At 67.2% G+C, this 115,343-nt stretch carries 110 protein-coding genes (1 of these 110 only partly in view); 45 read left to right on the plus strand and 65 right to left on the minus strand.

All coding sequences use genetic code 11. The annotated features are described in order from the left end of the window. The 3 genes from BST38_RS09580 to BST38_RS09590 form a co-directional block, all read right to left on the minus strand. Nucleotides 1-1,226: the 5' portion of an ATP-binding protein gene (locus tag BST38_RS09580; protein ID WP_110781707.1), read on the minus strand. 2,212 nt of this gene lie to the left of the window's left edge; the window shows 1,226 of its 3,438 coding nt (coding positions 1-1,226); its start codon is at nt 1,224-1,226; its stop codon lies beyond the left edge, outside the window. A gap of 13 nt (nt 1,227-1,239) precedes the next feature. Continuing rightward, a complete protein-coding gene (locus tag BST38_RS09585) occupies nt 1,240-4,242 on the minus strand; it encodes a UPF0182 family protein (RefSeq protein WP_083143055.1) in 3,003 nt (1,000 codons plus the stop codon). Nucleotides 4,243-4,330: 88 nt separating this feature from the next. Continuing rightward, a complete protein-coding gene (locus BST38_RS09590; RefSeq protein ID WP_083143198.1) occupies nt 4,331-5,353 on the minus strand; it encodes a YlbL family protein in 1,023 nt (340 codons plus the stop codon). An 88-nt stretch (nt 5,354-5,441) separates the two neighbouring features. On the opposite strand from BST38_RS09590, the gene BST38_RS09595 reads away from it, so the two are divergent. From BST38_RS09595 to BST38_RS09605, 3 genes are all read left to right on the plus strand, one after another. Beyond that, nucleotides 5,442-6,815 (plus strand): zinc-dependent metalloprotease, encoded by a 1,374-nt coding sequence (locus tag BST38_RS09595; protein WP_083143056.1) that lies wholly within the window; start codon nt 5,442-5,444, stop codon nt 6,813-6,815. Between the two features lie 71 nt (nt 6,816-6,886). Beyond that, complete coding sequence (locus BST38_RS09600; RefSeq protein ID WP_181792011.1) at nt 6,887-7,717, plus strand: TOMM precursor leader peptide-binding protein; 831 nt, start codon at nt 6,887-6,889, stop codon at nt 7,715-7,717. 19 nt (nt 7,718-7,736) lie between these two features. After that, nucleotides 7,737-9,074, plus strand: coding sequence for a macrolide-binding ATPase MABP-1 (locus BST38_RS09605; RefSeq protein WP_083143057.1), 1,338 nt, complete (start codon nt 7,737-7,739; stop codon nt 9,072-9,074). A gap of 20 nt (nt 9,075-9,094) precedes the next feature. Here the strand turns inward: BST38_RS09605 and BST38_RS09610 are convergent, their stop codons facing one another. From BST38_RS09610 to BST38_RS09615, 3 genes are all read right to left on the minus strand, one after another. Next, complete coding sequence (locus BST38_RS09610; RefSeq protein WP_083143058.1) at nt 9,095-9,388, minus strand: WhiB family transcriptional regulator; 294 nt, start codon at nt 9,386-9,388, stop codon at nt 9,095-9,097. A gap of 160 nt (nt 9,389-9,548) precedes the next feature. Then, nucleotides 9,549-9,710, minus strand: coding sequence for a hypothetical protein (locus BST38_RS29345; protein WP_165761572.1), 162 nt, complete (start codon nt 9,708-9,710; stop codon nt 9,549-9,551). Between the two features lie 107 nt (nt 9,711-9,817). Continuing rightward, entirely contained in the window at nt 9,818-11,938 is a 2,121-nt protein-coding gene (locus BST38_RS09615) for an ATP-dependent DNA helicase UvrD2 (RefSeq protein ID WP_083143059.1), read from the minus strand. A 69-nt stretch (nt 11,939-12,007) separates the two neighbouring features. Here BST38_RS09615 and mrx1 point away from each other — a divergent pair, with 69 nt between their 5' ends. After that, nucleotides 12,008-12,259: a mycoredoxin Mrx1 gene (gene mrx1 / locus BST38_RS09620; protein WP_083143060.1), complete on the plus strand. Its 252-nt coding sequence runs from the start codon at nt 12,008-12,010 to the stop codon at nt 12,257-12,259. 77 nt (nt 12,260-12,336) lie between these two features. On the opposite strand, the gene nudC is transcribed toward mrx1, so the two are convergent. Further along, nucleotides 12,337-13,293: an NAD(+) diphosphatase gene (gene nudC / locus BST38_RS09625; protein ID WP_083143061.1), complete on the minus strand. Its 957-nt coding sequence runs from the start codon at nt 13,291-13,293 to the stop codon at nt 12,337-12,339. A gap of 124 nt (nt 13,294-13,417) precedes the next feature. Next, nucleotides 13,418-14,497, minus strand: coding sequence for a potassium channel family protein (locus tag BST38_RS09630; RefSeq protein ID WP_083143062.1), 1,080 nt, complete (start codon nt 14,495-14,497; stop codon nt 13,418-13,420). 46 nt (nt 14,498-14,543) lie between these two features. On the opposite strand from BST38_RS09630, the gene BST38_RS09635 reads away from it, so the two are divergent. Continuing rightward, the gene (locus tag BST38_RS09635) at nt 14,544-14,948 is read left to right on the plus strand and encodes a DoxX family protein (RefSeq protein WP_110781708.1); all 405 of its coding nucleotides are present in this window, start codon (nt 14,544-14,546) and stop codon (nt 14,946-14,948) included. Between the two features lie 9 nt (nt 14,949-14,957). On the opposite strand, the gene BST38_RS09640 is transcribed toward BST38_RS09635, so the two are convergent. Both BST38_RS09640 and BST38_RS09645 read right to left on the minus strand, forming a co-directional pair. Beyond that, nucleotides 14,958-18,221: an ATP-dependent helicase gene (locus tag BST38_RS09640; protein WP_083143064.1), complete on the minus strand. Its 3,264-nt coding sequence runs from the start codon at nt 18,219-18,221 to the stop codon at nt 14,958-14,960. Further along, nucleotides 18,218-21,334: an ATP-dependent helicase gene (locus tag BST38_RS09645; protein WP_083143065.1), complete on the minus strand. Its 3,117-nt coding sequence runs from the start codon at nt 21,332-21,334 to the stop codon at nt 18,218-18,220. The genes BST38_RS09640 and BST38_RS09645 overlap by 4 nt, the downstream gene beginning before the upstream one ends. Nucleotides 21,335-21,411: 77 nt before the next feature. Between BST38_RS09645 and BST38_RS09650 the strand changes: the two genes are divergently transcribed. Together BST38_RS09650 and BST38_RS09655 are read left to right on the plus strand one after the other, a co-directional pair. Next, nucleotides 21,412-22,194, plus strand: coding sequence for an alpha/beta fold hydrolase (locus BST38_RS09650; RefSeq protein ID WP_083143066.1), 783 nt, complete (start codon nt 21,412-21,414; stop codon nt 22,192-22,194). A gap of 1 nt (nt 22,195) precedes the next feature. Then, nucleotides 22,196-22,492, plus strand: a complete 297-nt coding sequence (locus BST38_RS09655; protein WP_083143067.1) for an MGMT family protein — start codon at nt 22,196-22,198, stop codon at nt 22,490-22,492. A 90-nt stretch (nt 22,493-22,582) separates the two neighbouring features. Here BST38_RS09655 and BST38_RS09660 read toward each other — a convergent pair whose 3' ends face one another. The 3 genes from BST38_RS09660 to BST38_RS09670 form a co-directional block, all read right to left on the minus strand. Next, nucleotides 22,583-23,437, minus strand: a complete 855-nt coding sequence (locus tag BST38_RS09660) for a TIGR02569 family protein (protein WP_083143200.1) — start codon at nt 23,435-23,437, stop codon at nt 22,583-22,585. Nucleotides 23,438-23,473: 36 nt separating this feature from the next. Next, nucleotides 23,474-24,652 carry an adenylyltransferase/sulfurtransferase MoeZ gene (gene moeZ / locus BST38_RS09665; RefSeq protein ID WP_083143068.1) on the minus strand — a complete coding sequence of 393 codons (1,179 nt, stop codon included), beginning with the start codon at nt 24,650-24,652 and terminating at the stop codon, nt 23,474-23,476. Between the two features lie 119 nt (nt 24,653-24,771). Beyond that, a complete protein-coding gene (locus BST38_RS09670; protein ID WP_083143069.1) occupies nt 24,772-25,797 on the minus strand; it encodes a DUF3152 domain-containing protein in 1,026 nt (341 codons plus the stop codon). Nucleotides 25,798-26,020: 223 nt separating this feature from the next. Here BST38_RS09670 and fasR point away from each other — a divergent pair, with 223 nt between their 5' ends. Further along, nucleotides 26,021-26,695 (plus strand): HTH-type transcriptional activator FasR, encoded by a 675-nt coding sequence (fasR, locus tag BST38_RS09675; protein WP_083143070.1) that lies wholly within the window; start codon nt 26,021-26,023, stop codon nt 26,693-26,695. Between the two features lie 66 nt (nt 26,696-26,761). On the opposite strand, the gene BST38_RS09680 is transcribed toward fasR, so the two are convergent. Continuing rightward, nucleotides 26,762-27,007 (minus strand): DUF3107 domain-containing protein, encoded by a 246-nt coding sequence (locus BST38_RS09680; RefSeq protein WP_083143071.1) that lies wholly within the window; start codon nt 27,005-27,007, stop codon nt 26,762-26,764. Nucleotides 27,008-27,265: 258 nt separating this feature from the next. Between BST38_RS09680 and BST38_RS09685 the strand changes: the two genes are divergently transcribed. Further along, nucleotides 27,266-28,084, plus strand: a complete 819-nt coding sequence (locus tag BST38_RS09685; RefSeq protein WP_083143072.1) for a hypothetical protein — start codon at nt 27,266-27,268, stop codon at nt 28,082-28,084. 3 nt (nt 28,085-28,087) lie between these two features. Here BST38_RS09685 and BST38_RS09690 read toward each other — a convergent pair whose 3' ends face one another. Further along, a complete protein-coding gene (locus BST38_RS09690; protein ID WP_083143073.1) occupies nt 28,088-28,813 on the minus strand; it encodes a ferritin-like fold-containing protein in 726 nt (241 codons plus the stop codon). 249 nt (nt 28,814-29,062) lie between these two features. On the opposite strand from BST38_RS09690, the gene BST38_RS09695 reads away from it, so the two are divergent. Then, complete coding sequence (locus tag BST38_RS09695) at nt 29,063-30,592, plus strand: DEAD/DEAH box helicase (protein WP_083143074.1); 1,530 nt, start codon at nt 29,063-29,065, stop codon at nt 30,590-30,592. A gap of 9 nt (nt 30,593-30,601) precedes the next feature. Next, the gene (locus tag BST38_RS09700; protein WP_083143075.1) at nt 30,602-31,810 is read left to right on the plus strand and encodes an Rv3212 family protein; all 1,209 of its coding nucleotides are present in this window, start codon (nt 30,602-30,604) and stop codon (nt 31,808-31,810) included. Here the strand turns inward: BST38_RS09700 and BST38_RS09705 are convergent. Then, complete coding sequence (locus BST38_RS09705; protein WP_181792010.1) at nt 31,807-32,610, minus strand: ParA family protein; 804 nt, start codon at nt 32,608-32,610, stop codon at nt 31,807-31,809. The genes BST38_RS09700 and BST38_RS09705 overlap by 4 nt on opposite strands. Nucleotides 32,611-32,703: 93 nt before the next feature. On the opposite strand from BST38_RS09705, the gene BST38_RS09710 reads away from it, so the two are divergent. Genes BST38_RS09710 through BST38_RS09720 form a run of 3 tightly spaced genes read left to right on the plus strand, consistent with a single transcriptional unit; the run spans nt 32,704 to nt 34,906 of the window. Then, a complete protein-coding gene (locus tag BST38_RS09710; protein WP_083143077.1) occupies nt 32,704-33,315 on the plus strand; it encodes an acid phosphatase in 612 nt (203 codons plus the stop codon). Then, complete coding sequence (locus tag BST38_RS09715; RefSeq protein ID WP_083143078.1) at nt 33,312-34,409, plus strand: isochorismate synthase; 1,098 nt, start codon at nt 33,312-33,314, stop codon at nt 34,407-34,409. The genes BST38_RS09710 and BST38_RS09715 overlap by 4 nt, the downstream gene beginning before the upstream one ends. Next, nucleotides 34,406-34,906 carry a GNAT family N-acetyltransferase gene (locus BST38_RS09720; RefSeq protein ID WP_083143079.1) on the plus strand — a complete coding sequence of 167 codons (501 nt, stop codon included), beginning with the start codon at nt 34,406-34,408 and terminating at the stop codon, nt 34,904-34,906. The genes BST38_RS09715 and BST38_RS09720 overlap by 4 nt, the downstream gene beginning before the upstream one ends. Here BST38_RS09720 and BST38_RS09725 read toward each other — a convergent pair. Beyond that, nucleotides 34,840-35,292, minus strand: coding sequence for a DUF7144 family membrane protein (locus BST38_RS09725; protein WP_083143080.1), 453 nt, complete (start codon nt 35,290-35,292; stop codon nt 34,840-34,842). The genes BST38_RS09720 and BST38_RS09725 overlap by 67 nt on opposite strands. Beyond that, nucleotides 35,289-35,732, minus strand: coding sequence for a type II 3-dehydroquinate dehydratase (gene aroQ / locus BST38_RS09730; RefSeq protein WP_083143081.1), 444 nt, complete (start codon nt 35,730-35,732; stop codon nt 35,289-35,291). The genes BST38_RS09725 and aroQ overlap by 4 nt, the downstream gene beginning before the upstream one ends. A gap of 68 nt (nt 35,733-35,800) precedes the next feature. Between aroQ and BST38_RS09735 the strand changes: the two genes are divergently transcribed. Together BST38_RS09735 and whiB1 are read left to right on the plus strand one after the other, a co-directional pair. Then, nucleotides 35,801-36,757: a diacylglycerol/lipid kinase family protein gene (locus BST38_RS09735; RefSeq protein WP_083143082.1), complete on the plus strand. Its 957-nt coding sequence runs from the start codon at nt 35,801-35,803 to the stop codon at nt 36,755-36,757. A 278-nt stretch (nt 36,758-37,035) separates the two neighbouring features. Beyond that, the gene (gene whiB1 / locus BST38_RS09740) at nt 37,036-37,290 is read left to right on the plus strand and encodes a transcriptional regulator WhiB1 (protein WP_043406682.1); all 255 of its coding nucleotides are present in this window, start codon (nt 37,036-37,038) and stop codon (nt 37,288-37,290) included. A gap of 105 nt (nt 37,291-37,395) precedes the next feature. Here the strand turns inward: whiB1 and BST38_RS09745 are convergent, their stop codons facing one another. After that, complete coding sequence (locus BST38_RS09745; protein WP_083143083.1) at nt 37,396-38,886, minus strand: two-component system sensor histidine kinase PdtaS; 1,491 nt, start codon at nt 38,884-38,886, stop codon at nt 37,396-37,398. Nucleotides 38,887-38,921: 35 nt separating this feature from the next. After that, a complete protein-coding gene (locus tag BST38_RS09750; RefSeq protein ID WP_006245864.1) occupies nt 38,922-39,137 on the minus strand; it encodes a biotin/lipoyl-binding carrier protein in 216 nt (71 codons plus the stop codon). Between the two features lie 172 nt (nt 39,138-39,309). On the opposite strand from BST38_RS09750, the gene BST38_RS29875 reads away from it, so the two are divergent. After that, nucleotides 39,310-39,402 (plus strand): 50S ribosomal protein bL37, encoded by a 93-nt coding sequence (locus BST38_RS29875; RefSeq protein WP_104863173.1) that lies wholly within the window; start codon nt 39,310-39,312, stop codon nt 39,400-39,402. A 76-nt stretch (nt 39,403-39,478) separates the two neighbouring features. On the opposite strand, the gene rsrA is transcribed toward BST38_RS29875, so the two are convergent. Together rsrA and BST38_RS09760 are read right to left on the minus strand one after the other, a co-directional pair. Then, nucleotides 39,479-39,787 carry a mycothiol system anti-sigma-R factor gene (gene rsrA, locus BST38_RS09755; protein ID WP_083143084.1) on the minus strand — a complete coding sequence of 103 codons (309 nt, stop codon included), beginning with the start codon at nt 39,785-39,787 and terminating at the stop codon, nt 39,479-39,481. Further along, nucleotides 39,784-40,440, minus strand: a complete 657-nt coding sequence (locus BST38_RS09760; RefSeq protein ID WP_236644992.1) for a sigma-70 family RNA polymerase sigma factor — start codon at nt 40,438-40,440, stop codon at nt 39,784-39,786. The genes rsrA and BST38_RS09760 overlap by 4 nt, the downstream gene beginning before the upstream one ends. A 253-nt stretch (nt 40,441-40,693) precedes the next feature. Here BST38_RS09760 and ybaK point away from each other — a divergent pair, with 253 nt between their 5' ends. The 3 genes from ybaK to BST38_RS09775 all read left to right on the plus strand — a co-directional run bounded on the left by ybaK (nt 40,694) and on the right by BST38_RS09775 (nt 42,984). After that, a complete protein-coding gene (gene ybaK / locus BST38_RS09765) occupies nt 40,694-41,185 on the plus strand; it encodes a Cys-tRNA(Pro) deacylase (protein ID WP_083143086.1) in 492 nt (163 codons plus the stop codon). Between the two features lie 10 nt (nt 41,186-41,195). After that, the gene (locus tag BST38_RS09770; RefSeq protein ID WP_083143201.1) at nt 41,196-42,041 is read left to right on the plus strand and encodes an SDR family oxidoreductase; all 846 of its coding nucleotides are present in this window, start codon (nt 41,196-41,198) and stop codon (nt 42,039-42,041) included. A 166-nt stretch (nt 42,042-42,207) separates the two neighbouring features. After that, nucleotides 42,208-42,984, plus strand: a complete 777-nt coding sequence (locus BST38_RS09775) for a class I SAM-dependent methyltransferase (RefSeq protein WP_083143087.1) — start codon at nt 42,208-42,210, stop codon at nt 42,982-42,984. A gap of 4 nt (nt 42,985-42,988) precedes the next feature. On the opposite strand, the gene BST38_RS09780 is transcribed toward BST38_RS09775, so the two are convergent. Both BST38_RS09780 and BST38_RS09785 read right to left on the minus strand, forming a co-directional pair. Continuing rightward, nucleotides 42,989-44,497 carry a DUF7782 domain-containing protein gene (locus BST38_RS09780; RefSeq protein ID WP_083143088.1) on the minus strand — a complete coding sequence of 503 codons (1,509 nt, stop codon included), beginning with the start codon at nt 44,495-44,497 and terminating at the stop codon, nt 42,989-42,991. Then, entirely contained in the window at nt 44,494-45,249 is a 756-nt protein-coding gene (locus tag BST38_RS09785) for an SOS response-associated peptidase (RefSeq protein WP_083143089.1), read from the minus strand. The genes BST38_RS09780 and BST38_RS09785 overlap by 4 nt, the downstream gene beginning before the upstream one ends. 45 nt (nt 45,250-45,294) lie before the next feature. Between BST38_RS09785 and aroA the strand changes: the two genes are divergently transcribed. From aroA to BST38_RS09800, 3 genes are all read left to right on the plus strand, one after another. Next, a complete protein-coding gene (gene aroA / locus BST38_RS09790; RefSeq protein ID WP_237160721.1) occupies nt 45,295-46,596 on the plus strand; it encodes a 3-phosphoshikimate 1-carboxyvinyltransferase in 1,302 nt (433 codons plus the stop codon). Continuing rightward, nucleotides 46,593-47,576, plus strand: a complete 984-nt coding sequence (gene rsgA, locus BST38_RS09795; protein ID WP_083143091.1) for a ribosome small subunit-dependent GTPase A — start codon at nt 46,593-46,595, stop codon at nt 47,574-47,576. Before aroA ends, rsgA begins: the two co-directional genes overlap by 4 nt. A 139-nt stretch (nt 47,577-47,715) precedes the next feature. Next, complete coding sequence (locus BST38_RS09800; protein ID WP_083143092.1) at nt 47,716-48,561, plus strand: aldo/keto reductase; 846 nt, start codon at nt 47,716-47,718, stop codon at nt 48,559-48,561. A gap of 66 nt (nt 48,562-48,627) precedes the next feature. Here BST38_RS09800 and BST38_RS09805 read toward each other — a convergent pair whose 3' ends face one another. The 6 genes from BST38_RS09805 to BST38_RS09830 all read right to left on the minus strand — a co-directional run bounded on the left by BST38_RS09805 (nt 48,628) and on the right by BST38_RS09830 (nt 55,821). Continuing rightward, nucleotides 48,628-49,896, minus strand: a complete 1,269-nt coding sequence (locus tag BST38_RS09805; protein WP_083143093.1) for a fatty acid desaturase family protein — start codon at nt 49,894-49,896, stop codon at nt 48,628-48,630. A 68-nt stretch (nt 49,897-49,964) separates the two neighbouring features. Beyond that, nucleotides 49,965-51,116, minus strand: a complete 1,152-nt coding sequence (locus BST38_RS09810) for a ferredoxin reductase (RefSeq protein WP_083143094.1) — start codon at nt 51,114-51,116, stop codon at nt 49,965-49,967. 98 nt (nt 51,117-51,214) lie between these two features. Next, nucleotides 51,215-51,718: a DUF6912 family protein gene (locus BST38_RS09815; RefSeq protein WP_083143095.1), complete on the minus strand. Its 504-nt coding sequence runs from the start codon at nt 51,716-51,718 to the stop codon at nt 51,215-51,217. Nucleotides 51,719-51,753: 35 nt separating this feature from the next. Continuing rightward, the gene (gene ppk2 / locus BST38_RS09820; protein WP_237160722.1) at nt 51,754-52,587 is read right to left on the minus strand and encodes a polyphosphate kinase 2; all 834 of its coding nucleotides are present in this window, start codon (nt 52,585-52,587) and stop codon (nt 51,754-51,756) included. Next, entirely contained in the window at nt 52,580-54,352 is a 1,773-nt protein-coding gene (locus BST38_RS09825) for a BCCT family transporter (protein ID WP_083143097.1), read from the minus strand. Before BST38_RS09825 ends, ppk2 begins: the two co-directional genes overlap by 8 nt. A 59-nt stretch (nt 54,353-54,411) precedes the next feature. After that, a complete protein-coding gene (locus BST38_RS09830; RefSeq protein WP_083143098.1) occupies nt 54,412-55,821 on the minus strand; it encodes a WS/DGAT/MGAT family O-acyltransferase in 1,410 nt (469 codons plus the stop codon). Between the two features lie 167 nt (nt 55,822-55,988). Here BST38_RS09830 and BST38_RS09835 point away from each other — a divergent pair, with 167 nt between their 5' ends. Then, entirely contained in the window at nt 55,989-56,516 is a 528-nt protein-coding gene (locus BST38_RS09835; RefSeq protein ID WP_083143099.1) for an Rv3235 family protein, read from the plus strand. Between the two features lies 1 nt (nt 56,517). On the opposite strand, the gene secA is transcribed toward BST38_RS09835, so the two are convergent. The 20 genes from secA to BST38_RS09935 all read right to left on the minus strand — a co-directional run bounded on the left by secA (nt 56,518) and on the right by BST38_RS09935 (nt 78,035). Further along, nucleotides 56,518-59,313, minus strand: coding sequence for a preprotein translocase subunit SecA (gene secA, locus BST38_RS09840; protein WP_083143100.1), 2,796 nt, complete (start codon nt 59,311-59,313; stop codon nt 56,518-56,520). A gap of 170 nt (nt 59,314-59,483) precedes the next feature. Continuing rightward, nucleotides 59,484-60,173, minus strand: coding sequence for a ribosome hibernation-promoting factor, HPF/YfiA family (gene hpf, locus BST38_RS09845; protein ID WP_083143101.1), 690 nt, complete (start codon nt 60,171-60,173; stop codon nt 59,484-59,486). A 289-nt stretch (nt 60,174-60,462) separates the two neighbouring features. Then, the gene (locus BST38_RS09850; protein ID WP_083143102.1) at nt 60,463-61,083 is read right to left on the minus strand and encodes a ComF family protein; all 621 of its coding nucleotides are present in this window, start codon (nt 61,081-61,083) and stop codon (nt 60,463-60,465) included. 120 nt (nt 61,084-61,203) lie between these two features. Next, nucleotides 61,204-61,611 (minus strand): QcrA and Rieske domain-containing protein, encoded by a 408-nt coding sequence (locus tag BST38_RS09855; RefSeq protein WP_083143103.1) that lies wholly within the window; start codon nt 61,609-61,611, stop codon nt 61,204-61,206. A gap of 57 nt (nt 61,612-61,668) precedes the next feature. Beyond that, complete coding sequence (gene lpqB / locus BST38_RS09860; protein WP_083143104.1) at nt 61,669-63,429, minus strand: MtrAB system accessory lipoprotein LpqB; 1,761 nt, start codon at nt 63,427-63,429, stop codon at nt 61,669-61,671. Continuing rightward, on the minus strand, nt 63,426-65,072 hold the full coding sequence (mtrB, locus tag BST38_RS09865) for an MtrAB system histidine kinase MtrB (protein WP_083143105.1): 1,647 nt from the start codon (nt 65,070-65,072) through the stop codon (nt 63,426-63,428). Before mtrB ends, lpqB begins: the two co-directional genes overlap by 4 nt. Before the next feature lie 39 nt (nt 65,073-65,111). After that, nucleotides 65,112-65,798 carry a two-component system response regulator MtrA gene (gene mtrA / locus BST38_RS09870; RefSeq protein WP_024448556.1) on the minus strand — a complete coding sequence of 229 codons (687 nt, stop codon included), beginning with the start codon at nt 65,796-65,798 and terminating at the stop codon, nt 65,112-65,114. Between the two features lie 76 nt (nt 65,799-65,874). Continuing rightward, nucleotides 65,875-66,528 carry a hypothetical protein gene (locus BST38_RS09875; protein ID WP_083143106.1) on the minus strand — a complete coding sequence of 218 codons (654 nt, stop codon included), beginning with the start codon at nt 66,526-66,528 and terminating at the stop codon, nt 65,875-65,877. Between the two features lie 86 nt (nt 66,529-66,614). Further along, on the minus strand, nt 66,615-67,247 hold the full coding sequence (locus BST38_RS09880) for a dTMP kinase (protein WP_083143107.1): 633 nt from the start codon (nt 67,245-67,247) through the stop codon (nt 66,615-66,617). A gap of 117 nt (nt 67,248-67,364) precedes the next feature. Continuing rightward, nucleotides 67,365-67,826: a hypothetical protein gene (locus tag BST38_RS09885; RefSeq protein WP_237160724.1), complete on the minus strand. Its 462-nt coding sequence runs from the start codon at nt 67,824-67,826 to the stop codon at nt 67,365-67,367. Between the two features lie 37 nt (nt 67,827-67,863). Further along, on the minus strand, nt 67,864-69,324 hold the full coding sequence (gene ahcY / locus BST38_RS09890; RefSeq protein ID WP_083143109.1) for an adenosylhomocysteinase: 1,461 nt from the start codon (nt 69,322-69,324) through the stop codon (nt 67,864-67,866). 227 nt (nt 69,325-69,551) lie between these two features. Beyond that, nucleotides 69,552-70,220, minus strand: a complete 669-nt coding sequence (gene alkX, locus BST38_RS09895; protein ID WP_083143202.1) for a TetR family transcriptional regulator AlkX — start codon at nt 70,218-70,220, stop codon at nt 69,552-69,554. A 95-nt stretch (nt 70,221-70,315) separates the two neighbouring features. Continuing rightward, nucleotides 70,316-70,528, minus strand: coding sequence for a rubredoxin (locus BST38_RS09900; RefSeq protein ID WP_083143110.1), 213 nt, complete (start codon nt 70,526-70,528; stop codon nt 70,316-70,318). A 3-nt stretch (nt 70,529-70,531) separates the two neighbouring features. Continuing rightward, a complete protein-coding gene (locus BST38_RS09905; protein ID WP_083143111.1) occupies nt 70,532-70,696 on the minus strand; it encodes a rubredoxin in 165 nt (54 codons plus the stop codon). Beyond that, the gene (locus BST38_RS09910) at nt 70,693-71,898 is read right to left on the minus strand and encodes an alkane 1-monooxygenase (protein ID WP_083143203.1); all 1,206 of its coding nucleotides are present in this window, start codon (nt 71,896-71,898) and stop codon (nt 70,693-70,695) included. The genes BST38_RS09905 and BST38_RS09910 overlap by 4 nt, the downstream gene beginning before the upstream one ends. Nucleotides 71,899-72,135: 237 nt before the next feature. Further along, the gene (locus tag BST38_RS09915) at nt 72,136-73,617 is read right to left on the minus strand and encodes an APC family permease (protein WP_083143112.1); all 1,482 of its coding nucleotides are present in this window, start codon (nt 73,615-73,617) and stop codon (nt 72,136-72,138) included. A gap of 153 nt (nt 73,618-73,770) precedes the next feature. Beyond that, nucleotides 73,771-74,997, minus strand: coding sequence for a mannose-6-phosphate isomerase, class I (gene manA / locus BST38_RS09920; RefSeq protein ID WP_083143113.1), 1,227 nt, complete (start codon nt 74,995-74,997; stop codon nt 73,771-73,773). A gap of 5 nt (nt 74,998-75,002) precedes the next feature. Continuing rightward, complete coding sequence (locus tag BST38_RS09925; protein ID WP_237160725.1) at nt 75,003-76,118, minus strand: TobH protein; 1,116 nt, start codon at nt 76,116-76,118, stop codon at nt 75,003-75,005. Then, nucleotides 76,115-77,512: a phosphomannomutase/phosphoglucomutase gene (locus BST38_RS09930; RefSeq protein ID WP_083143114.1), complete on the minus strand. Its 1,398-nt coding sequence runs from the start codon at nt 77,510-77,512 to the stop codon at nt 76,115-76,117. The genes BST38_RS09925 and BST38_RS09930 overlap by 4 nt, the downstream gene beginning before the upstream one ends. A 91-nt stretch (nt 77,513-77,603) precedes the next feature. Next, entirely contained in the window at nt 77,604-78,035 is a 432-nt protein-coding gene (locus BST38_RS09935; RefSeq protein ID WP_083143115.1) for a DUF3499 domain-containing protein, read from the minus strand. Nucleotides 78,036-78,166: 131 nt separating this feature from the next. On the opposite strand from BST38_RS09935, the gene BST38_RS09940 reads away from it, so the two are divergent. Next, nucleotides 78,167-78,589, plus strand: coding sequence for a metallopeptidase family protein (locus BST38_RS09940; RefSeq protein WP_083143116.1), 423 nt, complete (start codon nt 78,167-78,169; stop codon nt 78,587-78,589). 9 nt (nt 78,590-78,598) lie between these two features. On the opposite strand, the gene BST38_RS09945 is transcribed toward BST38_RS09940, so the two are convergent. Beyond that, entirely contained in the window at nt 78,599-78,868 is a 270-nt protein-coding gene (locus BST38_RS09945) for a WhiB family transcriptional regulator (protein WP_179964101.1), read from the minus strand. A gap of 423 nt (nt 78,869-79,291) precedes the next feature. Between BST38_RS09945 and cofD the strand changes: the two genes are divergently transcribed. From cofD to BST38_RS09965, 4 genes are all read left to right on the plus strand, one after another. Continuing rightward, nucleotides 79,292-80,278, plus strand: a complete 987-nt coding sequence (cofD, locus tag BST38_RS09950; protein ID WP_083143118.1) for a 2-phospho-L-lactate transferase — start codon at nt 79,292-79,294, stop codon at nt 80,276-80,278. After that, on the plus strand, nt 80,275-81,615 hold the full coding sequence (locus BST38_RS09955; protein WP_083143119.1) for a coenzyme F420-0:L-glutamate ligase: 1,341 nt from the start codon (nt 80,275-80,277) through the stop codon (nt 81,613-81,615). The genes cofD and BST38_RS09955 overlap by 4 nt, the downstream gene beginning before the upstream one ends. Before the next feature lie 60 nt (nt 81,616-81,675). Then, complete coding sequence (locus tag BST38_RS09960) at nt 81,676-82,233, plus strand: NUDIX hydrolase (RefSeq protein ID WP_083143120.1); 558 nt, start codon at nt 81,676-81,678, stop codon at nt 82,231-82,233. 69 nt (nt 82,234-82,302) lie between these two features. Beyond that, nucleotides 82,303-83,172, plus strand: a complete 870-nt coding sequence (locus BST38_RS09965) for an endonuclease domain-containing protein (protein WP_083143121.1) — start codon at nt 82,303-82,305, stop codon at nt 83,170-83,172. A 42-nt stretch (nt 83,173-83,214) separates the two neighbouring features. Here BST38_RS09965 and manB read toward each other — a convergent pair whose 3' ends face one another. The 3 genes from manB to rfbD are packed head-to-tail and all read right to left on the minus strand — an operon-like array spanning nt 83,215 to nt 86,073. After that, on the minus strand, nt 83,215-84,294 hold the full coding sequence (manB, locus tag BST38_RS09970; protein ID WP_083143122.1) for a mannose-1-phosphate guanylyltransferase ManB: 1,080 nt from the start codon (nt 84,292-84,294) through the stop codon (nt 83,215-83,217). A gap of 11 nt (nt 84,295-84,305) precedes the next feature. Further along, nucleotides 84,306-85,184: a glycosyltransferase family 2 protein gene (locus BST38_RS09975; protein ID WP_083143123.1), complete on the minus strand. Its 879-nt coding sequence runs from the start codon at nt 85,182-85,184 to the stop codon at nt 84,306-84,308. A gap of 34 nt (nt 85,185-85,218) precedes the next feature. After that, nucleotides 85,219-86,073, minus strand: coding sequence for a dTDP-4-dehydrorhamnose reductase (gene rfbD / locus BST38_RS09980; RefSeq protein WP_083143124.1), 855 nt, complete (start codon nt 86,071-86,073; stop codon nt 85,219-85,221). Nucleotides 86,074-86,139: 66 nt separating this feature from the next. Between rfbD and BST38_RS09985 the strand changes: the two genes are divergently transcribed. The 5 genes from BST38_RS09985 to BST38_RS10005 all read left to right on the plus strand — a co-directional run bounded on the left by BST38_RS09985 (nt 86,140) and on the right by BST38_RS10005 (nt 90,221). Beyond that, entirely contained in the window at nt 86,140-87,621 is a 1,482-nt protein-coding gene (locus BST38_RS09985) for an LCP family protein (protein WP_083143125.1), read from the plus strand. A 1-nt stretch (nt 87,622) separates the two neighbouring features. Further along, complete coding sequence (locus tag BST38_RS09990; protein ID WP_165761573.1) at nt 87,623-88,333, plus strand: TIGR03089 family protein; 711 nt, start codon at nt 87,623-87,625, stop codon at nt 88,331-88,333. A gap of 129 nt (nt 88,334-88,462) precedes the next feature. Then, nucleotides 88,463-88,777 (plus strand): hypothetical protein, encoded by a 315-nt coding sequence (locus BST38_RS09995; protein WP_083143126.1) that lies wholly within the window; start codon nt 88,463-88,465, stop codon nt 88,775-88,777. Nucleotides 88,778-89,042: 265 nt separating this feature from the next. Beyond that, nucleotides 89,043-89,372 (plus strand): hypothetical protein, encoded by a 330-nt coding sequence (locus BST38_RS10000; RefSeq protein ID WP_083143127.1) that lies wholly within the window; start codon nt 89,043-89,045, stop codon nt 89,370-89,372. Between the two features lie 48 nt (nt 89,373-89,420). Further along, a complete protein-coding gene (locus BST38_RS10005; RefSeq protein ID WP_083143128.1) occupies nt 89,421-90,221 on the plus strand; it encodes a biotin--[acetyl-CoA-carboxylase] ligase in 801 nt (266 codons plus the stop codon). 10 nt (nt 90,222-90,231) lie between these two features. On the opposite strand, the gene BST38_RS10010 is transcribed toward BST38_RS10005, so the two are convergent. Further along, nucleotides 90,232-91,401 carry an acyl-CoA dehydrogenase gene (locus BST38_RS10010; protein ID WP_083143206.1) on the minus strand — a complete coding sequence of 390 codons (1,170 nt, stop codon included), beginning with the start codon at nt 91,399-91,401 and terminating at the stop codon, nt 90,232-90,234. A gap of 679 nt (nt 91,402-92,080) precedes the next feature. Between BST38_RS10010 and BST38_RS10020 the strand changes: the two genes are divergently transcribed. Both BST38_RS10020 and BST38_RS10025 read left to right on the plus strand, forming a co-directional pair. After that, nucleotides 92,081-93,181 carry a type III polyketide synthase gene (locus tag BST38_RS10020; RefSeq protein WP_083143130.1) on the plus strand — a complete coding sequence of 367 codons (1,101 nt, stop codon included), beginning with the start codon at nt 92,081-92,083 and terminating at the stop codon, nt 93,179-93,181. Nucleotides 93,182-93,189: 8 nt separating this feature from the next. Then, nucleotides 93,190-93,693 (plus strand): isoprenylcysteine carboxyl methyltransferase family protein, encoded by a 504-nt coding sequence (locus BST38_RS10025; protein WP_083143131.1) that lies wholly within the window; start codon nt 93,190-93,192, stop codon nt 93,691-93,693. A 3-nt stretch (nt 93,694-93,696) separates the two neighbouring features. On the opposite strand, the gene purE is transcribed toward BST38_RS10025, so the two are convergent. Together purE and BST38_RS10035 are read right to left on the minus strand one after the other, a co-directional pair. Beyond that, the gene (purE, locus tag BST38_RS10030) at nt 93,697-94,200 is read right to left on the minus strand and encodes a 5-(carboxyamino)imidazole ribonucleotide mutase (RefSeq protein ID WP_083143132.1); all 504 of its coding nucleotides are present in this window, start codon (nt 94,198-94,200) and stop codon (nt 93,697-93,699) included. Then, entirely contained in the window at nt 94,197-95,405 is a 1,209-nt protein-coding gene (locus BST38_RS10035; protein ID WP_083143133.1) for a 5-(carboxyamino)imidazole ribonucleotide synthase, read from the minus strand. The genes purE and BST38_RS10035 overlap by 4 nt, the downstream gene beginning before the upstream one ends. An 85-nt stretch (nt 95,406-95,490) precedes the next feature. Here BST38_RS10035 and BST38_RS10040 point away from each other — a divergent pair, with 85 nt between their 5' ends. Genes BST38_RS10040 through BST38_RS10050 form a run of 3 tightly spaced genes read left to right on the plus strand, consistent with a single transcriptional unit; the run spans nt 95,491 to nt 96,976 of the window. Beyond that, nucleotides 95,491-96,180 carry a GtrA family protein gene (locus BST38_RS10040; RefSeq protein ID WP_083143134.1) on the plus strand — a complete coding sequence of 230 codons (690 nt, stop codon included), beginning with the start codon at nt 95,491-95,493 and terminating at the stop codon, nt 96,178-96,180. Between the two features lie 43 nt (nt 96,181-96,223). Further along, nucleotides 96,224-96,595 (plus strand): CrcB family protein, encoded by a 372-nt coding sequence (locus tag BST38_RS10045; protein WP_165761574.1) that lies wholly within the window; start codon nt 96,224-96,226, stop codon nt 96,593-96,595. Between the two features lie 3 nt (nt 96,596-96,598). After that, the gene (locus BST38_RS10050; RefSeq protein WP_237160727.1) at nt 96,599-96,976 is read left to right on the plus strand and encodes a hypothetical protein; all 378 of its coding nucleotides are present in this window, start codon (nt 96,599-96,601) and stop codon (nt 96,974-96,976) included. On the opposite strand, the gene BST38_RS10055 is transcribed toward BST38_RS10050, so the two are convergent. The 4 genes from BST38_RS10055 to BST38_RS10070 form a co-directional block, all read right to left on the minus strand. Further along, on the minus strand, nt 96,973-97,506 hold the full coding sequence (locus BST38_RS10055) for a YdcF family protein (RefSeq protein ID WP_083143135.1): 534 nt from the start codon (nt 97,504-97,506) through the stop codon (nt 96,973-96,975). The genes BST38_RS10050 and BST38_RS10055 overlap by 4 nt on opposite strands. A 93-nt stretch (nt 97,507-97,599) precedes the next feature. Further along, entirely contained in the window at nt 97,600-98,118 is a 519-nt protein-coding gene (locus BST38_RS10060; protein WP_083143136.1) for a PH domain-containing protein, read from the minus strand. A gap of 101 nt (nt 98,119-98,219) precedes the next feature. After that, on the minus strand, nt 98,220-99,617 hold the full coding sequence (locus tag BST38_RS10065) for an NAD(P)/FAD-dependent oxidoreductase (RefSeq protein WP_083143137.1): 1,398 nt from the start codon (nt 99,615-99,617) through the stop codon (nt 98,220-98,222). Between the two features lie 3 nt (nt 99,618-99,620). Then, nucleotides 99,621-100,268 carry an undecaprenyl diphosphate synthase family protein gene (locus BST38_RS10070; RefSeq protein WP_083143138.1) on the minus strand — a complete coding sequence of 216 codons (648 nt, stop codon included), beginning with the start codon at nt 100,266-100,268 and terminating at the stop codon, nt 99,621-99,623. A 603-nt stretch (nt 100,269-100,871) separates the two neighbouring features. On the opposite strand from BST38_RS10070, the gene BST38_RS10075 reads away from it, so the two are divergent. Together BST38_RS10075 and BST38_RS29350 are read left to right on the plus strand one after the other, a co-directional pair. Then, nucleotides 100,872-102,185, plus strand: a complete 1,314-nt coding sequence (locus tag BST38_RS10075; protein ID WP_237160728.1) for a glycosyltransferase — start codon at nt 100,872-100,874, stop codon at nt 102,183-102,185. 848 nt (nt 102,186-103,033) lie between these two features. Then, complete coding sequence (locus tag BST38_RS29350) at nt 103,034-103,765, plus strand: glycosyltransferase (protein ID WP_165761575.1); 732 nt, start codon at nt 103,034-103,036, stop codon at nt 103,763-103,765. Nucleotides 103,766-103,825: 60 nt separating this feature from the next. Here BST38_RS29350 and istB read toward each other — a convergent pair whose 3' ends face one another. The 4 genes from istB to BST38_RS10095 all read right to left on the minus strand — a co-directional run bounded on the left by istB (nt 103,826) and on the right by BST38_RS10095 (nt 109,167). Further along, entirely contained in the window at nt 103,826-104,638 is an 813-nt protein-coding gene (gene istB, locus BST38_RS10080) for an IS21-like element helper ATPase IstB (protein WP_083143140.1), read from the minus strand. Then, nucleotides 104,638-105,852, minus strand: coding sequence for an IS21 family transposase (istA, locus tag BST38_RS10085; RefSeq protein WP_083143209.1), 1,215 nt, complete (start codon nt 105,850-105,852; stop codon nt 104,638-104,640). Before istA ends, istB begins: the two co-directional genes overlap by 1 nt. A 1,154-nt stretch (nt 105,853-107,006) precedes the next feature. Beyond that, nucleotides 107,007-108,497, minus strand: a complete 1,491-nt coding sequence (locus tag BST38_RS10090; protein WP_083143210.1) for a sugar transferase — start codon at nt 108,495-108,497, stop codon at nt 107,007-107,009. A 127-nt stretch (nt 108,498-108,624) separates the two neighbouring features. Continuing rightward, nucleotides 108,625-109,167 carry an arsenate reductase/protein-tyrosine-phosphatase family protein gene (locus BST38_RS10095; RefSeq protein ID WP_272818843.1) on the minus strand — a complete coding sequence of 181 codons (543 nt, stop codon included), beginning with the start codon at nt 109,165-109,167 and terminating at the stop codon, nt 108,625-108,627. Nucleotides 109,168-109,575: 408 nt separating this feature from the next. Between BST38_RS10095 and BST38_RS10100 the strand changes: the two genes are divergently transcribed. The 4 genes from BST38_RS10100 (at nt 109,576) to BST38_RS10110 (ending at nt 115,306) form a co-directional block, all read left to right on the plus strand. Beyond that, nucleotides 109,576-110,853: a nucleotide sugar dehydrogenase gene (locus BST38_RS10100; RefSeq protein WP_083143141.1), complete on the plus strand. Its 1,278-nt coding sequence runs from the start codon at nt 109,576-109,578 to the stop codon at nt 110,851-110,853. A gap of 258 nt (nt 110,854-111,111) precedes the next feature. Then, on the plus strand, nt 111,112-112,860 hold the full coding sequence (locus tag BST38_RS10105; RefSeq protein ID WP_083143142.1) for a heparinase II/III family protein: 1,749 nt from the start codon (nt 111,112-111,114) through the stop codon (nt 112,858-112,860). A gap of 209 nt (nt 112,861-113,069) precedes the next feature. Then, on the plus strand, nt 113,070-113,975 hold the full coding sequence (locus BST38_RS29200) for a motility associated factor glycosyltransferase family protein (protein WP_133057217.1): 906 nt from the start codon (nt 113,070-113,072) through the stop codon (nt 113,973-113,975). A 5-nt stretch (nt 113,976-113,980) separates the two neighbouring features. After that, nucleotides 113,981-115,306 carry a lipopolysaccharide biosynthesis protein gene (locus BST38_RS10110; RefSeq protein ID WP_083143143.1) on the plus strand — a complete coding sequence of 442 codons (1,326 nt, stop codon included), beginning with the start codon at nt 113,981-113,983 and terminating at the stop codon, nt 115,304-115,306. Nucleotides 115,307-115,343: the final 37 nt, after the last annotated feature.

The raw sequence follows: 115,343 nt of genomic DNA on the forward strand, positions 1-115,343 counted from the left end.
ACGATCACCGCGCGCAATCCCGGTGCGGACTCGAGGAGTCGCTGGATCCGTTCGTAGACGAGGAATCTCGCGGTATCCGGGTCAGCGTGCGGCGGGATCGCGAGCACCTCGTCGGCGTCGGCGCCCAGCGACCGGACCAACTGCCGCATCGGCCACCACGGCGGGGTGCCCCGCTCGTCGGGACAGTTGACCCAGACGGCGTCGCCGCCCCCGCCGGTCACCAGCCCCGCGATCTCCTCGGCCAGCCGGGTCTTCCCGATCCCCGGCGGCCCCGACAGCACCAGCCAGCGCGTCGCGCCTGCCCTGGTCCGCTCCAACAGCTCTGCCGCCGTGGCGAGTTCGCGCCTGCGGCCGATCAACGGCGCACGGTGCGACGCCGGCTCGGGCGTCTCGGCCCGGGCCGTGGTGGCCTCGGCGGGCACCACCGGCGCGGCGCCGGTCCACTCCGGCGAGCGCGGCCACCCCGACAGTTCGGGCGCCTGGCGCAGCACGGCGGTCTGCAGATCGCGAAGCTCCGGCCCCGGCTCGAGACCGAGTTCGTCGTCGAGCCGGCGCGCATACCGGCTGTAGGCCTCCAGTGCGTCGGCGGCGCGCCCGGCCCGGTACAGCGCGAGCATCTGTAGTCGGCAACCCCGGTCGGCGAGCGGATCGAGTGCGCGCAGCTGCGACACCGTCGTCAGGGCGGCCGGGATCCTTCCCAGCGCCAGCAACGAGATCACCTTGTCGGCAACGCATTCGGTGCGCATCTCGGCGATACGCGCCGCGTCCTCGCGCACCCAGTCGGCGTCCCCCATGTCTTCGAGCAGCTCGCCGCGGATCAGGACGAGCGCCGCGTCGGACTCGGCGAGGGCCTCCTCCCAGCGTTCGGCCTCGATCGCCGCGGCCGCCCGCCCGCAGGCCGAGCCGAACACCGTGATGTCGAGGTCGTCGGGGCCGAGGTCGATGAAGTACCCCGGCGGCTGACGCACGATCGGCTGCGCCACCGACGCCGTCGGATCACCGGCGCGCAGCGCCCGGCGCAGGTTGGAGATGTAGACCTGCAGGCTCGCCGTCGCGCTGGCCGGGACATCGTCGCCCCACACCGCGTCGACGAGCCGATCGGTCGACACCACCCGGCCCTGCGCCAGCAGCAACGCCGCCAGCACCGCCCGCTGCTTGCGCGGGCCGACATCGATCACACCCTCCCCGTGGACCACTTGCAGTGGTCCGAGCAACCGATAGCGCACCGGTGTGGGTGAACTAGCCGGTTTCCTGGTACTTCGTCACCGCATCGTCGAGGCGTTGCAGCGCCTCGCCGTACTCCGCGAAGTTGCCACCCTCCTGCGCGCTGCGCAGCGCATCGAGCGCGGAGTTGACGTCCTGCAGCGCCGCGGCTTTCGCGGCCGACAGCTGCGTCGGACCTGGCGGCGGCACCGCGCCCGGAACCTCCGCCTGCTGGGGCGGCGGAGCCTGCCCGGGCCGGCCCGGCGGCTGCGCGGTGGGTGGCCGCTGCTGGGACTGACCGGCGGCGGGCGGTTCGGTCGTCGCGGGACCGGTCGCGGTCGCGTCGGCGCCGGGACCGAACAGATCGGTCAGCGCGTCACGCACCGTCGGGCCGTAACCGATCTGGTCGTTGTACATCATCGCCACGCGGATCAGACGCGGGTACGTCGATGCGGCATCGGTGTTACCCGGTGACGCGTAGATCGGTGCGACATAGAGCAATCCACCGTCGCCCAGCGGCAGGGTCAGCAGGTTGCCCCACCGGATCCGGTTCTGGCCGTCGCGGCCGATCTGTCCCAGCTCGGTCGAGACCGCGGTGTCGGTGCTGATCGCGTTGAACGCCAGCTTGGGACCGTTGACCTGGCCCGGGATCGTCAGAACCGTCAGCCGGCCGTACGTCTCGGGATCGGAGCTGGCACTGATGTAGGCCGCCAGGAAGTCACGCCGGAAGCGGTTCATCGCACTGGTCAGCTGGAACGACGTCGAACCGTTGTTCTCGGCGAGGTCCTTGGCGACGATGTAGTACGGCGGCTGGTAGCTGCTGGCCGTCGGGTTCGGGTCCAGCGGCACGTCCCAGAAGTCCGACGTCGAGAAGAACGTCACCGGATCGTCGACGTGATACTTGGCCAGCAGCGCGCGCTGCACCTTGAACAGATCCTCGGGGTAGCGCAGATGCTCCTGCAGTTCCTGACTGATGTCGCTCTTGGGCTTCACACTGTCGGGGAACACCTTCATCCAGGCCTGCAGCACGGGATCCTGCTCGTCCTGGGCGTACAGCGTCACGGTGCCGTCGTAGGCGTCGACGGTGGCCTTGACCGAGTTGCGGATGTAGGACACCTGCTTGTCGAGCTGCAGGCGGTTCTGCGCCACCTCGTTCGAGTCGGTGGTCGCCGACGACAGCGACATCGACTCCGAGTACGGGTAGTTGTCCAGCGTGGTGTAGCCGTCGACGATCCAGACGATCCGCTCGTTGACGATCGCCGGGTAGACCGTGGTGTCCGTGGTCAGCCACGGCGCCACCGCCTCGACACGCTTGGCCGGATCCCGGTTGAACAGGATCTTGCTGTTCTCACCGATCACGTTGGAGAACAAGAAGTTCCGTTCGGCGTACTTGGCCGCGAAGACGCTGCGGGTCAGCCAGTTGCCGATCGGCACGCCACCACTGCCGGTGTAGGTGTAGTTGCGGGTGTCGGTGTTGGTCTCGTAGTCGTACTCGCGGGGCGGGCCGTTCTCGCCGACGATCGCGTAGTCGTCGGCAGTGCTGGCGATCACCGGGCCGTAGTAGATACGGGGCTGCGCCAGCGGAGCGGGCCCGGGCGAGGTCACCTCACCGTTCGCGCCGACGACGCTGGCCAGGAACTCCGGATAGCCGCCGTTCTGGTTCGGGTCGTTGGCGATCCCGCGCACCGTGTTCGCCGGCGAGGCGATGAACCCGTTGCCGTGGGTGAACACGGAGTGCCGGTTGATCCAGTCGCGCTGGTTGTCGATCAGGCGGTCGGGGTTGAGTTCACGCGCGGCGACGACGTAGTCGCGCAGGTTGCCGTCCTCGTCCCGGTACCGGTCCATGTTGAGCTGGTCGGGGAAGAAGTAGAAGTTCTTGCCCTGCTGGAACTGGGTGAACGCGGGGCTGACGATGTTGGGGTCGAGCACCCGGATGTTGGACGTCGTGGCCCGGTCGGCGGCCACCTGCTGCGCCGTCGCGGTCGCGTTGCCCGGGTAGTCGCGATAGTTCACCACCTCGTCGGTGATGCCGTAGGCCTGCCGCGTCGCCGTGATGCTGCGACTGATGTATTCGCTTTCCTTCTGCGCGGCGTTGGGGCGCACGCTGATCTGCTCGACCACCAGCGGCCAGCCCGCGCCGACCACCAGCGACGACAGCAGCAGCAGCACCACGCCGATCGCCGGGATCCGCAGGTCGCGCAGGAAGATCGCGGAGAACACCGCGACCGCGCAGATGACCGCGATCGCCATCAGGATGAGTTTGGCGGGCAGCACCGCGTTGATGTCGGTGTAGCCGGCGCCGGTGAACGGCTTGCCGCTGCGGGTGTGGCTGAGCAGCTCGTAGCGGTCGAGCCAGTACGCGACGGCCTTGAGCAGCATCAGGACGCCGACCAGCGTGATCAGCTGGATCCGTGCCGCGCGGCTCAGCGCGCCGTTGCGCCCGGCCAGCCGGATACCGCCGAACAGGTAGTGGCCCAACAGGTTCGCGATGAATCCCAGGAAGGCCGCGACGAACAGATACGACAGCACGAGCCGGTAGAACGGCAGGTCGAAGGCGTAGAAGCCGAGGTCGATCCCGAACTGCGGGTCGGTGACGCCGAACTCGCCGCCGTGGATGAACAGCTGCACCTGCTGCCAGTAGCTCTGGGCGACGAACCCGGCGAGCACGCCGATACCGACGGGCACGCCGATGCCGATCAGCCGCAGCCGCGTCATGACCGCGGTGCGGTACCGCGCGATCGGGTCGTTGGGTCCGGCCGTCGGGACGAACACCGGCCGGGTGCGGTAGGCCAGCGCCAGCGCCGCGAACACCACCGCGCCGAGCAGGATCGCCACCACGAAGAAGATGATCAGCCGGGTCACGATCTGGGTCGTGAACACCGACCGGTATCCCAGCTCGCCGAACCACAGCCAGTCGACATAGGTGTCGATGAACCGCGGCCCGAGCAGCAGCAACAGCACGGCCACCCCGGCGACTGCGATCAGAAACCGGCTTCGTTGCGTCAGCGTCGGCATTTTCGCCGCGGGGCGCATTCCCACTCGACTACTCCACTCTCGGAAATTCCCAGCAGATGTACAGGAACGACTACTCCGCCCTAACTTTACGCACCCGCCCTATGAAGCCCGCTCAGCAGCGTGGAGGTTCGCCACCAGCGGAAAGCGTCCGCAGCCCGTCGACCGCGTGCTCCAGCGTGTCCACCTTGAGCAGTTCGATGCCGTCCACGTCGGCGGTCTTGGCCTCGGCGCAGTTGTCGGCGGGCACCAGAAACGCCGTCGCCCCGGCCTCCTGGGCGGCGACGATCTTGTGTGTGATGCCGCCGATGGAGCCCACCTTGCCGTCGCCGGAGATGGTGCCGGTGCCCGCGACGAACTTGCCGCCGTTGATGTCACCGGTGGTCAGCTTGTCCACCACGGCCAGGCTGAACATCAGACCGGCCGACGGCCCGCCGATGTTGGCGAGGTTGAACTCGACGGTGAACGGCGCCCACGGCGCGTCGAGCACATTCACCCCGAGGATGCCCTGGTCACGGTCCGGATGCTTGCCGAGGGTGATCTCGGCCGAACCCATCGGCGCGTTCTTGCGGCGGTAGTCGACGACGATGGTGTCGCCGGGCTTGTAGGCCTTGAGCAGCTCCTGGAACTGCTCGAGGTTGGCCACCGGGGTGTTGTTCACGCCGTCGATGGCGTCGCCGGCCTGCAGCTTGCCCTTCGACGGGCCGTCCTCCTCGATGCTCTCGATGGTGACGGCCATCGGGTACTTCAGGTACTGCAGCGCGGCGTACTCGGCACTGTCCTCCGATTGCCGGAAGTCCTGCGTGTTCGCCTCGTCGATCTCCTCGCGCGACTTGTCGGGTGGATACACCAGATCGCGCGGCAGCAACTGGTCGCGACCCGACGCCCAGAAGATCAGCGCCTGCCCGAGGGTCAGCCCGTCGCGTTGCGACACCGTGGTCATGTTCAGATGCCCGGAGGTCGGATGAACGTCGGCGCCCTCGATCGCCACGACCTGCTTGCCGTCGACCTCTCCGAGCGTGTCGAAGGTCGGCCCGGGCCCCAGCGCGACATAGGGCACCGTCACCACCGACGCCAGGATCGCGAAGATCAGGATCGGCACCAGAGCGACGACCAAGGTGGAAATCCGCCTGTTCACGCCGCCCACAGTAAAGGTGTGACCCGAGTTCACTGTCAGCGTGACCCGCGCACGCGCATGTCATCCCCACGGTGAGTACGGTTGAGGCATGGCTGACCTGCCTTTCGGCTTCTCCGCCGGGGACGACCCCGACCGCGACAAGCACAAGAAGGACAACCCCGGCCCGGGATCGGGTGGGGATCCGTTCGGTGCCGGCTTCCCCGGCGGCGGCGAGTTCGACATGTCGCAGCTCGGGCAGATCTTCTCCAAGCTGGGCGAGATGTTCAGCGGCGCCGGGACGTCGATGGCCGGCGGCAAGTCGTCGGGACCGGTGAACTACGACCTGGCCCGCCAGCTCGCCTCGAGCTCTATCGGATTCGTCGCGCCGGTGCCCGAACAGACCGCGACGGCGATCGCCGATGCGGTGCGGCTGGCCGAGACCTGGCTCGACGGGGTGACCCCGCTGCCGGCCGGCACCGTGCGGACGGCGGCGTGGACGCCGAACGACTGGATCGACAACACGATGGACACCTGGAAGCGGCTGTGCGACCCGGTCGCCGAGCAGATCTCCACGGTGTGGGCGCAAGCGCTGCCCGAGGAGGCCAAGGCGATGGCCGGCCCGCTGCTGGCGATGATGTCGCAGATGGGCGGCATGGCGTTCGGCTCACAGCTCGGGCAGGCGCTGGGAACGCTGTCCAAGGAGGTGCTCACCTCCACCGACATCGGGCTCCCGCTGGGGCCCAAGGGTGTCGCGGCGCTGATGCCCGAGGCGGTCGAGTCGCTGTCCGAGGGGCTGGAGCAGCCGCGCAGTGAGGTCGTCACCTTCCTGGCCGCGCGCGAGGCCGCCCACCACCGGCTGTTCAGCCATGTGCCGTGGCTGGCCAGCCAGCTGCTCAACGCCGTCGAGGCGTTCGCCCGCGGCACCAAGATCGACATGAGCGGCATCGAGGAGTTCGCCCGCGGCTTCAACCCGGCCTCGCTGACCGATCCGTCGGAGATGGAGCAGCTGCTCAACCAGGGCATCTTCGAGCCCAAGGCCACCCCGGAGCAGACGGCGGCGCTGGAGCGGCTGGAAACGCTGCTCGCGCTGATCGAGGGCTGGGTGCACACCGTCGTCGTCGACGCGCTCGGCGACCGCATCCCCGGCACCATGGCGCTGGCCGAGATGCTGCGCAGGCGCCGCGCCACCGGCGGGCCCGCCGAGCAGACCTTTGCGACGCTCGTCGGCCTGGAACTGCGCCCCCGCAAGATGCGCGAAGCCGCCGACCTGTGGCGCAAGCTCACCGACGCCGTCGGCGCCGACGCCCGCGACGGGGTGTGGCAGCACCCGGACCTGCTGCCCAGTGCCGCCGACCTCGACGAGCCGGCTGCGTTCATCGACCGGATGATCGGCGGGGACGTCAGCGACCTCGACAGCGCGATCGCCGACCTCGAACGCGAGATCCAGCGCGGCGACACCGGACCGGACGAACCCCGCGCCTGACCCCTGTGGATAACCCGGCTGGGTGCCGGCGCCGCGTGACAGTGTCAAGTCATGACGCGAGGTGTCAAATCATGACGCGGTACGCACTCAGCCCCACCACCCCGGTGCTGTCCCGCCCTGACGGCACCGTCCAGGTCGGCTGGGATCCGCGCCGCGCCGTCGTGGTCCGCCCACCCGACGGGTTGTCCGGCGCGGTGCTGGCCGAACTGCTTCGCTCGCTGCAAGGTGTTGCCACCACCCCGCAACTGAGGGCACTGGCCGCCACCCACGGAGTCGATGCACCCGTGGTCGACGGGCTCGTCACCCATCTCGTACAGCGCGGCGTCGTCACCGCCGCACCGCGTGCGCATGTGCGCGCGGCCGTCATCCGGGTGCACGGTGACGGCCCGCTGACCGACCTGCTGATCGCATCGCTGTGCAACGCGAACGTCCGTGTCAGCCACAGCACCAGAACCAACGCGTCCACCGCCCGCCCCGACCTGGTGGTCCTGACCGACTATCTGGTCGCCGACCCCCGACTGGTCCGCGATCTGTGCGACGCGCGGGTTCCGCACCTTCCGGTGCGGGTGCGCGACGGCACGGGGTTGGTCGGTCCGTTGGTGGTGCCCGGGGTGACGAGCTGTCTGCGGTGCGCCGACCTCCACCGCAGCGACCGGGACGCCGCCTGGCCCGCCGTCGCGGCGCAACTGTGCCGCACCGTCGGTAGCGCCGACCGGGCCACCGTGCTGGCCACCGCGGCGCTCGCGCTCAAGGAGATCGACCAGATCGTGCAGACGTTGCGACGCGCCGATCCCGGTGCCGCGCCGGCCCCGGCAACGCTGGACACCACCCTGGAATTCGACGTCGCGACCGGGTCGATCGACGCGCGGCGGTGGTCGCGGCACCCCGACTGCGCATGCTGACCGCACCGGTCTCCAAGTAGTGGATGATGGACACGTGAGCGAGATCAAGCGGGGCAGCGTTGCGCGGAACGCCAAGCTGGCGTCGTTACCGGTCGGCATGGCGGGACGCGCCGCGCTCGGCTTCGGCAAACGGCTGACCGGCAAGTCGAAGGACGAAGTCAACGCCGAACTCATGGACAAGGCCGCCCAGCAGCTGTTCACCGTGCTCGGCGAGCTCAAAGGCGGCGCGATGAAGGTCGGTCAGGCCCTGTCGGTGATGGAAGCCGCGATCCCCGAGCAGTACGGCAAGCCCTACCGGGAGGCGCTGACCAAGCTGCAGCGCGAGGCGCCGCCGCTGCCGGCCAACCGGGTGCACCGGGTGCTCGACCAGCAGCTCGGCACGAAGTGGCGGGACCGTTTCCAGTCCTTCGACGACAAGGCGATCGCCTCGGCCAGCATCGGCCAGGTCCACAAGGCCGTCTGGGCCGACGGCCGCGAGGTCGCGGTCAAGATCCAGTACCCCGGCGCCGACGAGGCGCTGCGCGCGGACCTGAAAACCATGCAGCGCATGGTCGGCATCCTCAAGCAACTCGCCCCCGGCGCCGACGTGCAGGGCGTGGTCGACGAGCTGATCGAACGCACCGAGATGGAACTCGACTACCGGCTCGAAGCCGACAACCAGCGCGCCTTCGCCAAGGCCTACGAGGGCCACCCGGACTTCGTCGTCCCCCACGTGGTCGCCAGCGCGCCCAAGGTCGTGATCCAGGAATGGATCGAAGGCGTGCCGCTGTCGCAGATCATCCGGGAGGGCACCCAGGAGCAGCGCGACCTGATGGCCACCCGGATGTTCGAGTTCTGCGACGACGCCCCCACCCGGTTGGAGATGGTGCACGGCGACGCCCATCCCGGAAACTTCATGCTGCTGCCCGACAACAAGATGGGTGTCATCGACTTCGGTGCGGTGGCCCCGATGCCCGGCGGCTGGCCGGTGGAGCTCGGCCAGATCCTGCGGTACGCAGTCGACAAGAACTACGACAAGCTGCTGCCCACCATGGAGAAGGTCGGATTCATCCAGAAGGGCCAGCAGGTCTCCACCCGTGAGATCGACGAGATGCTCAAGCAGTACGTCGAACCGCTGGAGGTGCCGGTGTTCCACTACACCCGCAAATGGCTGCAGCGGATGACGACACTGGAACTCGACCGCGCCGCCGGTCAACTCAAAACCGCTCGGCAGATGGACATTCCGCCGAAGCTGGCGATCCCGATGCGGGTGATCGCGTCGATCGTCGCGATCTCCTGTCAGCTCGACGCCCACGTCGACACTCGTCGTATCGCGATGGAGAAGGTTCCGGGATTCGCCGATCCCGACGCGGTGTGAGCGCCGGGACCGGCTGAATCTCAAGCGGCCACAGGGTCTTTCGCGTCCTTACGCGGACGGCCCCGCGGCCGCTTGCGGGCGATGACGGCGCCGCGCTCGAGGATTTCGCCACCCCAGACGCCCCACGGTTCCTGGCGTTCCAGCGCCGCGTTCAGGCAGGCCCGCCGGATCGGGCAGTCCACGCACAGCGCCTTGGCGCGTTCGAGGTCGCGGGGATCCTCGGCGAACCACAGGTCGGGGTCCTCGACATGGCACGGCACCGCCGGCTCTCGCGTTTCGGATGTCGGCGTCTTCTCGCATGTCGGCGAAGACATGTCCGGTCCTCTGCTTTCTGGTCGTTGATTCTCGTCGGTTGTTTTGTCTCTGAACTCTTTTCGATGGATCTGTGACCAGGACTTCGTTGTCGGAGAAACAAGAAGGCCACGGATCCGTGATTGCGGGTCCGTGGCCTGGAGGTGGCGGGTGGGCTAATACCTAGAGATAGCCCCTCACGGACGCGGCAATCGCGCCGGCGGCGGCACGACGCTTACGCGGCGCGGCAGCAGCGGGAATGGGATGCGCGGGATGTACCTGGACAGAGGCACGGAGGGTCAACCACTTGCCGGCAACACCGGTGAACATCTGATTGCTGTTCATGTCTGGCCCCCTCCTTTCGCACATGGCACGCGTCTGTGTGCTACGAGGCTAAACCGTACCAGCAAAACGGCACAACATATTTTTGACCAGCGCTTTTGGCGGAATTTTTACGATTTTTGGCGGCCTTTGACCAACGCGAGGACGTCGGCGCCGAACTGTTCGAGCTTGCGTGCGCCGATGCCGGGGATCGCGACCAGCGCCGCGTCGTCGGTGGGCAGCGACTCGGCGATCGCGATCAGGGTGTTGTCGCTGAACACCACATACGCGGGCACGCTCATCTCCTTCGAGATCCGCAGCCGCCATTCCTTGAGTTCGGCGAGCAGTTCGTCGTCGATGTCCGACGGGCAGGTCTCACAGCGGCGCAGCATGATCGCCGGTGGAGTGGTCAACTGCGCGTTGCAGATTCGGCACCGCGGTGCGGGCCCGCGCGCCCGGCGCGGCTTACTGGGGCCATCGTCGCGCTGGGACTGCGGCGCGATGCCGTTGAGGAAGCGCGACGGGCGTCGGCCCTGCCGGCCGCCCGGATTGCGCGCCAGCGCCCAGCTCAGCGTCAGATGGACCCGTGCCCGGGTCACCCCGACGTACAGCAGCCGGCGCTCCTCCTCGACCGGTTCGCTGTCGGGGCCGTGCGACAGCGCATGGGAGATCGGCAGCGTGCCGTCGGCCAGGCCGACGAGGAACACCGCATCCCACTCCAGGCCTTTCGCCGCATGCAGCGACGCCAGCGTCACGCCCTGCACCACGGGCGGGTGGCGCGAATCGGCGCGTTGGCGCAGCTCGGCAAGCAGGGCACGCAGGTCCAGGCCGGGCCGCTGCGCGACCTCGTCGTCGACGAGCTGGGCCAGCGCGACCAACGCCTCCCACCGGTCGCGCGCGCGGGTGCCCGCAGGCGGTTCGGCCGTCAACCCGAGCGGTTCGAGGATGGCGCGCACGATCTCGGGCAGCGGACCGTCGAGATCGGGCTGGCGCTCGGCGGTTCGCTGCATCGCCAGCAGAGCCTGGCGGATCTCCTGGCGGCTGAAGAACCCCTCCCCGCCGCGCACCTGGAACGCCACCCCGGCTTCGGTGAGCGCCTCCTCGTAGACCTCGGACTGGGCGTTGATGCGGTAGAGCACCGCGATCTCGGACGCGGCGGTGCCGGAGTCGATGAGCTTCTTGATGCTCTTGGCGACCGCGGTGGCCTCGGCGACCTCGTCGGGATACTCCTTGAACACCGGGTTGGGGCCCGGCGGGCGCTGCCCGACGAGGTGCAGCTTGCTTCCCGCCATCCGGCCACGGGCGGCGGCGATGACCCGGTTGGCCAGCGACACCACCTGCGGGGTGGACCGGTAGTCGCGTTCCAGCCGGACCACGGCCGCCTCGGGGAAGCGCCGCGAGAAGTCCAGCAGGTAGCGCGGTGAGGCGCCGGTGAACGAGTAGATGGTCTGGTTCGCATCCCCGACGACGGTCAGGTCGTCGCGGCCGCCGAGCCACGCGTCGAGCACCCGCTGCTGCAGCGGGGTGACGTCCTGATATTCGTCGACGACGAAACAGCGGTACCGGTCGCGGAACTCCTGGGCCACCGCGGGGTCGTTCTCGATCGCCGCGGCGGTGTGCAGCAGCAGGTCGTCGAAATCCAGCAGCGCGACCCCTTCGCGACGCGTCTTGAGCGCCTCGTAGTTGTCGTAGACCGTGGCGACCTTGGCGGCGTCGAACGGGATGTCCCGTCCCACGTCGGCCACCGCGGCGGCGTAGCCCTCCGGGCTGATCAGCGAGGCCTTCGCCCACTCGATCTCGCCGGCCAGATCGCGCACATCGTCGGTGCCCGTCGGCAGGCCGGCGCGGTTGGCAGCCTGCGCGACCACGGCGAACTTGCTGTCCATCAACTGCCAGTCGGTGTTGCCGACCACCCGGGGCCAGAAATACGACAGCTGCCGGCGGGCCGCGGCGTGAAACGTCTGCGCCTGCACCGCACCCGTGCCCGTGCCGTCGTCGAGCGCGCGCAGCCGGGCGCGCATCTCCCCGGCAGCGCGCTGGGTGAACGTCACCGCCAGCACCTGGCTCGGAGCGACGTGACCGGCCGTCACCAGATAGGCGATGCGGCGGGTGATGGTGCGGGTCTTGCCGGTGCCGGCGCCGGCGAGCACACAGACCGGGCCGCGGGGCGCCAGCACGGCCTCGCGTTGTTCCTCGTCGAGGTCACCCAGCAGCAGATCGCGCGACGCCGTGGGAGACATGGCGACCATCATGTCAGCGCGGCCCGACAACCGCGGGCCTCGGGCGGGCATGTCCGGGCCGTCGACTACGTTGATGCAGTTATGAGCACTGACGACGCCGCATTGACCATGTACACGACGACGTGGTGTGGCTACTGCTCGCGCCTCAAGATCGCGCTGAAGTCCGCGGGGATCACCTGGACCGAGGTCGACATCGAGGCCGACCCGGCCGCCGCGGAATTCGTCGGCTCGGTCAACGGCGGCAACCACGTGGTGCCGACGGTCAAGTTCGCCGACGGCTCGACGCTGACCAACCCGACCATCCAGCAGGTCAAGGCCAAGCTCGCCGCCTAGCGTTTCTCCCGCGAGCAGACACAAACTCTCGCGACACGCGGGCGACACGCCGGAGTCTGTGTCTGCTCGCGGGGGGATCAGTCCTGTGCGGCCCAGGATTCGATGATCTCGCGCGCGATCGAGATCGAACCGGGCAGCAACAGCCGCGACGTGCCGCCCGAACCCCAGTCACCCTGATCGAGGGCCTCGCGGATCTCGGCGCGGGTGAACCACTGCGCCTCGGCGATCTCACCGTCGTTGAACGAGAACGGCTGCTCGGGGTCTCCGACCGCGTGGAAACCGACCATCAGCGAACGCGGGAACGGCCACGGCTGCGAGCCGAGATACTGCACATCGGTGACCGTGAGCCCGACCTCCTCGGCGATCTCACGCACCACGCACGACTCGAACGACTCCCCCGCCTCGACGAACCCCGCCAGGATCGAGAACAGCCGCGGCGGCCACACGGTCTGGCGCGCGAGCACCGCGCGGTCGTGGCCGTCGTGCACCAGGCAGATCACCGCCGGGTCGATACGCGGGAACTCCTCGTGGCCGGTGACCGGATTGATCCGCGCCCAACCGCTTTTGATCACCTTGGTCGGGGTGCCGTCGACCGGGCTGAACCGCGCGCTGTCATGCCAGTTCAGCAGCGCGGTCGCGGTCGCGACGAGCTGGGCGCTGACGTCGTCGAACACGTCACCGGTGCGGCGCAGGTCGAGCACCTCCACCGGGGCGTCGGAATCCTCCGGCGGTTCCAGCTCCGACCGCAGCGCCCACACGTGCCTGCCGTCGTCGAGTCTGCCGAGAAACACGGCGTCCTCGGGCGGGGTGGCACCGGCATCGGAGGCGCGGTTGAGCACCGCCCGGCCGCCGGAGATGAGCACCTGGTTGCGCCGGTCCACGCGCAGCAGCACCGCGTCGGCCCAGCCGGCCACGGCGGCGTCGATGTCGGTGCGCAGCGTGTCGGCGCGGTCGGCGCCGACGCGCGACAACAACGGCACGTTGCGGAGCCGGAAACCCGGGCTGTTGACCGGGTTGGTGGCGTGATCGCTCATCGGGTCCTTCTGCTCTTCGCGCAAGCGCTCATCGGGTCCTTCTGCTCTTCGCGCAAGCGCTCATCGCGACCTTCTCCTCTTCGCGCAAGCGCTCATCGCGACCTTCTCCTCTTCGCGCAAGCGCTCATCGGTCCTCGTCCGCGGAACGGATGTACAACAACCGGTCGCCCAACTCCAGCGCGTCGACATCGGGTTCGTCGACCCGGAACAGCTTGCTGCCGCGCACCACGCCCAACACGATGTCGCTCTGGTGGCGCGGCGATCCGCCGGCCTCCTTCGGAGTGACCTCGCGCTCGGAGATCGCGAAACCGCGGTCCGGTGTCAGCAGGTCCTCCATCATCTCCACGACGCTGGGGGTCTGGACGGCGATGCCGAGCAGCCGGCCGGCCGTCTCAGAGGTGACCACGGTGGAATCCGCGCCGGACTGCTTGAGCAGGTGTTCGTTGTCGCTCTCGCGCACCGCGGCGATGATCTTCGCGTTCGGCGCGAGCTCGCGGGCGGTGAGCGTGACCAGCACCGCGGTGTCGTCACGGTTGGCCGCGACGATGATGGTCTTGGCGTGCTGAGCGCCCGCCAGCCGCAGCACCTCGGAGTCGGTGGCGGTCCCGCGCACCGTCACCAGGCCCGCACTCTTGGCGCGCTCCAGCGCGGCACTGTCCTCGTCGACGACGACGATGTCCCCAGGGGCGATCTCGTCGCCGACCATCGCCGCGGCCGCCGTCCGGCCCTTGGTGCCGTATCCGACGATGATGATGTGGTTGCGCAACCTGCTCCTCCATCGCTGGATTTGGTAGACCTGACGCGATTGCGTGGTGAGGGTTTCGACGGTCGTGCCGATCAGCACGATCAGGAACGCCACCCGTAGCGGGGTGATCACCAGGACGTTGATCAGCCGCGCGGACGGCGTCACCGGGGTGATGTCTCCGTATCCGGTCGTCGACAGCGACACCGTCGCGTAGTACAGGCAGTCCAGGAACGACAGCTCGTTGTCCTGGACGTCGCGATATCCGTCGCGGTCGAGGTAGACGATCAGCACCGCGGCGAACAGCGCGCCCAGCGCATAGATGACGCGGACCGTGATGCGCCGCGCCGGGCTGACCATCTCGGTGGGGATCACCACCCGGTCGGTGAGCGCGTGGACCGGGAGATCGGCCAACGACTGATCGAACCGGCGCACCCGCCGGCGGAGGCGTCCCTTAGCCATGAGGGCCGATCAGGGAGTGAGGCAGCCGCACCCGCACAATGTAATCATGTCCTCCTCCTCATCCGCGCTGCAGCGGATTACCACTTCCTCGCGCGGCGCCAAGATGGGTGCCTGGCTGGTCGGGATGGGGGTCCTGCATTTCGCGGCCCCGAAGCCGTTCGACTCCATCGTTCCGGAGGAACTTCCGGGCACCGCCCGCTTCTACACCTACGCCTCCGGGGTCGCCGAGATCGGCGTCGGGGGGCTGCTGCTCGCACCGCAGACCCGCAGGGTGGGCGCGTTGTCGGCGATCGCGCTGTTCCTCGGTGTGTTCCCCGGCAACGTGAACATGGTGCGGCTGTGGTTCCAGGACCCCAGCAAGTCGCTGCCGATGCGGATCGGGGCGATCGCCCGGCTGCCGCTGCAGATCCCGATGATCACGCGGGCCTGGAAGATCTACAAGGAGAGCTGAGCGGTTCCGTCAGGCGACCTCCTCCTCGCCCGCATCGGTCAGCAGCGCGACCAGTTCGTCCTCGTCGGGCAGTGTGTCAGGCATCAGTGTGCGACCCGACCGCACGTAGTGGAACGCGGCCCGTACCGCCGACAGCGGGCAGCCGTGCAGCCGCGCCCACGCCAGCCGGTACACCGCCAACTGAAGAGCGTTGCGCTGCAGCTCTTCTGGGTCTGACGGCATCTCGCCCGTCTTCCAGTCCACAATCGTGACGGCTCCGTCGTCGGCGGCGAACACCGCATCGATGCGGCCACGCACCACCCGGCCGGCGAGCATCATGTCGAACGGCACTTCCACGTCCACCGGGGTACGCGCCGCCCACGGTGACACCGCGAAGGCCGCCTGCAGTTCCTCCAACTCCCCCCGGTCCTGCCGGTCGGCATCGACGGCGCCGGGCAGATCGTCGAGGTCGAACAGCTTCTCGGCCTGGAAGTATCGCTGCACCCATTCGTGAAACGCCGTGCCCAGCAACGCCTGCGAGTCGGGCCGGCGCGGCAGCCGCCGTTGCAGCCGCTGCGCCACCGCCTCCGGGTCGCGGCCCAGCTCGACCATCGCGCTGACCGACAGCTGCGCGGGCAGCGCCGGGACCGGCGGGCGCGCGGCCGATTCCCGTTCGGCCAGCAAGGCATCCACGTCGGCGGCCCAGCCGTGCACATCGGGCAGGCCCTGCGGATCACTCTTGGCCATTGTGGTCACCAGGGAAGCCCCGTGGTCGACGTCGCTCCGGCGGGTCCCTGCCGGGTCGACCGGCCACACGGCTTCGACGACACGGTCCCGCAGCGGGTTCGGGGAACCGTCGGCGGGAGCGTCCGCCCACACGTCGACGGCGCCGCACGGCTGTCCCGCCTCGACCGAGCGGTCGATGACGTCCTTGAGCTCGGTCAGGAACGTCGACGGTCCGCGCGGCTTGGATTCGGTGGCGCCCCAGTGATGACCCGACACCAGCAGCATGTGCTCGGCCCGGGTGATCGCCACATACAGCAGCCTGCGTTCCTCGTCGGTGCGACGCTGATCCAGGTTGCGCTTGTGGTCGTTGATCTTGTCCGACAACCCCTTCCGATCACTGACATCGGAGGTGTCGAGCACCGGGACGCCGTGATCGGACACCGTCGCGCAGTCCCCGCGCAGCAGCGGCGGCAGATCGGCGGCGTCGGTGAGCCAGGTACGCGGCGACGCGGTCGACGGGAACACCCGCCCGGACAGGTGCGGTACCGCGACGATCTGCCATTCCAGACCTTTGGCGGCGTGCACGGTCAAAATCTGCACCCGCTCGGACGACACCGCGACCTCGGCGGGCGCCAATCCGTTCTCCACCTCCTCGGCGATGTCCAGATAGGCCAGCAACGCTGAGACCGTCAGATTTCCGCGCGCCGCGAAGTCGGCGACCACGTCGCCGAATGCGTCGAGATGTTCAGTGCCCGACCAACCCGCCGAGACCGGTTGCGCGGCGCGGACTTCGGCGTCCACACCGAGGGTCCGGCGCACCTCGGCCACCAGGTCGGGAAGCGGGCTGTCGAGGTGTGACCGCAGCGTGGTCAGCTCGCGGGCGAGCGCGACGATGCGGGCGTGACCGGCCGCGGAGTACGCGTCGGCGGGACCGGGGTCGCAGATCGCGTCCGCCAGGCATGCGCCGTCGGCGTCGGGGTCGAGCTGCGCGACGATCTCGTCGGTCGCCGCCGCCGAGTCAGGCTTCGGTGCGCCGGTGCCGACGAGCGTCACCGCGCGCCGCCACAGCGCCGCGATGTCGCGCGCCCCGAGGCGCCACCGCGGCCCGGTCAGCACCCGCACCGCCGCCGCACCGGCAGTCGGGTCGGCGCACAGCCGCAGCATCGCCACCACATCGGCGACCTCGGGCACCGCGAGCAGACCGGCCAGCCCGACCACCTCGACCGGCACCCCGCGCCGGGTCAGCGCATCGGCCATCGGCGCGGCATCGGCGTTGCGGCGCACCAGCACTGCCGCCGTGGGTGGGGCGCCCGACGCCGAGACCTCGCCGTGCCACTGCGCGGCGAGCCGGTCGGCGACCCAGTCGCGTTCGGCCTCGACGTCGGACAGCAGCGCCGCGCGCACCGTGCCGGGCTCGGCACCCGGACGGGGCTGCAGGGCGCGCACCGCCACCGACCGGTGGCGCGCATCCAGGGACACCTCGTTGGCCAGGTGCAGCACCTCCGGCGGATTGCGCCAGCTGGTCCGCAGCTCCAGCGTCGGCGCCGGGCTGCCGTCGGAGAGCGGGAAGTCCGTGGTGAAGCGCGGCAGATTGGTCGCCGACGCACCCCGCCAACCGTAGATCGACTGGATCGGGTCGCCCACCGCGGTCAAGGCCAAACCGTCGTCGGCGCCGCCACCGAACAGCGACGACAACGCGACCCGCTGCGCGTGCCCGGTGTCCTGGTATTCGTCGAGCAGCACCACCCGATAGCGTTGCCGCAGTTGCTCCCCCACCTCCGGATGGGTGGAGGCCAGCCGCGCGGCCGAGGCCATCTGCATCCCGAAGTCCATCACGCGTTCCTCACGCATCCGGCGGTGCAGCGCGTCGATCAGCGGCACCAGCATGGTGCGTTCGGTCTGGGTGCCCAGCATCCGCAGCAGCCACTGACTCGGGCCCTTGTCGCGCTGGTATCGGCCTGCGGGCAGATGGTGCACGAGCCGGTCAAGCTCGACGTGGGTGTCGCGCAACTGCGCGGTGTCGACGAGGTGTTCGGAGAGCTGACCGGCCAGCCGCAGCACCATCGCGGTGATCGACGCCGGCGACTTGTCGGTATCGAGGGCATCCGGGTGCTCGCAGACCACGCGGAACGCCAACTGCCACAGTTCGGTTTCGCCGAGCAGCCGGGTGTCGGGCTCCACCGGCAACATCAGCCCGAACTCGCGCAGCAGGTTCCCCGCGAACGCGTGGTAGGTGCCGATGGTGACCGGGTCGTCGGCGAAGTCCGTGCCCGGGATGGTCAGGCCGGCCCCGGCCAGCCGAGCCAGCCGGGAGCGCACGCGGCGAAGCAGCTGGCCGGCGGCCTTGCGGGTGAACGTCAGCCCCAGCACCTCCCCCGGTGTCGCGTATCCGTTGGCGACCAGCCACACCACCCGCGCGGCCATCGTCTCGGTCTTGCCCGCCCCGGCACCGGCGATGACGACGAGCGGCCCGGGCGGCGCGGCGATCACGGCGGCCTGTTCGTCGGTCGGCTCGAAAAGTCCCAATGCCCTGGACAGTTCGGCTGGGCTGTAGCGCGGTGTGCTCATGTGTCGCTCCTGGTGTCCTGCGCCGGGCACATCGCCCGTACCGGGCAGTGGGCGCACCCGTCGTTGACCCGGGCGACGAAGTCGGGGCCCTGCGTCGCGGCCGCGGCCTGATGGATCTCGGTCTGCCAGTGTTCCTGGCCCTGTGCGGTCATCGGGTCTTGGTGGCGTTCGGTCGCGGCTCCGCCGGTGGTCTTGCCGAGATAGACCAACCGTCCCCCACCGGGCTGGTCACCGTCGGCGACGAGGCCCGCGGCCACCGCCAGCTGGTACAACGCCAGCTGGGCGTGCTCCTGGGCGTCGCCCTTGGTGACCGGGCTCTTCCCGGTTTTGATGTCGACGACGACGAGGCGGCCTTCGCTGTCGCGCTCCAGCCGGTCCAGCCGGCCCCGGATCCGCACCGCGGGCCCGTCACCGTCCGCATCACCGACCAGCCCGTCGACGTCGATCTCGGTGCCGACCTCGGTGAGCTGTGCCCGGCTGTCGGTGCGCCACCGCAGGAAGGTCTCCAGCATCTCCAGATGCCGGGACAGCTCGTTGTCGGAGTGCCACCGAGCGTCGAACGGCAGCTTGTCCCAGACCTTTTCAAGCTCGTTGAGCAGCACGGACTCCGGCTTCGCCGACTCCGACACCAGCGCGTGCACCAGCGACCCCAGCGTGGAGCGGACATCGCGGCCCCGCGCACCACCGTGGCGTTCCAGCAGCCAGCGCAGCGGGCAGTCCGACAGCATCTGCAGCGTCGACGGCGACAACGTGACCACATGGTCGTCGCCGTCCCACAGCGGCTCCTGCGTGGACAGTTCACGCGCCCCGTACCAGGACGCCGGATCGGCACCGTGCACGCCGGCCTCGGCGAGCCTCGCCAACTGTGCCGCGGCACAGGCCCTCTCACCGTCGGTGACGGCGTCGGGTGCGGCGCACACCACCGACCGCAGCCGGCCGACCAGCGCCGCGGGCGCGAGCACGCGGGGCGCGCGGATCGGCAGCGCCGGCTCCGGGACGGGTTCGGTGGCCACCACGGTGAGCTCGGTGCAGAACGACGACGGCAGCATCGCGTCGTCGCCGGAGTCGCTGTCGACCGCGGTGACGAGCAACCGGCTGCGGGCCCGGCCCATCGCGGCGATCAGCAGCCTGCGCTCTTCGGCCAGCAGCGGTGCGCGACTGGACAGCCGCTGCCCGTCGGCGGCCACCCCGTCGATGACGTCGACCAGATGCTGGGTGGCCAGCACCCCGCCGCGCGGAGAGACGTTGGGCCACAGCCCTTCCTGCAGGCCCGCGAGGACCACGAACTCCCATTCGCGGCCCAGCGCGGAGTGCGCGCTGACCAGCGCGACCCCGTCACCGTCGCGCTCGTCGCCGCGGGTCGGTGGTAGCGACAATCCGGTGATGTGGTCGACCAGGCCGCGCAAGGACGCGCCCGCGGTGCGGTCGACGTACTGCTCGGCGACGTCGAACAGCGCCGTGACCGCGTCGAGGTCGCGGTCGGCCTGCGCGGCGGCGGGCCCGCCTCGTTCGGCCGCGGCCAGCCAGCGCTTCTGCAGCCCTGAACGGTTCCACGCCTGCCACAGCGTGTGCCGCGGATCGCAGCCCTCCTGGGCGCTGCGCCGGGCAGCGGTCAGCACGGCGCGGACGCGGCGCAACGCGCGGGCCTGCTCGTCGGGCAGTGGCGCGGCGTCGCGTCGCAGCGCGTCGACCAGCAGCTCGCCGAAGCTGCTGTCGCTGTCGGGGGTTGCGCGCCGCAGCGACCGGCGCAGCTGACGTAACGACACCGGATCGACGCGCCCGATCGGGCCCGTCACCAACGCCAGCGCGCGTTCCCCGTCGAGGCGATCGTCGGTGGCCTCCAGCACCGTCAGCAGCGCGCGGACCGCCGGCTGATTCGTCAGCGGCACATCGGTGTGCGGCTCATCAACGGGCACCCCTGCCGCGGTCAACGCCCGCCCCAACGAGTCCCCCATCCGCGGGACGGACCGCACGATCACCGCCATCTGTGCCCACGGCACCCCGTCGACGAGGTGAGCGCGCCGCAGCGCGTCGGCGATCAGCGTGGCCTCGGCGTGCGGCGACGCCGCGATACGCACGGCGACCGAACCCGGTCCGTCGCACCCGGTGTACTCGCGCCCGGCGTCGGGCCCGGGCAGCCTCCGCGCGACTGCGGCGATCGCGTCGGCCACCGGTGCCACACACCGGCGCGACCGGGTCAGCGTCAGCGCGGCACCCTCTCCGCGCAGCAGCGCCGGATCGGCGCCGCGGTACCCGAACACCGTCTGCTGGGGATCGCCGGCGATCACCGTCAGCTCCGCACCCGCCGCGAGCACCTGCACCAGCCGCGCGGCCTGCGGATCCAGGTGCTGGGCGTCGTCGACGAGCAGCAGTTGTACCCGCGCACGTTCGGCGGCCAGCAGCTCGGCGTCCATCGCGAAGGCCTCCAGCGCGGCGCCGACGAGCTCGGCGGCACCGAGAGCGGGCACCGTCGCCTGCGGCGCCGCCATGCCCACCGCCGAACGCAGCAGCATGATCTGCTCGTAAGCCTGGGCGAAACGGCCCGCGGCCTGCCATTCCGGGCGACCGGCCTGACGTCCGATGCGTTGCAGCGCAACCGGATCGATACCGCGCTCACTGCACCGCGCCATCAGGTCACGCAGTTCGGTGGCGAACCCGACGGTGGTCAACGCCGGACGCAGCCGCTCCGGCCACCGCACCGGGGACGCGTCGCCGTCCTCGACATCACCGGCGAGCAGCTCACGGATGATGCCGTCCTGCTCGGCGCTGGTGATCAGCCGCGGCGGCGGGCTGCCGTTGCGCTGCGCGGCCAGCCGCAGCACCGCGAACGCGTAGGAGTGCACGGTCCGCACCAGCGGCTCACGGACCGCCTCCCGTCCCCCGGCGCCCAGCAGCGCCGACGTGATCGACGCCCGCGTCCGCGCGCTCAGCCGCGATGAACCCGTCAGCAGCAGAACCGATTCCGGATCACGGCCCGCCGCGATCTGGGCGACCGCGGTGTCGACGAGCAGGCTGCTCTTGCCGGTGCCCGGCCCGCCCAGCACGCGAACGGTGCCCCGCATGTCCCGTCGGCCGAGGGCATCGGGCGTCAGTTCGGTGTGGGGCGCGGACATGCACGCATGACATCACGGGGGTACGACAAGTGCCCCTCACCTGGCCTCCGCGCAGCGGGCCTGGCAGCATCGGCCTGGTGACCGACGTGTTGTGCACCTACCGCTTCGGCCCGCCCGGGCCCGCCCGCGTGCTGGCGATCCACGGGCTGACCGGACACGGCACGCGGTGGGAGACGCTGTTCACCGACCACCTGCCCGACGTCGCGGCGCTGGCGCCGGACCTGCTCGGGCACGGCCGGTCGTCATGGGATGCGCCGTGGACGATCGATGCGAACGTGGCAGCGCTGGGCGCCCTCCTCGATGCCGAGGGCGGCGGCCCGGTGGTGGTGGCGGGACATTCGTTCGGCGGCGCGATCGCGCTGAACCTCGCTGCGGCACGGCCGGATCTGGTCGCCGGACTGGTACTGCTCGATCCTGCGGTCGGTCTGGACGGACGCTGGATGCGTGAGGTGGCCGAGGACATGTACAGCTCGCCGGACTACACCGACCGCGAGGAGGCCCGCAACGAGAAGGTGCACGGCTCGTGGGGCGAAGTCGCCGAGGCCGAACTCGACCGCGAGCTCAACGAACACCTCGTCGACTACCCTGGCGGCCGGGTGGGCTGGCGCATCAGCATCCCCGCGATGCTGTGCTACTGGAGTGAGCTGACCCGTCCCGCGGTCATGCCTCGCGACGGCACCCGCACGACGTTGGTGCGGGCCACCCATACCGATCCGCCGTACGCCGGCGACGACCTGATCGCCGCGCTCGACGCGGGCCTCGGCGACGATTTCACGCTGCTGGAATGGGATTGCGACCACATGGTGCCGCTGGCCCGGCCCGCCGAGACCGCAGCGGTGATTCGCGACCATCTCGGCTGACATGGCCGCGATCACCGAGGAACAGGTCGAGACGGTACGCGCGCTGGTCGCGGCGATCCCGTCGGGGCGCGTCGCGACATACGGTGACATTGCCGCCGCCGCAGGGCTTTCCAGCCCCCGCATCGTCGCGTGGATCATGCGCACGGACTCCGCGGATCTGCCGTGGCACCGGGTCATCCCGGCGTCGGGCCGTCCCGCGCCGCACCTGGCGACCCGTCAACTCGAACGGCTGCGCGCCGAAGCCGTGTTGGCCGTGGACGGCCGGGTTCCGCTGCGGGAGTATCGGCACACCTTCTGACGCGCCGAGCCTGGCGTCATGGTCGTGGATCTGGCGCAAACAACAGCCGGGAACCTCAGTTCGGCGAAACCCCCGCGAAAACCCGCCGCGTCAGAGCGCCAACCGGACCAGCGACGCCGTTCGCGACAGACCCGGGAACGCCGCGGCCGTCGACCGCGGATGCAGTGCGTGCACCGCCAGCCGGAAGATCAACGCCCGCAACAGCATCTGCGGCCACTCCGGCAGCGCCGACCAGCGTTCGATCAGCGCGTCGTCGGCCTCACCCCAGGACAGCGCGTCCACCACCACGACACCGGCCGCCCACGCCGGCGGACGCCAGTACGGGGTGATGTCGGTGATGCCCGGCGCCGCGGTGCCCGCGAAAAGCACTGTGCCGTAGAGGTCCCCGTGCACGAGCTGGCTGGGGCTCTTGGTCGGCCGGCGCAGTGTGGCGAGCTGGTTGATCAGCTCGATCGACTTCTGGCCGTCGGCCGCACCCGGACCGACGCGGGCGCCCGGCGGCAGCGCGTGCAGCGGCCGTTCCTCCCAGGCCGCCCGGTCGGCGGCGATGAACACGTCGACGTCACCCCACGGCGCGATCGGCGGTTGGGTCAGGAACCGCGGACGCTCCAGTTTGGCCATCGCCTCGTGCAGGCGTACCGCCGCCGAGACGACCTCGTCATGGCGGGGTTCCGGGGTGCCCGCCACGTAGGTGTCGGCGCGCCAGCCGGCGACGACGTACCGGCCGTCGGTGGAGCGCACCGGCCGGGCCAGGCGCACACCGTCGACGAACAACGTCTCGCGGACCTTCGCCGACCAGGCGGCGCGGGCGTGGTCGGCAACCATCGACAGCACCACTTCGCCGCAGCGCCAGCCACCCTCCCAGTTCGAGCCCAACGGCGCGGGTTGCACGCCGGACAGCCCAAACGCTGCGAGTACATGCTGTGGCGGGCGCTCTGCAGTCACCGCCACAGCCTAAGCGCCGCGACCGCGAACCCCGCGTTAGTACATCACCATGTCGGGTTCGAGTTGTTTGCCCCAGGCCACGATGCCGCCCTGCACGTGCAGCGCGTCGGAGAATCCGGCGTTCTTCACGATGGCCAGGACCTCGGCCGAGCGGATGCCGGTCTTGCAGTAGAACACCGGGGTGCGGTCGGTCTTCAGCTTCGACAGCGCGGCGCCGGATTCGAAGGCACCCTTCGGGATCAGCTCCGCGCCTTCGATGTGGTTGATGTCCCACTCGACGGGTTCCCGGACGTCGATCAGCGCCAACGGTTTACCGGAGTCCATCATCTCGCGCAGCTCGCGCGGCGTGATGGTGGATTCGGCCGCGGCCTCGGCGGCGGCGTCGGAAACCACACCGCAGAACGCCTCGTAGTCGATCAGCTCGGTGATCTTCGGCGTCGACGGGTCCTTTCGGATCTTGATGGTCCGGTAGCTCATGTCGAGGGCGTCGTACACCATCAGCCGGCCGAGCAGCGGGTCGCCGATGCCGGTGATGAGCTTGATCGCCTCGGTGCCCATCACCGACGCGATCGACGCGCACAGGATGCCGAGCACGCCACCCTCGGCGCACGACGGCACCATCCCCGGTGGCGGCGGCTCCGGGTAGAGGTCGCGGTAGTTCAGGCCCAGCCCGTTCGGGGCGTCCTCCCAGAAGATCGACACCTGGCCTTCGAAGCGGAAGATCGAACCCCACACGTACGGCTTGCCCGCCAGCACGGCCGCGTCGTTGACGAGGTAGCGCGTGGCGAAGTTGTCGGTGCCGTCCAGGATCAGGTCGTACTGGCTGAACAGGTCGACGGCGTTGTCCGGTTCGAGCCGGAACTCGTGCAGGTTCACGGTGACCAGCGGATTGACCTCGAGGACGGAATCCCTGGCGCTCTGTGCCTTGGACCTGCCGATGTCGGACTGGCCGTGAATGATCTGGCGCTGCAGATTGGATTCGTCGACGACGTCGAACTCGACGATGCCGATCGTGCCGACACCCGCGGCGGCCAGGTAGAGCAGGGTCGGCGAGCCGAGCCCGCCCGCGCCGATGACGAGGACGCGCGCGTTCTTCAGGCGTTTCTGCCCGTCCAGACCGAGATCGGGAATGATGAGGTGGCGGCTGTAGCGCGCGACCTCTTCGCGGGTGAGTTCAGCCGCTGGCTCTACCAGCGGCGGCAACGGTGTCGACACCGACTATCTCCTTGGTTGGCTGTATGACCATCTCAGCAGGTACGGAATTCAACAGCAACGAGGGCCCGTAGCTTCCCGTGCGCTCGCGGTGCGACGCGAGGTGGCCGACCCGCCGCTGATCAGGCGATCGGGTACGGCCAGGGGTTGAAGCGGCAGGTCAGGTTGTCCGGGGTGACCGTGCCCGGGTCGAAGCGGGCCGCGTCGTTGTTGTTCGTCGAGAACGTCTGCTGCATCATGATCGGCGCCAGCGCACCGTTCTCGGCGCACTGCTCGTGCCGCTGGTAGCCGATCGCGTGACCGACCTCATGGTTGATCACGTACTGCCGGTAGGACCCGATGTCGCCCTGGAACGGCACCGCGCCGCGCACCCAGCGCGCCTCGTTGATGAACACCCGCGGCTGGCCGTCGAAGGCGGGGTTGTAGCAGGACGCCTCGAGCTGGATGTCGTAGCCGCAGCCGTCGCGGATCGTCATCGGCGAGGTCAGCGAGACCCGGAAGTCGGGCTCCACCCCGGAGGCGGCGTCGACGCGGGTGAACGCGAACTGCGGGTTGTGCGTCCAGCTCTTCGGATTTGCCAGCGTTTCGCCGACCATGCGGGCGAAGCCCTCGTCGCCGCCGAAGCTGGTGGTGTCCACCCCGTCCTCGACCTCGACGGTGTAGGTGAACACCTTCGTGGTGCCCTGGCCGACCTGGGGCAGCGCGCCGGGCACGATGTGCCACGTGCGGGCGCCGGCCTCGGTGAACGGGCCACCCTGCGGCAGGATTCCGGTGGGCAGATTCGCGTCGAACTCGGTCAGCCCCTTCGGCGGGGCGCCGATGATGGAGGTGCTCGGCACGCCGATCGTGGGCGGCCCCTGCACCGGCCCCTCCTCCTCGAGGGCCTGCGGCGCACTGGTTCCGGTGATGGTCTGATAGATCACGACCACGGTCAGGACCACCAGGAACGGCAGCGCATAGGCCCGCCAGCCGTAGGTGGAGACGAACCGGCCGATCCAGGTCTGTTTGCGCCAGCGCTTGTGCTCGTCACGGTTCGACCGGACCCGGCCCGGCTGTTCGGCCAGGGGATCGCGCTGGGCGCGCAGCGGCTCGCGCCACTCGTCGCGCAGCACCGGCACGCGACCGCCCCCATGACGCTCTGGACCCATTTCGCCCCCTGGCGTGCGGGAGTCGTAGGTCACCGAAACAGGATGACACAGGTCAGCGCCGTTGCTGGTCCGGCGCGCCACCGAAGTACGTGCCCAAGTGCCGCTTTCGCGGCTCGCGGCGTTGCTGTGTGCGCCCTGACGCGCACGCCGCGCAGACGGTAGTAGTGTCAGTCGCAACGTAACGAAGCCGACGGTCGCGCCGGCTGTAGATGTCGAGGTTCTGATGAGCGAACTCGCCAAGACGGCGCCGCGGCGAGGGGGCCAGCCGGCAAACGGCACCGGCACTCCGACCGTTGCCCGGCGTGGCAACCGTCTGCCGCGCGATGAGCGCCGGGGTCAACTACTGGCCGCGGCCAGCGAGGTGTTCGTCGACCGCGGTTACCACGCAGCGGGAATGGACGAAATCGCCGAGCGCGCCGGGGTGAGCAAGCCCGTTCTCTACCAACACTTCTCGTCGAAGGTGGAGCTCTATCTGGCGGTGCTGCAGCGGCACGTCGACAACCTGGTCTCCGGCGTCCGGCAGGCGCTGCGCACCACCACCGACAACCGTCAGCGGGTGCGCGCCGCGGTGCAGGCGTTCTTCGACTTCATCGACCACGACAGCCAGGGCTACCGGCTGATCTTCGAGAACGACTACGTCACGGAACCGCAGGTCGCCGCCCAGGTCAAGGTCGCCACCGAGTCCTGCACCGACGCGGTGTTCGACCTGATCAGCCACGATTCCGGCCTCGAGCCCCACCGAGCCCGGATGATCGCGGTCGGGCTGGTGAGCATCAGCGTCGACTCGGCGCGCTACTGGCTCAACAACGACCGCCCGATCGACAAGGACGACGCCGTCGAGGGCACCGTGCAGTTCATCTGGGGCGGGCTGTCACACGTCCCGCTGACGCGGTCCTAACCCCCGAAAGAGCATTCCGCGCGGCGCCTCCTGCGACGCGCCACGCGGAATGCGCGTTCGGTTGACTCAGCGGGTGGCTTCAGAGCCGACGACGCCGAATCCGACGCGGCGGGAGTCGGCGGCACCGATCTCGACGTAGGCGATGCGGGCCGACTGCACCAGATACCTGCGGCCCTTCTCGTCGGTGAGACTCAGCACGGCCGGCTCACCGCTGAGTGCATCGGCGACCAACTTCTCCACCTCAGCCGGCGTCTGGGCGCTGGCGAAAACCAGCTCGCGCGGGCTGTCGGTGACACCGATCTTGACCTCCACGGTGGGGACCCTTCTGTTCGAGTGCTCGTCTACTCCAAGGAGGCTAGTGGACGTCGGCCCGGCACGGCGGAGCCGCCACCCCACCCTCGCCCAGGGCGAACATCGGCTGTCCGCACGGCCGGCCGGAGGCGGCATAACAGCGGGGCGATCGAACCGAGTCCCGACCGTGACCGCCCAGGGCGCGCGTCAGCCTCATCCGTCACTTCTGCCTCAGTAGCATCGGGCGCGAAACCGGATAAAGGATGACTGGGAAGCTTCATGAACAGGCCTTATACCGCGCAATCCCCGTACTCGCTGACGCCGACGGAGCGCATCCGCAGCAGCCGCGACAGTGGCCGCCGAGGCAGCCGATACGGCGGCCGTGGCAGTGATGTCGACGAACTGGACCGCTACGGCGATCTGGACACCGACGCGCTGCCGCCCTACCCCGGGGACGACTACGCGGCCGACTATGACGACGTCGAGAACTACGACGACTACCTCGACGAGGCCCGCATCGACCGCCGCTGGATGTGGATCGCCGGGGTGGCCGGCGCGATCCTGTTCGTCGCGGTGATCACCGCGAGCATGATCCTCGGCGGCGGCGACAGCGGTTCGGTGTCGGCGACGGTGGCGTCCCCGCTGCCGACCTCCAGTGCGCCGGAACCGTCCGCGGCCCCCGCCCCGCGTGTCGCGGCGCCTGCCCCGTCGTTGCCTGCCGAGACCGTCACGACCGTGACCCCGTCCGCCGAGGCGCCGGCGCCGGTTCCGGAAGCTCCCGCGCCCGTGCTGCCCGCCCCGCAGGCCGCACCGCCGCCGGCCCCGCCCGCGGGCACCGTGACCTACCGGATCACCGGCAACCGGGCGCTGCTCGACCTGGTCACCGTGATCTACACCGATGCCCAGGGAGCGCTGCAGACCGACGTGAACGTCGCGCTTCCGTGGACCAAGACGATCGTGCTGGATCCCGGGGTGACCCTGAGCTCGGTGACCGCGACCAGCGTGTCCGGTCAGCTCAACTGCGCGATCCTGGACGCCAACGGCTCGCTGCTGTCCGTGCAGAACAGCAACTCGATCATCACCAACTGCACGCGGTAGCGGTCAGGCCAGGCCGAGTTCGGCCATCCGGCGGTTGTGGGTGTTCTGCAGCGTGTCGAAGAATTCCGACATCTGCGACAGCCCGCCGCCGGCCATCACCAGGTCGACGAGCTCGTCGTGGTCGGCCATCACGAATTGGGCCTGGGTGATCGCCTCGCCGAGCAGCCGCCGCGACCACAGCGCCAGCCGGTGCCGTTGCCGATCGCTGGCAGTGACCGCCGACTGCACCTCGGCGACGACGAACTGCGAGTGCCCGGTCTCCGACAGCACCGACCGGACCACCTCGGCGGCCTCGGGAGGCATCACGTCGGCGATCTGCAGGTAGAAATCGGCGGCCAGCGCGTCCCCGATGTAGGTCTTGACGAGCGCTTCCAGCCAGGTGCTCGGGGTGGTCAGCCGGTGATAGTTCTCCAGCGCCGGCGCGTACCGGGTCATCGCCGGAACGACGTCGACGCCACGCCGTTCCAGCGCGTCGCGCAGCACTTCGTAGTGCCGCATCTCGGCGGCGGCCATGCTGGCCATGTTGATCCGGCCGCTGAGGTTCGGCGCCATCCTGGCCTCTTCGGTGAGCCGGTAGAACGCGGCCACCTCACCGTAGGCGAGCAGCGCGAACAGCTCGTTGATGCCGGCATGATCGAGTGAAATCGGTCCCGCGTCAGCGTGGCCCGGCTCGTCCCCCGGGCTACCCGTCGGGGCGGAGGCAGCGGCCGCAGACGGCGTCGAATTCATGCCCCAACCTTAGACTCCGGCACCGGCGATGCGGCTTCTGAGCAGTCGACCGGCTACCATGGTCGTGGTGTCGGCGTTCGTGCCGACGGATCGAACCAGGTCACGCCGGCAAATTCGCCGCAGACACCTAGGTAATGTGCGTGCACGCGGTGGCCCGCCTCCTCAGCGCAGGGCCCGCGAAGTTCTCTTCACAACTCGTGCGCGCGTGGACACGCATGAGGAAACAGTGAAAGGCTTCGTCAACCGAGCATGACTCCAGTGACAACGCACCCGAACCCCACATTCGCCCAGCTCGGAGTGCGCGACGAGATCGTCCGCGCCCTCGCCGAGAACGGCATCGAACACGCCTTCGCGATCCAGGAACTGACGCTTCCGCTGGCGCTGGCCGGCGATGACCTGATCGGTCAGGCCCGCACCGGCATGGGCAAGACCTTCGCCTTCGGCGTCCCGCTGCTGCACCGCATCACCTCCGACCCGGAGCGGCCGCTGACCGGCATCCCGCGCGCGCTCGTCGTCGTCCCGACCCGTGAGCTGTGCATCCAGGTCTACGAAGACCTCGTCGGCGCCTCCAAGTACCTGAAGGCCGACGAATCCCGCAAGCTGACCGTGACCGCGATCTACGGCGGACGCCCCTACGAGCCGCAGATCGAGGCGCTGCAGAAGGGCGTCGACGTGGTCGTGGGCACCCCCGGCCGCCTGCTCGACCTGGCCCAGCAGGGCCACCTGCAGCTCGGCGGGCTCAGCGTGCTGGTCCTCGACGAGGCCGACGAGATGCTCGACCTGGGCTTCCTGCCCGACATCGAGCGCATCCTCAAGCAGATCCCGGCCAAGCGCCAGGCCATGCTGTTCTCGGCCACCATGCCGGACCCGATCATCACCCTGGCCCGCACGTTCATGACCCAGCCGACGCACATCCGCGCCGAGGCGCCGCATTCGTCGGCCACCCACGACAGCACCGAGCAGTTCGCCTACCGTGCGCACGCGCTCGACAAGGTCGAGATGGTCGCCCGCATCCTGCAGGCCGAGGGCCGCGGCGCGACGATGATCTTCACCCGCACCAAGCGGACCGCGCAGAAGGTCGCCGACGAGCTGGCCGAGCGCGGCTTCAAGGTCGGCGCCGTGCACGGTGACCTCGGGCAGGGCGCGCGTGAGAAGGCGCTGAAGTCGTTCCGCACGGGCGAGGTCGACGTGCTGGTCGCCACCGACGTCGCCGCCCGCGGCATCGACATCGACGACATCACCCACGTGATCAACTTCCAGATCCCCGAGGACGAGCAGGCCTACGTGCACCGCATCGGCCGCACCGGCCGCGCGGGCAAGACCGGCATCGCCGTCACCCTGGTCGACTGGGACGAGCTCCCCCGCTGGACGATGATCGACAAGGCGCTGGGTCTGGACACCCCCGACCCCGCCGAGACGTACTCGAACTCGCCGCACCTCTACGAGGAACTCAACATCCCCGCCGATGCCGGCGGCTCGATCGGCAAGGCGAAGCAGGCAGACAAGCCCAAGCGTGAACCGCGTGAACCGCGTGAACCGCGCGAACCGCGGGCCGAGAAGCCGGCCCGCGACCGCAACCGTCGCCGCACGCGCGGCGGCAAGCCTGTCAGCGGGCACCCCGAGGGCACCCCGGAGCAGCCGGAAGCGTCCGCCGCACCGGATTCGGACAGCGACGCCGGCGACGGCGCGCCCCGTCCCGCCCGCCGGCGTCGCCGGCGTCGTCCCAGCAAGGGCTCGACTGCGGGGACGGCTGCCGGTACGGCCGCAGGCACCAACTGACCGACTGCATTGGTCAAACCCGAACGCCGCACTCGGGCGGACCTCATCGCCGCGGCAGCGATCGCCGTCATCGTGGCGGTGGTCGCCGCCGTGGTGTGGTGGACCAGCGATGCCAGGGCCACCATCAGCCGACCCGCCGCAGAGCCGGTGCCCGCGCTGAAACCGGCTGTCGCCGTACCCGATTCGTTGACCGAGCAGTGGTCGGCGCGCAGCGGTAAAACCACCCAGCCGCTGGTGGTCGCCGGCGCGGTGGTCACCGGGGACGACCGCACGATGGAGGGCCGCGACCCCGGCACCGGCGACGTGGTGTGGACCTACGCCCGCGATCTCGAGTTGTGCGGGGTCACCTGGGTCTACAACTACGCGGTCGCGGTGTATCCGGACTCCCGGGGCTGCGGGCAGGTCAGCACGGTGGACGCGAAGACGGGCCAGCGCGGTCCGGCCCGCACGAGCTACGCCGACCGCCACGTGACCCTGTCCGGCGACGGCAGCACCGTGCTCTCCGCCGGGGACACCCGGCTGGAGATGTGGCGGTCGGACATGGTGCGCATGCTCAGCTATGGGGCACTCGACGCCCCGATCAAGCCCGGTGTCCCCGCGACACCGTTGTGCCGCTTCGTCTCCGCGGGCGCGAGTTCGGGGTCGGTGGCGGTGCTGGAGGCCTGCGAGCGCCAGGATCTGCGCCTGACGCTGCTGCGGCCGTCCGACGAGGAGGACGTCCCGGAGACGAAGTACGTCCAGCAGAAGGGCGTCGCCGACGGCACCGGAGCCCGCGTCGTCGCGGTCACCGACACCTACACCGCGCTCTATGTTCCGACGCCGAAGCCGCGCCTGGACCTGATCGACGACACCGGCGCGACGGTCGACACGACGATCGTCGACGTGCCGCCGTCCGACGACGCGACGATGTCGCGGGCGGGCGAGGTGATCACCTGGTGGACGGGCGACGCGCTGATGGTGTTCTCCGCCAACGATCTTCGCTACAAGTACACGGTCGCGGCGGCGGGCGCGAACGCCCCGATAGGCCCGGCCACGGTGATGGCGGGCAAGCTGCTGGTGCCGGTCACCACGGGCTATGACGTATTCGATCCCGACACCGGGAAGGGCGAGAGGCACATCCCGGTGCAGCGCCCGCCCGTCGACGGCCCGGTGGTGCCGGCAGTGGCCGGCACGGTGGTGCTGGAGCAGAGGGGCGACGAGCTGGTGGCTCTCGCCTAAACGTCCGGCGTGTACGTCTGCAGCGGCTTGCCGGTCTTCCAGTGCTTCATCAGCGCGGCGGCGAACTCGCGGTAGGCCATCGCACCCTTGTTCTTGCGCCCGGTCAGCACCGAAGCACCTGACGCGCTGGCCTCGGCGAACCGGACGGTGCGCGGGATCGGCGGCGAGAGCACCGGCAGGTTGTAGCGGTCGACGACGTCGAACAGCACGTCGCGGCTGTGCGTGGTGCGCGAGTCGTACAGCGTCGGCAGCGCACCCAGCAGCGTGAGGTTCGGGTTGGTGATGGCCTGCACGTCCGACACGGTGCGCAGGAACTGGCCGACGCCGCGGTGGGCGAGCGTCTCGCACTGCAGCGGAACCACCACCTCGTCGGCCGCGGTCAACCCGTTGAGCGTCAGCACCCCCAGCGACGGCGGACAGTCGATGATCACGACGTCGAAATCGGCGCTGACCTTGTCGAGCGCACGTTTGAGCGCGTGTTCGCGCCCCGCCCGCATCAACAGCATCGCCTCGGCCCCGGCCAGGTCGATGTTGGCGGGCAGCAACGTCATGCCCTCCTGGGTCTGCACCAGCGCGACGTCCGGTTCGACGTCGCCGAGCAGCACCTCGTGCACCGAGACCGGCAGTTTGTCCGGATCATGGCCGAGCGAGAAGGTCAGCGACCCTTGCGGATCGAGGTCGACGAGCAACACCTTCTTGCCCTGTTCGGCCATCGCCGCACCCAACGACGCAACCGTCGTCGTCTTGGCGACTCCACCCTTTTGATTGGCGACTGCAAGTACCCGCGTCACTGTTCCCATCCTGCCGCCTATTCTGACTTTTGTCGTGCTCTCGCGTTCATGTTCACCTCTGGGCCCCGGTGGTAAACCGCCGGTACGGCAGAATCGGATGCTGTGGGCCTTCTGCAGCACCGTCTGATCCTGCTCCGGCACGGCGAGACGGAATGGTCGAAATCGGGCAAGCACACGAGCCGTACCGAGCTTGAGCTCACCGAACACGGCCGCGCCCAGGCCCGGGCCGCGGCCGACACCCTCGAACAACTCGACCTGCACGACCCGTACGTCGTCAGCAGTCCGCGGGTACGGGCGAGGACCACCGCCGAACTCGCCGGGCTCGCCGTCGACGAGGTGAACCCGTTGATCAGCGAATGGGACTACGGCGACTTCGAGGGCACCACCACCGTGCAGATCCGCGAGACCGTGCCCAACTGGCTGGTGTGGACGCACGGCTGTCCCGGCGGTGAGACCTCGGCGCAGGTGTGTGCGCGCGCCGACAGGGCCATCGCGGTCGCGCTCGGCCACATGGAGTCCCGCGACGTCGTGTTCGTCGGGCACGGGCATTTCTCCCGCGCGGTGATCACCCGGTGGATCGAGCAGCCGGTGTACGAGGGCATCCGGTTCGCGATGCCGGCGGCGTCGATGGCGGTGTGCGGCTTCGAGCACGGGGTCCGTCAGCTCGGCGCGCTGGCGCAGACCGGTGTCCCCAACCCGGCCGTGTCGACGTGACCCGCGAACCCGCGTTCGTGTTCGCCGGGCCCGACGGCGTCGTCGTCGGCGAGGGCGTCCACACCGCGTTCCCGCGCATCGCCGACGCCCGCGCCGCGCTCGCCTCGCACAGTTCTCCGATCATCGTGGGCGCGTTGCCTTTCGACCTCGACAAGCCTGCCGCATTGATCAGGCCGCAGTCGGTGCGGTTCACCGACTCGCTGCCGGACTGGCCGGCGCGCGATCTGGCCGCCGCGGAGATCACCGCGACCAGCCCGGACGCCGACGAGCACCGTCGGCGCATCGAGATCGCGCTGCGGCGGCTGCGTGATCCCGCCGACGGACTGCACAAGGTGGTGCTGGCCCGCGCGCTGCAGCTGAGCGCGCACGGGCGGCTGGACGCCAGGACCGTGCTCGCCCGCCTGGCCTCCGCGGACGCGCAGGCGACCAAGTTCCTCGTCGATCTTTCGGCTGCGGGCGAAGGCTATTCGGGCACCGCGCTGGTGGGCGCCAGCCCGGAGCTGCTGGTGGCCCGGCACGGGCAGCAGGTGTTCTGCCGGCCGTTCGCCGGTTCCGCACCGCGGCGCGCCGATCCCGAGGCCGACGCGGCGAGCGGAGCCGCGCTTGCCGAATCCGACAAGAACCACCACGAACACCAGCTCGTCGTCGACGCGCTGCGCACCGCGCTGGACCCGCTGTGCACCGATCTGCAGATCGCCGAACGTCCCCAGCTGACCAAAACCGCCGCGGTGTGGCACCTGTACACACCCATCACCGGGACCCTGCGCGAAAAGTCAACGACAGCTTTGGATCTCGCCGTCGCGCTGCATCCCACGCCCGCGGTCGGCGGCTCCCCCACCGAGGAGGCCACCGCGCTGATCGCCGCCGTCGAGGGTGACCGCGGCTTCTACGCGGGCACCGTGGGCTGGTGCGACCGGCGCGGTGACGGCCGCTGGGTGGTGTCGATCCGGTGCGCGCAGCTGTCGGCCGACCGCCGCACCGCCGTCGCGCACTCCGGCGGCGGGATCGTCGCCGAATCCGACCCCGACGACGAAGTCGACGAGACCACAACGAAATTCCGAACCATCCTGTCAGCGCTGGGAGTCCAGACATGAGCGAGAGCATCCGCAGGGTCCGCCGCGGCGACGAGGCCGAACTGGTGGCGATGATCGGCGAACTCGCCGAGTTCGAGCACGCCGCCGACGAGTGCACGGTGACCGAGACACAGCTCGCCGACGCGCTTTTCGGCCCCGACCCGACGCTGCACGGCCACATCGCCGAGGTGGACGGTCAGGCCGCGGCGATGGCGTTGTGGTTCCGCAACTTCTCGACATGGGACGGGGCCGCCGGGATCTACCTGGAAGACCTGTTCGTCCGTGCGCGATTCCGCCGCCGCGGGCTGGCGCGCAAGCTGCTCGCCACGCTGGCCCGTGGGTGCGTCGAGCACGGCTACTCGCGGCTGAGTTGGGCGGTGCTCGACTGGAACGTCAACGCGATCGCGCTCTACGACGGCGTGGGCGGCAAACCGCAGAGCGAATGGATCACCTACCGCGTGTCGGGTCCGGAACTGTCGGCGTTGGCATCCCGGGAGAACTCGGAATCCGGCTCCTGAGTGAGCCAGTGCAGGCCCGTGGGGCCGAACAGTGCGGCCAGCACCGTGACGGCCGCGGCGGCGACGACGACCGCGTAGCCCGGTCGCCCCGAGCTGAAGACGTAGTAGGCCACGGGCAGCAGCACCAGGTTCGCGAACACCGCGATACCGCGGCCCCAGCGGCGCCCGGCCCACAGCGCCCACCCGGCGGCGGCGACCCCGGATCCCATGATCGCGAACCAGCCCGCGGTGCCGTATCCGCTGATCCCGACCTCGTGGTGGCCGCCTGCCTCGCGCACGACGAGCACGACCGCGGTCACGATCGCCAGCAGACCTTCGAGAGCGGCGATCGCACCGGCCAGGCGCACCGGGCGGGGTGTGAACGTGCCGTAGGCGCGGTATGTCACTGCGCCAGCCTGTCGGCGAGGTACTGCACCGCCATCTCGTAGCCCAGCGGCCCGGCGCCGGCGACCACCATCTCCGCGACGGCCGACACATACGAGTGGTGCCGGAACTCCTCGCGGGCGTGGATGTTGCTCAGGTGCACCTCGGCGACGGGCAACCCGACCGAACGCAGCGCGTCGGCGATCGCGACCGAGGTGTGGCTGTAGGCGGCCGGGTTGATCACGATGGCAGCGCAGTCGCTGCGCGCGGCGTGGATGGCGTCGATCAGTTCACCCTCGTGGTTGCTCTGAACGGCGCGGACGGCCAGGCCGGCCTCCTTGGCCACCTGCGCCACCCTCGCCTCGATCTCGGCGAGCGTCGTCGACCCGTAGACCTCGGGCTGCCGGGTGCCCAGCAGGTTCAGGTTCGGCCCGTTGACGAGTAGTAATCGGCGTTCGGTCACCGTTGTACGGTACCGGCGCCGGTCGCCGCGCGGCCTCGATGCGCACCGGACGGTTAGGCTCGGGCCCCGTGCGCGCCGTGCTGATCGTTAACCCGAATGCGACTTCGACGACGCCGGCGGGCAGAGACCTGCTGGCTCATGCGTTGGAGAGCCGCGTCCGGCTGACAGTGACCCACACCGACCACCGCGGTCACGCGATCGAGATCGCCCGTGACGCCGCCCGTGACGGTGTCGACGTGGTGATCGTGCACGGCGGCGACGGCACGGTCAACGAGGTCGTCAACGGCGTCGTCGAACAGTGCGGCGCAGGTCAGCCGGGTCCTGCCGTGGGTGTGGTGCCCGGCGGCTCGGCGAATGTGTTCGCCCGCGCGCTGGGCATCAGCCCGGACCCGATCGAGGCCACCAACCAGCTCGTCGACCTGCTGGGTGACTACCGGCGCGGCCGGCAGTGGCGGCGCATCGGCCTGATGGACTGCGGTGAGCGCTGGGGCGTGTTCACCGCGGGGATGGGCGTCGACGGCGACGTGGTGGCCGCGGTCGAGGCGCAGCGCGCCAAGGGCCGCAAGGTCACGGCGTCGCGCTACATCCGCGTCGCGGTGCGCGAGGTACTGGCGGCCGCGCGCAAGGAGCCGAACCTGACGCTGCGGCTGCCCGACCACGAGCCCATCTCCGGGGTGCATTTCGCGTTCGTGTCGAACGCCAGCCCGTGGACGTACGCCAACACGCGGCCGGTGTGGACCAACCCGGACACCACGTTCGAGACGGGGCTGGGGGTGTTCGCGACCACCAGCATGAACATCTGGGCGAATCTGCGGTTGGCGCGGCAGATGAACTCGCGTAAACCCCGCCTGGAAGCCAAGCATCTGATCCGCGACGACGACCTGCCGTGGCTGGAAGTGAGCAGCGACACCCCGGTCGCATGCCAGATTGACGGAGATTACATCGGGGAGCGCGAAATGATGCGCTTCACTGCGGTGGCCGGTGCTCTGCAGGTGGTCGCGCCCCCGCCGAAGATGGGCCGTTAACAGCTCTGAACTGGGGAAATGCCCTCAGCCGGAAAAATCCCAGGCATGTTTTAGGGCGCAGATGGGTAGAGCCTAGTACAGGTGACCACGGGTTCGGAAAACGGACCCCGGTAGTGAGATAGCCCACGAGTTAACGAACTTCTATTGACATCTGTTCAGCCTGTGAAAGCATCGATGCAACAGCGCGGAAACATTTGGTGCGCTTGCGTTAACAGCCGAAGTGAAACTCGTGCGTCTCTCTGCGCGCACACATGACATTGACGAGGAGTTTGATCAATATGGATTGGCGCCACAAGGCGGTCTGTCGCGACGAAGATCCGGAGCTGTTCTTCCCGGTCGGAAACAGCGGCCCGGCGCTTGCCCAGATCGCGGACGCGAAGCTGGTCTGCAACCGCTGCCCGGTCACCGCGGAGTGCCTGAGCTGGGCTTTGGAGTCCGGCCAGGACGCCGGCGTGTGGGGCGGCATGAGCGAGGACGAGCGTCGCGCGCTCAAGCGTCGCAACGCCAGGACGAAGGCTCGCAGCGGAGTCTGAGCCTCCTTCGGCATACAAAACAACGGCCCCGACTAATGTCGGGGCCGTTGTTTTGTGCAATGAATTGAATTGATTTCCACCGCTTAACAAAAATGGCATAAACCGTCAGTATTGCGGGACCCGAACGCGTCTGCCGATCGGTACTCGCAGAACTACGTCGGTGCCGCCGTCGTCGCTGGCGTGCATCCCCAGCGACCCGTCGAGTTCGGCCGACACCAGGGTCCGCACGATCTGCAGGCCGAGCCGGTCGGACTTCTCCAGACTGAATCCGGCGGGCAGTCCGCGCCCGTCGTCGTGCACCACCACATCGAGCCAGCGCGCCGACCGCTGGGAGCGGATCGTCACGCAGCCCTGGGGGGTGGCGGTGTCGAAGGCGTGCTCGATGGCGTTCTGGACCAGCTCGGTGATCACCATGACCAATGCGGTGGCACGGTCGGCATCGAGCACCCCGAGCTCCCCGATGCGGTTGATCCGGATCGGAGAGTCAACGGCCGCAACGTCGTTCATGATCGGCAGGATGCGGTCGATCACCTCGTCGAGGTTGACCTCCTCGTCCACCGACATCGACAGCGCGTCGTGCACCAGCGCGATGGACGACACCCGCCGCACCGACTCCATCAGCGCCTCGCGGCCCTCGGGGTTGGTGGTCCGGCGGGCCTGGAGGCGCAGGAGCGCGGCGACGGTCTGCAGATTGTTCTTGACCCGGTGGTGGATCTCGCGGATCGTCGCGTCCTTCGACAGCAGGGCGCGGTCGCGGCGCTTCACCTCGGTGACGTCCCGGATCAGGACCACCGCCCCTACAGGCACCCCATGCACCTCCAGCGGCAACGTACGCAGCAGAACCGTCGCTCCCCCGGCATCGACCTCCATACGCATGCTCGACCCGCCTGCGAGCGAATCACGGATGTGGTTGGCCAGTTCCTGGGCCTCGAAGGTGTCCGCGATCAGCGGACGCGTGACGCTGACCAGGTTGTGGCCCTCGAGTTCGGCGGTGAGCCCCATCCGGTGGTACGCCGAGATCGCATTCGGGCTGGCGAAGGTCACCACCCCCGCCTCGTCCAGGCGGATGAACCCGTCCCCGGCACGCGGGCTCGACCGCGACATCGCGAGGTCGCCGACGTTGGGCCAGGTGCCCTCGGAGAGCATGTGCAGCAGGTCGCCGGCGCAGTCGACGTAGGCGGCCTCCAGCGGGCTGACCTGGCGCGGCGCCAGCGAGGTCTGATGGGTCAGCACCGCGACGACCTCGTTGCGGTACCGCACCGGCACGGCCTCGACGTTGAGTCCGGGGTCGCCCGACTCGCCCGCCACGGTGGCCCGGCCGATGGTGCCGGAGCGGAACGCTTCGGCGACGATCGGGATGCCCCGGGCGTCGGCGAGGGTGCCGACGGCGTCGGTGAGCAGCACCGTCGGCGCGGTGTTGGGCCGCACCTGGGCGACGCAGACGAACCTGTCGTCGTCGCGGTGCACCCACATCAGGTAGTCGGCGAAGGACAGGTCTGCGAGCAGCTGCCACTCCCCGACCACCGCGTGCAGGTGGTCGACGGCGTTGCCGGGCAGCACGGTGTGCTCGGCGAGGAGGTCACCGAGGGTGGACATGGCCTACGAGATGCCTGGCGGGAACGACGATGCGGCTAGCTGATGACCGCGATCAGGTCGCCGGCCTGGATCACGTCACCGACCGACACACTGACCTTGCTGACGGTTCCCGCGACCTCGGCGAGGACCGGGATCTCCATCTTCATCGACTCGAGCAGCACCAGGGTGTCGCCTTCACCGATCTGATCGCCTTCGTGAACCACGACCTCGAGCACACTGGCCACGATTTCCGCGCGAACATCCTCGGCCATCTTCACCCCACTCACTCAACTCTGGTGCCGGACGCGTCCATCGAACCACACCGCCGTCGTCGATGTCGCCGCTCACAGCCCGCGCGGGCAAAGGTGTCGGCGGAGCATGCGACAATATCTGACAGGCGCCCGCCGCCCGCGGGACGAATTCACCGACTCTTGGAGGTACACCATGGCCAAGCGTGGCCGTAAGAAGCGCGACCGTAAGCACTCGAAGGCCAACCACGGCAAGCGACCCAACTGCGGTTCGAAGTCCGTTCGCTGACCTCCGGCTGACATCAGCCAACCGCCCGGCACTCAGATGAGTGGCCGGGCGGTTTCGCGTTCCAGGGCAGGCGCGGCTAACCCTGGCGGATGATCGTGGTCTGGCTGATCTGAATACGCAGCCGCTCGCGCAGCCCGTCGGGGGCACGCTCTCCGCTGCACTTGCTGGCGATGAGGTTCTTGATCTTCTCCTCGACGCCGTAATACCGCAGGCAGGCCGGGCATTCGTCGAGGTGCTGCTTGAGTTTGTCGCGGGTCTCCACGGTGCACTCACCGTCGAGCAGCGTCCACACCTCGGCGATCACGGCGGCGCATTCGGGATGTTCCGGGTCGACGGGCCCGACCGGCGGGCTCCAGCGTTCCTCCGGGTTCTCCATGCCGCTCATGACGTGACCTCCTCCGGCTCCTGCCCGCGAATGAAACCACGGTCGCGGGCCACACCGGCCAACAACTCGCGAAGTTGGCGCCTGCCGCGGTGCAGCCGCGACATCACCGTTCCGATCGGGGTGTCCATGATCTCGGCGATCTCCTTGTACGGGAAGCCCTCGACGTCGGCGTAGTACACCGCCATCCTGAATTCCTCCGGCAGCGCCTGCAGGGCTTCCTTGATCTCACTGTCGGGCAGCAGCTCCAGCGCCTCGACCTCCGCCGACCTCAGACCGGTCGACGAATGTTCGGCGTTGGCGGCCAGTTGCCAGTCGGTGATCTCCTCGGTGGGGTACTCGGCAGGCTGGCGCTGCTTCTTGCGGTAGCTGTTGATGTAGGTGTTGGTCAGGATGCGGTACAGCCAGGCCTTCAGGTTGGTCCCCTCGCGGAACGAGCGGAAGCCTGAGTAGGCCTTGACCATCGTCTCCTGCAGCAGGTCCTCGGCGTCGGCAGGATTGCGCGTCATCCGCAACGCGCCGCCGTAGAGCTGGTCGAGCAGCGGAATGGCATCGCGTTCGAACCGGGCGGTCAGCTCCGCATCGGTCTCGTCGCGGGCCGGGACCGCGTCGGCGTCCAGGGTGACCTCAGCAGCCAACCCGTTGGTGTCGGTCATCGTGGGGAACACCGTCCCTTCTGTAGCGGCGCCGCCGATCACATCCAGTACGAGTACCGGACGCGATGGGGCTCTCGTGGCCATCACTGGCACCATCAATCCCCTCTCCAGATCCTAGAGGCTGACACCGACTACCGACGGTGACCGACCCGTGCCGGTCCATCACAGCTGTGCAGAACAACAGCGCAGATGTCGCAGGTTGTTCCCACCGGCGGCCTCGCCGGCCCGCAGCCGGGGAATCTAGGCTGGCGCGGTGGCGAAAGCAGCGACACCGGCGATCGCGGCACTGGTTGCCGCGGGCGTGCCGCACGAGGTGGTGCAGTACCGGCACGATCCCCGCACCGAGTCGTTCGGCGAGGAGGCGGTCAACGAACTCGCCCGCGCCGGCGGGCTGGCGCCCGAACAGATCTTCAAGACGCTGGTCGTCGCGTTACCGAAGGGGCTCGGCGTCGCGGTGTTGCCCGTCCCGTCGAAGCTGTCACTGAAGGCCGCGGCCGCGGCGCTCGGCGCCCCCAAGGCCACGATGGCCGACCCGGCCGACGCGCAGCGCTCGTCGGGCTACGTCGTCGGCGGCATCTCACCGCTCGGACAGCGCAAGGCCCTGCCGACCGTCGTCGACGCATCGGCACTGCGCTGGGACCGGGTGTTGTGCAGCGCGGGCAAGCGCGGATTGGACATCGCGCTGGATCCTCGGGACCTGGTGCGACTGACGAATGGCGTCACCGCCGACATCTGCGCGTCCTAGGGTGGGGCGCATGTCTCTTGCCGGAAAGACCATGTTCATCTCGGGCGCCAGCCGAGGAATCGGGCTGGCCATCGCCAAACGGGTCGCGGCCGACGGGGCCAATATCGCGCTCGTCGCCAAAACCGCCGAGCCGCACCCGAAGCTGCCGGGCACCGTCTACACCGCGGCCAAGGAGATCGAGGAGGTCGGCGGCCAGGCGTTGCCCATCGTCGGGGACGTCCGCGACGGCGAGTCGGTGGCCGCGGCCGTCGCGCAGGCGGTCGAGCAGTTCGGCGGCATCGACATCTGTGTCAACAACGCGTCGGCGATCAATCTCGGGTCGATCGAAGAGGTGCCGCTCAAGCGCTTCGACCTGATGAACGGCATCCAGGTGCGCGGCACCTACGCGGTGTCGCAGGCCTGCATCCCGCACATGAAGGGCCGCGAGAACCCGCACATCCTGACGCTGTCGCCGCCCATCCTGCTGGAATCCAAATGGCTGCGCCCGACTCCGTACATGATGGCCAAGTTCGGGATGACGTTGTGCGCGTTGGGGATCGCCGAGGAGATGAAGGACGCCGGGATCGCGTCGAACACGCTGTGGCCGCGCACCATGGTCGCCACCGCCGCGGTGCAGAACCTCCTCGGCGGCGACGAGTCGATGGCGCGCTCACGCAAGCCCGAGGTGTATTCCGATGCGGCATACGCGATCCTGACCAAACCGTCGAGCTTCACCGGCAACACGCTGCTGTGCGAGGACGTGCTGCTGGAGGCCGGCGTCACCGACCTCTCAGTGTACGACTGCATCCCGGGTTCCGATCTCGGCGTGGACTTCTGGGTCGACTCGGCCAACCCGCCCGGCTACACCGGGCCGTAACCACCGCCGGTTTCGCCGCGAAATATCATTCCGGGCTGCGCGTTCGGCGCGAACCACGACCCGGAATGATATTTCGCTCCGCTCAACCCGCGCGGGGCTCAACCCGCGCGAGGCTCAAGCCGGGCGGAGCGCACCGATGACGTCGCGATCGTGGCACGCTGAGCGGGTGGCTACCCCGACATTCTGGTCCTCCGGCCGTTACGACGCGGTCGGTGAGCGCATCGCCCCGATCGCCGGGCAGGTCGTCGACGCCGCCGCCTCACGACATCCGCTGCGCGACGCCGCGGTGGTCGATCTGGCGTGCGGGACCGGCAGCGCGGCGCTTTCCGCCGCGGCCCGCGGCGCGCAGGTGACCGGTGTCGACCTGACACCCGAACTCCTCGAGATCGCGGCGGGACGCGACGGCGCCTCCTCGGTGCGGTGGCACACCGGCGATGCGTCGGACACCGGCCTGCCCGCCGCGTCCTTCGATGTGGCGGTGTCGAACATGGGCACCGTATTCGTCGACCCCGAAAAGCAGGTCGCCGAGCTGATCCGCCTTCTCAAACCCGGTGGCGTGCTCGCGTTCTCGTCGTGGGTGCGCGACACCCACAATCCCCTGTTCGATCCGGTGATCGCCGTGCTCGGCCCGCCCGCGGCGTCGGCGTTCTCCCCCGATCAGTGGGGCGATGCAGACATCGCCACCGAACGGCTCAGTGCCTTCGACGACGTCGACATCGTGCGGGGCCGGCACCGCTGGGAGTTCGAGTCGATGGCCGCGGCGATGCATTTCCTGACCGCCGAGTCACCGATGCACGTCGAAACGTTCCGGCGCGCCGAACCGCGGCAACGCGACCGTCTCGCAGCCGAATTCGAGCAGGCGATGCGACCGCACCTGGACGCGTCCGGGACCGTCGCGTTCACGTCGTCCTACGCGGTCATCACCGCAGTACTGCGGGGATGACGGGTCACTGCGCCTGGTAGAGGATGCCGCGCCCGATCGCCTCGCGGACCACCGGCATCGCCGCCTCGGCCAGCGCCGCGCTGTCCACCCCGTGGTAGCCGGCCAGCAGGTCGATCAGGGTGCCCAGCGGCACCTCGCCGCGGCAGCCCGCGAACAACGCCCGTGACACCTCGTCGACCCCGATGACCGCGGCGGGCCCGCCCGGACGGCGCACCGCGGCGCCGACGACCTGCCATCCGTCCGGCCCCGGCAGGGACTGTTCCTCCAGGAACACCGGCGCGGTGGACAGCTTGGTGCCCAGCAGCGCGTCGTCGGTCATGTCGTGCAGGTATTCGCGGCGGGCGAAGAACGCGTCGACCTCGGGGCCGGTCAGCGCCTCGTCGGCGCCGGTGATCTCTTCCAGGATGTGCTCGGGTGCGCGGTGCTCGCCTGGGCGCGGCGCCCGCAAAGTGATCATGCCCATGCCGATCCCGGCGATGCCTTCGGCGTCGAACCAGTCCAGCCATTGCCCGCCGCGGCGGGCCGCCCGCTCCGGTGACTCCCCGGCATCGGTGGTCCACAGCGATACGTAGCTGACCGGATCGGCGAACTCGCGTTGCACCACCCAGGCGTGCAACCCGGTATCGGCCAGCCAGCCGCGCACCCGCTGCTGCCAGTTCTCGGGGTCACGCACGATCCAGTTCGCCATGATCTGGGCGGTGCCGCCCGGTGCGAGATGGTCGGCGGCCTGTTCGATCAGCGTCTGACACAGCGCATCTCCGGCCATCCCCGAGTCCCGGTAGATGTAGTCCAGTGCGCCGGTGCCCACCACGAACGGCGGGTTGGACACGATCAGGTCGAAGCGTTCACCGGCGACGGGTTCGAACATGCTGCCGCAGCGCAGATCCCACGACATGCCGTTGAGCCGCGCGGTGGCGGCGGCCAGGGTGAGGGCGCGCGGATTGGTGTCGGTGGCGACGATCTCGTCGCAGTGGGCGTCGAGGTGCAGCGCCTGGATACCGCATCCGGTGCCGAGGTCGAGTGCCCGCGCGACCGGGTTGCGGATGACGGCGTGGGCCAGGGACACCGACGCGCCGCCGATGCCGAGCACATGGTCGCGGCGCAGCGGCCCGGCGCGCATCGCGGCGTCCTGGTCGGAGACGACGAGGAAGTCGCGGGCGCCGTCGCTGGTCGGACGGATGTCCAGCGCAGCACGCATTGCACCGTCGGCGGCCGGCTCGACCACGCCGTTGTCGACCAGCGCGGTGATTGCGGCGGTGGGCAGGGCCTGCGCGACGCGGTCGGCGGGTTCGTCGACGCCGAGCAGGAACAGCCGCACCAGCGTGGCGAGCCGTTGCCGGTCGGCGGTGGCGCGCTCGGTGACGCGCAGCGCCGACCACCACTGGCCGCGGCTGAACGCGGCACCGGCGTCGGCGCCGAGCAGGTCGGCGACGCCGTCGGTGGTGTAGTCGGCGGCGCGCATGTCGGCGGCCAGGGCGTCGACGACGGCGCCGGAGTGCAGTGGGTCGGTCAAAGCAGGGTGCCTTGCTCGGCCTGCGGGGCGGCCGGCTCGATCAGCTCGGGGCCGTTGTTGCGGACGTTGTTGACCAGCGTGGACACCTCGCGGATCTCGATGCGGTCCAGGTCGCCGTGGCCGCGCAGCAGCCCTTCGTCGATCGGCGCGTCCGGGTCCAGCCAGCGGTCCCAGTCGTCGGCGCTGATCGTCAGCGGCATCCGGTCGTGAATGTCGGCGAGTTGCGCCGCCGCGTCGGTGGTGATGATGGTGCAGCTCAGTAGCGGTTTGGCGTCCTTGGGCGCGCCCTTGGGCCGCCACGTCGACCACAGCCCCGCCATGAACAGCGGTTCGCCGTCGCCGGCGTACATGTAGAAGGGCGTTTTGGCGCCCTTCTGACCCTTCCACTCGTACCAGCCGTCCATCGGGACCAGGCACCGCTTCGCCTTCGCCGAGCTGCGGAACGCCGGGGACGACGTGACCTTGTCAGCACGGGCGTTGATCAGCAGCGGACCGCTCTTGGTGTCGGGCCCGCCGTCGTCGGCGGACTTCGCCCACGGCGGCACCAGGCCCCAGCGCATCAGCCGCACCCGCCGGGTCGACTCGTCGTCGGGATCGGTGTGGCGCTTCACCACGGTGGCCACCGTGGTCGTCGGCGCCACGTTGTAGTTCGGTGACGGCGGCCCGGCCTTCTCGGAGGTTGCCTCGTCGATTGCCTTGATCTTCTCCGCCAGCAGTGCCGGATCAGTGGTCACCGCGAATCGCCCGCACATGACCCCATGGTGGCAGAAAGTCCCGACAGGCCAGAATGGACAACCGTGAGCAACTGGCCGGCCCCGTCGACGTCCACCCCCGTCCACGCGACCGTGACCGTGCCCGGTTCGAAATCCCAGACCAACCGTGCGTTGGTGCTGGCCGCGCTGGCCGTCGCCGACGGCCCCTCGACGGTCAGCGGGGCGCTGCGCAGCCGCGACACCGACCTGATGATCGGGGCACTGGAGGCGCTCGGCATCACCGTCGAGGCGTCCGACACCGACGCCACCGAACTGACCATCAGCGGCGCGCTGGCCCCCCGCCCCGACGCCACGATCGACTGCGGCCTGGCCGGCACCGTGCTGCGGTTCGTGCCGCCGGTCGCCGCGCTGAGCGCCGAGACGGTCACCTTCGACGGTGACGAGCAGGCCCGGTCCCGGCCGATCGCCCCGCTGCTGGACGCGCTGCGCGGGCTCGGCGTGGACATCGACGGCGACGGCCTCCCGTTCGTCGTGCGGGGCCGCGGGTCGGTGTGCGGCGGGACGGTCGAGATCGACGCATCGGGATCGTCGCAGTTCGTGTCCGGCCTGCTGCTCTCCGGCGCCGGGTTCACCGACGGGCTGACGATCGTGCACACCGGCGAGTCCGTGCCGTCGGCGCCGCACATCGCGATGACGGTGACGATGCTGCGCGAGGCCGGCGTCGACGTCGACGACAGCACTCCCGCCCGCTGGCAGGTGTCTCCCGGCACGGTCGGGGCGCGGCACTGGGTCATCGAACCCGACCTGTCGAACTCTGTACCGTTCCTGGCCGCCGCCGTGGTCAGCGGCGGCGCGGTGCGCATCACCGGCTGGCCGACGGTCAGCATCCAGCCCGCCGAGACGATCCTGTCGATTCTGTCCAGTCTGGAATGCGAAGTGCACAAAGGCAGTTCGTTCCTCGAAGTGAAGGGCGCGACGACGTACGGCGGCATCGACGTCGACCTGCGCGACGTCGGGGAGCTGGCACCGTCGGTGGCGGCGATGGCCGCACTCGCGGCGCCGGGGTCGGTGTCGCGGCTGCGTGGGATCGCGCATCTGCGCGGGCACGAGACCGACCGGCTGGCCGCGCTGAGCGCCGAGATCAACGGCATCGGCGGGCAGTGCGAGGAGACCGAGGACGGCCTGGTCATCACGGCCCGGCAGATGCACGGCGGAACGTGGAAGTCCTACGCCGACCACCGGATGGCCACCGCCGGCGCGATCATCGGCCTGCGGGTGCCCGGCATCGAGGTCGAGGACATCGGCACCACCGGCAAGACACTGCCCGACTTCCCGAAGATGTGGGCGGACATGCTCGGCGGCCAGACCGACCAGGTCAACGCTTGAGCCGACGCGAGTACGACGAATCCGACGTCCGGGTACGTCCCGGACGGGGTTCGCGGCCGCGTACCAAGACCCGTCCCGAGCACGCCGACGCGGAGCACGCGATGGTGGTGACGGTCGACCGCGGGCGGTGGGGTTGTGTGCTCGGCGGTGACCCGGAGCGGCGGGTGACGGCGATGCGGGCGCGGGAGCTGGGCCGCACCCCGATCGTGGTCGGCGACGAGGTGGATGTCGTCGGCGACCTGTCCGGCCGGACCGACACGCTGGCCCGTATCGTGCGCCGCGGTGAACGCCGAACGGTGTTGCGCCGCACCGCCGATGACACCGATCCGACCGAACGCGTCGTCGTCGCCAACGCCGACCAGCTGCTGATCGTCGTGGCGCTGGCCGACCCTCCCCCGCGCACCGGGCTGGTGGAGCGCGCCCTGATCGCGGCGTACGCCGGCGGGCTGACCCCGATCCTGTGCCTGACCAAGACCGATCTGGCGCCCGCCGAACCGTTCGCCGAGCAGTTCCGCGATCTGGACCTGACGATCACCACGGCCGGCCGCAACGACCCGCTGGAGAACGTCGGCGCACTGCTGGCCGGAAAGGTCACCGCGCTGCTGGGACATTCCGGGGTCGGCAAGTCCACATTGGTGAATCGGCTTGTGCCGCAGGCTGATCGGGCTACCGGCGCGGTGACCGACATCGGCAGGGGCCGCCACACGTCCACCCAGTCGGTGGCGTTGCCGTTACAGTTCGGCGGCTGGGTGATCGACACCCCGGGGATCCGGTCGTTCGGGCTGGCCCACATCGAACCCGACGACGTGGTGATGGCGTTCTCCGACCTCGCCGACGCGATCGACGACTGCCCGCGCGGCTGCGGCCACATGGGCCCGCCCGCCGACCCGGAGTGCGCCCTGGACACGCTGACCGGCGCGGCCGAAAGCCGCGTCCACGCCGCGCGCAGGCTGCTCGCGGCGTTGCGCGAGGGCTCCTGAGCGCCGCGCCCGATGGCATTACGCGGACTCTCAGCTGCCTCGAAAGCGCGCCGCACGCACGCGCGGAACAATGGTCTGCGGCGGGGTTTGCAGTACAGCCCGACAGGGCACGCTGTCCGGGCGAACAAGGAGGAAGAAGTTGACAAACGTTCCATCGATCACGTTGAACGACGGCGCGAGCATCCCGCAGTTGGGGTTCGGCGTCTATCAGGTGCCGCCCGAGGACACCGCCGCCACGGTCCAGCAGGCCCTCGAGGTCGGTTACCGCCACATCGACACCGCCGAGATGTATCAGAACGAGAAGGGTGTCGGTGAGGGCATCCGCAATTCCGGCATCGCCCGCGAGGACGTGTTCGTCACCAGCAAGCTGAACAACGGGTTCCACAAGCCCGACGACGCACGCCGCGCCTTCGACCAGACCCTCAAGGCGCTCGGCTTCGACTACGTCGACCTGTTCCTGATCCACTGGCCGCTGCCGACCCTATACGACGGTGACTACGTCTCGACGTGGAAGGCGTTGGAGGAGTTCAAGAAAGACGGCCGCGCCCGCAGCATCGGGGTGTCGAACTTTCAGGTTCCGCATCTGGAGAAGCTGGCGCAGGAGACCGACACCGTACCCGCGGTGAATCAGATCGAGGTGCATCCGTACTTCGCCAACAACGAGGTCCGCGCGTACGGCAAGGAACACAGCATCGCGACCGAGGCCTGGTCACCGATCGCGCAGGGCAAGGTGCTCGACGACCCGGTGATCACCCGGATCGCGGAGGCCACCGGTAAGTCACCGGCGCAGGTCGTGCTGCGTTGGCACATCCAGCGCGGCGACATCGTCTTCCCGAAATCGGTGACGCTGCAACGGATCAAGGACAACTTCGCGCTGTTCGACTTCGAACTCGGTGACGAGGACGTCGATGCGATCTCGGCGTTGGACAACGGCGAGTCCGGGCGGATCGGACCGAACCCGGACACGTTCGACTACGTCCCGTAACAAAAGAGGTGAGGCTGCGTCGAAGGCCGGAAAGCGGAACCGACCCTCGACGCAGCCTCAGAGCACTTAAGCGGCGAGCTCCTGCCGCTTGACAGCGGCCTTCTTGGAGGCCTTGTGCGCGCGCTTGTCGCGGCGGCGGGCCCGTGCGGCGGCGATCGCCGACCGCAGGCCGGTGCGCTCCGCCGGATCGAGCTCGACGAACATCCGCTCGCTGCGCGTCTCGGGCGCATCGTCGGCGGTGTCCTTCAGGAACCGGTCCGGCAGCGACAGTTTCGCGATCGTGCGCCACGATTTGCCGTACTGCACCAGGAAGTTTCCGGTGGTGTAGGGCAGGTCGTACTTGTCGCAGATCTCGCGGACCCGCAGCGAGATCTCGTGATACCGGTTGCTGGGCAGATCCGGGAACAGGTGATGCTCGATCTGGTAGCACAGGTTGCCACTCATGAACCGCAACACCGGACCGTTGTCGAAGTTGGCGCTGCCGAGCATCTGCCGCAGATACCACTGGCCACGGCTCTCGCCGACCATGTCGGTCTTGGTGAACTTCTCTGCGCCATCAGGGAAGTGGCCACAGAAGATGACCGCGTTGGACCAGATATTGCGGATCACGTTGGCGACCGCGTTGGCCGTCATCGTCGACTTGTAGGTCGCACCGGGCGACAGGGACGTGATCGCGGGGAACGCGACGTAATCCTTGAACACCTGCTGGCCGGCCTTGACACCGAACTCGCGGACCCGGGCCAGCGTCGCGTTGCGATCGTCGCGGCCCTTGAAGATCTTGCCGAGCTCCAGGTGCTGCAGGCCCACGCCCCACTCGAACGCGACGCACAGCAGCGAGTTGAAGAACAGGTTGAGCATGTTCATCGGACGCCAGCGCTGATCGCGCGTCACACGGATGACGCCGTAGCCCACGTCGTCGTCCATGCCGAGGATGTTCGTGTACTTGTGATGCATGAAGTTGTGCGTGAAGCGCCAGTGCTTGGACGCGCCGCTCATGTCCCATTCCCACGACGAGGAATGGATCTCGGGATCGTTCATCCAATCCCACTGGCCGTGCATGACGTTGTGGCCGATCTCCATGTTCTCGATGATCTTGGCCACGCCCAGCGTGGAGGCGCCCGCCCACCAGAACTTGCGCTTCGAGCTGCCCGCCAGCATCAGCCGGCCGGCCACCTCCAGAGCGCGTTGCGCAGCGATGGTGCGCCGGATGTAGCGCGCGTCGCGCGCACCGCGGGAGTCCTCGATGTCCTGGCGGATCGCATCCAGTTCGCGGCCGAGGTTCTCGATGTCGGCCTCGGTCAAATGTGTGAATTCAGGGACGTCGGTAATCGCCAAAGTCAGCCTCCTCTCAAATCCCTACGCTACCGTAACCTACGTACCCGTAGGTTACTACCCAGTAAACCTCAGACGTCGAGAACACAATCTCCCGATGCGGCGGAAACGCAGGTCTGCACGCGGGTGCCCGGATCGTGTTCGACACCGGTGCGCAGATCCCGCACATGCCCCTCTACCAGCCCGACCACACAGGACTGGCAGATGCCCATCCGGCACCCGAACGGCATCTGCACCCCGGCCTGTTCGCCGGCGTCCATCAGCGACGTCGCGGCGTCGGCGGTCGCCGACTTGTCCGAACGCGCGAACGTGACGGTGCCGCCGCGGCCGTGCACGGGAGCCCGGGACACCGCGAAACGCTCCTGATGCAGACGCTCACCGATACCGGCGGCCTTCCAGGTTCGTTCGGCGGACTCCAGCATCGCCTCCGGACCGCAGGCCCAGGTCTGGCGCTCTCGCCAGTCGGGCACCACCTCGTCGAGGCGATCGAGGTCGAGCCGGCCCTCGGTGCGGGTGGCGCGCAGCTGCAGCCGGTAGCCCGGGTGCCGGTCGCCGAGGGCGGCCAGCTCGGAGGCGAACATGACGTCGGCCTCGGTGGGCGCCGAATGCAGGTGCACGACGTGGCCGGGGGGGCCGATCGCGCCGCGGCGTTCCATCGTGCGCAGCATCGACATCACCGGGGTGATGCCCGATCCGGCGGTCAGGAACAGCACCGACTCCGGCACCGGGTTCGGCATGACGAAGTTGCCCTGCGGGGCGGCCAGTCTGACGATGGTGCCCGGCTCGACGCCGCCGACGAGGTGCGTCGACAGGAAGCCCTCGGGCATCGCCTTGACGGTGATGGTGATGGTGCGTGAGCCCTTGCTGGAGACCGGGCTACTGGTCAGCGAGTACGAACGCCACCGCCAGCGCCCCTCCACCAGCAGGCCGATGCCGATGTACTGGCCCGCCTCGTAGTCGAACGAGAAGCCCCAGCCGGGCTTGATGACGAGTGTGGCCGAGTCCTCGGTCTCGCGGCGCACCTCCACGACGCGGCCGCGCAGTTCGCGCGCCGACCACAGCGGGTTGGCCAGCTGCAGGTAGTCGTCGGGCAGCAGCGGGGTGGTGATGCGCCCGGCGATGGTGCGCAGCGCATGCCAGACGGGACGCTCTTTGGCGCCGGCGATGGTGGGCCGAACGGTGTCGGCGACTTTGGCGGTGTTCTTGATTGTGCTCTTGGCCATGGGGCTCCTGCCCGAAGTTACGCGTGCTCTAGGCGAGTACCCGAAGCCGATCGGGACTCAACCTACGCTACCGTAACTTACGGTACCGTATCCAGCCTTCAGAGCAGGTCCAGCAGGAACGGAAACTCCTGCGGCGCGTACCAGGCGAGCTCGTGGTCCTGGGCGTCCCCGACCGTCAGCTCGGCGTCCTCATCCCCCAGATCGGCATCGTCGATCGCGTCGACGGCGGCCTCGACGGCCGACTCGGCGGCCTGGTTGTCGACGTATGCGGCGATCACCGTGCTGAGTGTGATGTCCCCCGCGACACGCACGACGGCGTCGTCGAGGTCGGGCCGCAGCGTGGTGGCCGCATCGGCGACCTCGGCCTCGACCACCACCCGCCGTGGCGGCAGCTCGCCGTCGCTCTCGTGGCCGAGCAGTCGCAGCGACGCCAGCGCGGCCTCGCGCCGGGCGACCTCGGCGAGTTCCTCGTCGTCGCCTTCGGCGTAGCCCTCGCGCAGCGTCGGCGTGACCGCGAACACGGTGCCGTTGGCGGGGCGCAGCGATCCGTCGGCGACCAGGCGCTGCAGCATGGCCAGGGTTGCGGGGGCGTAGACGCGCACGGTTGGAGGGTAGTCGCTATGCGCGGACCCGGCCGTCACCCGTCGACGTCACCGAGCAGCGTCGCGACGTGGTCGTCGACGTAGGTCGACAGGTCCCGCGGGGGCCGCTGGTATTCGCCGGTGCGCACCGGGCGCTTCGGCAGCTTCACCGGGGGATGCCCGACGTCGTGATAGTCGATGGTCGACAGCAGGTGGGCGATCATGTTGATGCGGGCGTGCTTCTTGCTGTCGGACTCGACGACGTACCACGGACTCAGCGCGGTGTCGGTGTGCAGCATCATCTCGTCCTTGGCGCGCGAGTAGTCCTCCCAGCGGTACACCGATTCCAGGTCCATCGGCGAGAGCTTCCAGCGCCGGACGGGGTCGTCGCGCCGGGACTTGAACCGGCGCAACTGTTCCTCCTCGGACACCGAGAACCAGTACTTGCGCAGCAGGATGCCGTCCTCGATCAGCATCTGCTCGAAAAGCGGTGCCTGGCGCAGGAACAACGCGTGCTCGGCGGGGGTGCAGAAGCCCATCACCTTCTCCACACCGGCCCGGTTGTACCAGGACCGGTCGAACAGCACGATCTCCCCCTTGGCCGGCAGGTGGGCGATGTAGCGCTGGAAATACCACTGTCCCCGTTCACGATCCGACGGCGCGGGCAGCGCGGCGATCGTCGCCACCCGCGGGCTGAGGTACTCGGTGATCCGTTTGATCGCCCCGCCCTTGCCCGCGGCGTCGCGGCCCTCGAAGACGACGACGATGCGGGTTCCGGTGGCGCGGACCCATTCCTGCAGCTTCACCAATTCCGTTTGGAGCCGGAACAGTTCGGCCTCGTAGACGTCGTTGGGCAGTTTCGGCTTCTTGCCGGTCTTCTGGTCAGCCACGTGTGGGGTCACCGCCCGCGCTGCGCGGATCCTTCTCCACCGAGATGACGAAGTCGTCGCCGTGCTGGGTGACCCCGGAGATCACCGCGCTGTTGACCGCCTCGGCGGCGTACTTGCGCCGCACCACCAGCGGGTCCCGGCGCAGATCCCTGACCAGGGAGACCGCCAGGCCCACCATCACCAGCACGAACGGCAGCGCGGCGATGATCGTGATGGTCTGCAAGCCGGTCAGTGCGTCCTCGCCACCGACGAGCAGCATCACCGCGGCGACCGCTCCGGTCGCCACACCCCAGAACACCACCGTGCTCCGACTGGGTTTGATGGTGCCCTTCTCCGACAGCGATCCCATCACCACCGACGCGGCGTCGGCGCCGGAGACGAAGAAGATCGCGACCAGCACCATCACCAGCACGCTCGCGATCGTCGCGATCGGGTACTGCTCCAGCAGCGAGAACAGCTGGGCCTCCACCCCGCCCTCCCCGGCGAGGTCGGTGCCGTTCTGCTGCACGTTGATCGCCGAGCCGCCGAACACCGCGAACCAGACCAGCGACACCAGGCTCGGCACCACCAGCACCCCGCCGACGAACTGACGGATGGTGCGCCCGCGCGAGATCCGCGCGATGAACATGCCGACGAACGGTGTCCAGGACACCCACCAGGCCCAGTAGAAGATGGTCCAGGACTGCAGCCACGTGTTGACGTCGGCACCCTCGGCGCCGGTGCGCGCCGACATCATGTTCAGCTCCGCGAAGTAGCTGCCCAGCGTGGTCGGCAGCAGGTTGAGGATGAAAACCGTTGGGCCGACCACGAACACGAACAGGGCCAGCGCCAGCGCCAGCACCATGTTGATGTTCGAAAGCCACTGGATGCCGCGGGCCACCCCGGACACCGCGGACAACACGAAGCACACGGTGAGCACGGTGATGATCACCACCAGGATCGCGTTGCCGGTCTCCCCGATACCGGCGACGATCTGCAGTCCGCTGCGAATCTGCAACGCGCCCAAGCCCAGCGAGGCCGCCGAGCCGAACAGCGTGGCGAAGATCGCCAGCATGTCGATCACCTTGCCCCACGCGCCGTTCGCGCGGGAGCCGATCAGCGGCTCGAACGCCGAGCTGATCAGCTGCAGCCGGCCTTTCCGGTACACGCCGTAGGCGATCGCCAGCCCGACGACGGCGTAGATGGCCCACGGGTGCAGGCTCCAGTGGAACAGCGTGGTCGCCATCGCGTGCTGCACCGCTTCGGGATTGCCTTCGGGTCCGGTGCCCGGCGGCGGTGTGACGAAGTGCGACAACGGTTCGGCGACACCGAAGAACATCAGGCCGATGCCCATGCCCGCGCTGAACATCATCGCCACCCACGAGATCCCGTTGAACTCGGGCGGCTCGTCGTCGCGCCCGAGCGGGATGGTGCCGTATCGGCCGAGGGCCAGGTAGAGCACGAAGACGACGAAGCCGGTGCTGGTGAGCACGAACAACCAGCCGGTGTTGTCCATCACCCAGGTCAGCGCGGAACCCGACGCGCTGGCCAGCGTGTCGGTGCTGACGAACCCCCACACCAGGAACGCGACCGCGATGACGGCGGTGACACCGAACACCACCCAGTCGATGCCCCGCGACTTGGTGATCTCGGACTCCACGACGGGCACGTCGAGCACCGGATGGAGCCTTGGCTCTTCGGCCGTTTCGTCCGGAGCGGCCGACTCGTCTGGAGGGGCCGTCTCGTTCGGCGGGACAGAAGCCTCGTGTTCAGAAATGCCAGCCATCCGACCAATTCGACCCTTGCGGCGTGCCCTCGTCAACTCTCAAAGCAGCCACAACGCGGTCACCGGGCGGCTTCGACGAGCTCGTCGAGGGCCTCCCGCAGCAGGCTGGGCAGCATTTCGACGTCGCTCATCGCGTCCCGGTCGGCGTTGATTCCGAAGTACAACATGCCGTTGTAGGACGTGACGCCGATCGCCAGCGTCTGGTTGTGCAGCAACGGCGGCACCGCGTAGGTCTCCAGCAGTTTGGTGCCCGCGATGTACATCTGGTTCTGCGCCCCCGGCACATTGGTGATCAGCAGGTTGAACTGCCGGGCCGAGAAACTGGTCGCCACCCGGATCCCCATGGCGTGCAGGGTGGGTGGCGCGAACCCCGACAGCGTGACGATGGTGCGGGCGTCGACGAGGCTGGGTGCGGTGGGGTGCGATTCGGTGGCGTGCGAGATCTGCGTGAGCCTGACCACCGGGTTGGCTTCTCCGACAGGAAGATCCACCAAAAACGGGGTCACTTCGCTGATGGCCTGTCCCGGGCTGGACGAGTCGATCTCGGCATCGGAGTACACCGACATCGGCGCCATCGCGCGCACCGTCGTCGTCGCGGTCACCGGTTCGCCGCGCGAGAGCAGCCAGTTGCGCAGCGCGCCGGCCACCATGGCCAGCACGACGTCGTTGACGTCGCAGTCGTAGCGGGCGCGCACGATGCGGAACTCGTCGAGGCTGCCCGAGGCCACCGAGAAGCGGCGGTTGCGCGACACCGTGGTGTTCAGCGGGCTGCTCGGCGCGGTACCGCGGGCGACGGTGCGGGCCAGATCGGCGACGCGGCGGCCGAGGTCGGCGATCTGGGTGGTGCTCGACACCGTGTCGGCCACGGCGGTGCGCACCGCGGCGGCCTGGGCGGTGGGCCGCATGATCCACTCCCCGATCGCTCCGATCAGCAGCTGACGGTCGCTGGGTTCGCGACCGGGGATCCAGATGTCCTCCCCGAATTCGGGCGGCTTCTGGGTGCGGTCGGCGATCACGTGCCCGATCTCCAGCGCGGTCATCCCGTTGACGAGGGCCTGATGCGATTTGGTGTAGATCGCGACGCGGTTCTTGGCCAGCCCCTCGACGAGGTACATCTCCCACAGCGGCCGGGACTTGTCCAGCGGGCGGGAGCCGAGCCGGGCGACCAGGTCGTGCAGCTGGGCGTCGCTGCCCGGGGACGGCAGCGCGGAGCGCCGGACGTGGTAGGTGATGTCGAAGTCACGGTCGTCGACCCACACCGGGCGGGCCAGGCCGAACGACACCTCCCGCACCTTCTGGCGGTAGCGCGGGATCTGCGGCAACCGTTGTTCGACGGTGGCCAGCAGGGTTTCGTAGCTCAGCCCGTTGCGCGGCTTGCGCAGGATCTGCAGCGAGCCCACATACATGGGCGTCGACGAGTTCTCCAACCGGTAGAAGGAGGCGTCCGACGCCGACAACCTGGTCACCATCCGCGGCGCCGCCTCCTTCGATCGTCGGTGAAAACGTCAGACGCTGTCACGTTATCCGGAGATTCTGTATTTCCGCCCAACGGGTGCGTCAGGGGCGCCGAACGCCGTGGGATCATGGTGGGGCTGCGACTCTCCAGCAGCGGCCCGTCGAACGCTGGAGAACACGCATGCCGTCATCACCCCACCCCCCGGTCCACCCCGCAGATGCGTCGTCCGCGCCGTCTCCTCAGGGTTGGGTGACCGCCCCGGTCATCGACTGCGAACCGGTCCCCCAACCGATCTCGGCCAGCCCGTGCCCGACACCGTCGGCCACCGCGCTGCACCGACGCACGCCGCGCCCGAGGAGAACGCCGCGGGTGCGGGAGGCGCCACCGCCGCGCGCAGCGGTGGCGTTCGCCGACGCCGCGCTGCGCAGTGTGATCGAGGTGATCGACCGGCGCCGCCCGATCGCTCAGCTGCGGCCGCTGATGACGCCGTTCCTGATCGACTGCGTCATCGCCTGCGCGTCGGCGCCGCGCACCGGGAGCGCGACGCTGCGCCGGGTCCGGGTGCGCCCCGTCGACACCGGCGGCGCCGAGGTCGACGCCGCGGAGGTGTTCGCGACGTTCGCCCGCGGCGGACGCGTCCACGCCGTCGCCGGCCGGATCGAACGTCACCGCGAGAGCTGGCGGCTGGTCGCGCTGCAGATCGGCTGAGTCAGCCGCGCTTGGCGTGCTTGCCGGACTTCTGAGCCTGCCGGGCCGCTTCGCGGCGCTCCTTGCGCGTCCCTCCGGTCGACGGGGCGTTTCCGGAGCGCTTGACCTCCACCGAACCGTCCTCCGACGGGCCCGAGTAGGTCAGCGGCCGCTGCTGGTCGTCGATGCCCTTCGCGCGCACCGCCGGGGCGGGGCGTTCCTGGGTGGCGACGGCGCCCTGTTGCGCGGCCGCGGCCGCGAACTCGGCCAGGCCGGTCGGGGCCGCCTGCGCGGCGACCGTCGGCGCCTGCACCGGCTCGACCTGCACGTTGAACAGGAACCCGACGGACTCCTCCTTCATGCCGTCGAGCATTGCGATGAACATGTCGTAGCCCTCGCGCGCGTACTCGACCTCGGGGCGCTGCTGGGCCAGCCCGCGCAGCCCGATGCCCTCACGCAGGTAGTCCATCTCGTAGAGGTGCTCGCGCCACTTACGGTCGAGCACGTTGAGCAGCACGTTGCGCTCCAGCTGGCGCATTGCGCCCTCGCCGGCGATCTCCTCGATCTCGCGCTCCCGCTCGGCGTAGGCCCGCTTGGCGTCGTCGACCAGTGCGTCGAGCAGTTCCTTGCGGTCCAGCTCACCCGGCTCCCCGACGGCGTCGGAGTCGATGAGATCGTTGTGGTCGATGCCGACCGGGTAGAGCTGGCGCAGGCCCTCCCACAGCTTCTCCAGGTCCCAGTCCTCGGAGTAGCCCTCGGCGGTGGCGCCGTCGACGTAGGCGGTGACCACGTCGACGAGCATCTGCTCGGCCTGGTCGCGCAGGTTCTCGCCTTCGAGGATGCGGCGGCGCTCGGCGTAGATGACCTTGCGCTGCTGGTTCATCACCTCGTCGTACTTGAGGACTTCTTTTCGGATGTCGAAGTTCTGCTGCTCGACCTGCGTCTGGGCGCTCTTGATCGCCCGGGACACCATCTTGGCCTCGATCGGCACGTCGTCGGGCAGGTTCAGCCGCGTCAGCAACGTCTCCAGGGTCGCACCGTTGAACCGGCGCATCAGCTCGTCGGCCAGCGACAGGTAGAACCGGGACTCGCCGGGATCGCCCTGGCGGCCGGAGCGGCCACGCAGCTGGTTGTCGATCCGGCGCGACTCGTGCCGCTCGGTGCCGAGCACGTACAGACCGCCGACGGCGATGACATCCTTGGCCTCATCGGCCACCTGCGCCTTGATGTTGGGCAGCTCCTCGTGCCAGGCCTGGTCGTACTCCTCCGGCGTCTCCACCGGATCGAGGCCACGCTGACGCAGCTTGCGGTCCAGCAGGAAGTCGACGTTGCCGCCGAGCACGATGTCGGTACCGCGGCCCGCCATGTTGGTGGCCACGGTGACCGCGCCGAGCCGGCCGGCCTCAGCGATGATGCCGGCCTCCTGCTCGTGGTACTTGGCGTTCAGCACGTTGTGCGGGATGCGGCGCTTCTCGAACTGCCGGGACAGGAATTCGGAACGCTCCACGCTGGTGGTGCCGATCAGCACCGGCTGGCCCTTCTCGTACCGCTCGGCGACATCGTCGACGACGGCGATGAACTTGGCCTCTTCGGTCTTGTAGATCAGGTCGGACTGGTCGACGCGGACCATCGGCCGGTTCGTCGGGATCGGGACCACGCCGAGCTTGTAGATCTCGTGCAGCTCGGCGGCCTCGGTCTCGGCCGTACCGGTCATTCCGGCGAGCTTGTTGTACATGCGGAAGTAGTTCTGCAGCGTGATCTGGGCGACCGTCTGGTTCTCGGCCTTGATCTCGACGTGCTCTTTGGCCTCGATCGCCTGGTGCAGACCTTCGTTGTAGCGGCGGCCCACCAGCATGCGGCCGGTGAACTCGTCGACGATGTACACCTCGCCGTTGCGGACGATGTAGTGCTTGTCGCGCTCGAAGAGCTCCTTGGCCTTGATCGCGTTGTTCAGGTAGCTGATCAGCGGCGAGTTCGCGGCTTCGTACAGGTTCTCGATGCCGAGCTGGTCCTCGACGAATTCGACGCCGATCTCGTTGATGCCGACGACGCGCTTCTTGATGTCGACCTCGTAGTGGACGTCCTTCTCCATCATCGGGGCCAGCCGGGCGAACTCGGTGTACCAGTTCGACCCGCCGTCGGCCGGGCCGGAGATGATCAGCGGGGTACGGGCCTCGTCGATCAGGATGGAGTCGACCTCGTCGACGATGGCGAAGTTGTGGCCGCGCTGCACACAGTCCTCGAGGCGAAGCGCCATGTTGTCACGCAGGTAGTCGAAGCCGAGTTCCCAGTTGGTGCCGTAGGTGATGTCGGCGTTGTAGGCCGCGCGGCGCTGGTCGGGGGTCAGGGTGCCGAGGATGACGTCGACGTCGAGGCCGAGGAAGCGGTGCACGCGGCCCATCTGCTCGGCGTCGCGCTTGGCGAGGTATTCGTTGACCGTGACGATGTGGACGCCCTTGCCCTCCAGCGCGTTGAGGTAGGCGGGCAGCACCGACGTCAGGGTCTTGCCCTCACCGGTCTTCATCTCCGCGACGTTGCCGAAGTGCAGCGCCGCGCCGCCCATGACCTGTACGTCGAAGTGTTTCTGGTCGAGCACCCGCCAGGCCGCTTCGCGGGCCACGGCGAACGCCTCGGGCATCAGGTCGTCGAGGTCTTCCTTGCCGGATTCGAGGCGGCGGCGGAACTCGTCGGTCTTGGCCCGCAGTTCGGCGTCGGAGAGCTTCTCCATGTCGTCGGACAGGGTGTTGACATAGTCAGCCACCCCCTTGAGGCGCTTGACCATGCGGCCTTCACCGATACGGAGCAACTTCGACAGCACGCTGTAACCCTTTTTCCTCGTCGGATCGTGTCGGATGCGGGATCGCGACAGACGGAGACCATCGTAGGCGACGGAACGAATTCCCTGGTTAGGCGACGGTACCGGGGCGCGTCAAATACAGAAATCCCCCGGAGTGCGCGTCTCCGGGGGACTTCTGCCTGTTCAGGCCGTCAGGCGAGTTTGATCAATCCGTAGTCGAACGCATGGCGCCGGTACACCACGCAGGGTCGATCGCTCTCCTTGTCGTGAAACAGGAAGAAATCGTGGCCGACGAGTTCCATCTCGTAGAGCGCGTCGTCGACGGTCATCGGGGTCGCGGGATGCTCCTTGACGCGCACGATCCGTCCCGGCTCGTGGTCGTCGACGGCCGCCTCGTGGGCGTCCGCCGACGTGTCGGCGGCCACCGCGGCGAACGCGTCCTCGAGATGCTGGGGCGTGGTGGCCTCGTGGAGGGCCATCGGCGTCTTGTCGCCGTAGTGGATCTTGCGTCGGTCCTTGGCCTTGCGCAGGCGTGCTTCGAGTTTGCTCACCGCGGCTTCGAAGGCGGCGTAGAAGCTGTCGGCGCAGGCTTCGCCGCGCACGACGGGTCCGCGGCCGCGCGCGGTGATCTCGACGTGCTGGCAGTTCTTGCGCTGGCGCCGGTTCTTCTCGTGATCGAGTTCGACGTCGAACAGTTGGATCGAACGGTCGAACCGTTCGATGCGGGAGAGCTTCTCGGCGACGTAGGTGCGGAAGTGGTCTGGCACTTCGACATTGCGTCCCTTGACCACCACCTCGGCGTTCGGCATGCCCGATGGTGCATCCGCACTGTCGTCGTCCATCAGCATCGCGCTGTCGGTTTTCACGGAATGACTTGTCATACTTGGCAACTCGATTCTCTCGCATACGCACGCTCACCGCGTGCCGGCCGGGAAGAAATCGCGCCGACGGGGCATACCTGGTCGCGCCGCTCGCCGGTGCAAGGTGTCTACAGATCACCTCCCATCGCTGCCGCGACACCGGCGCTCTTATCTGCGAGCGCCGTCCGTGACCGTTCACGGTTGGTTGGTGCCGACGGTAGTCGCTGTTCACCTTCCGTGCCACTAATTGGGCAGACCTGTTTTCACATCTTCATCGGCAGATGATCTGCCGGTAATGACCGTCCTGCGGTCACGCGTTCGCCAAAGTCAGGACCGCGAGGACAGCGGCGCCGCCGGTTTGCAGGACACGGACCGACTCGGTGGCGGTGGCCCCCGTGGTCACGACGTCGTCGACCATGATCACCGGGCCGGCGACCGGCGCAGTCAGGCGCACCCGGCCGGCCACGTTGCGTTGCCGTGCCGCGCTGGACAGCCCGACGGAGTCCCTGGTGAACGCTCTCATGCGCAGCACCGGGGCGACGGTCTCGTCGCGCGCGGCCAGCGCCGCGATACGGGCCACCGGGTCGCCGCCGCGGCGCCGGGCCGACGAGCGGCGGGTGGGCGCCGGCACCAAGGTGACGGGCGCGTCGACGACGCCCCAGCCGAGCAGGTGGTCGAGGCCGGTGCGCAGCGCCGCGGCCAGCGGAGTGCGCAGGTCGGCGCGGCCGTGCTCCTTGAGCGCGACGATCGCGTTGCGCCGCGCCCCGGCGTAGCGGCCCAGCGACAGCACCGGCACGCCGGGGTCGAGCCGCGGTGAGACGACGTGCGGCTCGTCGGGTCTGACCGCGAGCTCGCGGTCGCAGGCCGCACACCACGCGGTGCCCGCGGTGTCGCAGCCCCCGCAGTGCAGCGGCAGCATCAGGTCGAGCATTACGCCAGTGTCCGGCGCGGGTCCGACACTGGTGGCCGGGGCTTCGCGAAATATCATTCCGGGCTGTGGCGTGGCCTCGAACCACAGCCCGGAATGATATTTCGCGGCCAGTCGGCGGCGCTAGGCCGTGACGATCGAATCCCCTTGCACCCGCACCGCGACCGGCTTCAGCGGCTTCGACGCCGGGCCGTCGAGCACCGCGCCGTCGAGGCCGAACCGGCTGCCGTGGCACGGGCAGTCGATGGACCCGTCGGCGATCTTGTTCACCAGGCATCCGGTGTGGGTGCACACCGCCGAGAACGCCTTGAAGTCACCGGCCACCGGCTGGGTCAGCACGACGTCGCCGACTATCACACCGGACCCGACCGGCACGTCGGCCGTCGGCGCCAGCGCCTCACCTGACGGCGGCGCCTGCGACGGGGAGGACTCCGACCCGCTCGAGCACGCCGCGACCGCGGCGGCGGCCAGGCCGATTCCCGCGCCGGCGATCACCGTCTTGCGGGGAACCCGCAGGTCCTCGATGCCCATGGACTCACCTTCCGTCGAGCTGGACCGCCGGAGGGCTGTTCCGGCGGCAGGCCTGTGTCAGCCCGGCAACACGGGTAGCGCGCCCGCGGTCATCAGCGGGCGCACCTCGACCCATCCCGGGTCTTCGGCGGCCGAACCGGACAGCTGCAGCACGCCGCGGCCGTCGGACACGTAGACCGCCGACGGGTTGGCCGCCACCGACCGCACCGGCATCAGCAGGTTGCGGCTCGGGCCGTCGGAGTTCACCCCGTCGAGGTTGACGTAGGACACCGGGTGCTGGGGGTCGGTGCGGGTTACGACGATGTCGTCGCCGGTGCGCCACGACAACGACACCACGGTCTCGCCGAGCCCGTAGCCCAGCCGGCGCGGGTAGGTCAGCGCGTACCCTCCCCCGGGCGTCTGCTGGACCCCGGCGAGGATGACCTTCCCGTCGACGACCATCGCCGCGCGGGTGCCGTCGCGGGACAGCTGCAGCTCGGTGATGCCACCGGCGAAGCGGGTCTGCACCGCGGTCGCGTCGACGGGGATGCGCGCCGGCTGCCCGGACGCGTCCTGGATGACGCGGACCACGGTGTTGCCGTCGACGACGACCCAGATCGCGTCGTCGAGCGACCAGCTCGGCCGGGTCAGGCTGCGGCCGTCCATCACCTGCGCGGCGTTGCCGCCCACCGGCCCGACCCACAGCGACGACGCCATATCGGGGGCGCCGGGCCGCAGCATCACGATCGAGGCGACCTCCTGGCCCGAGCGGGACAGTGCGGCGGCGACCTGGCCGGGGATCTGCCCGAACGAGCCGGGCACGCGCGGCGCGCGGTCACCGTCGAGGCGCACCAGGGAGCCGCCGACCAGCGCGTGCAGCCCGGCGGCCGCGCCGTCGGCCGCGCCGGGGTCGGTGGCCGCGACGTCGCCGGTGTCCCAGCCTTCGGCGAACCGGTCGTCGAGTGCGGCACCGTCGGCGTTGATCACGTACGGGCCGTTGATCCCGGACCGCGACAGCGTCCAGATGATCTGTGCGGCAAGCAACTGCCTGCTGTGCGGGTCGGTGGTCGACAGGTTCTCCAGGTCGATCCGCGCGCCGCCGTAGCCGCGCCCCACACCGGTCTTGCCGCCGTCGGCGCGGGTCACCGGGCCGCGCAGCCGCAGCGGCGGGCCGAGCAGGTTACGCACCGTCTTGTCCATCTCCGGCCGCGGCCCCGCGATCAGCTTGCTCACCAATTCGGTTGCCAGCTGGTCGGGTTCGGACACCGCGACGTAGCGCGGGTCCGGTACCACGGTCTTGCCGGTGGGGTCGGCGAAGTACAGCGTGTGCCGCTTGTAGGTGGCCTGGAACTGCTGCCAGTCCAGGAAGACGCCGTTGGGCAGCTTGTCGATCCGCCACCCGTCGCGGGTCTTGGCGAGTTCGATCGGGCCGGGGTCGGGCAGCGCGCCCGCACCGGTCTCGAAAACACCCATGTCCGAAAGAGATCCGAGGATGTCGGCGCGCATCGCGACGGTGACACGCTCGGGGGTGCGGGTCTCGACGAACACCACGTTGTCGATCAGCAGCGCGCTGCCCGCGTCATCCCATGCCGCCGAGGCGGATTCGGTGAGGAACTGCCGCGCGGCCAGGTGCCGGTTGGCCGGATCAGCGGTGGCCTTGAGGAATTCGCGCAACAGCACATCGGGGTCCATGCCGGGGGTCGGCTTGGGCAGGCTGGGCGGGGCGGGCCGGTCGACGGTGCCGATCGCCTGCGGCGACGACGAACTCGGCACCCCGGCGCAGCCGGTCACGATCAGCAGCAGCGCCGCCACCAGCGCCACGAGGCGCGTACGTGTCACACGCCTTCTCCTGCCGGTTCCCGGACCCGCCGGTTCGGTGCGCCCGCGGGGCGCTCGATCGGTTTGACCGGAAGCGGACTGCTGGTGACCTTGTGGCCGCGCACCAGCGGGAGGGTGAGCCGGAAACAGGCGCCCTTGCCGGGTTCGCCCCAGGCTTCGAGCCGGCCCTGGTGCAGGCGGGCGTCCTCGATGCTGATCGCCAGGCCCAGGCCGGTGCCGCCGGACCGGCGCACCCGGGACGGATCGGCGCGCCAGAACCGGCTGAACACCAGCTTCTCCTCGCCGGGACGCAGGCCGACGCCGTAGTCGCGCACGGTGACCGCGACGGTGTCGGCGTCGGCGGCCATCCGGATGCGCACCGGCTTGTGCTCGGCGTGGTCGATCGCGTTGGCGATCAGGTTGCGCAGGATGCGTTCCACGCGGCGGGGATCCACTTCGGCGATGACGTCCTCGGCCGGCATGTCGACGATCATCTCGACGCTGGCGCCCTCGGCCAGGTGCCCGACGTTGTCGAGGGCGCGCTGCACGATGGACCGCAGGTCGACGGCCTCGACCGCGAGTTCGGCGACACCGGCGTCGTGGCGGGAGATCTCCAGGAGGTCGTTGAGCAGGGATTCGAACCGGTCGAGTTCGCTGACCATCAGCTCGGTGGAGCGGCGCAGCGCCGGGTCCAGGTCCTCGGCGTGGTCGTGGATCAGGTCGGCGGCCATCCGCACCGTGGTCAGCGGGGTGCGCAGCTCGTGGCTGACGTCGGAGGTGAACCGGCGCTGCAGGTTTCCGAACTCTTCGAGCTGGGTGATCTGGCGGTGCAGGCTCTCGGCCATGTCGTTGAACGACACCGCCAGGCGCGCCATGTCGTCCTCGCCGCGCACCGGCATGCGCTCGGTCAGATGTCCTTCGGCGAACCGTTCGGCGATCCGTGACGCCGACCGCACCGGCAGCACGATCTGGCGCGCCACCAGCAGCGCGATCGCGGCCAGCAGGCCGAGCAGCACGACGCCGCCGGTGGCCATGGTTCCGCGCACCAGCGCGATGGTGGAGTCCTCGTTGTTCAGCGGGAAGATCAGGTAGAGCTCGAGGTTGGTCACCGGTGAGGACGTCGGGCTGCCGACGATCAGCGCGGGCCCGGAGAACCCGTCGGTGTGCACCGTCGCGTACTGGTAGCTGACCTGGCCCGCCTTCACGAAATCGCGCAGTGTGGCCGGGATCTGGTCGACCGGGCCGGCGGCGGTCGCGGCGCGCGGGCCGTCCCCGGGCACGACGAGGACGGCGTCGAAGGTGCCCGCCAGACCCGCGCCGGCGTCGGCCTTGCGGTCGATCAGGGTGTTGCGGGCCAACTGCAGGCTGCTGTCGAGCGAGCGGGTCTCCTCACCGCCGACGATGCCGCTGACGGTGGTGCGGGCGCGCTCGATCTCCTCGGTCGCGGCGCCGACCTTGACCTCGAGGATCCGGTCGGTGATCTGGCTGGTCAGCACGAAGCCGAGCACCAGGATGACGGCCAGCGACAACCCGAGCGTCAAGGTGACGACGCGCAGTTGCAGGGACCGCCGCCACACCAGGCTGAGCGCGCGGCCCAGCGCGGCGAGGCCGCGCAGCAACGGGGCCGACCGGCGGTGGATCCGTCGGCGCGAGCCGAAGATCACGGCTGCCTCACGGCTGCAGCCTTAAGACGAGCCGTCCGATCACGGAGGTCCGGCCTTGTATCCCACTCCTCGAACGGTCAGCACCACCTGCGGGTTCTCCGGGTCCTTCTCGACCTTGGCCCGCAGGCGCTGGACATGCACGTTCACCAAACGGGTGTCCGCGGGGTGGCGGTAACCCCACACCTGTTCGAGCAGCACATCACGAGTAAACACCTGGCGTGGTTTGCGTGCCAGCGCCACCAGCAGGTCGAACTCCAGCGGGGTCAGCGAGATCTGCTCACCCTGGCGCGTGACCTTGTGGGCGGGCACGTCGATGTCGACGTCGGCGATGGACAGCAGCTCGGCCGGCTCGTCCTCGTTGCGCCGCAGCCGGGCGCGCACGCGCGCGACCAGCTCCTTGGGCTTGAACGGCTTCATCACATAGTCGTCGGCGCCGGACTCCAGGCCGAGCACCACGTCCACGGTGTCGGTCTTGGCGGTCAGCATCACGATCGGCACACCGGAGTCGGCCCGCAGCACCCGGCACACGTCGATGCCATTCATGCCCGGCAGCATGAGATCCAGCAGCACCAGGTCGGGTCGCAATTCACGGACGGCGGTCAACGCCTGGGTGCCGTCACCGATGACCGCGGTGTCGAAACCCTCCCCCCGCAGCACGATGGTGAGCATCTCGGCGAGCGAAGGGTCGTCGTCGACTACCAGGATCCTTTGCCTCATGGTGTCCATGGTGTCACCAGAAGGCGATAAACCGCGGCTACCACGCGGGGTGTTTTGCGAGTTGAGCGTGGTTTAAGCGAGATGCTCAGGCGGCGGCTTCGAGCAGATGCCGTTGTTCGGCCAGCGATTGCAGCACCTCGTAGCCGATTTGGCGGATGCTGGCGGTCACCGGGCTCTCGCACAACCGGTGGACGGGCAGGTCGCCCAGCACCGCACGAAGCGTCTTGCTGCGCGACAGCGCGCGCCGCGCCGCCCGGGCCTCGCGGTCGTCACCGGGCGCCAGCGCGAGCACGAGCTGCTTGCGGGAGAACTGCATCCCGTCGGCGTCCTGGATCACCGGGTTGGTCCACCAGTGCTCGAACGGGATGCGTGCGCCGCTGAGGATCTGCTCGCCGTCGCGGGTGCGGATCGGCGCCGGCGGGTACATCGCGAGCTTCGGGACGAACTCGCCGCAGCCTCCGCGCCTGCTGCGGATCCGCATCAGCGTCAGCGCGGCGGCCGCGCTCGTCGTCTTCGGGTTGATGACTCCGGCGGTGTCGACCCAGGTCAGCGTGTCCCGGTGGCCGTAGAGCGCATCGGAGCCGTCGCGGCGGAACAACACCGCGCGCAGGTGTCCGGCCAGCACCGTGGCCTCGCTGTAGCGCCCCCGGTCGTACCGCTGGACGGCCGACTCGACACAGGCCAGCAGCTGGTCCAGCGTGGGCAGAGCAGTGGTGTGGATTTGCGATTCGATGAGCAACGGTCCCCCTGGTTTCGTTACCGAAGCGTTATCCCCCGGGACACGATCTTATCCACTGGCGCGACAAAGCGCCCGGTAACCGGAGGTCAACCCGAAATCAGCCGGGCGGCGAGGTCAGTGGCGTCGACGTCGGGCGGAACCACCGCCCACCGACCACCCCATTGCGCGGCCGCCAGCTCGGCGTAGACGGCTCCGGTGCGGCGTTGCAGCCCGCCGTCGCGTTCGTACGCATCACGCGCCCGGTCGGCCTCCTCGGCTTCGCGGCTGGCCGCCCGCGCTGCGGCGAGTTCGGTCGGAACGTCGAGCAGTACTTGCCACGTCGGCGTCGGCAACCGCAGCCGGCCGAACTCGAGGTCGCGCACCCACTCGACGACCTCACCGTCGGCGCCCTGATGAAGGCGGGCCGCGCTGTAGGCGGCGTTGGACGCGACGTAGCGGTCCAGGATCACCACCGAGTAGGCGGAGGTGAGGTGGGCGATCTCGTCGCGCGCGCCGGCGCGGTCCATCGCGAAGAGCATCGCCATCGCGTACACCGAGTCCGCGAGGTCACCGTGACGGCCGTGCAGGGCCTCGGCGGCGACGTCGGCGGGCACCGACACCCCGTAGCGCGGGAACGCCAGGGTCGCCACGGATCGGCCGCCGGCTTCGAATGCGGCCCGCAGTCCGTTGGTCAGGGTCCGTTTGCCCGCGCCGTCGACGCCTTCGATCACGATGAGCACTGCGCGAGCCTAACGTCCGCGCGAATTCGACGCGGTAGGTCACGCCGCTCGGCGCTTCGCGCGCCCGATCAGTCGTCCGTTGAGCACCAACAGGTTTCGGCGGGGACGCGCGTCAGCTCACGGGGCGCGGCCCGCGACGCTGGACTGCAGCACGACGGTGTCGGCCGCCGGGTCCAGGAACGCCCGGGTGCTGCGGCGCGGGCCGCCGAAGTACATGTTCAGTTCCACCCCGGTCAGGAACGGCCCGGGCGGCAGTTCGGGCTCGAGAACCTTCTGCACGGCGGGTCGGTGCCCGAAGTCCTCGGCGCCGTACCGGTCGACGAGGCCCGCCATCGTCTCCGGGGTGACCTCGACGACGGCGTCGATCCATTGCAGCGACAGTCGCGTCGACTCGCTCCCGCCGCTGTTGTCCCACGCGATCCACGACGCCGACACCGGGGCGCCGAGCGCCGGGAACGTCGCGGCGAGTTCCTCGGTGTCGTGCCGGATCTCCGGCGCGGGCCGGGTCGCGGTGACGCTCGTATCGGTGGCGGCCTCCTCGGAGGCCGGCTGGCCCTGACATGACGTCAGGGCCAGCACGAGTCCGAAAAGTACTGCTGTGAAACGGTGTGCCACGTCAGTAGCGGTAGTGCTCCGGCTTGTACGGGCCTTCGACGTCGACGCCGATGTACTCGGCCTGCTCCTTGGTGAGCCGGGTCAGCGTGCCGCCGAGTGCCTCGACGTGGATCTTGGCGACCTTCTCGTCGAGGTGCTTGGCCAGGCGGTAGACCTCGTTGTCGTACTCGTCGTTCTTGGTCCACAGCTCGATCTGCGCGATGACCTGGTTGGAGAAGCTGTTGCTCATCACGAACGACGGGTGGCCGGTGGCGTTGCCCAGGTTGAGCAGGCGGCCCTCGGACAGCAGGATGATGGACTTGCCGGTGTCCCCGAAGGTCCACTCGTCGACCTGCGGCTTGATGTTGATGCGGGTCGCGCCCGAGCGCTCCAGGGCGGCGATGTCGATCTCGTTGTCGAAGTGGCCGATGTTGCCCAGGATGGAGTGATCCTTCATCGCCTTCATGTGCTCGAGGGTGATGATGTCCTTGTTGCCGGTCGAGGTGATCACGATGTCGGCGTCGCCGATCGCCTGCTCGACGGTGACCACGTCGTAGCCGTCCATCAGCGCCTGCAGCGCGTTGATCGGATCGATCTCGGTGACCTGGACGCGGGCACCCTGGCCGGCCATCGACTCGGCGCAGCCCTTGCCGACGTCGCCGTAGCCACAGATCAGCACCTTCTTGCCGCCGATGAGGGCGTCGGTACCGCGGTTGATGCCGTCGATCAGCGAGTGCCGGGTGCCGTACTTGTTGTCGAACTTGCTCTTGGTGACCGAGTCGTTGACGTTGATCGCCGGGAAGGCGAGCTCACCGGCGGCGGCGAACTGGTACAGGCGCAGCACGCCGGTGGTGGTCTCCTCGGTGACACCCTTGACCGACTCGGCGATCTTGGTCCACTTGGTTTTGTCCTTCTCAAACCCCTCACGGACCAGCGCCAGGAAGACCTTCCATTCGGCCGGGTCGTCGTCCTCGGCGGGCGGCACCACGCCGGCCTTCTCGTACTGCGCTCCGCGCAGCACCAGCATGGTGGCGTCGCCACCGTCGTCGAGGATCATGTTGGCCGGTTCACCGGGCCAGGTGAGCATCTGCTCGGCGGCCCACCAGTATTCCTCCAGGGACTCGCCCTTCCAGGCGAAGACCGGGGTGCCCTTGGGCTCCTCCGGGGTGCCGTTGGGGCCGACGACGACGGCCGCGGCCGCGTGGTCCTGGGTGGAGAAGATGTTGCAGGAGGCCCAGCGGACCTCCGCGCCGAGCGCGGTCAGCGTCTCGATCAGCACAGCGGTCTGCACGGTCATGTGCAGCGAGCCGGAGATGCGCGCGCCCTTGAGCGGCTGGACGTCGTGGTACTCACGACGGAGTTCCATCAGGCCCGGCATCTCGTGTTCGGCCAGGCGGATCTCCTTGCGGCCGAACTCGGCCAGCGAGAGATCGGCGACCTTGTAATCGATGCCGTTGCGGACATCGGCGGTCAGAGCAGTCATGTAGTAGAGCCCCTTAAGGTTCGTCAGTTACCTGTGAGAGCGCACGCGTGTAGACGACAACGCCTGCGCGGACACCCAGGCCTGCGGGCTCGCGGGACAGGCGGTTGAAGCGCTCTGCCGGCCAGGGGCGTCTATGACACCGTAGCGCCTCGGGTCCGCGCGCCGGGCATGGCCGTCCTGTCACCTGGCTTTTCTGCGCCGGGCCAGCCGCCGAATCAGTCCTCGAATCAGTCCTCGACGACGCCGTAGCGTTCGGCGAACGGGGTCATCAGCCGGGCCAGGTCGCGGGCCACGTCGTGTCCGCGGGCGGACGATGTGCCGGAGTTGGCTTCCGGCGGCATCGAGATGTAGCTCATCGCCAGCCGCACGATCGCGCGGGCCAGCACTCCGGCGTCCTCTTCGCTGCACCGCACCCAGCTGCTCATGAACGACTCGGTGAGCCGGATCGAGCAGTGGTTGATGATCGGCGCGCTGTCGGTGGTGATCAGCTGCAGCAGATCCGGTTTGGAGGTGCCGGTCAGCAGCGAGATCACCAGCGGGTCGGCGGCCGATTCGACGAAGAAGTCGCGGAAACCCTGCAGGAACGCGGCGTACACGTCGCCGATGTTTCCGTTGATCGCGGAGTGGATCTGGTCGACGAGCCGGTCGGCCAGGCGCATCGCGTAGCCCTGGGCCAGGCCCTGGCGGGAGCCGAACTCGTTGTAGATGGTCTGGCGGCTGATGCCGGCGGCCTTCGCGACGTCGGACAGCGTGATCTGGGACCAGTCGCGGGCCAGCAGCATCTCGCGCATGCCGTCGAGGATCGAGTCGCGCAGCAGCACCCGCGACGCCTCGGCGTAACTGATGCGCTTGTCGCTGACCCCACCCACAGGCGCGACAATAACGGTTGCGCGCATCGGTCCGGGACTCGCACCGCGAGCGCGCGTGTCTGCACGCTCCTGCTCAGCGTGTCGCGGCGCGTCACGCACGCTCGCCGCCACCGACTGCGCATTCACGGCCGCGACACCTCGACCATGTCGAAGTCCGACTTCGCCGCGCCGCAGTCCGGGCAGCTCCAGTCGTCGGGGATGTCGTCCCAGCGGGTGCCCGGGGCGATGCCGTCCTCGGGCCAGCCCTTGGCCTCGTCGTACTCGAAGCCGCACTGCACGCACACATACAGCTTGTAGTCGGTTGATTGCTCTTCGCGCGAGCGCTCATCGGTCATTGCTCACTCCTGCTTCTCGAAGTCGATCTTCTCGCGCACCGCGCAGTCCGGGCAGCACCAGTCCTCGGGCACCTCGCTCCATAGCGTCCCGGCCGGAAACCCTTCCCGCGGTTCGCCTTTGGCTTCGTCGTAGACGTAATCGCAGCCGGGGCAGCGGTACGCGGTCATGCCTGCCCTCCGTGGCGGGCGAGCACCTTGTCACGGACGCGGGGGTGGATGTTCACCCGGGTGAGGTCGCCGTCGTAGTGGTCCAGGACGCGGTGGTCCATCACCTTGCGCCACACCGGCGGGAGGTACGTCAGCGCGATCATCGACGCGTATCCGCTCGGCAGGTTCGGCGCCCCCTCCATGCTGCGCAGCGTCTGGTAGCGGCGGGTCGGGTTGGCGTGATGGTCGCTGTGCCGCTGCAGGTGGTACAGGAACAGGTTGGTGACGATGTGGTCGGAGTTCCAGCTGTGCACCGGTGCGCAGCGCTCGTAGCGGCCGCTGTCGAGTTTCTGTCGCAGCAACCCGTAATGCTCCAGGTAGTTCACCGTTTCGAGCAGCGTGAAGCCGAAGACCGCCGAGATCAGGATGTACGGGATCAGCGCCCAGCCGAAGACCGCGATCAGCACGCCGTAGAACACCAGCGACATCGCCCATGCGTTGAGCACGTCGTTGGACCAGTGCCACGTGCTCTTGCCGGCGCGCTCCAGTCGTTTGGCCTCCAACTCCCACGCGGACTTGAGGCTGCCGAACACACTGCGCGGCAGGAACTCCCAGAACGTCTCACCGAAGCGGGCCGACGCAGGATCCTCGGGCGTCGCGACGCGCACGTGGTGGCCGCGGTTGTGCTCGATGTAGAAGTGCCCGTAAAGAGTCTGCGCCAGCGTGATTTTCGCCAGCCAGCGCTCCAAAGACTCTTTCTTGTGCCCCATTTCGTGCGCGGTGTTGATCCCCACGCCCCCGAGCAGCCCGACCGACAACGCCAGGCCGATCTTGGCCGGCCACGGCAGCGCGCCGTCGAAGCCGAGCCAGCTCAGGTCCGACGCGGTGAACAGGTACGCGCCGACGATGACGCTGGCGTACTGGAACGGGATGTAGGCGTAGGTGCAGTAGCGGTAGTACTTGTCGTTCTCCAGTCGCTCCATCACCTCGTCGGGCGGGTTCTGTCCGTCGGGGCCGAAGAACCGGTCGAGGATCGGCAGCAGGATGTACAGCAGGATCGGTCCGATCCACAGCGGCACCTGCGCCGCGGCGTGCCAGCCGATTGCGTTCAACGCCCACACCACCGGCAGCACGACGAACAACGCCGTCGGAGCGATGAGCCCCATCAGCCACAGGTAGCGCTTCTTGTCGCGCCACTGCTCGACGTTTCTGGGCTCGGTCATTTCCTGGGTGGTCACCTCAGTGCCTCCTCTGTGAGTGCCATCACCGATCGAAGTTGACTATAGAGCGCATTTTGTCGGGTGTCTAGACATAGAGCTTTATTTTGTAAAGAGGTCGGGCTGCGCGCGGCCGCTGCAAGACAGCACAAACGTCGCGCTCGCGACGGGCGAGCGCGACGTGTGCGTCACGGATTACGGCGGGTCGGCGTACAGAAACGCGCGCTCGCCGGGCGAACCGACCTACTTGACCAGGCGCTTACCGACCAGCGAGTGCCGGCGGCCGTAGAGGAAGTACACGACCACGCCGAGCAGCATCCACAGCCCGAACCGAATCCATGTCAGCCCGGTCAGGTTCAGCATCAGCCACACGCACGCGATGATCGACAGGATCGGCAGCACCGGAACCCAGGGCGTCCGGAAGCCGCGGTCCAGGTCGGGACGGGACCGGCGCAGCACGATCACACCGGCCGACACCAGCACGAACGCGAACAGCGTGCCGATGTTGACCATCTCTTCGAGCTTGTCGATCGGGAACACCGTGGCCGTCACCGCGACGACGGCGCCGACGATCAACGTGATGCGCACGGGCGTGCCGCGCGAGCCGGTCTTGGCCAGCTGCGTGGGCAGCAGCCCGTCCCGCGACATCGCGAACAGCACGCGCGTCTGTCCCAGCACCAGCACGATCACCACTGTGGTCAGGCCGGCCAGCGCGCCGATGGAGATGACCTTGGCGGCCCAGTCCACGCCGTTCAGCGAGAACGCGGTCGCCAGGTTCTGCGTCTCGGCCTCGCGCAGTTCGGTGTAGCTGACCATCCCGGTCAGCACCACCGACACCGCCACGTAGAGCACGGTGACGATCGCGAGCGACGCCAGGATGCCGCGCGGCACGTTGCGCTGCGGGTTCTTGGTCTCCTCGGCGGTGGTGGCGACGATGTCGAAGCCGATGAACGCGAAGAACACGATGGACGCACCGGCGAGCAGGCCGTACCAGCCGTAGCTGCTCCCCTCGGCGCCGGTGATCAGCGAGAACAGCGACTGCTCACTGCCCGTCCCGCCGTGGCCCGGCTCGGGTGCCGGCACGAACGGCGAGAAGTTCGCGACCTTGACGTAGAACGCGCCGACGATCACCACCAGCAGCACCACCGCGACCTTGAGTGCGGTGATGACGAGGCTGACGCCCGCCGACAGCTTGGTCCCCAATGCCAGGATCAGGGTGACGAACGCGATGATGATCAGCGCGCCCCAATCCAGTTGCAGCCCGGCCACTTCCGCGGTGCCGCCGGCAAACCCGAAGACGGTGCCGAGATAGCTTGACCAGCCCTTCGCGACAACCGCTGCGGCGACGGCGAACTCGAGGATCAGATCCCACCCGATGATCCACGCGACGAACTCGCCGAACGTCGCATAGGAGAAGGTGTACGCGCTGCCGGCGACCGGCACCGTCGACGCGAACTCGGCGTAGCACAGCGCGGCCAGCCCGCACGCGATCGCGGCGATGATGAACGACACCGAGATCGCGGGCCCGGTCAGGTTCGCCGCGGTCGACGCGGTGATGGTGAAGATGCCCGCGCCGATCACCACCGACACGCCGAAGACGGTCAGGTCCCACCAGTTCAGGTCTTTGCGGAGTTTGGTGTCCGGCTCATCGGTGTCGGCAATCGACTGTTCCACCGACTTGAGCCGCAGCCTGCCCGCCGGTTGGGGGTCGGGTTCGTATGCCATCAACCGTCCTCTTTTCGTATCGGCTGAGCGGAATGTACCCACTCCCGCGGGACTCAATGGGCCGAAAGGACGCGATCGTGATCGGCGCGAGTCTGGGCTGCTCGTACGCCCCAGGGTGCTCCCCGCCTGACGCCGTCGGCCTGACTCTGCGGGCTACAGCCCGACGGTCACCCGGAACAGTCGTGTCGGTTCCTGCGCGCTGAGCCTGATCGGGCCGTCGTCCGCCGAAACCCACGCCGCCGCACCTCGGGCCAGGTCGACCGCCGACGCCTTGGCGTGCACCGTCACCGCACCCTCGGTGCACAACAGCACCTGCGGCCCGTCGTGGCGGATCGGCGCGTCGATCTCGTGGCCGACGGCGTCGCCGTCGATGTTGACCACCGACACCGCGAACTCGGGTGCCGGTGTGGGGTAGACGATCTCAGCGCCGTCGCGGATCGTCTCCGGGGTCACCAGCACATCCTCGGCCGGGGTGAAGTCCAGCACGCGCAGCAGTTCGGGGACGTCGACGTGCTTGGGGGTCAGTCCGCCGCGAAGCACGTTGTCGGAGTTGGCCATCACCTCGACCCCGACGCCGTGCAGGTAGGCGTGCAGGTTGCCGGCAGGCAGGTACAACGCCTCGCCCGGCGCCAGCGACAGCCTGTTGAGCAGCAGCGAGGCCAGCACTCCCGCGTCTCCGGGATAGCGCTCCCCCAGCTCGAGCACGGTCTTGGCTTCGCGGGCGAATTCCCGCTCGCCGGACCGGACGTAGTCGATCGCGCCGTCGAGCACGGCGGGCACCAGCACGTCGAGATCGGGCTGCGGGCAGGTGATCCACGTCGTGAAGAGCGCACGCAGTCCGTCCTCGTCGCGTTGACCCAGCAGCAGGTTGATGTACGGGTCGAGGTCGGTGACCCCGAGCGCCTGCATCAACTCGACCGAACGGGCGGCGGGACGGAAACCCGCCAGCGCCTCGAATTGGCTGAGCGCGACGATGATTTCGGGTTTGTGGCTGCGGTCGCGGTAGTTGCGATCCGGGGCGTTGACCGGGATGCCCAGCCGGTCCTCGCGGGCGAATCCCTCGATCGCCTGCTCGGTGCTCGGGTGCGCCTGCAGCGACAGCGGCTCGTCGGCGGCGAGAACCTTGACCAGGAACGGCAGCGTGTCGCCGAACCGGGCACGCACCGCGGCGCCGAGTTCCCCTTCGGGGTCCTCGCGCAGCGCGTCGAGCAGCGAACGTTCCCCGTCGTCGGTCTGCAGCCAGGCCGGGTCGCCCGGGTGGGCGCCGAACCACAGCTCGGCCTCGGGATGGGCAGTGGGACTTGGTGCTCCGACGAACTCGGCGATCGCGGTCCGCGAACCCCATGCATAGGTCCGCACCGCACCTCTGAGCAGATGCACTCGTTTCAACCTCGAACCAGCCGCTGGTAGACCGCCGCCATCTCGAGGCGGACCGCCAACAGCGCCAATTGTTGTTCGGGACGCGTGGCTCCGAGCGTCGTGGCTGAGCCCGGCTCGCTGTTCCCCCCTGGCACCGCGACGTCCGGGACGTCGTCGGCGTTGACGACGTGCACGTCGTCGAAACCCCTCAATCGCGCTGATACGGCGGGCCGTTCGGCGTCGGTGGTCAGCACGAAGGTGCGGGTCCGCCGCGGCAGCGGCCCGTCGATTTCTTCGTCGTGAAAGATCGAGGCCTCCCCGGCGGCGGCGTCACGCCCCCAGCCGGTGGCGATCGCCGCCAGTGCGTCGGCGAGCCCGGCGGCGGCCATCACGCGGTGGGCGATGCGCAGCGACACGGTGCACACGTGTCGGGCCAACGCGACGGTGGCTGCGGAGTCGCCGGCGAACACCACCTCGCGGTCGCGCATGCGGTCGGCCAGCGCCTTGGCCGGGTTGGTGAAAAGCTCACGGGCGGCACTGTTTCGGATCGCCTCGGCATCCAGGGCGTCGGCCAGTGCGGCCAGGTCCACGGAGAACCCGGGCAGGATTGCGTCCAGCACGGCCAGGCCGGCGGCGAGGTAGCGCGCCAACGTGAAGTCGTCGGGAACGGGCAGCCGCGGAGGCACCGCCACCGATCGTCCGGCCGTCGCGTCGCGCAGCGGTCCTTCGTACGGGGCGACGACCACGACCCGGGCACCGCGGCGCACCGCGGTCGCGGCGGCGCTGACCAACGCCGGCTGAGCGGGGTCGTCGCCGGCGACGACGAGCACGTCGAGTGCGCCGATCCACGGCGGCGCTTCGGCGGCGACGACGATCGGCGCACCGACCGAGCCGGCGAGCACCGCGGCCAGTATCGAGCCCGCGGCCTCGGCGGTGCCGGGGCCTGCCACCCACACGACGGTGCGCGGCGGCGCGTCGGACCGCAGACCGTCGAGGTCACCCTCGTCGAGCGCGGCCGCGGTGGCGCGGACCTGCGCACCCGCCATCGACGCCGCCCGGAGCAGCCCGTGGCGGTCGGCGGCCAGCAGGCCGTCGGTGTCGTCGAGGTCGACCTCAGCCGCCGACAGAGGGCTGGTGCTCACGTCGATTCCCTTGCACCTGAGGTGATGTACCCACCGATCTCGTCGACAAGCTCCTCGACCTCCGCGGCGTCGCGGGCCTCCACGTTGAGCCGCAGCAGTGGTTCGGTGTTCGACATCCGCAGGTTGAACCACCGACCGTCGCCGAGGTCGACGGTCACCCCGTCGAGGTGGTCGATCGCCTGCACGCGGCCGCCGAAGGCCTGCAGCACCGAGTCCACGATCGCGGGCGCGTCGGTGACGGTGTAGTTGATCTCGCCGGAGGCCTCGTAGCGCTGGTAGTCGGCCATCATCTCCGACAGCGGCCGATCCTGTTCGCCGAGGGCGGCCAGCACGTGCAGCGCAGCGAGCATGCCCGAGTCGGCGCCCCAGAAGTCGCGGAAATAGTAGTGCGCGGAGTGCTCCCCGCCGAAGATCGCGCCGGTCTCGGCCATCAGGGCCTTGATATAGGAGTGGCCGACGCGCGAGCGCACCGGGGTGCCGCCGCGTTCGGTGACCAGTTCGGGCACCGCGCGCGAGGTGATCAGGTTGTAGATGATCGTCGCGCCGATCTCGCGGCCCAGCTCGCGGGCGGCGACCAGCGCGGTGACCGCCGACGGTGAGACGGCTTGGCCGCGTTCGTCGACGACGAAGCAGCGGTCGGCGTCGCCGTCGAACGCGAGCCCGATGTCGGCGCCGACCTCGACGACGTACTTCTGCAGGTCCACCAGATTGGCCGGGTCCAGCGGGTTGGCTTCGTGGTTCGGGAAATCGCCGTCGAGCTCGAAGTACAACGGCTCCACCGTGACCGATTTGATCGGTCCCAGTACCGCGGGGGCAGTGTGTCCGGCCATCCCGTTGCCGGCATCGACGGCGACGCGCAGCGGGCGTGCGCCGCCGATGTCGACCAGGGAACGCAGGAAGTCGCCGTAGTCGGCGAGGACGTCGCGTTCGGACACCGATCCGCGCGGGCCGTCGTAGCCGGGAATCCCGGCGATCACCTCGTCGCTGATCACCGACAACCCGGTGTCCTTACCGACCGGCTTGGCGCCGGCGCGGCACAGCTTGATGCCGTTGTAGGCGGCCGGGTTGTGGCTGGCGGTGAACATCGCGCCCGGACAATCGAGCAAACCCGACGCGAAGTACAGCTGGTCGGTCGAGGCGAGGCCGATGTGGACGACGTCGAGGCCCTGGGCCAACACACCTTCGGCGAACGCCTTCGCCAATGCCGGCGAGCTGGCGCGCATGTCGTGGCCGATGACGACCTGGGTGGCGGGCTGGTCTGCGCTGTCGCGGACCAGCCGCGCGAACGCGGCGCCGACGTCGGCGACGAACGGCTCGTCGATCTCGTCGCCGACCAGTCCACGCACGTCATATGCCTTGATGACGCGCTGCACGGCCTCGGCGGGACGAGACATGGGACTCCTTGGACGAAGAGACTGTTCGGTGCTCCAGCCTAGCCGTCGCGGGTTGGCTGTACGCGGTGTCGTCGCGGGGTCCGGGTTCCGGTCAGTCCGTGGGGTCGGGCAACACGCGGAGGTGACCGCGGCGTCGGCCGTTGGTCTCGGGCCGCCGCGCCGGGGGCGCCATCAGCGCGCCGCCCTGCGCTCCGGTGACCGGGTCGGTGAAGCCTGTGGTGAAGCCGGCTGTCACACCGCCGGATGGGACGGGGCCTTCGCGACCTTCTCGAACTGCGTCAGCCAACGCCACCAAGTCATCATCATCGGGGTGTGAGGGCAACGGACCGGCGTGGCGAACGAGCTCCCACCCGCGCGGGGCGGTGATGCGACCGGCGTGCATGACACACAGATCCCACGAGTGCGGCTCGGACACGGTGGCCAGCGGGCCGACGACAGCCGTCGAATCTGCATAGACGAAGGTGAGCGTCGCGACCGCATAGTGCGGGCACCCAGGCCGGCAGCAGCGACGGGGAACATTCACAGCAGGAGGTTATCGTGCAGGAACGTCCCCGTGCCGCCGGACACGCGCGGTTGTGAGGCGGCCGAAGCCCAACCGTTACGATCTTGTCCGTGACCAGGCGCCAGCATCGGGGGTCGCGGCGGGGTAGAGAGATGCGCGGACCGCTGCTCCCACCGACCGTTCCGGGATGGCGCAGCCGCGCCGAACGTTTCGACATGGCGGTGCTGGAGGCTTACGAGCCGATCGAGCGGCGCTGGCACGACCGGGTGGCCGCGCTCGACGTCGCGGTCGACGAGATTCCGCGGCTGGCCCCGAAAGATCCGGAGAGTGTGCAGTGGCCGCCGGAGGTGGTGGCGGACGGCCCGATCGCCCTGGCCCGGCTGATCCCGGCGGGGGTGGACGTCCGCGGGAACTCCACACGAGCGCGAATTGTGTTGTTCCGCAAGCCGATCGAGCGCCGGGCGAAAGACACCGACGAGCTGACCGACCTTCTGCATGAATTGTTGGTGGCTCAGGTAGCCACGTATCTGGGCGTGGAACCGTCTGTCATCGACCCGACTCTGGACGACGACTAGCGCGGCTCGTTAGATGATGCCGCGCTTGAGGCGACGGCGCTCCCGCTCCGAGAGACCGCCCCAGATACCGAAGCGCTCGTCGTTGGCGAGGGCGTATTCCAGGCACGCGTCCTTGACCTCGCAGCCCTGACAGATCCGCTTGGCCTCGCGGGTGGAGCCGCCCTTCTCGGGGAAGAACGCTTCCGGATCGGTCTGGGCGCACAGGGCGCGTTCCTGCCACTGGTCTTCGTCCAGCGGGTCGAAGTCGTCGCTGAAGTGATCGACGTGTTCGGGCACCAGACTGAGTTGGGGACGTCCGTTCGCCCCCGACTGCACCGGACCGGTCTGGATGTGCGGCGCACTCCCTACCGAGCCGAGGAGCCTGTTCTCGAACGCTGCCGAATCGTCGAAATCCGCCTGTTCAAATGCCATTTCCCCTCCTCCACGGGTCTCGTAGTTCCGTATCTGCCAGCCTCGCGAAATCCGCGAGACCATCCCCATTCGAACAAGTGATCGAATCTCGGTCTGCGACACCGGAACCGGCCGGAGAACCGCGAAATGACACTGGTGTGATTACACACGCGTTAGCTGCCCCGGTCAAGCGCTGGAACAGGAATTCATACCATTCCGTGACTTGTTTTCGGCGCGTCGCGCTGTGGCGTGTCTATCACCCTCCCCACCGGCCGCCCCTCGACGGGGTTGGACCGCCTAGTCTCGTTCGTTGTGAAGGTCACGGTTCTGGTCGGCGGTGTCGGCGGTGCACGGTTCCTGCTCGGTGTCCAACATCTATTGGGCTTGGGGCAGTACGGCACTCAAGATACCAATGATCATGAAGTGACCGCTGTGGTCAATGTTGGTGATGATGCGTGGATGTTCGGGGTCCGCATCTGCCCTGACCTGGACACGTGCATGTACACCCTCGGTGGCGGCATCGACCCGGAGCGTGGTTGGGGTCACAAGAACGAAACCTGGAACGCCAAAGAGGAACTCGCGGCCTACGGGGTGCAGCCGGACTGGTTCGGGCTCGGCGACCGCGACCTCGCCACTCATCTGGTGCGCACCCAGATGTTGCGCGCGGGCTACCCGCTCTCGGACATCACCGAAGCGCTGTGCCGGCGCTGGTCCCCCGGCGCGCGGCTGCTGCCCGCCAGTGACGACCGCTGCGAAACCCACGTGGTGATCACCGATCCCGACGACGGCGAGAAGCGCGCCGTCCATTTCCAGGAGTGGTGGGTGCGTCACCGCGCCCAGGTGCCGACCGACAGCTTCGCGTTCGTGGGCGCCGACACCGCCACGGCCGCACCCGGTGTCACCGACGCGATCGAGAACGCCGATGTCGTGTTGATCGCGCCGTCCAACCCGGTGGTCAGCGTCGGGGCGATCCTCAACATCGGCGGCATCCGCGCCGCGCTGCGCTCGACAAAGGCACCGGTGATCGGCTACTCCCCGATCATCGCCGGAAAGCCGTTGCGCGGCATGGCCGACGCGTGCCTGTCCGTGATCGGGGTGCCCAGCACCTCCGAGGCGGTCGGCAACTACTATGGCGCACGGTCGTCGACGGGCATTCTCGACGGGTGGCTGATTCACGAGGGTGACCACGCCGAGATCGACGGCGTGAAGGTCAAGGCCGTACCGCTGTTGATGACCGAGCCCGCTGTCACCGCCGAGATGGTGCGCGCCGGAATGGAACTGGGCGGGGTCACGTTGTGAGCGATCACGGCACCTCGGCGCCCATCGAGATCCTGCCCGTCTCGGGGCTGCCGGAGTTCCGCCCGGGTGACGATCTCGCCGCGGCGATCGCGTCCGCGGCGCCCTGGCTGCGCGATGACGACGTGGTCGTGATCACCAGCAAGGTGCTGTCCAAGACCGAGGGCCGGATGGTCGCCGCCCCGTCGGACCCCGACGAGCGGGATGCGCTGCGACGCAAGCTGATCGACGGGGAGGCGGTGCGGGTTCTGGCCCGCAAGGGGCGCACGCTGATCACCGAGAACGCGTTGGGTCTGGTGCAGGCCGCCGCCGGGGTGGACGGATCGAACGTCGACTCGAACGAACTGGCGCTGCTGCCGGTCGATCCGGACGGCAGTGCGGCGGCTCTGGTCGGCGCACTGCACGAGCGGCTCGGGGTCCGGGTCGCGGTCGTGGTCACCGACACGATGGGGCGGGCCTGGCGGACCGGGCAGACCGACGTCGCGATCGGGTCGGCCGGGTTGGCGGTGCTGCACGCCTACGCCGGCGAGCACGACGAGCACGGCAACGAGTTGATCGTCACCGAGATCGCGGTGGCCGACGAGATCGCCGCCGCGGCAGATCTGGTGAAGGGCAAGCTGACCGCGGTGCCGGTCGCGGTGGTGCGCGGACTCGCGGTGCGTGACGACGGCTCTTCGGCGCGCAATCTGGTGCGCGCCGGCGAGGAGGACCTGTTCTGGCTGGGCACCGAAGAGGCGCTGGCGCTGGGCCGCTCGCAGGCGCAGCTGCTGCGGCGCTCGGTGCGTCACTTCTCTTCCGAGCCGGTGGACGGTGCGCTCATCGAGGCCGCCGTCGGTGAGGCGTTGACCGCGCCCGCGCCGCATCACACCCGACCGGTGCGGTTCGTGTGGGTGAGCGACTTCGCGGTGCGTACCGCGCTGCTGGACAAGATGAAGGAGCGTTGGCGCGCCGATCTGCTCGGCGACGGCCGCGACCCCGAGGCCGTCGAGCGTCGGGTCGGCCGCGGACAGATCCTCTACGACGCACCCGAATTGGTGATCCCGTTCATGGTTCCCGATGGCGCGCACAGCTATCCCGACGCGCAGCGCACCGCGGCCGAGCACACGATGTTCACGGTGGCCGCGGGCGCGGCGGTGCAGGGCCTGTTGGTCGCGCTCGCGGTGCGCGGCGTCGGCAGCTGCTGGATCGGGTCGACGATCTTCGCCCCGGATCTGGTGCGTGCGGAGCTGGATTTACCGGACGATTGGGAGCCGTTGGGCGCCATCGCGATCGGCTACGGTGAGGAACCTCCCACGCCGCGCGAGCCGGTTCCGACCGACGGCCTGCTGGTTCGGCGATGAGCGCTTGCGCGAAGAGCAGAGTGCAGCGATGAGCGCTTGCGCGAAGAGCAGAGTGCCCCGATGAGCCTGCACCAGTCCACCGTCGACGTCCTCACGGCGTGGGATGCGCCGGACCCGGCGCAGGATTCGTTGCGGTACGCGTATCTGGCATTCCTGGCCGCGCGCGAGGACGCCTGTCTGCGTGAATGCGTGCCGGGCCACATCACCGGCTCGGCTTTGGTGGTGGACCACCGCGGCGAGCGTGCGCTGTTGACGCTGCACCCGCGATTCGGGCGGTGGCTGCAGCTCGGCGGGCATTGTGAACCCGAGGACGAGACGATCGTGGCTGCGGCGCTGCGGGAAGCGACCGAGGAGTCGGGCATCGAGGGGCTGACGATCACGCCGGAACCGGCCGCGCTGCACGTACATCCGGTGACGTGTTCACTCGGTGTGCCGACGCGTCACCTCGACGTGCAGTTCGTGGTGCACGCCCCCGAGGGTGCGGAGATCGTGCGCAGTGACGAGTCGCTCGACTTGAAGTGGTGGCCGCTCGACAAGCTGCCGGACGACTCCGATTTCGGCCTCACCCAGCTCGCGGCGGCCGCCGCGCGCCTCGCGAAATATCATTCCGGGCAGTGATTTCAGAGTTATCCACAGCCCGGATTTAACACTCGTGAATCGGCAGCTGCTGCTCGGCATGCTCGTGTCATGGGGGATGCGATAATCGGCTCAGACGCCGTGTTCTCGGGCGCGCTGACGCGGGGCGAACTTCGCTGGAACTACCGGGCCGTCTTTCCTGACGTCTATTTGCCGAAGAACCTGGAGCCGACGCTTGAGCGCAGAGCGGAGGCCGCCTGGCTGTGGTCGCACCGACGAGGCGTCATCACAGGGCGTGCCGCGGCCGCTCTGCACGGGGCACTGTGGGTGGACGACGACTCCCCCGTCGAGATCCTGTGGTCCAACAGCAATCCGCCGCCCGGCATCCTGTCCCGACGAGAACGTATCCCGGCCGGTGAGATCACCCGCGCCAACGGCATGTTCGTCGCGACGCCGGCACGGACCGCGCTCGATCTCGGCCGTCGGCTGCCGCGCGGGCAGGCTGTCGCACACCTCGACGCTCTGACGCGCGCAACCGGCGTCGAGGCGCCGGCGATTCTCGACCTCACCCATCGATACAAAGGCACCAAGGGCGTGCGCAGGTGCCGGGAGGCGGTCGATCTGATGGACTCGGGTGCCGAGTCTCCTCAGGAGACGCGGGTACGGCTGTTGCTCGTCGATGCCGGGTTCCCGCGTCCGCAAACGCAGATCCCGGTCGCTGACGGATACGGCTTCGTGTTCGCCTATCTCGATATGGGGTGGCCGCATCTGAAGATCGCCGTCGAGTACGACGGCGAACACCATCGAACCAGCGACGCTCAGTATCGACGGGACGCGAAGCGGTTACGCAAGCTCGACGCCCTCGAATGGATCGTCGTCAGAGTGATGAAAGGCGATCGACCGTACGAGATCACAAACTGGGTCAAGCGAGCATTCATCCTCCGCGAGAGTGAAGGCATGGCTGTGAAACTGCCCGCGTGAAGGACCCGGAATGATATTTCGCGGGAAACTGGCACCGGACCCTCAGATGTCCGTCGAAAAACGGATCCCGCCGTCCGGGATCGTGATGCCCGGCCACACGCGCGCGCCGCGCAGCAGTTCGCAGCGGGCGCCGATGTCGGCGCCGTCGCCGATGACGCCGTCGCGGATCAACGCCCGCGGCCCGATACGCGCCCCGAACCCGATGATCGAGCGCTCGATCACCGCGCCCGCACCGATTTTCACGCCGTCGAAGATCACCGCGCCGTCGAGTCGCGCGCCGCCGGCGACCTCGGCGCCGCGACCGACGACGGTGCCGCCGATCAGCAATGCACCCGGGGCCACCGACGCCCCGTCGTGCACCAGCTTCTCGCCGCGCTGATGCGTCAGTGCGGGCGACGGCGCGATGCCGCGCACCAGGTCGGCCGAACCCCGGACGAAGTCCTCCGGCGTTCCCATGTCGCGCCAGTAGGTGGAGTCGACGTAGCCGCACACCTTCTTGCCCGCCGACAGCAGCCCGGGGAACACCTCGCGTTCCACCGAAAGCGGACGGCCCTTGGGGATTTCGTCGATGACCGACCGCTTGAACACGTAGCAGCCGGCGTTGATCTGGTCGGTCGGCGGGTCCTGAGTCTTCTCCAGGAAAGCCGTCACCACGCCGTCGGAATCCGTTGGCACGCAACCGAATGCGCGCGGATCACCGACGCGCACCAGGTGCAGGGTGACATCGGCGTCGCGTTCGACGTGCGAATCGATCAGCGCCCGCAGATCGCAGCCGGACAGCACGTCGCCGTTGAACACCACCGCGTTGGCGTGCCGCAGCTTGGACGCGACATTGGCGATGCCGCCGCCGGTGCCCAGCGCCTCTTCCTCGACGACGTATTCGATCTGCAGGCCGAGCTTCGACCCGTCACCGAACTCGGACTCGAACACCCCGGCCTTGTACGACGTGCCCAGCACGACGTGTTCGATGCCCGCCTCGGCGATCCGCGACAGCAGGTGCGTCAGGAACGGCAGTCCGGCGGTCGGCAGCATCGGTTTCGGGGCCGACAGCGTCAACGGACGCAGCCGCGTACCCATCCCCCCGACGAGAATGACCGCATCGACTTCGGCTGGATTCACCACCGCTGTTCCCCTCACTTAGACCGACGAGCCTGACGGCGTGAACTGCGAACCACCAGGCTCGCCCGCGCCCCAAGTGCCCCCCGGAATGCCCAGCGTAGCGGCGCCTGCCACCACTTCGGATACCGCTCTGCCAAGAAAGTGTAGGTGCTGACGTGGTGCGCGGCGAGGTTGCGGGCCGGGTCCCTGCCGGTGGCATGGCCTTTGGCGTGCAACACCTCCGCCGTAGGCACGTAGACGTTCTGCCAGCCCGCGGTGCCGAGGCGATCGCCGAGGTCGACGTCCTCCATGTACATGAAGTAGCGCTCGTTGAATCCGCCGATCTCGCGGAACGCGTCGGTGCGCAGCAGCAGGCAGGATCCGGACAGCCACCCGACGGTGCGTTCGCTGGGTTCGGCGCGGTCCTGCCGGTAGGCCGCGGTCCACGGGTTCGACGGCCACACCGGCGAGACGACGGCGTGCATCCCGCCCCGGATGATCGACGGCTGGTGGCGCGCCGACGGGTAGACCGCGCCGTCGGGGTCGCGGATCAGCGGGCCGAGCGACCCGGCCTGCGGCCAGCGTTGCGCGGCGTCGAAGAGTTGGTCGATGCTGTTCGGTCCCCATTGCACGTCGGGGTTGGCGACGATGAAAAAGTCTGTGCGATCGGCCAATCCGTACTCGGCGACGGCGCGGTTGACGGCGGTTCCGTAGCCGACGTTGCCGCCGGTGCGGTACAGCTTCGCGTTCGGGTGGCGTTCGAGGGCCTCTTCGGGGGCGCCGTCGGTGGAGCCGTTGTCGGCCATGATGACGGTCACCGGGCGGTCGGTCGCATGGGCCAGGGTGGCCAGGAACCGGTCCAGGTGCGACCCCGGCGAGTACGTCACCGTCACGACAAAGAGTTCGTCGCTCACGCCACGCCTGCCCATCTCACGGCGTAGAGCCTAACTACCCGCGGTGTGTGGCCAGCGCCTCAGCCAGCGCTTCGCGCCACGGCCGCAGCGGCGTCAGCCCCGCCTCGGCCGATTTCACCGAGGACAACGCGGAGTACGACGGGCGTGGCGCCGGGCGCGGATGGCGGTCGCTGCCGATCGGCCGCACCCGGTCGGGGTCGGCGCCGAGCTCGGCGAACACCGCCTGCGCCTGGTCGAAGCGGCTCGCGGGGCCGGCGTTGGCGGCGTGCAGCACGGGCCCGTCGACCCCGCCGTCGGCGATCTGCAGCAGCGCGGCGCACAGGTCGCCGACGTAGGTCGGTGAGCCGATCTGGTCGGCGACGACCTCGACCTCGCCGGAGCCGGCGGCCGCGCGGCGCATCACCGCCGCGAAGTCCGAGCCGTCGCCGCCCTCGAAGACCCACGCGGTGCGCACGACGTAGGCCTCGGGCAGCGCGGCGAGCACCGCCTGCTCACCGGCGAGCTTGGTGCGGCCGTACACCGACAGCGGTCCCGTCTCGTCGTCGATGTCGTAGGGGCGGCCCGCGTTGCCGCTGAACACGTAGTCGGTGGACAGGTGGATCAGCGATGCCGCCGCCTCCGCGCAGGCGCGGGCGACGTTCTCGGCGCCGACGGTGTTGACGGCGTCGGCGCGCTCGGGTTCGGCCTCGGCGACGTCGACATTGGTCACGGCGGCGCAGTTGACGACGACGTCGCCGGGCGCGATGTGACGTCGTGCGGCCGCCGGATCGGTGATGTCCCATTGCGCCGATGTGAGCGCCACCACGTCTCGCCCATGGCTGCGGGCCTGACCTGCCAACACGCGTCCGACCAGGCCCGCTGCCCCGGATATGACGACTCGGCCGCTCATATGACGAGTTTGGCACGCCGGTCCCGGCTGCTCGGATTGCGACCGGTCCGCAAGTAGCCTGGGCCAATGCCTGCTGCTCACGTGGTCCGCGCCGTCTCCGTGGCGTTGGCAGTGGCCATCGTCATCGGCACCGGGGTCGCGTGGGGCAAGATCCGCTCGTTCGAAGCCGGCATCAACCACATCAACCCGATCGCCCTCGGCGGTGAGGGTGAGGACGGTGCGATCGACATCCTGCTCGTCGGCTCCGACAGCCGCACCGATGCGCACGGCAACCCGCTGTCCGACGAGGAGCGCGCGATGCTGCGCGCCGGCGACGAGGTCGCCACCAACACCGACACGATTATCTTGATCCGCATCCCGAACAACGGGGAGTCGGCGACGGCCATTTCGATCCCCCGCGACTCCTATGTGGAGGCGCCGGGCATCGGGAAGATGAAGATCAACGGCGTGTACGGCTCGGTGCACTTCGAGGAGATGAAGAAGCTCGTCGAGCAGCAGGGCGTCGACCCGGCCGAGGCGGAGCCGGAGGCGCAGGCCGCCGGGCGCGAGGAGCTGATCAAGACCGTCGCCAATCTGACCGGCGTCACCGTCGACCACTACGCGGAGATCGGCCTGCTGGGCTTCGCGTTGATCACCGATGCGCTCGGCGGCGTCGACGTGTGCCTCAACGAGCCGGTCTGGGAACCACTTTCGGGTGCCGACTTCCCGGCCGGCTGGCAGAAACTCAACGGCACGCAGGCGCTGAGCTTCGTGCGGCAGCGGCACGACCTGCCGCGCGGTGACCTGGACCGGGTGGCGCGCCAGCAGGCGGTGATGGCGTCGATGGCCCACGAGGTGATCTCGGGCAAGACACTGTCGAGCCCGACGACGTTGAGCAACCTGGAGTCGGCGGTGCAGCGGTCGGTGGTGCTGTCCGAGGGCTGGGACATCATGGATTTCGTCAGTCAGCTGCAGAGCCTGGCGGCCGGCAATGTCGCGTTCGCGACCATCCCGATCCTCGAGGAAGCCGGCTGGAGCGACGACGGTATGCAGAGTGTGGTCCGGGTCGACCCGAAAGAGGTCAAGGACTGGGTCACCAGCCTGCTCAACGACCAGGATCAGGGCAAGACCGAGGAGCTGACCTACAGCAACGACCAGACCACGGTCGAGGTGTTCAACGATTCGGACGTCAACGGACTCGCCGCCGCGGTCGCCCATGTGGTGACGTCCAAGGGATTCACGCAGGGCAACGTCGGCAACAACGAGGGCCCGAAGGTCACCAGCAGCCAGGTGCAGGCCGCCAAGGCCGACGATCCGGGTGCGCAGGCGGTCGCGCTGGAGCTGGGCGGGCTGCAGGTCGTCGAGGATGCGTCGGTGCCGCCGAACACGGTGCGGGTGGTGCTGGCCGCCGATTACACCGGCCCGGGCTCCGGGCTGGACGGCTCGGATGTCACTTTGATGGGCGCCAGCCCGACGACGTCGGGCGCGGTGTCCGACACCGGGGGCACGGTGCCGCCGCCGGCGCCGATCATCACGGCCGGTTCCGACGATCCGAAGTGCGTCAACTGACGTGACGAATGTCAGCTCGGCGATCCTGGATCCGTTGATGGCGGCCAACCCGGCCGGCCCGCGGATCACCTACTACGACGACGCCACCGGTGAGCGCATCGAGTTGTCCACCGCGACGCTCGCCAACTGGGCGGCCAAGACCGGCAATCTGTTGCGTGACGAGCTCGGGGCGACGCCGGGCAGCCGGGTCGCGGTGCTGCTGCCCGCGCACTGGCAGACGGCGGCGGTGCTGTTCGGGATTTGGTGGATCGGTTGTGAAGTGGTGTTCTCCGGCGAGGCGGACATCGCGTTGTGCACCCCCGACCGGATCGACGACGCGGACGCCGCGGCCGGGATGGGCGAGATCGCGGTGCTGTCACTGGATCCGTTCGGCAAGCCGGTGCCGGATCTGGCGGTGGGGCTGACGGATTATGCGACCGCGGTGCGGGTGCACGGCGATCAGATCGTGCCGGAGCGCGCGCCGGGTCCCGCGTTGGAGGGCCGGTCGGCCGACGACGTGCTGGCCGCGGCCCGGGAGTCGGCGGCCACGCAGAACATCACGGGCACCGACCGGGTGCTGTCGACCGCACCGTGGGACACGGCGGACGACGTGATCGAACGACTTCTCGCGCTGTACGTCGTCGGCGCGTCCCTGGTTCAGGTGGCAAACCCCGATGCGGCTCTGATGGAGCGCCGGGCTGGGACCGAGAAAATCACGCGTTCCGCACTGTGACCGTTTCGTTTCCGTGGCCTAACGCAGTTTTAAGGATCGTGCCGCACACTGGTTTTCAGCCGGTCGCCACGATGGTGGCGAAACCCGGGACCTTTGAGACAACAGGGGCCCCAGCGTGAGGAGGTCCGGATGTCGTCGACGCTTATCGCCAGCGTGCTGATCCTGAGCCTGTCCGCGGTGCACTGGCGTCTCCGCCGGCACGCGGGCTGGATGGCAAGTCCCCGCGGTCGATTCTTCGTGATGCTGAGCTACCCGTTGGCAGCGCTGGCCGCGTACTGGATGTGTTCGGCGGCGACATCTCTTGAGTGGGCGCTCGCCGGCGGCTGGGCAATGGCGTGGATATCGTCGACCCTCGTCGGCCTCGGCGCGCTGAAGCGGGTCTCCGCCGAGCACGCGGCCCGGGCGGTCGCGCTGGAAACGATCACGCCCGCTGTCTCGCGGTAGACCTTTCAGCCGCCTCACGAGCACCACCGATCCCACCATTCCCACCCGGCAAAACTGAGCCATTCAGCGAATTTTTGATTCCGCAAGCAACGACACGCTTTGTTTCGGCGATATTGACGCCGCGTTAACTCTGACCTTATTGTTTACGTGACCAGACCGCTTATCGACGGGTACGAGCTTCGCTTCGCATCACTGCCGACAGGAAGTTTGGCAAAGCAGGACCTCCGGGATTCAGGCACTGGGGGGCTGTCGGTAGGGGGCGTTTATGGGGTCGTCCGTCGCGGCAATGTCGATCGTCATCGCCCTCGGTTTGTGGCACGTACACAACCGACGACACCCGGCATGGTTCGTCAGCACCGAAGGTCGATTCTTGATCTGCGTCGGATACGCGCTCGTCGCGTTCGGCGCGTATTGGCTGGCGGTCTCGCCGACGGTCGCCGCGTGGGAGTGGACGCTGGGCAGCCTGTCCGCATTGGCGGCCGTCGCCGCCTTCGTGTTCGGATTCGATCAACTCCGCCATGTGACTCCCGCCCACGCCGTCCCCGAACAGATCCTCGATTCGGACGACTCTGCGCAACCCAAGCAATCGCTGTAGCGGACGACAGCGGCCTACGAACTCGAAACAGACCTCTACTGTCGACGTGTGACCACGTCCGCACGCACGCCGCTGAACGTCCACAAATTGCGCTCTGCGGTTACGGGAGCGGCGTGGCACCAGGTCGACGTCGTCGAGGAGACCGGGTCGACCAACGCCGATCTGATCGCGCGAGCCGCTGCGGGCGAGGACATAGTCGGGGCGGTGTTGTTCACCGAGCATCAGACCGCGGGCCGTGGACGCCACGGACGCAGCTGGTCGGCCCCGCCACGGTCGCAGATCGCGGTGTCGGTGGGAGTCGACACCACCGGCGTGGCTGTCGAGGGATGGGGCTGGGTGCCGCTGCTGACCGGCGTCGCGGTCGCGCATGTGATGCGCGAGTTCGTCGGCGTCGACGCCGGCGTGAAGTGGCCCAATGACGTGCTGGTCGGCACAGGCAAGTTGGCGGGCATTCTCGCCGAGGTGTCGGCACCGGCGATCGTGGTGGGCCTCGGACTCAATGTCAGCCTGACGCCCGACGAGCTTCCGGATCCGAAGGCAATCTCGCTGACGATGCTGGGTTACGACGTCGACCGCACCGAGTTGGCGACGGCGCTGCTGCAGGAGCTCGGTTCCCGGCTGCGCCGGTGGCGCCTCGCCGGAGGCGCCGACGCGGCCTTGACCGAGGACTACCACCGACTGAGTACGACGATCGGCACCCGGGTGCGCGCGGTCCTACCCGGCGATTCCGAAATCGTGGGCACCGCAATGGGTATCGACGACGCCGGCCGCCTGCTGATCGACACCGACGGGTCGATGGTCACCATCTCCGCCGGTGACATCACGCACCTGCGGCCGGCGCAGAGCTAGCAGGAACGCGTCACTTCAGCAGCGCGCGGCTCATCACCACGCGCTGAATCTGGTTGGTGCCCTCGTAGATCTGGGTGATCTTGGCGTCGCGCATCATGCGCTCCACCGGGAAGTCGACGGTGTAGCCGGCGCCGCCGAACAGCTGCACGGCGTCGGTGGTGACCTCCATCGCGATGTCGGAGGCCAGGCACTTCGACGCCGCGGAGATGAAGCCGAGGTTGCCCTCGCCACGCTCGGCGCGGGCCGCGGCGTGGTAGACCATCAGGCGCGCGGCCTCGACCTTCATCGCCATGTCGGCGAGCATGAACTGCACAGCCTGGAAGTCGCTGATCGACTTGCCGAACTGCTTGCGGTCCTTGGTGTATTCGATCGCGGCGTCCAGTGCGCCCTGCGCGATGCCGACCGCCTGCGCCCCGATCGTCGGACGGGTGTGGTCCAGGGTGGCCAGCGCGGTCTTGAAGCCGGTGCCCGGCTCACCGATGATGCGGTCACCCGGGATGCGGCAGTTCTCGAAGTACAGCTCGGTGGTCGGTGAGCCCTTGATCCCGAGCTTGCGCTCCTTGGGTCCGATGGTGAAGCCCTCGTCGTCGATATGGACCATGAACGCCGAGATCCCGTTGGCGCCCTTGTCGGGATCGGTCACGGCCATCACGGTGTACCAGGACGACTTGCCGCCGTTGGTGATCCAGCACTTGGCGCCGTTGAGGATCCAGTCGTCGCCGTCGGCCTTGGCGCGGGTGCGCATGCCGGCGGCGTCGCTGCCGGCTTCGCGTTCGGACAGCGCGTAGGACGCCATCGCCTCACCGGATGCGATGGACGGGAGGACTTTCTGCTTGAGCTCGTCGGAGCCGCGCAGGATCAGCCCCATCGTGCCGAGCTTGTTGACCGCGGGGATCAGCGACGCGGATGCGTCGACGCGGGCGACCTCCTCGATGACGATGCACGCGGCGACCGAGTCGGCGCCCTGCCCGTCGAACTCCTCGGGAACGTGCACCGCGTGGAAGCCATTGGAGACGAGCGCGTCCAGGGCCTCCTGCGGGAAGCGGGCGTTCTCGTCGACGTCGGCGGCGTGCGGGGCGATCTCCTTCTCGCACAGTGCGCGGATCGCCGCGCGTAGTTCCTGATGCTCCTCCGGCAACTGGAAGAGATCGAACGACGGATTTCCGGCCCAACTAGCCATCATCATCTCCTTGCTACTCGTCGGTAACTTTAGCGCGGTGCGGGCGAGAAACGAATTCCGGGCAAGGCACTTCTCAGGGTGCGCTCAGCGCCGGAAACGGTTCGCTCTCAGCCTTCGTGGGTACTTTCGGCGTCATGCAGGTGTACATCGATGGCAAGGCCTTCCGCCGTACCGCGCATTGTGACTGTGGTTGGAACGCTACTCCCCGTTTGATGCGGAGTTCCGCGGTAGTCGACGCCGGTATCCACGCCGCCCAGACCGGACACATCCAGGCCGCCGCCCCCGTCCAGCACACCGCGCCCGTCGTGGTCCTGCGAGCGTCCTGAGTCCTCGCGACTCCGCCTCCGATCGGAGTTCGCTCGACAGCGGTGTGACCGATGTCACGCCGCTGTTTTTGTGCCTCGAAGTCTCGATTTATCCAGGGCGTCAATCGATTAGCCAGGCAAACCGCGCTGACCCGAGGCACGCCTAGGACTCCGGGACTCAGCATTCTGCACGCCAGTTCGAGGCCATTGTCCAGATTGGAAATCGAGTCTGGGAACGCGGCGGAAACTTCACAGAAAACCGGTCTTGAGCAGGCCTTATACGCTCAGTTCCGGGGCGCGGTGAATGGTTGTGGACAAATTCACGAATGCCCCGAATAGCGAACTGCTCCGGCGCCAATACCGTCAAAAGGGGCATGACTGATACCTCGTTTTTCGCCCCCACTCAACCATCTCGCCTCCGCGACCCCCGAGCCCCGCATATCGCGGGGACGGCGGCGGCCTTCACCGACCACGTCTACGACCAGGACCAGGTCGCGGCGGCTCTGACCGAGTTCACCGATCCCGCGTTCGCCCGGTTCGCGCACTCCAGTGGGGTTAAGTACCGCAATCTCGCGTTGCCCGTCGGCCGCTATCTACTCTTGTCCGGGTTCACCGAGGCCAACACGGCCTACATCGAGGTGGCCACCGACCTCGGCGAGCGTGCGGTCCGCCAAGCCCTGTCCGCGGCGCACCTCGACCCGTCGGAGGTCGACGCGATCATCACCGTGTCCAGCACCGGCGTCGCCGTGCCGACCATCGACGCGCGCATCGCGGGCCGGCTCGGCCTGCGCCCTGACGTGAAGCGCATCCCGCTGTTCGGCCTCGGTTGTGTCGCCGGGGCAGCGGGACTGGCGCGCGTGCACGACTACCTGCGCGGGTTCCCGGACCACGTCGCCGTGCTGCTGTCGGTCGAATTGTGTTCCCTGACCCTGCAGCGCGACGACTTCTCGATCCCCGCACTCATCGGGTTGTGCCTGTTCGGGGACGGCGCCGCCGCGGTAGTTGCCGTCGGGGCGGAGCGCAGTCCTGCGACACCGCACCCGGGCCCGCGCGTCATCGACACCCGCAGCACGCTGTTTCCCGACACTGTCGACGTCATGGGCTGGAACGTCGGCGCCGAAGGCTTTCAGCTGGTGATGTCGAAGGATGTCCCCCGGATGGCAGAAGACCACCTCGCCGACGCGGTCGGCCACTTCCTCGCCGACCACGGGCTCGGCACCGAGGACATCTCGACATGGATCTGTCATCCCGGTGGGCCGAAGGTGCTCGAGGCCATCGGCTCGGCAATGCATCTGCCGCAGAACACCTTCCGGCACAGCTGGGATTCGATGAGCGAGCACGGCAACATCTCGTCGGCGTCGGTGCTCGATGTGCTCGCCCGGACGTTGAACGATCCACCGACACCCGGCTCGCTGGGGCTGATGCTGGCGATGGGGCCGGGCTTCAGCTTCGAGCTGCTCCTGCTGAGCTGGTAGGAGGAGCCATGTATTACCTGTTCATCCTTGCAATCGGAGCGGAACGCCTCGTCGAGCTGGTGGTCTCGCGACGCAACGCGCGCTGGTCATTCGCGCACGGCGGCCAGGAGTTCGGTCGCGGCCACTATCCGGCGATGGTGAGTATGCATGCGCTGCTGCTGATTTCCTGCATCACCGAGGTCGCTGTCTGGCATCGCCCGTTCGTCCCGTGGCTCGGGTGGCCGATGATGGCGCTCGTCGCCGCGAGCACGGCCCTGCGGTGGTGGTGCGTCGCAACCCTGGGTAAGCACTGGAATCCGCGCCTCATCGTGATCCCGGACGCTCCGCTGGTGACCGGTGGGCCTTACCGATGGCTGCATCATCCGAACTACACCGCGGTGGCGGTGGAGGTGGCGGCGCTTCCGCTCGTGCATTCGGCGTGGGTCACCGCGATCGTGTTCAGCCTAGCCAATGCCGCGGTGCTCTCCGTCAGGATCGGCGCGGAGAACCGAGCGTTGGGTTATGCCGCGTAACCGCTACTCCCCCAGCAGCTTCTGCCGAAGCGCCTCATCCTTCTGCAGCACCATCTCCTCCAGAGATGCTTGGAACGCCATCACTCGGTCTTGCAGCGCTTTGTCGGAAGCACCGAGAATCCGCACCGCCAGCAGACCGGCATTGCGCGCACCGCCGATCGACACCGTCGCGACCGGAACACCGGCGGGCATCTGGACGATCGACAGCAGCGAGTCCATGCCGTCCAGCCGTGCGAGCGGCACGGGAACCCCGATCACGGGCAGCGGGGTGGCCGACGCGACCATCCCCGGCAAATGGGCGGCCCCGCCGGCGCCGGCGATGATCACCTCGATGCCGCGCCCGGCGGCTTCCTGGGCGTAGGTGAGCATCCGGCCCGGTGTCCGGTGCGCCGAGACCACACCGACCTCGAACGGCACGTCGAACTCGGCGAGCGCCTCAGCTGCATCGGACATCACCGGCCAGTCGCTGTCACTGCCCATGATCAGCCCAACCCGGGGAGAACTCATGCGTGGGGATCCCATCCGTCGGTCCACTGTGCGTGCGACAACCAGTGTGCCGCCCGCTCGGCGCGCTCCCGCAGGGACGTCATCGATTCAGCCGGTCCGCCGACGATGTTCACGTGCCCGATCTTGCGGCCCGGCCGCTCCTCCTTGCCGTAGAGGTGCACTTTGGCATCTGGCATGCGGGCGAACAGGTGGTGCACCCGCTCGTCCATCGACATCGCCGGTATCTCGGGGGCGCCGAGCACATTGCCCATCACGGTCGGCGCCAGCGCGGACGTGTCCCCGAGCGGGTAGTCCAGAACCGCGCGCAGGTGCTGCTCGAACTGGCTGGTGCGCGCCCCGTCCATCGTCCAGTGCCCGGAGTTGTGCGGCCGCATCGCAAGCTCGTTGACGAGCAGCTGCCCGTCGACGGTCTCGAACAACTCCACCGCGAGCACCCCGACGACGCCGAGCGATGACGCGATACGCAGCGCCAGTTCCGACGCGGCGGAACCCAGTTCCTCGGACAGGTCCGGCGCCGGGGCGAGCACGGTGACGCAGATGCCGTCGCGCTGCACGGTCTCGACCACCGGCCATGCGGCACCCTGTCCGAACGGTGAGCGGGCCACCAGCGCGGCCAACTCGCGGCGCATCGCGACCCGTTCCTCGATCATCACCGCCACACCGTCGGCGAGGTAGCGCTCGACCACCGAGCACACTTCGTCGGTGTCGGCGGCGAGGACGACGCCGCGCCCGTCGTAGCCGCCGCGCACCGTCTTGATCACCGCCGGACCGCCGACCTGTTCACTGAACGCGATGGCGTCCTGCACGGAGGTCACCTCGGCGAAGCGGGGTACCGGCGCGCCGAGGTCGGAGAGTCGGCGGCGCATCAGCAACTTGTCCTGCGCGTGGACGAGCGCGCCGGGCGGTGGGGCGACGTTCACGCCGTCGGCGACGAGGGCGTCGAGGTGTTCGGTCGGCACGTGCTCGTGGTCGAAGGTGAACGCGGTCGCGCCCTTCGCAACCTGTCGCAGCGCCTCGAGGTCGGTATGGGAGCCGAGGACGACATCCGGGGTCACCTGGGCGGCGGATTCATCGCTGCGGACGGCCAGCACCCGCAGGGTCTGGCCCAGCGCGATTGCCGCTTGGGCCGTCATCCGGGCGAGTTGGCCGCCACCGATCATTGCTACGACGGGCGGGGACGCGGGGCTTCTCGACACGGCATACATGGTGTCATGACCGGCACCACACCGATGACCTGCGGTTACCGAGCGATGCGGCATTGGGCACGCCGGTTCCGTAAACTGGCTCCTTGTGTCCTTTGCCGATGCGACGATCCGCCGCCTGCCGCGGCCGGTCCGTCCCTACGCCGAACGGCACCACGAGCTGATCAAGTTTGCCATCGTCGGTGCCACGACGTTCGTCATCGACTCCGCGATCTTCTTTACATTGAAGCTGACGATCCTCGAGCCCAAGCCGGTGACGGCCAAGATCATCGCGGGCATCGTCGCGGTGATCGCGTCCTACATCCTGAACCGGGAATGGAGCTTCCGCGACCGCGGCGGCCGGGAGCGCCACCACGAGGCCCTGCTGTTCTTCGGTGTGAGCGGCGTCGGCGTGCTGCTGAGCATGGCGCCGCTGTGGATCTCCAGCTATGTGTTCATGCTGCGCGCGCCTATGGTCTCGCTGGCAGCCGAGAACGTCGCCGACTTCATCTCGGCGTACATCATCGGCAACCTGTTGCAGATGGCGTTCCGGTTCTGGGCGTTCCGCCGCTTCGTGTTCCCGGACGAGTTTGCCCGCAACCCGGAGAAGGCGCTCGAGTCCACCCTGACCGGCGGCGGACTCACCGAGGCGCTCGAAGACGAGTACGAGCTGCGCCATCCGCACACCCCCGTCGGGCAAGCCGAGAAGGCCGGCAACGTGACCCCGATGCGGAGGCGCCGGCGCGGGCAACGGCAAACCCCTGACCCCGACGAGCCGAGGGTGTCGAAGACCTCATAGGTCGGCGCTGCCGGGTCGACGGTCTTTGCATAACGTTTGTCACGTGCCGGGTCGCCATCGCCGTTCGCAGCAACTGCAGCCCGCGGCTTTGATCGTGGGCGGTACCGCCGGGGCGCTGGTGCGCTATGCGATGGCGACGACGTGGCCGAAGCCTCAGGACATGCTGATCCCGACACTGATCGCCGTCGGGGTGGCGTTCTTCTTCGCTGCGTACGTGTTGGCGACCGGTCTCAGGACTTCACTCCACTATCTAATCCTCGGATTATGTGGTGGCGTGGCCAGTTTGAGCGCGTGGGCGGTGCTCACCATCAGCACACCGATGAGGCTGTCCCTGGCCTTCTTGACGCTGACACCGGTCGCGGCGGTCACTGGGTTGTTGTGCGGATTGGTGGTGGCACGTGCGGTGGCCAGGTGACCCGTGCTGACGTGGGTGCTCGTCGCGATGGGCGGGGTGATGGGCAGCGTGTTCGCGCTATTGATGCTGCAACGGCCGACCCAGCGCCGACTTCTACTCAGCACTGCCGGCATCTGCGGGCTGTTCGGCGTGTTCAGCGCCTACCCATACCTACCTACGTTCACAACGCCGGTCACGTTCGGATTCCTCGGTACAGCGTCGAGCATGGTTCTGGTCGCGTCAGCGCCACCGGCGTGGTTCGGAACTAAGTCGATTCTGCAGAGTGCCGTTGCCGTAACTCGCAGGTTGGCAGTGTATTGCGCTGTGGGCGTCACATTCGCCCTCGCCGGCTATCTCAGCGTCCGGGCAGGAACGACCTTCTACGTAAAGGTTCTTCGCTAGTCACACGGCCCCTGTATCTCCGCCTTCACCCAGCCTCCGTACTGGTAGAGGTACGTGTACTGCCACTGGGCTACGGAGAACGGGTAGCGGCGGGGAACGTCGCGCATAACGACCTCGCGGTTCGGTGTCACGAAGCATTGCTCGAAGATCCTGCGCGCGCGAGGGAGGTGATAGCGCCAACTGACCACGATCACCGATGTCCACCCGTACTGGTCAGCGAGTTCTCGTGTCATGATGGCTTCGCCGCGAGTTGTCGACGGGACGGGCGGCCGACAAATCACGCGGACATCACGGCGCGGCCTACAGACGTCCTTCATCGTTTTGTCTTGCGGGTGGTACGGGTTGGAAATCAAGACCGTGCGCGCGTATCCCTCTTGTGCCAGCTTCAATCCATACGATTCGCGGCCGTCGTGTTCGCCACCGAGGACGACGATGGCATCGGCGGGGACCAGGGAATCCGGCTTCGCACGCGCGAAAAGCAGTGTGCCGCTGGCGCCGTTGAGGAACAGCAGCAAAACCAGAACGGCCATGACCGCAGGAATGCGAAGCCGCTGCCGCCGAGTCACACAGACCGCCCGGAGAACATCGTCCTACGCTAGGACACAGCCTCCTCAGGTGCAGACTCAACTCGGCGACTCCTCGGAGCCCAACGTGTCGAAAACTTCGTGATACAGCAGTGAATGGACGTACTCAACCCGTGGAATGTCCTGAAATTCCAACGGATCCTGCGCCGCCGACTCGATGATCAAGGTTCCAGTCCTGAAGATCCGGTCGATAAGGCCGTGTCGAAATTCGACGCTATTGATGCGGGCCAAAGGGATGTCGATTCCCGACCGGGTGATCAGTCCGTGTCGATACATGACGCGGCGGTCGGTGATCACGAAGTGGGTGGTCCACCAGTTCAGGAACGGCCAGACCGAGAGCCATCCGATGAGGATGAGCCAGATACCGGCGACGACGCCGAACACGATGGTCCTCGCCGTCTGTTCCCAATTCAGGGTGTTGACGTAGCCGGCCAGAAATGCGGCGGCCGCAGATGCCACGATCAGGATGATCGCGGGGAACGTCAGACGTCCCCAGTGCGGGTGACGATGCAGGACGACCTGTTCGTCCTTGGCCAGCACGTTCTCCGGATAGCCCACGGCAGCACTGTACTGGGGATTCTGCCCGCCCGGCGGCCTTTCCCCTCCCGACCTCAACTCTGCCCGGCGCGTTGTACCCGGCATCCGAGTGGGTCGCTATTTCAGCTTCTCAGCAACCCGGTCTCGTGGTAGCCGAGGCCGGTGTTGACCAGCCACGGGTCGACCTTCTCGCCGAAGTACCGGCCGACACTGCGCAGCGCACTCAACATCGCATGGTCCTGGTTGTCGTAGCGGTGCATGCCGTTACGGCCGATCGGGTGCAGCCCCGGGTGATTCTCACGGAGATAATCCCGGATCCGAACAACGTTGCGTTCACGGCCCGCTTCGTAGATCGGGTACGCGTACTGCGAGCGGATGGTCATCAGCTGCTGGACGGACGAGTCTCCCACGCCGAGGACCTGCAGATCGCGCTCGACTATCGCACGCAGAGTCTCGTCGTCGGCCAGCCACAGGTCATCGTGCGGCAACGTGAAGTATTCAAGGCCCAAATAGGTTCCGGTGAATCCCTCAGGAGCCAGCGCAGGTGACCAGCGCAGGTAGTTCTGCACCCGGCCGACTCGGCAGTCGGCGCCGGGGGTGTACACCCAGTTGTACGGGATGTCGCGATGCTCCGAGAGCGCCACGGCGACGGTGATCAGGGATCGATGCCGGAGCGTGCCTGCGATCGCGCGAATGTGCTTGGGCGGGGCGGGTTTCAGCATGTGCATCAGGAGTTGCAGCGGCATGCTGGAGAACACGGCATCTCCGGCTGCAATGTCGCCGTTCTGCAGCTCGATGTTCCATTGCCGTCCGTCGTGGTGGAGACCAACCACCGGAGAATTTAGCGACGGAGTGACGCCGGCGTCGGTCAGAGCGGCGGCCGCGGCGTCCCAGAGCTGCCCGGGACCGAGCCTCGGATAACGGAAGACATCGTCGTCGGCGTCGCCCCGCTTGCCGGCACGGCGCCAGTCGATAGGCTTGATGCGCTGGTTGGCCCAGTCGCTGGACAGGCTGTCGGGGTCGGCGAGCCAGGTCTTGCGCACATAACCGTCGAAGAATATCCGGTACCAGTGCTTGCCGAACTCTTCGATCCCCCACTCGCGGAACGTCTGTTCCTTTTCGACGGCACGCATGCCGCGCCGAAATCGCGACCACATTAGCCCGCTGGCACCTCGCATTCCGCTGCGGAACCCGAGGCGTGTCACCAGTTCGCGGCCGAGGAGCGGGTAGGGCACCAGATGGCCGTCCACGAGCATCGCCGAACGGCGCGGAACCGCAAGCCATTCGTCGTGCGGGAGGAGCTCCTTCCATAGATCCATGATCTCTTCGTGTTGGGTGAAGAAGCGGTGCCCGCCGGGGTCCGCCCGCCACTGGCCGGCGGTCGGGGTGCGGGCCAGACCTCCGACGTGTTCGGTGGCTTCGTAGATTCGAGGGACCACACCCCGGTGCACTAGCTCGAGTGCGGCGGTGAGCCCGGCAGGGCCGGCCCCGATGATCAGGGGGTTGCGGTGCGTAGCCATTCGCTACCGTCCGCGCCGCTGCGGGAAACGACGGTGCTCGGAAATGAGGTCGTCGATGTGGTCGGTGGTCAGTTCGTTTAGCGGAGTATCCAGAAACACGAGCTCTGCGTACTGGCTTTGCAGCGGCAGAAATCCGCTCAGCAGAGGTTCTGCGGTGGTCCGAATGACCAGATCGACGTCGGGAATGTCGAACGCCGCCGCGATGTCGCAGCCCTGTTGTTGTGCGCGTTGGTGGGCGGCGCGCAACTCGTCGTAAGCGTCGTAGGCGGCGAGGATGTTGATGTGGAAGCTGTCGCCGTGGGTGGCGCGCTCCAGCGCTTCGGCCGCGTCGACGTAGCGGCGCGGAAGCAAACTCCGATCCCCGTGGAGTTGGACGGTGTATTCGTCGGAATCGAAGTGGGCGGGGAGTAGCTCGGAGAAGAAGTAAACGGTGGCGTCAAACACGGCGTCCAGTTGCGCGGGAGGTCTGGCGAGGTTGGCACGACTGAGGTTGTACACCGAGACCGTCCGCACCTGGTTGTGCCGGAGAGCAAGCAGGATTTCGATGACCTTCTCGGATCCGCTCCGGTAGGACTCCGCGTACGTCGCGCCGTTCGCATCGGCCCAACGGCGCATGCCGTCGGGTATCAAGCCGACGTGAGTTGGCTCCATGTACCAACATCCCCCGCCTAGTGCGAACCGCCCCGGATTTGATGCACCCTCTTTACTGGTGCCCAGGCCCTGAAGGGGCTGTATTCGTAGCGTAGTGGACCGTCTCTTGCGGCGACTCTGTCTGGACCTGTTCCCGACGCACGATTTTGCCCAGCAGACTGTCGTGCAGTTGAGCTCGCGGGCCACCTCCGACACAGGCGGCCCGCGTCCACCACGCCTGACGAGCCGCCTCCACCATGCCCTCAGGTGTAAACGACCAACGCGCCCGCGGCATGTCGACATCCTCCTTGCAGGCACCGTCTCGCTACTCAGGTGTCCGCATAAACTTGGGCAACTCGAAGGCCTCACGGGCTCCTCATACCGTCGCATCCCACTCAGTTCACGGCCGATTTCCATCAGTGCGCTGTCCACAGCGTCGCCGACCGAGGCCGATCGAGGAGGTGATCCGGAGTCACAAAGCGCGGATCAGAAAGCCAGCACGGAGTATGAGATTAGTGCAGTCGGCACCGACCAGGTGGTTCGAGAAGCAGGGCGCGTAGCGATGCGCACACTGGGGCTAGCCACCCCAATGGTCGACTCCGCAGTGTGGCAGATTGTGGGTTTATGAAATTCCCGAAGACGATGGACGTCGAGCCGACCGATCGTCCACTCCGTATAGCAGTTATCTATAGCCGAGTTCCGCTGCCGATGCGTCGTGCTGACCAGATGACCGTGGCGCACCTGTTGAGTTTCCTCAAGGCACGTGGACATGTGGTTGATTTATTTTGCATAAATACCGGCGCATCCGCCAGCAGCGAGGACCTTGCCTGGCTTCGGGGCGCGTGTCGAGAGGTTCATCTCTATAGATTCGGAAAGATCAGCAGCATCGCGCGCGCCGTTTTCGGCATATTGAAAACGCGGCCGTTGCAGGTGGGGCTTTTTTCACACCCTGAGCAGCGACGGGAGGTTCGATCCCGCATAGGGGCCGGTGATTACGACATCGTCTATACCTACTATTTCCGCAGCGCGGAGATTACACGCGATACGGGTCGTCCAGCTGGCGAATTACCCAGACCAAACGATAAGCGCCCAGCTACTTTTCTCGCGCTTCAGCTCTCGCAGACCCTTAATTCTCGTCGAATTGCACAGAACGCGCCCAATCTCGCGCTTCGCATTTTATATAAAGCCGAAAGCCGTCTCGTAGCCGCTTATGAATCGCGTATTTGGCAGAGCTTCACCCACAGCGTTTTGATCGGGTCACGGGATGTGGAGGAAATCTCCAAAAACTGTCGTGCACAGGGTGTGACGCCGATAAATAATTATGTATTCGGGGCACACGGCACGGATGTGAGCCGTTTCGCCCCGCGCACGGACATTGCCGAGCGACCGCACCATATCGTGTTCTCAGGTGTGATGCGCACGCCGACCAATGTGCACGCCGTTCAGTGGTTCGCCCAGAATGTCTGGCCACATGTGCGTACCGCTCTGCCCGATGCGACGTGGACAATCGTCGGCCGCGAGCCGTCCGCGGAGGTGCGGGAACTCGATAAGTTACCGGGCGTCACGGTCGCTGGCACCGTTCCAGATCCAGCGGTATACATGGCCGAGGCAGCCGTCTGCATCAACCCGATGCAGGCGGGCGGCGGCATGCAAAACAAGCTCATCGAATATCTCGCGATGAGTAAGGCGATCGTCGCGACACCTGTGGCTAATGAAGGGATCGGTGCGACTCCGGGTGAGCACTTGCTGGTTGCCGAAACAGCTGGTGACTTCGCAGCGGCGGTAATCGCGCTGCTAAACGACCCCGAGCGCCGAAGCGTGCTCGGCGCTGCCGGGCGCACATTCGTTCTCGAGAATTGGACATGGGAATCGCATTGGCTTCGACTGGAAGAGAATTTCTATGCAGCGCTTCCTCCGCATGATGGTGCGCGCTCTTGATGGTGCGCGCGCGAACCACAGCCGTGTCCCCCTGGCGCGTCCCCTCCCTCGGACCTAGTGACCGTTCGGAGTGACTAGCAGTGGTAATGTCTACAAATGACTTAGCTGCAATCAATAGCGAAGGTGGTCAGCATCTTGACAACTGCGCTGGAACACATGAGCTTCGCCTGAAGCGGTTTTCGCGGTGCGATTGAACCGAGCTAACAGCGTCCCGGCGGCAACGCGTTGTCCACTCCGGGATGACACTGATTCACCAATATGCATGGTGCAATTCAGAAGCGCCGAAACGCCACGGAGTCCAAACTGCAACGCGGGTCAACCCTAATTTGAAATGAAATGGACGTAAGGTATCGTGCGCAATGCGTGATTCGACGGAGAATAAACCCCGGATACTGTATCTGACAAAGGTGCTCCCTTACCCTCCTGCAGTATCGGGTGACAGTGTTTACAGCCGAGGCATTATCGAGTCGTGGTCGACCCTTGCGGAATTGACTGTTCTATGCGCTGAGAGCGGAGCAGATCGGCAACTAGCCACTTCCGGTGTTAAATGGCGAATCGCTGGCAACGTAAGAGATGGCAGAGCGAGATCAGTACTTTCGAAGTTCCCCCTTATAGCATGGAAGGGGGCTACGAGCGAGTTCCGCACGGAATTAGATGTACTCCTTGCTTCAGGAAACTGGGACGCGATAGTTCTCGATAATATTGGCATGGCTCATGCTTTACCGCGCGTTCAGAAATATCGAAAATTACACCCCAAAGTAAAGCTTGTCTACATTTCACATGAGTGGGAGTATTCGACACGCGCTAGTAAATACCGAGCGTACGACATTAGCTTAGCGGTGCGCTTAGTGGCTCAGCTCGACCTCAGAAAAGTCAAACGCTGGGAAAAAGCACTGATCGTGAAATCGGACATCGTGACCGTAATTACGGAGGCCGACTTAGCCCCATTCCGAATGATAGATCCCGCCCGGAAGTATCTCCTTATCTCTCCAGGATATAGCGAGACTATAGTCGAATCGCGCCGAATTACCGGAGAAACGCCGAAAAGAATTCTTCTCCTCGGCGGTCGCCGAAACGAACAGAAGCAGCAAGTATTACTAGACTGGCTTTCTAGTGCATACAAGCCTCTGACTGAGGCGGGTATTGAGATTACGGTTGCGGGTGATATAAGTATCGAGCTCCGCGACTATGTCGTCGGCAAGTACCCACAAGTTAACGTGATGGGATACGTAGAGGATCTCGTAAAGCTAGTTGAAGGAGCCCGAGCGGGGGTTATTGCTGACACTATCGGGGGTGGCTTCAAGCTAAGACTCTTGTCCCATGTATTTCACCGACTTCCGATTATCGGCCTAACCGATGCGATTATTGGACTTCCTACCCCTGAAGGCAAAGGCTATCTTGCAGTTCCAACCCTCTCGGAACTCTCGAAGCTGATCTGCGAAGTCATTGACGACGTCGACACGCTTGATGAATTGCAGAACCGAGCGTTTCATGATTGTGCACGCGCGTTTTCCTGGCAAGAGCGCGCAGACACATTAACCAAGGCAATTGGCGGTCGCGACACCACGCGCCTGATGTGAAACGATTGTCGGCTCCGGTTGAATCCTGAGCGGCCTGCTCCGGTTGAAAAGTGAGCAGGTTTACGGGGTTGAGTCTGCCTGACGATCGGCTTCCACGGAGGGCAGTGTGTCGATCGCGGTATGTTTGATGCGGTAGCTGGCACCTTTGAGGGCGATGACGTCGGCGTGGTGGACGATTCGGTCGATCATCGCCGAGGCGATGGTGGCCTCGCCGAAGACCTGCCCCCAGCGGGAGAACGGCAGGTTGGAGGTCAGGATGATCGAGGACTTCTCGTACCTGGTGGAGACGAGCTGGAAGAACAGGTTGGCCGCTTCGGTGTCGAAGGGGATGTAGCCGACCTCGTCGATGACGATGAGCCCGTAGCGGCTGATCTTGCGTAGTTCGGCGTCGAGGCGGTTGGTGCGGTGCGCTTCGGCCAGCCGGGTGATCCAGCCGGTGGCTGGGGCGAACGCCACGCGGTGCCCGGCGTGGGCGGCAGCGATCGCCAGCGCGGTGGCCAAGTGGGTTTTGCCGGTGCCGGGTGGGCCGAGTAGGACGATGTTGCGGGCTTCGGATAGCCAGCCGCCGGCTTCCAGACGGGCGATCTGGGCGCGGTCGACTGCTGGTTGGGCGGTGAAGTCGAAGTCGGTGATCGTCTTGATCGCCGGGAACCCGGCATAGCGGATACGTTGGCGGGCACCGGATTCCGCGCGGGCGTTGGACTCCACCGCCAGGACCGCGCCGAGGTAGTCCTCCAACGACCAACCGGCGTCGCGGCCCTGCTCGGCCAACCGCTGGTAGTGCGCGGCGATCCGCGGGGCCTTCAGGAGACGGGCCTGGTGGGCGATGAGCTTGTCGGCCTCACCCGGCACCGGGGTGCGTTTGGTGGCCATCAGGCGACCTCTCCGGTCCCGAACCGCACGTCGTAGGCGCTTAGGTCGGCGACCTCGACATCGACGGCCAGATGCGCACCCGCGGCGGGGCGGCTGCGGAACTGCTCGCGCAGTACCGCCGCAGCGGCGAGATGCTCCGGATCGGTGACCAGTCCCGCGCTACCCCAGAGCCTTTCGTGATCGGCGACCAGGCGGTCGGCGCACCGGGCGGTGATCCGGTCCAGGCCGGTGGTCACGGTGATCATCCGGCCGATCATCTCCGGATGCACCGAGTAGGCGTTGCCACCACAGCTGACGTAGTAGTCGCGACCCAACCGCGTTACTACTGTCGTACCCGTCGCCGGGGCGACCGGCGGCAGTGCGGTCATCGCGGCCCGATCGGCGGCCAACGCGTCGGCCGGGATCAGACCCGTGGTGGCGTGAATGCGGCGGTTGGCGATTCCTGCCAGCCACGCCCACAGCTGGGCGTTGAAATCCGCCGGCGAGGTGAACGTCCGGCCCGGCAGGAACGAAGTCTCCAGATAGCCGTTGGCCCGCTCCACCAGGCCCTTAGATTCGGGGTCATAGGGCCGGGTCTGAATCAGCCGGGTGGCCAGCACCCCGCAGAACCCGGTGACCCCGTCGGCCAAACGTCCACGCTGACCAATGCCGGACTCGTTGTCCCACAGAAGCGTTCGAGGGACCGCGCCGATGTCCTGGAGCAAGTGCCACATGCCGGCGAGTAGATCCCCGGTCACCCGTGACGGGATCATCATCGCCGCAATGAACCGCGAACAGGCCGCGACCATCACCAGCACCGGAAACGATCGCAGTACCCCGGCGTGATCGGGCACCAGGGCGCCGGGGAACCAGAGGTCGCACTGCACCTGCTCACCCGGAAGATGCACCAACCGGTCACATGGATCGGCCGGGGCGTACTCAGGGCGGATCCGTGCGACGTTCTCGGCGAACCAGGAATGCCCGCCGGCCCAGCCGACCCGCTGCGCCAGCACCGTGGCCGGCATCGTCGGGAACTGCCCGAGCAACGCCCGCACCGCAAGCTCGACCTGCGCCCACGCCGACGTCGTCGACGGCGTGCGCACGTACCGCGGCGGCGCCTCAGAGTTCAACGCCTTAGCCACGGTGTTCCGCGACAGCGACAACCTCTCCGCGATCGCAGCCTGCGACAGTTTCTCCGACCGATACAGCCGGCGAATCTCCGCCCAATCCTCCACAGTGATCACTCTCCAATCAGAAGGGTGCTCACTTTTCAACCGGAACTACCTGCTCACTTTTCGGCCGGAGCCGACAACGATAACTATCTGTGCAGCGCCGTCGGCTCAGCTGGGCCCACGTCATCGGCATGCCGGTCTTGAGGCGGTCTGTAGACCTAACCGCGTAACGACGCCAATTCACGCCCGCCCGGACGCCACGTCCCCTCTGGTGCGAACGCAATCACTGCCAAGCCGGACGGTTCCATGTTCTTTACAACCCACGACCCGAGGCTGTGCGACCTCATGCACCTCGCCGGCACCCGAAGCTACTGGCCTTCGTGCTTAACGGCATTATCCAGCGAGAGCCACAGCGAACGACCCCTCTGCACACCCATAGCGTCAAAAGCAGGCGGTGCGTGAGATCTACAACTCCGAAAGCAATCTGCAAAGCCTGGGTCGCGGCGGAAGCGTTCGAGATCGAATTCGTAGAAGTACGCCAGGGCGGACGTCAGGATCATCGCCGGACCGCTACACCTTGCTGTGTCCTGTGAGTTCCGGCCGATCATTGGACCACCGCGTGTGTTGACGGCGTGCTCCACAAATCCGATCGAAAGAACGTTCACCACCGTGCGTTACGTACCAAAGTAAACAACGGACTTGATCGCTTGTCACGGGACGCGGTGCCTACAAAAGTCATCGGACGCCACCCAGACCTTCTAACGGGTCGTATCGCCCCACACCCGGTCGCTCAGGTCCACACCGGAGCGGTTCAACGACAACTGTGGAACGACCACCACCACCCGCAGACGCCGGCGTGCGCAGCGGAACCAACGTCCCGACCCTGATCTACGAGGTCGCAAAGTCCTCACGGAATGAACTGCCAAGTATACATAGGATGCGTAACTCCTCAGAGGAATTCTGTGCTCGATGCAGAGTCACTGTGGTGCCGACGGACTGTAGTAGGCGACCCACCCAGCCGACCAGCCGATCGCGGCAGTGCCCGGTGCCCCGTCCGCAGGCCGCAACCGCACAGGGCTCAACTGCACAAGTTCAACGATTACCAACGGGAAGCACCATTCGTCTATCGCCGAAGCATGCAAATATTGTCGTTACATAACTAAACGACCGCCAGCTGTCGGCGATGTCTGTGCCGTATTTCGCCGAGCATCAATCGTCTAATAGGCGCCGGAATGACTGAGCATCGCCCTGACTGTTTTGATTGCGATGATTAGATCCGAAATCATCGACCAATTTTCGACGTAGAACAGATCAAGGCGAACCGTATCTTCCCATGACAGATCAGAGCGGCCACTAACCTGCCATAACCCCGTAATCCCAGGTCGAACGAGAAGTCGTTTCATTGCATGATCGTCATAGGTTTGAACCTCGCGGGCCAGAGGAGGGCGTGGGCCAACGACGCTCATGTCCTGCTTAAGCACGTTGATGAACTGTGGGAGTTCATCGATGCTGTACTTGCGCAAGATTCTACCAATTCTCGTCACCCTTGGGTCGTCCCGAATCTTGAACAGTACCCCGCCTTCACTTTCGTTAAGCGCTGCAAGTTTCACAACCATTGAATCAGCACCGACTACCATCGTACGGAACTTAATCATTTCAAATGGCTTGCCGTCGAGGCCGATGCGCTCCTGCCTATAAAAGACCGGCCCACGACTCGTCAATTTCACAGCCGCAGCGATAAGTAACAGAAAGGGAAAACCCAGCAACAGTACGGTGCTCGCGAACACGATGTCGAATAAGCGCTTTTCGAATCTCTTGGCGCCATTGTATCTCGGCTTGTCGACGTGAATCAGAGGAAGCCCAGCCACAGGGCGAATCTGTAACCGCGGGCCCGCTATATCGACAACACCGGGGGAGACCAGCAAGTCAATATCCAACTTTTCGAGTTCCCATGAGAGATCCCGGATCCCGCGACCGTCCAGGCGCTCAGTCGCGGTGACGGCGACAGCGTGGCTCCCTGTGATGCGTACTGCATCCACGACGTCTGATTCGTCGCCATACGTTAGGACCGAGCCTACGCCGGGGACCTCAATCGTCGGGCGGTGCATTGGACCGGGTATGCAAGCCCCAACCACCTGGTACTCGGATCCTCCATCACGAGCCAGCGACTTGGTGAGGTCGCGGACAGCGGAGGGGCTACCCACCGCGAGCACGCGCGTAATACAGCTGCCGTTTCGCGCTCGTGCGCGAACGACTATCTGGCGAGCAAACCAGCGCCCCAAGGTCAAGAAAAGCAAGCCTGCGGGCAGCGCGATCACAAGGTATCCCCGGGCAATCTCCAGCTTGAAAAGCATAGAAGTAATGGCTACGCCACCGAAAACGGATAGTGTTGCGATCCATACCCGGCGATACTCCTCGGCGCCCGACCCTATGACGCGGGTAGAACGCGACCTGTTGATACTGAGGGCCAAAACCCACAGGATCGCGATTATGACCGAAACCGCGCTGTAGTCGAGACTCTGGTACGTGGGCACGGCTTCCGACACCGCACCAAAGCGCAACCACTGTGCCAACCCGACTGCGAGCACGACCCCTAAGAAATCAACCGCTACCAGCCGAAGCGCATAACTTTGCTGCCAAGTCGGGATTTTACCCCGAACCGGCACGATATTTGCTGACACATCTGGCTGATCATTTATCGCCGTCATAAAGCCCCCCACGCGTCTCCCCCTCTGCGCAGGAACTTTATCGCACACGACACGCGCTTCTCAACCGGAGAGAGTCGGATCGCTTGACGACCAGCAGCCCTTAGCCGGCCGAGATATCGTCTCGAACTCAGGCCCGCACCTTGTCCGGCCCACACAGGTCGATGACTGGCGGGAGGAGCATAGCGATCTTCTCACCGACCGACCTGAATACCTCGGGAGCTTGCCCCATGGGATCCACGACATCGACTCGCTCCTCTGCCCCCAACTGAGAACGAAGGGGGGCAAGTTCGTCCACCGACCGCGGACTCCAGCGTTGCGACAGTTGAGACGCCTCCGAAAGCATGAAGGTTCGGTTGAGCTTCCAGGGCGCGAGCTCCAACACTTCGTCGCGATGGGCGGCTGTCATGGTGACTATCAAATCGGCACTTGCGGCTATCTTGGGCGTGAGTTGACGCGCCCTGAAGCCCGCGGGATCACCCCCTAGTTCTTCGAGCACGCGCGTAGCACTCGGGTGGATGGCTTGGTCGATTACTGCGCGCGTGCCCGCGCTCGATGCGACGAAGTCCGGAATTTGGCGGGTTGCCGCGTACGCCTTGCTCAACCTCTCCGCCACTGGCGAGCGGCAGATATTTCCCGTGCAAACGAACAGGATGTGCAGGATTCCTCCCAAGATGGGGTGCCCCGAAGCACGCAGCCTTGACCTTCGGCTCTAGTTAGGCTGTCTCGGGTTCCGATATCGTAGCCGCAGGGCCAGATCCTCACGGAAGGGCCCACGCCACAGCAATGAGCCATAAAGCTGCAGGAACCGTTTTGGCGGATGTCGACCACCTTATATCCGCGCGCCAGGCGCGCGATCCGAAATCGGTGCAGCTGTACAGAGCGTCGGACAAGCCATGCCCGTCACGGTGGATTGCTTTCAGCTAGACTCGGGCCCGGCGCGTGACACTGTTAGAGACTTCAGTCAACACGATTCTGACAATTGCATCACGCTACAGGAACTCGTTACGAGTTCTTTTGGACGGATTAGGCGGGGAACCGGAAGTTCCCTCAATCGGATTAGGCGGGGGCACAGGGTCCATTGAAGATTGCGATTTTAGGACTTGGATACGTCGGCATAACAGCTGCCGCGTGTTTAGCCAGCCAGGGTCATAGTGTGATTGGCATCGATCCCAACGAAACGAAGGTAGATGCCGTGCTTGCCGGACGGTCACCGATCGCCGAACCCTTGGTACGCGAGCTAATCGACAGGGCGAGGAAAGACGGTCTTATAACTGCAAGCACAACTCTTGTTCCTGAAGTCGCGCTCTGCGAGCTTGTCATAGTCTGCGTGGGCACGCCTAGCGCGGTCGATGGGTCACACAACATGACATATATCGCTGAGGTATCTCGCCAAGTAGCGGAGTTGGTCAAGGCGAACCCTGAGAGTCGACCCACGGTGGCATATCGGTCGACCATCAAGCCCGGATCGATGGACGAGCTCATCCAGCCCATCTTCGAGGGCATCCTCGGACAAGAATCGCGCCGCGTCGAGCTCGTTTACTATCCCGAGTTTCTGCGCGAATCTACGGCCGTCTCGGACTACTTCTCACCGCCCAAGATCGTTATTGGAACTCAGAACGGTGAGAAATGCGCTGCTTTGGACGTAATCAACGAAGGCATAGAGGCCCCTCGGTTTTATGTCAAGTATCGCGAGAGTGAGATAACTAAGTTCATCGACAATTCATTCCATGCAGTAAAAATTACATTCGCGAACGAGATCGGGCGAGTATGTAACCACCTCGGCATAAGCCCCGACATCGTCCACAAGATCTTCGTTTCCGACACAAAATTGAATATCTCGCCGCAATATTTGAGGCCGGGCGGGCCATTCGGAGGTTCCTGCCTACCAAAGGATGTCCGGGCCCTGCAATACATTTCCCGCATTTCCGGGAGTCAGACCCACCTAATCGATTCGCTAATTACCTCCAATGAGGCGCATAAGTCGTTCGTCTTTAGGTTTGCCACAGACGGACTCAAACACGGTGCAAAGGTACTTCTTATCGGCATTGCGTTCAAAAATGCAAGTGATGATCTAAGAGAGAGTCCCAACGTTGATCTAGCTAGGATGCTGATCACCGCTGGATATCAATTAGCGATATTCGACCCGCACGTCACTCCCCAGAACTTGATTGGCCAGAACTTGGGGGTCCTTTCGAATTCACCATTCATCCGAGAGTTACTCGTGGACCAGGAGGCGATTGAAAGCACCGAATGGGATCTAGTGATCGATTCGCGGGGTTCAGCCGGCGAGTACAAGCTCGAGGCTTCTCGAACGGTGGATGTGAACAAACTCATGCTGCGCAACAGCAGCAGTTAACTTTTTGATCTTGCCACCGCGATTCATGAAATACAGGCCGGAAAACTTCAAGTTGGATGCGAACGACATGTCTCAGCTGAAAGTCAAAGTTCGCTAAACTTCACGTATCGTTCGTAACGAGTACAGGCGACAATAAACATAACTTTCACGCAAACCTATCAGCCATGAATACGTGCGGCGGCTAGCGTCAGACCACAGTAGGAGTCAGAATTGCGTGTCCACCCTACATTGCGTGCCGCAACACGCTTAACGCCTCGGATGGTTGCGTTCCAGATCAAACGCAGCGTAAGGGGCAAGCTGGTTCCAAGGTTCCCGAATGTCTACGACCGGACGATCCGCCGCACCGCGTCGAGCTTGCCGACGCCAGAGTTCAGCGACAAAATGCCCCCAGACCTCGCGCACTTTGTCGGCGAATATTACCGCCATAATGACGAAGAACTAAAGGATGCGGCCTGTGGTCGATTTACGCTACTGGGACGCGCAGTGGATTTCGGGTCAATACAAGACATTGATTGGCTGTTTCTACACCCAGACGAGGGCGACGGCCTTTGGCGGATGAAGTTTGCGCAACTCAGCATCTTGCATTCGCTTATTTCGAGCGCAAACGAGGCACATCACTACTCGGCGCGCGCCATATTGAGGCGTTTTGCGGAGTTCCGCACCTTCGAGTCAACCGAAGCGTTCGCTACCTGTTGGTCACCATATGACACATCTCATCGAATCCTAGCGACCCTCAGCGGGCTGGCAATTGCCCGAATGCGAGGACATATCGGAGAAGATGTGCGGGCGGAAATAGAGGATTTCATTCGCCTAGATGCTGGGTTCCTATGGCGAAACGTCGAGCATGAAATGCGCAATAATCACACGGAACGCAACCTTGCAGCTCTATGTTTCTATCATCTTGCCGCCAATTCAATATCGCCATCACGTGCTCGACGGCTCGATCGAGAAGTCAATCGGATCATTTCTGCGACCGTGCTTGCTGACGGCATGCAAGCCGAACGCTCGGCGATGTATCAGGGTCTGACTGTGATGTCTCTTCGGATCTTCGCTGCGTGTCACTTTCTGTCCGTGGCGACACGTGACTTAGCGCGAAAGCGGGCAGATGCCGCCGCTGGCGCTTGGATGTTTCTCACACACAACGATGGAGATATCGCACTCTTTAACGACAGCTGGTTCGGTGAAGTTCCACAGCCAACGGCAGTCCTTGACACGGATAAGGTTACTTTGCCGCTGTCCCTCCCGGACGCGGGATATTACCGATTGTCTTCCGGGCCAATCGAAGCACTCTTCGATGCAGGTGAAATTGGGCCCCGGTGGAACCCCGCCCACGGTCATCCTGATTTTTTAGCGCTCGAGGTAGATGCTTTTGGCCGCCGCTTCATTGTTGATCCCGGAACTTCTCAGTACTCGCCCGGCCCTCAGCGGACATATGAACGGTCGGGTCAGAGTCATAATGGCCCTCACTACCAGGGTGTCGAAACTGTTGAGTACCACGGCAGGTTTAAAGTCGGAAAGTTCCTCCGCGCGGAGCCGCTTTCGGAAGTCGATCTGTCCAATATATCCGTCGACACATTAGGCGGTCACATTCGCACCTCCGCCGGTGTATGCATTCGAATCGTGTGCGCCCTACCGAGTGGAGGGTTGCTCGTCATCGATCGTTGGATGTCATCCCGACCTGCAGGCGCCACGAATCTGCTCATTCCAGATTCTTGGACCATTCAGCATCGGGGCGAGGCTGTAGAAGCGCGCTCGGCAGAAGTTACGACTGAGGTGGTCGTGTTTCAGGGACGGCTGAGGGGGCTCGAAAAGCGTACGTGGGCTCGCCGATACTTCCATGCAGAGGGAGCTGTTGCGGTCATGCTTGAACCGACAATCGGCCCATCCGGAGCGCAAGAACTCGCCTTCGGGATCGGAGTCGTGCTGCAATCTGAATTATCCGCCGTCCACGCCGAGGTGACTAACCAGCTCACATCAGCTATTAAGGCCGGTGTTTTCACCCGATGAATCAGCCCAAGTTCGACGCCGCATCATATTTGAAGCGGACAGATGCGAACCACGCCCAAGAATATTGACTTCAAGGAATCCCGCCCTCTTGAGTCAAAACTACCGCCTGCTTTATCGTCAACTCACGTGTGAGCACCGCTCGGGGTCGCGATGGCGCGAAGTTGCAGGCAATGGTCGTACGCGATGACACTGAATAGAAGGAGTTCATTATGCCACCAAGTCCGCACGCAGGATCATTTCACGGAGAAACCCAATTTGCGATTCCCCCAGCTGAATTGACGGCGCCGATCACTCCGCGCCGACAGAAATTCTACAGATATCCCCTAGGCGCACGAGTCGCTGCAGTCCGCGACGGCATTCAATCTATGCGCAGCCGACGCTATATAGCAGCATTCGCCGCAAGCGCGGATGGTCGGCGTTCTCTGCAGATATTCAATGCTCTATATGATCAGCAGCACGGTCAGACAGGCGTGATCGTGTGCAACGGGCCGAGTCTCAATAAAACCGACCTTTCCCCACTCGCAAACGTGCCGTATATCTTGATGAATCGCGGATATTTGCTTGCCGACCGCCTACCAGCCCCCCCGATTGCCTTGTGTGTCAGCGCACCGCTCGTACTCGAACAGTACGGCAACGAAATCGCTGGACTGGAAACGAATCTCTTCCTCTCGGCTGAGCATAGACAGCACATGGCGCGTACAGACCGCGTGGCCTACACCGCCATGGATCTCCGCTGGCAATTTGCCACTCGGATCGGTAGTTCATTGTTCCCGGGGTACACAGTGACGTTCCTCGCCCTCCAACTCGCCTACCATTTCGGTTGGACGAAAGTATTGATCATCGGTATGGACCATCGCTACTCCGAGGGCGGAAATCCGCGGGTGATTGCAACTACCCAGGGCAGTGACCCCAACCACTTCGATCCAAACTATTTTGGACACGGCTCCAAATGGGCGTGGCCGGCGCTCCAGATGAACGACCATTCATACAAACTCGCCCGACATGCCTATGAATCAGTCGGGCGACGCGTCATCGACTGCACCGTCGACGGTGCATGCGACGTTTTTACGAAAGGTGACTTTGCGAAGGAAGCCGTGAATCTGCCGTCGGCTTAGCAAAGATGAGTCGAAATAGGCCGGCCCGAAATTCGCTCACATACATCGGCGTTGCTGCGATCCAGCGGGGCGCGCCGTTCCTTCTGTTACTGGTCCTTGCGGCTTTGGTCCCAGTTGCCGAGTTCGGACAGTTCGCAGTCTTGGCGTCTATCTATGGTCTCCTCGCCTCCGCTGCAACGTTCGGAATGGAAAGTGTAGCGTTCCGGGGCTTCTTTACCTACGATTCGGAAGACCGCACGGCGCGCTTCTATAACACGCTCGCGAAGTTCAGTTTTGCGGGACCTTTAGCACTGGGCGTAGGGATCTCTGCGGTGCTCATATCGTCTTCGGACAAGCCGCTCAATATCCCAGTTGGCTCCGTGATCGCAACAGTTGCCGGAGCGTGTCTGTTCGGTGCGGGCAGCACGGTCCCCCTCGCTCTGCTCCGTGCGCGGGAGCGCGTCGTTGCATACGTCGGGGTCGTTCTGCCTCCGGCCTTGATTATGGCCGGAGTAAAGTTCTGCCTCTGCGGCCTATTCGGCTATGGCGCCGCCGGCTGGGCCGTTGGGGACCTAATCGGTGGCCTCAGCGCGATGATCATCGCGTTACCGTTCCAGCGTCGTTTCCTGACCGGTCGAAATACATCTCGGGCAGATCTCAAGGAAGCGCTCCGCATAGGCATTCCCTTGCTCCCCCATGTGCTGTCGGGATGGGCCCTGAACTTATCGGATCGCTTGGTGATCGCCGCGATACTAGGCACGGCCGCTGCCGGCAAGTTTGCCTTCGCAGCTCAACTCGCAATGATTGTCACAGTGCTCGCCGTCGAGATTAATCGGGGCGTTTTACCAATGTATGGACGTGTCCTTCAGGATTCCAACCCTGAGCGACTGCGTCGGGTAGTCGAGATCCAGCGGATTGTCTCACTACTACTCGCGGCTGGTGTCGCTGTCGTTGGCACGCTGATTGTTGTCACGCTCGCGCCAATGGACTACCGGCAGTCAGCCAAACTCATCCCCATCCTTACGCTGGCGTCATGTTTTTACTGCTTATACCTGATTCCGATGAACCACCTCTCGGTAATCGCTGGACGCACGTCGCGAATGGCGTTCATTACGGGCTTTTCCGCGGCGATGAACATCACGCTCAATATCGTGCTGTTGCCGTTCGCCGGCATCGCCGTTGCCGCATATTCCACGCTGATCTCGTACTTTGCGCTTTTCGCGCTTACCACGTCCTACTCGGGAAATTACACGGGCACATCGTGGACACTACGCTCGAAAATGTGCGTCGGCGCACTCTGCACGGTCGTCGTGGCAATGGTCGTCTATACGGGCACCTTGCCTGACGCTTGATCGCGCGCGGCAGCAGGAGCACCTTCGGCCGGCCTCT

Source organism: Mycolicibacterium parafortuitum (assembly GCF_002086815.1).
Taxonomy (GTDB): domain Bacteria; phylum Actinomycetota; class Actinomycetes; order Mycobacteriales; family Mycobacteriaceae; genus Mycobacterium; species Mycobacterium parafortuitum.

Bases quoted from the DNA above. Each gene is read 5' to 3' on its own strand.
- BST38_RS09695 (WP_083143074.1), top strand. From the start codon at position 29,063: ATGACTCCAGTGACAACGCACCCGAACCCCACATTCGCCCAGCTCGGA.
- BST38_RS09995 (WP_083143126.1), top strand. From the start codon at position 88,463: ATGTCGTCGACGCTTATCGCCAGCGTGCTGATCCTGAGCCTGTCCGCG.
- BST38_RS09690 (WP_083143073.1), bottom strand. From the start codon at position 28,813: ATGAATTCGACGCCGTCTGCGGCCGCTGCCTCCGCCCCGACGGGTAGC.
- BST38_RS10070 (WP_083143138.1), bottom strand. From the start codon at position 100,268: ATGGAGCCAACTCACGTCGGCTTGATACCCGACGGCATGCGCCGTTGG.
- alkX (WP_083143202.1), bottom strand. From the start codon at position 70,220: ATGCGCGCAACCGTTATTGTCGCGCCTGTGGGTGGGGTCAGCGACAAG.
- BST38_RS09915 (WP_083143112.1), bottom strand. From the start codon at position 73,617: ATGGCATACGAACCCGACCCCCAACCGGCGGGCAGGCTGCGGCTCAAG.
- ahcY (WP_083143109.1), bottom strand. From the start codon at position 69,324: ATGACTGCTCTGACCGCCGATGTCCGCAACGGCATCGATTACAAGGTC.
- BST38_RS29345 (WP_165761572.1), bottom strand. From the start codon at position 9,710: ATGAACAGCAATCAGATGTTCACCGGTGTTGCCGGCAAGTGGTTGACC.
- BST38_RS09685 (WP_083143072.1), top strand. From the start codon at position 27,266: ATGAACAGGCCTTATACCGCGCAATCCCCGTACTCGCTGACGCCGACG.
- BST38_RS09965 (WP_083143121.1), top strand. From the start codon at position 82,303: ATGGGGGATGCGATAATCGGCTCAGACGCCGTGTTCTCGGGCGCGCTG.
- fasR (WP_083143070.1), top strand. From the start codon at position 26,021: ATGAGCGAACTCGCCAAGACGGCGCCGCGGCGAGGGGGCCAGCCGGCA.
- hpf (WP_083143101.1), bottom strand. From the start codon at position 60,173: ATGACAAGTCATTCCGTGAAAACCGACAGCGCGATGCTGATGGACGAC.
- BST38_RS09750 (WP_006245864.1), bottom strand. From the start codon at position 39,137: ATGGCCGAGGATGTTCGCGCGGAAATCGTGGCCAGTGTGCTCGAGGTC.
- BST38_RS09960 (WP_083143120.1), top strand. From the start codon at position 81,676: ATGAGCCTGCACCAGTCCACCGTCGACGTCCTCACGGCGTGGGATGCG.
- BST38_RS10020 (WP_083143130.1), top strand. From the start codon at position 92,081: ATGACTGATACCTCGTTTTTCGCCCCCACTCAACCATCTCGCCTCCGC.
- BST38_RS09850 (WP_083143102.1), bottom strand. From the start codon at position 61,083: ATGCTCGACCTGATGCTGCCGCTGCACTGCGGGGGCTGCGACACCGCG.
- BST38_RS09640 (WP_083143064.1), bottom strand. From the start codon at position 18,221: ATGAGCACACCGCGCTACAGCCCAGCCGAACTGTCCAGGGCATTGGGA.
- BST38_RS29200 (WP_133057217.1), top strand. From the start codon at position 113,070: ATGCCACCAAGTCCGCACGCAGGATCATTTCACGGAGAAACCCAATTT.
- BST38_RS09770 (WP_083143201.1), top strand. From the start codon at position 41,196: ATGTCTCTTGCCGGAAAGACCATGTTCATCTCGGGCGCCAGCCGAGGA.
- BST38_RS09630 (WP_083143062.1), bottom strand. From the start codon at position 14,497: ATGGCTAAGGGACGCCTCCGCCGGCGGGTGCGCCGGTTCGATCAGTCG.
- rfbD (WP_083143124.1), bottom strand. From the start codon at position 86,073: ATGAGCGGCCGAGTCGTCATATCCGGGGCAGCGGGCCTGGTCGGACGC.
- istB (WP_083143140.1), bottom strand. From the start codon at position 104,638: ATGGCCACCAAACGCACCCCGGTGCCGGGTGAGGCCGACAAGCTCATC.
- BST38_RS09910 (WP_083143203.1), bottom strand. From the start codon at position 71,898: ATGACCGAGCCCAGAAACGTCGAGCAGTGGCGCGACAAGAAGCGCTAC.
- purE (WP_083143132.1), bottom strand. From the start codon at position 94,200: ATGAGTTCTCCCCGGGTTGGGCTGATCATGGGCAGTGACAGCGACTGG.
- BST38_RS09785 (WP_083143089.1), bottom strand. From the start codon at position 45,249: ATGTGCGGGCGATTCGCGGTGACCACTGATCCGGCACTGCTGGCGGAG.
- BST38_RS10090 (WP_083143210.1), bottom strand. From the start codon at position 108,497: ATGACGGCGATAAATGATCAGCCAGATGTGTCAGCAAATATCGTGCCG.
- BST38_RS09655 (WP_083143067.1), top strand. From the start codon at position 22,196: ATGGCCGCGATCACCGAGGAACAGGTCGAGACGGTACGCGCGCTGGTC.
- BST38_RS10105 (WP_083143142.1), top strand. From the start codon at position 111,112: ATGGTTGCGTTCCAGATCAAACGCAGCGTAAGGGGCAAGCTGGTTCCA.
- BST38_RS09905 (WP_083143111.1), bottom strand. From the start codon at position 70,696: ATGACCGCGTACCGCTGCCCCGGCTGCGATTACGTCTACGACGAAGCC.
- BST38_RS09810 (WP_083143094.1), bottom strand. From the start codon at position 51,116: ATGGCCAAGAGCACAATCAAGAACACCGCCAAAGTCGCCGACACCGTT.
- BST38_RS09830 (WP_083143098.1), bottom strand. From the start codon at position 55,821: ATGGTGACCAGGTTGTCGGCGTCGGACGCCTCCTTCTACCGGTTGGAG.
- BST38_RS09745 (WP_083143083.1), bottom strand. From the start codon at position 38,886: ATGTCCACCCTCGGTGACCTCCTCGCCGAGCACACCGTGCTGCCCGGC.
- BST38_RS10010 (WP_083143206.1), bottom strand. From the start codon at position 91,401: ATGGCTAGTTGGGCCGGAAATCCGTCGTTCGATCTCTTCCAGTTGCCG.
- BST38_RS10065 (WP_083143137.1), bottom strand. From the start codon at position 99,617: ATGGCTACGCACCGCAACCCCCTGATCATCGGGGCCGGCCCTGCCGGG.
- BST38_RS09615 (WP_083143059.1), bottom strand. From the start codon at position 11,938: ATGATGGTCGCCATGTCTCCCACGGCGTCGCGCGATCTGCTGCTGGGT.
- BST38_RS09645 (WP_083143065.1), bottom strand. From the start codon at position 21,334: ATGTCCGCGCCCCACACCGAACTGACGCCCGATGCCCTCGGCCGACGG.
- BST38_RS09985 (WP_083143125.1), top strand. From the start codon at position 86,140: ATGCCTGCTGCTCACGTGGTCCGCGCCGTCTCCGTGGCGTTGGCAGTG.
- BST38_RS10110 (WP_083143143.1), top strand. From the start codon at position 113,981: ATGAGTCGAAATAGGCCGGCCCGAAATTCGCTCACATACATCGGCGTT.
- rsrA (WP_083143084.1), bottom strand. From the start codon at position 39,787: ATGAGCGGCATGGAGAACCCGGAGGAACGCTGGAGCCCGCCGGTCGGG.
- BST38_RS09900 (WP_083143110.1), bottom strand. From the start codon at position 70,528: ATGACCGATGAGCGCTCGCGCGAAGAGCAATCAACCGACTACAAGCTG.
- whiB1 (WP_043406682.1), top strand. From the start codon at position 37,036: ATGGATTGGCGCCACAAGGCGGTCTGTCGCGACGAAGATCCGGAGCTG.
- BST38_RS10000 (WP_083143127.1), top strand. From the start codon at position 89,043: ATGGGGTCGTCCGTCGCGGCAATGTCGATCGTCATCGCCCTCGGTTTG.
- BST38_RS29875 (WP_104863173.1), top strand. From the start codon at position 39,310: ATGGCCAAGCGTGGCCGTAAGAAGCGCGACCGTAAGCACTCGAAGGCC.
- BST38_RS09635 (WP_110781708.1), top strand. From the start codon at position 14,544: ATGTCCTCCTCCTCATCCGCGCTGCAGCGGATTACCACTTCCTCGCGC.
- BST38_RS09670 (WP_083143069.1), bottom strand. From the start codon at position 25,797: ATGGGTCCAGAGCGTCATGGGGGCGGTCGCGTGCCGGTGCTGCGCGAC.
- BST38_RS10075 (WP_237160728.1), top strand. From the start codon at position 100,872: ATGAAATTCCCGAAGACGATGGACGTCGAGCCGACCGATCGTCCACTC.
- BST38_RS09595 (WP_083143056.1), top strand. From the start codon at position 5,442: ATGGCTGACCTGCCTTTCGGCTTCTCCGCCGGGGACGACCCCGACCGC.
- BST38_RS09930 (WP_083143114.1), bottom strand. From the start codon at position 77,512: ATGTCTCGTCCCGCCGAGGCCGTGCAGCGCGTCATCAAGGCATATGAC.
- mtrA (WP_024448556.1), bottom strand. From the start codon at position 65,798: ATGGACACCATGAGGCAAAGGATCCTGGTAGTCGACGACGACCCTTCG.
- BST38_RS09720 (WP_083143079.1), top strand. From the start codon at position 34,406: ATGAGCGAGAGCATCCGCAGGGTCCGCCGCGGCGACGAGGCCGAACTG.
- BST38_RS09760 (WP_236644992.1), bottom strand. From the start codon at position 40,440: ATGACCGACACCAACGGGTTGGCTGCTGAGGTCACCCTGGACGCCGAC.
- mrx1 (WP_083143060.1), top strand. From the start codon at position 12,008: ATGAGCACTGACGACGCCGCATTGACCATGTACACGACGACGTGGTGT.
- nudC (WP_083143061.1), bottom strand. From the start codon at position 13,293: ATGAGCGATCACGCCACCAACCCGGTCAACAGCCCGGGTTTCCGGCTC.
- BST38_RS10035 (WP_083143133.1), bottom strand. From the start codon at position 95,405: ATGTATGCCGTGTCGAGAAGCCCCGCGTCCCCGCCCGTCGTAGCAATG.
- BST38_RS09705 (WP_181792010.1), bottom strand. From the start codon at position 32,610: ATGGGAACAGTGACGCGGGTACTTGCAGTCGCCAATCAAAAGGGTGGA.
- BST38_RS09940 (WP_083143116.1), top strand. From the start codon at position 78,167: ATGCGCGGACCGCTGCTCCCACCGACCGTTCCGGGATGGCGCAGCCGC.
- BST38_RS09835 (WP_083143099.1), top strand. From the start codon at position 55,989: ATGCCGTCATCACCCCACCCCCCGGTCCACCCCGCAGATGCGTCGTCC.
- BST38_RS09600 (WP_181792011.1), top strand. From the start codon at position 6,887: ATGACGCGGTACGCACTCAGCCCCACCACCCCGGTGCTGTCCCGCCCT.
- BST38_RS09855 (WP_083143103.1), bottom strand. From the start codon at position 61,611: ATGGGCATCGAGGACCTGCGGGTTCCCCGCAAGACGGTGATCGCCGGC.
- BST38_RS10055 (WP_083143135.1), bottom strand. From the start codon at position 97,506: ATGGCCGTTCTGGTTTTGCTGCTGTTCCTCAACGGCGCCAGCGGCACA.
- BST38_RS09825 (WP_083143097.1), bottom strand. From the start codon at position 54,352: ATGGCTGGCATTTCTGAACACGAGGCTTCTGTCCCGCCGAACGAGACG.
- BST38_RS09610 (WP_083143058.1), bottom strand. From the start codon at position 9,388: ATGTCTTCGCCGACATGCGAGAAGACGCCGACATCCGAAACGCGAGAG.
- BST38_RS10025 (WP_083143131.1), top strand. From the start codon at position 93,190: ATGTATTACCTGTTCATCCTTGCAATCGGAGCGGAACGCCTCGTCGAG.